A 115,343-nucleotide genomic window follows, 5' to 3' on the forward strand; every position below is an offset into this window, starting at 1 on the left:
AGGCGGAGCTGCTGAAAGAGAGCTTTCATGTATCGGAGGAAACAACTCTTGTGCAAGCAAAACAATTGAAGCAGAAAGCTAGTCAAAACAATTTTTAACCATTAAAATTCAACAAGATGAAAAAGGTAAATCTATCAGAAAAAGTACAGTTAGACAAAGAAATCATTTCTAAACTAAGTGATGATCAATTGAAAGAACTAGAAGGTGGTGCTGCTGAAAGAGAAGTTTCTTGTGTTACTGGAAATAACTCTTGTGCTACTAAAACAATCGAAGCAGAAAGTTAATCAAAACAATTTCTAACCATTAAAATTCAACAAGATGAAAAAGGTAAACTTATCAGAAAAAGTACAATTAGACAAAGAAATCATTTCTAAACTAAGTGATGATCAATTGAAAGAACTAGAAGGTGGTGCTGCTGAAAGAGAAGTTTCTTGTGTTACAGGAAATAACTCTTGCGCTACTAAAACAATCGAGGCTGAATCTTAATCTTAGCCAACCGCTATGAAAAAGGTAAATCTCTCGGACAGGATACAGCTGGACAGAGAAATCATTTCAAAATTGAATGATGATCAGTTGAAAGAACTCGAAGGAGGCCAGACTACTTCCTTGTCTTGTATAACCGGTACTACTTCCTGTGTTTATCAAGTACCGGACGAATCCTAAACTGAGTTAAAACATAAAGGTGTTTTGTTTGATGACTATCGCCATTTATGTTTAACCAAATGATTAAAAAAATCTAAAACCATTAAAATTAAACAAGATGAAAAAAGTAAATCTATCAGAAAAAGTACAATTAGACAAAGAAATCATTTCAAAACTGAATGATGATCAATTGAAAGAATTAGAAGGTGGAGCTGCTGAAAGAGAAGTTTCTTGTATCACAGGAAATAACTCATGTGCTGCTCAGGAATTAGAGTCTTAGTCAGTCTGAAAATAATACATAAGGGAGCGTTTTGACCAGCGCCCCTTATGTGTTTTTCCTGACAAAAATCAATCAGTAAAGAAAAGAGCAGCTATCACCATAAAATATAAAAAATTACTTATTAAAATATACGATATGAGGTACTTAACGGGGAACTATATAATGATCAGGATGCTTTTAGTCATAAGTTTATTGTTTTTATCATTTTATCAATGTTTTGCTCAAAATAGTATTAAAGGAAAAGTGGTAGACGAGCATAAAGCACCTATACCATTTGCAACAATAGGATTGAAAATAAAAACTACAGATTCTGTATTGAAAAGAAATGTTCTGAGTAATAATTCAGGAGAATTTATCATTCAGAATATCAAGGGTACATCCGCAGAGCTGACTATATCCAGTGTGGGATTTATTTCATTTAACCAGGCAATTAATTTTAGTCAGAACCCATCGGTTGACCTGGCTGAAATCGTTCTGCATGATGACCGGCAAACCTTAAGCGGAGTTACTATAGCCGCAAGAAAACCACTTATCCAGCAAAAAACTGACCGTCTGATCATGAATGTACAGGGTAGTGTATTAGCCAGTGGCAACAGTGCCTACAATATATTGGCTATGGCACCTTCTGTTCAGTTAATCAATGGAAAGTTAAGTATGGAGGGTAAGTCGAATGTTCTGATCTTGCTGAATGGCAAGAAATTACCTAATGCTACATTAGAGAGTGTTCTCGGGTCATTACCTGGAGAGCAAATTGAAAGAATTGAATTTATTACAAACCCTTCTTCAAAATATGATGCCAGTGCATCGGGAGGGGTGATCGAAATATATACCAAAAGAAGTTCAGCAATGGGTTGGACTGCCAATGTGAGTGGCAATGTCGCACAGGGATACAGGACCAGTGGAGGTGGAGCTGCCGACTTTAGAACAAGTACTAAAAAACTGGATTTCAGTGTTTCAGCTGCCTACAATAAAACCGGTCATATTGAACGTGGGTTCTCTAACAGGGATTTATATAACGGACAGACAAAAGTAGGTGACTTTAGTCAGAAAATGGATTTGTCATCAGGCAGTATGATTGACAAAAGTCTGAATGGGAGTGTTAATTATGAATTGAATAAAAACAATAATATTGGCTTGGATGTCAACCTGATGAAGGTAAGTCTGAGAGGCTCCGGAAACCTGGACGCAGTAATTAATGATCAGCAAAGCAGATTGACAAGTAATACATTCAACGATGTTTTGCTGGAGGTGGGTTTTTCTAACTATAATCTCTTTTACAAGGCTAACCTGGATTCTTTAGGATCCAATTTATTAGCTACGGCTAATTATGCAAGATATACCAGCGGTAAAAAGCAAGAGTTTAATCAAACTACAATTGATGAAAATACAGGTGATATTTCTCATTCACAATTTAGAAATAATGCACCGGCCAAGTATGATATTTATACCGGAACAGCCGATTATACCAAAATCTTTAAAAATTCGACAAAAGTAGAAGCCGGACTTAAATATACTTTAACTGATAATCATAGTAATCAGTTTATGGAAGTGTATCAAAATGGGACCTGGACAGAAAATAATAATGTATTAAGTAACCTGGGATATCAGGAAAAAATATATGCCGGTTATCTGAATATCAATCATAAGTTTGGGAAGCTATCCTTACAGGCAGGCCTAAGAGCAGAGCAGAGTTCTTATAAAGTTACAGGGGGGATTGACTCCAGTTATTTCAACCTGTTTCCGAATTTAAGAGCAGATTATAAGGTGACAAAAAACTATAGTTCATCCCTCTCTTATGCCAGAAATATAAACAGGCCATCATATGATAACCTGATACCTTATGAGCTATTCATTGATAACTATACTTCCAGCAGGGGAAATGCATACCTGAGACCAGAGTATGCCCAGACTTTCTCATGGAACCACCTTTATAAAAAGTATAGCCTGCGTCTGGCTTATACCAGAACTTCTGATGCTATAGCCGATGTGTTGTTCTATGACCAGAGTACATTGAGATTTATTGAAACACAAAGCAACTTTTTAACACAACACCTGGTCAGTGCGAGTTTGTCTGTACCAGTGAAAATAACTTCCTGGTGGACTACAAGTAACCGTGCTTCATTATTCAGAAAGGAATTAAAATATCCTTCACCATTTGATCAGCATGAGGTGATCACAAGAAATAAGACTTATTATACACTCAATACCTTAAGTACTTTCACTTTCGGAAATGGACTTTCAGCTGAGGTATCTGCTTATTATAATTCACCCAGCATCAGCGGAATATATAGCTTCAGAGCATATTCTAATGTTAGTGCTGGTATAAAGAAATCACTTCTTAAGGATAAGGCATCCCTTAAACTTGATGTTTCAGATATTTTCTATAAAAACAACCTCTTTGCTACGACTAATATTGTTCCAATCGTTACAGAGGGAATTAACAGAGGGGATACCCGTAGGGTCCGCTTAAGCTTCAGATACAGTTTCGGACAGGACGAAGAAAAAAAACGGGCTAAAATACAAGCCGCCGGAAATACAAATGAATTGAACAGATTAAAGCTTTAATGCTATGGAATTATTAGATAAATATGAGCGCCAATTAACTCAGCCACAGACTGAAAAGCTGTTGCTTGATATTGTAACCAAGGTAAATTCAACTGCCGATACTCAACTGCCCAATTTTGGAATAGGAACGGGTAAGGGAGGAGCAATACTACTAAACTGTCATTATGGTAAATTAACTGGAAATGATGAATATTATGCTATTGCCGAGAAGCTTTTGATGGCATCTTTACAGTCTTTGAGCCCGGGTGAATACAAAACTGTTTTGTCAAACTATTTTATTGATCTGGCTGAGTTTGGGACATTAATAGGGTATCTGGAAGAAAATGGTCATTTAAATGATGACACAGGGTTTGCTTACGATGAATTTGATACGCTGATTGCTGACAGAATTCAAAGTACAATTGAGAAACGGAATTTTGGACTTGGAAATGGGGCATTAAGCGTCAGTTCTTATTTATATAGGAGAATTGATCATTCACCACTCTTGTTGAATGCAGCAGTTAATATTTTAGAAGCCATTTATCAGGCAAGAGAAGGAGATAAAGAAACAGGATATTACTGGACGACTCATTATTTTGAAGAACCCAGAGTCTATACTGGTTTATCTCATGGAAACGGGATGATTTTAAACTTCCTGTGTTCAATTCATGAGAAGGGAATTGAAAAAGAAAAATGCGAGGAGCTGATGTACTATGCATTGCGTTTTCTGTTATTGAACAGAGCTGATCCCAATCTGTCTGATTCAAATTTTCCGCTCTGGCTGGGAAGGGATATAGACAGCCGGAACCATTGTATTGTTTATGGTGATTTGAGTACTGCTTATATTATTATTAAAACTGCTAAAATCCTGGAAGATGCCGACTATCTGGCATTTGGAATAGATGTGGCGAAGGATACTATAGGAAAACATAGAATAGAGAATACTTCACTGATGGATGCTTCAATTAAATATGGCGTTAGTTCTCCCTACATATTGTATAACCGTATTTTTCAGTTAACCGGTATCGAGGCTTTTAAAAAGGCAGCAGTTTACTGGCTTGATCAGATCAGTGAAATGAAAAAAAATGAAACCGAATATTTAGGTTTCAATTCTCACTTCTTTAAAAAATATCCTGAGGGACAGCTGGGATTTAGTTTTGGTTTAGCCGGAATAGGTTTGGTATTGATGCAATACTTATCAGACGGAGAGCTTTCAATCAATGAGTTTACATGGACACCTTAGTCAATAATTATGATACTAACTTGCATAATCATAGAAGATGAGCCGTTAGCGCAAGAGCTTCTACAGGACTATATTTATAAAAGAGATGATTTAATTCTTTTAGAAAAATTTAATAATGTGAACGACTTTAATAACTTTAAAGATAAAGAGGTCGATCTGATGTTTATGGATATTAAGATAAGGGGAAATGTTAAAAAAGATGTAGAAGAGCTTTTTACCAGTAATAGTTCCATTGTATTAGTTACGGCTTATACGATTGATCAGTTGGGCGATTATAACCTGACCCTGGTAGATAATGTACTTTACAAACCCGTATCTTATGAGAAATTTAACCGCTGTGTCGACAAGGTTTTTTATGAAATAACCAATAAACGAATAAACCATGCTGAAAACAAAAATTAACCCTTTTGATTTTTATTTACTGAGAATGCCGGCATTATCTATCGATAGTTTGTTCGCTTTGAATAAAACAGTTGATTCAGATAGTTTAGTAAAAGCAATCTTTGATATCTATCAGTCTGCCGATCTTCAGGATTCTATTTTCCTGGCTAGCCCTGAGCTTTACCAGGAGTTATTAAAATGGCTGGAAAACCCGCAGGTAAAGAACGAAAGACTAATGTTAACCTTATATAAGTATGTACTGAGGATGAGTTCCAGATGTACACCCTATGGATTGTTCGCGGGTTTCAGTATGGGAAAGGTATCTGATGAGAATACAGCCTGGAAATTGAAAAATAAAACCATCAAGCATAGTCGTCTGGACATGAACTATGTTGCGGAGATCGCTTCGGCGCTGGCCCGTCAGCCGGAGCTGAAAGTTAAGCTGACATTTTATGCGAATAATAGTCTTTATAAGACTGATAATACCTATCGTTATTATGAATATAAACTGAGAAATAAAAAAAGGGATTATTTTTTGATCTCCATTAAATCTTCCAGATATGTTGACAGTATATTGAATAGCGTAACAGGCGGCGCGAAATATGATGAGATATTAAATGCTTTAGTGGCGCTGCCGTTGACGATGGAAGTTGCCCTTGATTTTTTAGATCAGGTAATTGACAGCCAGCTGATTGTTTCGGAGCTTGAACCTACAGTTACAGGACATGAATTTTTTGATGTGATACTGGATAAGCTGGAAAGTCTGGATAAGGACAATCCCAAACTTCCGGGATTACTTAAGATCAACACTATTCTGAGAAAGAAAGAAAACTTGATTCAGTCGTGTAAAGATATTGAAGAAATTATCCTGGAAGACTTTCCGTACGCAAAAAGTAAGGATCTGGTACAGACAGATCTGGAAATCGGAATGTCAGAAAATACGCTGAATAAGCAAAGTGTAAATATTCTGGCCAACGAGTTGAGTGAGTTGAGCGGACTGATTAAAACTTCAGGACCGGCTGATCTGAAAACTTTCAGGGAGAAATTTAGCGCAAGATATGAAGATAAGGAAATCCCATTGTTAGAGGCTTTGGATACTGAAGCCGGAATTGGGTATTCAAACTTTAGTGGTGCAAATACAAACTATACTCCTCTGGTGGATGGCCTGATTTTACCTGCTAAAAAAACAGCTGGTAAAGTAGGATGGACTGCTTTCAAACAACTGGTGTTTAAAAAGTTCCATGACAGTCAGCAGACCCAGAGTGATAAAATGACCATTACTGCCGAAGAACTGCAGGTATTGGGAGATGCTGAAAATAATCTTCCTCCAACTTTTTACAGTGTCGGGAGTTTTGTAGCTGCAAATAATGCAGCAATTGATCAGGGAGATTTTAAATTTAATTTATCGGCCTGTGGGGGATCATCAGCTATTCCTTTATTAGGCAGGTTTGCTTCCTCTGTAGACGCGTTGAAACTGAAGCTGGAGGAATGTGCTATAGTAGAACAGGAGGCTTACGGAGAGGCTATCTTAGCCGAAGTAATTCATCTTCCTGAAGCGAGAATTGGGAATATTCTGCAAAGGCCAAGGATAAGACCTTATGAAATTCCATTTCTGGGAAATTCTTCTGCCGATGCTGATCATCAGATTCCTGTAACAGATTTAATGGTATCTGTTAAACATGACAAGATTGTACTACGCTCTAAAAGGCTCAATAGGGTTATTATACCAAGACTGAGCTCTGCGCACAATTATAGTAACGGTATTTCTGTTTATAAATTTCTTTGTGATTTACAGGGACAGGGTAATTCTTTCTCTGTTTTATGGGACTGGGATGTGCTGAGTCAGCAAAGTTTTCTGCCCCGGATTGAGTATAAGCATATTATCCTTTCAAGGGCCAGATGGAGACTGGAATCGTCTGTTTATCAGGAGATCAAAGACTTGAAATCTGTTGAAGAAACAGAGGCGTTCAGAAGTAAATACAAACTGCCATCCAGATTAGTATTAGCTGAAGGGGACAATGAGTTGCTGCTTGATTTTGACTGCCCGCTGGTGATGCCAATTCTGGTTCAGCATTTGAAAAAGAAAGACGCTATATTATATGAGTTTTTACATGATCAGGATAGCTTGCTGATTGCCGGTAAACAGCAGACAAATTATCTGAATGAGCTGGTTATTCCTTTTCAAACCAAAGCGCAGCAGCTGTTTAAAAAACCAGTGTTTTCAGAGGATAAAAGTTTAATCTCTCATTCTTTCCCTCTGGGAAGTGAATGGACATATGTCAAGATATATTGTGGCTCGAAATGGGCGGATACTATTCTGACGGAGTATCTGTTACCAGTAGTCACGGCACTGGAAGAAGAGGGATTATTACGGAAATGGTTTTTTATCAGATATTATGATCCCGAAGGCCATATCAGGATGAGATTTTTACATGAAAAGAATGCTGCGGTTACCGCTGATATAATTAACAGGATCCAGGAAGCCCTGGAACTCTTATCACATCAAAGGATTGTATGTAAGATACAATATGATACTTATGAGCGCGAGATTGAACGTTATGGAGAGAGGACTATGGAGCTTAGTGAAACCATCTTTTATAACGATAGTACAGCAGTTATCAATTTTCTAAACCTGATTGAGGGAGAGGAAGGAGAAAGGTACAGGTGGTTGTTTGCGATGAGGGGGGTTGAACAATTGCTTGGCGATTTTAACCTACCGGCAGAACAAAGACAGAAAATGATGGAAAGTTTGTTTTCTTCCTTCTTTGATGAATTTAATGGAAACAAACAATTGAATTCTCAATTGAATGATAAATACAGGGCCATAACTAATGAATTGAACTTATTTATGAACCCTGAAAATGATGAGGAAGAAATTGCCGAGGCTGTTCAGTTATTTGATCTGCGTTCGGTACTTAATCAAAATGCGCTCGGGGATTTTAAACAATCTTTAGCTGCAGGCTCTTCTGAAGATGAACTCAATCTGATTTACAGACAACTTTTGCCTAGTTATATCCATATGTTTTTGAATAGAATTTTTATCGCAAATCAAAGATTGCATGAACTTGTTGTTTATCATCATCTGGCAAAATACTATGCTTCTTTAATTGCACGCAGAAAACATTCACCAGTTAATTCTCTTGTATCATGATGACAGACCGCCCACTTTTTTCAGCAGAAATCAACGAAATAATCGGCCATCCGCCACACTGGGTCAACCGGGTCGGTGGCACATTCCTGCTATTGATTATAGCTGGTTTTGTACTGGTATCTGCAGTGCTTGTAGTACCTAAGCAACATATTTTGCCTGTTGTATTATATGGTCAGGCTAAACACGAATATCTGGTCAAAGGTACGATAGATGCAGGTCAGCTTGGAAACCTGAAAAAAGCTAAAAACCTGCAAATTGAAATTCCGTTGGACAATGACATCCAGGATAGGATCAATTTAACCGGAACATTGCAAAACATCATTCCGCCTATAAAAAACGGGAAGATTTCTTATGTGGTCAGATTAAATGAGGCTTCCGCAAAAATACTAGCTGGCAAATTACCCGAAATTGAATCTATTGCCGGAAAAATTATTGTAGAAGGTGAACGCAAGACCTTAATGAAATCAATGCTGCAATGATTTAGTCAGGATTGAGACCAAATTGTTTCATCAGGGCTTCCTTGTAAAGTTTGCCAATAGGGATTTTTTCCTTCAGTGTATATAAGTCAATCTCATTTCCATTAAATGATTTGATTTCGTCTTTTTTGATAATGAAGGATTTTTGTATACGGATAAATTTATCTTCCGGTAACTGGTCTTCTATGCGTTTCATGGTCAGGTGCGTGACGATCGTTCTGTCTTTGAGGACCAGTTTTACATAATCCTTCATTCCTTCCACATAGCAAATTTCATCAAACATGACACGATGTAATTTATGTCCGTCTTTCACAAAAAGATGCTGGTTTTTGGGCACATCAACTACTTTGGCTTTCTGAAAAATTACCTTGGAAGCTTTGTTAACCGATCTTAGGAATCTTTCGAAAGGGAATGGCTTAACTATGTAATCCAGTGCATCGAGATCAAAGCCGTCAACTGCATAATTGGGATAGGCTGAAATGAAGATTACATAAGGCGGGTGTTGCAGAGACCTGATGAACTCAATTCCATTTACTTCGGGCATATGAATATCAGAGAATAACAGGTCTATAGTGTCATTCTGCATATGTTCCAGCGCGTCGAAAACATGTTTACAGCTGGCTACAAGTTCAAGTGTCGGGATTTTGCTGATATAATCCTCGATGGTCTCTCTGGCAAGAGGCTCATCGTCAATAATTAGGCATTTGATGGTCATTTTAATCTTTGAGAGTTTGATTTAACAGTACAATATATGGTATTATGATCATAATACCAATAGGATCAACTTAAAGGTAACTGAAGATTTACTTTGTAAATTCCATTTTCAATCTGATTAGTTAATTTGTATTTACCAGCATAATGGATGTTCAGTCTTTTTTTGACATTAGCGACACCAACCCCTCCGAAATCTTCAGAAGGATGGACGTTGCATACACTGTTATTTACATTGAAGTGCAGATAATTGTCCACAGTCCGGATAGATATCTCTACCCAGGATGATTCAACTGTAGCATCAATACCATGTTTAAACGCATTCTCAATAAATGGGAAAAGGATCAGGGGAACAATCATCATACGCTCAAAGTCTTCCTGAAAATCAGTTTTGATACTTACATCATTTCCGTACCTGATGCGTTCCAGTTCGAGATAATCATTGATGAATTCCACTTCCCTGGACAATAATATCCGGTCGACATTAGACTCATATAAAGTATACCTCATCAGATCTGCAAAGTGCAGAACCATTGGCCCGGTCTTAGGGTCCTGCTTATTGACCATTCTGTAAATATTATTCATGGTATTAAATAAGAAATGGGGGTTTATCTGGGCTTTCAGAAAATTGATCTCCAGGTTCAGATTGTCCCTTTCCAGACTGATCCGCTTATTACTCTGATCTGCAATTAACTTGATGAGTTTGAGAGCCAGAGGAGGGGCGATCAGGTAAAGAAAGTCAAGGAAATAGAAAGATACTGCCCACCAACTCAGAATACCCGTTATACCATGACTTAATATGGTCATTACATAAGAATGCAGTCTGGGCGTCTGGTTGAAGTTTGAATCGATAATAAGACAAAGGAAATAGGTTAAACTTCCGTACAGTACATAACATAGCAGACCCGAGATGACGGTTAGTATAATCTTGCCTTTGAACAACAAATTGGGGAGTACATAATAAGATACGGCATAAAAAATAGTCATTACACTGGCCAGGTCTTTTATGACGAACATCCAGCCTAATTTTTTATCAAATCTGTTGTATCCGTTAAAGTATAAAATGGACAAAAAAGTCCACATCAGGAGGTGTAATACGACTTTTGTACGGGTAGAATGCGTTTTATTCCAGTCTATTTTTGTGATTCCGGAAAGATAGTTTTTTAGCCTCATTGCAGCGTTAATTGCTTTTGGTCATTAAAAGTAATGGGTTGGTCGAATTTAATTCTGTAGGCCTAAAGTACTCCTTTTATTTGTAATACAAATGATGATTTCGAGTCATCTTAATATGGTAACTATAAAACTTTAACTATAGAAATAATGATGAACCAAGTAAAAGCACTGCGTTTCCCTCACTATAAGCAGCATGATATGATGGACTGCGGACCAACGTGTTTAAAGATTATCAGCAAATTTTATGGGAAATTTTTTGATCTGGAAAAGATACGTGGTTTAAGTCAGATAGGTAAAACGGGGGTATCCTTATTAGGCATAAGCAAGGCGGCCGAGAATTTAGGTTTACATACTGTAGGTGGTAATATGACCTATGAGAAATTACAAGTCAGGCCCGTGCTGCCCTGTATTGTTCACTGGCGGAAAAATCATTTTGTAGTATTATATAAAATGAACGAGAAAAAGGTATATATCTCAGATCCGGGTAGCGGTCTCCAGTCTTATACCAAAGAAGAGTTTCTAAACAACTGGGCTTATACGAAAATACAAAATGAGCCCGCAGGTATCGTATTGCTGGTTAAACCGACAACTACTTTTTATGATCAGGAAGAAGATCAGAAAGTGGCGGTAAATGGTATCGGCTATTTACTGAAGCATCTGATGCAATATAAATCTCTAATCAGGCAATTGTTTGCCGGATTACTTGCCGGGGCACTTATCCAGCTTATTCTCCCGTTTTTGACCAAAGCCCTGGTCGATATGGGGGTAAAGGGTCAGAACCTGAATATTATTTATGCAATCCTGCTGGGACAGTTATTTATTGTAATGGGACAAACCTCTGTTGAATTTATAAGAGGCTGGATTGTATTGCATATTACATCGAGGGTCAATGTGGAGGTATTGTCTTCATTTCTTCATAAACTTTTCCGTTTACCACTGACCTTTTTTGATAGTAAGCTAAACGGTGATATTCTGCAGAGGATCGAAGATCATAAGCGGATTGAGAACCTTTTGAGCGGCGCTTCATTGAACACGCTTTTCTCGGCTGTTACATTTATAGTGTTCAGCATTGTCTTATTTGCCTATAACCCGGTGATATGTGCTGTGTTTATAGGAGGTAGCATATTGTATTTCGCCTGGCTTTCACTTTTCCTGGCAAAAAGGGAGAAACTTGATTTTAAAAGATTTGAAATTACTTCTCAGAACAGGTCTAAGACCATGGAGCTGCTGAATGGGATTTGTGAAATTAAAATCAATAACTGCGGTACACAGAAAATCTGGGAATGGGAAGAGCTTCAGGCCAGATTATTCAGATTTAACATCCAGACTTTATCATTAAGTCAGTATCAGCAGATCGGCTCGGCATTTATTAATCAGGCAAAAAACATATTTATTCTTTTCCTGGCAGCCAGGCTGGTCATTAAGAATGAAATGACCCTGGGAGATATGATGGCTATACAGTTTATCGTAGGACAAATGAATAACCCGATTGCACAGATGGCGACGTTTATTCAGACTTACCAGGAGGCAAAGATCAGTATGGAACGTTTGGGACAGATACAGGTTTTAGAGGAAGAGGAGGATCCCCGTTACAGTTATATTAACGCATTACCTGAAGACAGGAGCCTGCTTTTCAAAGATGTAAGTTTTGTTTATCCGGGTGCTGGTAATAAGGTCACTATTAATCATCTGAATTTAACGATCCAATCAGGCAAGACCACGGCGATTGTAGGGGCGAGCGGAAGTGGAAAAACTACGTTGCTGAAGTTAATGCTGCGGATCTGTAAACCAACTGAAGGGGAGATCATCATGGAGAATAATTCATTTGAGAATCTGAGCCCGGATTTCTGGAGACAACACTGCGGGGTTGTTTTGCAGGACGGTTATATATTCTCAGATACGATAGCCAATAATATTGCGCTCAATAAGGAGAATCTGAGTGTGGAAAGTCTGCAAAGGGCTATTCATATTGCAAACCTCCAGGATTATATCGCCAGCCAGCCTCTCGGATTTCAGACTAAGATAGGTGATGATGGAAAAGGGATCAGCGGTGGACAGCGGCAGCGGATACTAATTGCGCGTATGGTCTATAAGAATCCTGAGTATATTTTTCTGGATGAAGCGACAAGTGCATTAGATGCTTCTAACGAGAAGATCATTATAGAGCGGTTGAATACATTCTTACAAGGTAAAACAGTTGTAATTGTAGCTCACCGTCTAAGTACGGTGAAAAATGCAGATCATATTATTGTATTGGATAATGGAGCAGTAGCCGAGCAGGGTACTCATGTTGCTCTGGTTAACCAAAAGGGGTATTACTATAAATTAATTAAGAATCAGTTGGAACTAGGAAATTAATAATTATGGAAACATTAAATGATTTTATCGGCTTTTTGACAAACACCAGCCCTGATAATGATGCTGCTAACCAGACATCCAGGGAGTTTAATGGAATATTCAGCTTTTTGCTGGGACAACAGGACAAGGAGAATAGCTCCGGTTCGCAGACACACCGGTCAATTGATATTTATCTGAATGCAGTTATTGCCTGTAGAAAGGATGATTTTGCAACCTCAGAACGTCTACTGGATGAGGCGGATACGCTTCTGGACAATTTACCTGAACAGCAGGTACTGCCCAGATTGTTTAAACTGTCCGCCTGGGGAAACTATTATTATAAAGTTGGACGCTGGGAAGAAGCTATAGCTTTATTAAAAAAAGGACTCTATATAAGTGCTGAATTAGAAAGAAACGGATATCCGATCTTAATATTCAGAAGAATTGAACAGATCCAGAATATTGCCAGGATCTATCATAAAATGGGCGATCTGGAATCGGCAGCCGATTTATTAAAGAATGCTATTGTTTTCCTCTATTCCGGTAAAGCGGAGGGATTGATTATTGAAGACTGGGATTACAAACTGGTACAGGATGTACGTATGGTGCAGGAAAATACCCTGGATAGTGTATTCAATCAGCTTGTAGCGTTGAATACCGTTTTAATGTATGATCCGAAATTCAATAATGAATATTTTTATTCCCGTTATTTTAAACTCTTTTTAGCGGAGATGCCGGCTGATGTTTACAACAGGGTTATCTTATATAACTGGATGTTTGTTAAATCATCTTATTTTAATGAAGGGGAAGCAGCCTATTTTGATAATCTTAAATCCTTTTTTGGAGATAATGAAGTATCCTCCTATTACGATAGCCTGAAAATAAACCTGCTGGAGGAAGTGGCCAAAGGGATAAATACCGACTTTAAAGAGAATGATTCAGCAACCATTGCAAAGCTTCAGGATTATGCAGGAAAGTATCTGAAAGATGCTTTTGGGAAATCAGCTAAAATAGCCTTTGCACGTACTATATTATTAAAGGCTGCGGTTTAGCAGTCTTTAATAATTATCCGCTTTCTGAATGAAATGTCATGACAATTTCATCAGATCCCGGCTATCCACATTATCCACATCTTATTCTTAGCTTCAGGAACTGGCGCTAACTGATTGATAACTTTAGCATTAATCGCATGTTAAATCACCCTGGAGTTTATTAACATGTCTTTAGTTAACAACACCTGTTGGTAACCCATACTTATCCACATTCTGGTCAAAAAAAATCGGCTAAATAATTGCTTTTTAGTGGCTTACTGCTGGGTATAAGTTTATGTTTTTTTGTTGGTAATTTTCTAGATCTTCGCAATCCCAAAAAGGAAGGAAGCTTTTTTCAGGGCCATTAACATTACCAATAACAATAAAATAACTATGCAGAATACTTGTACAACAGTGTGGAATAATTCACTTCAAACTATTAAAGCTAACATCCCAAATCAAAGTTATAAAACTTGGTTTGAACCGATCTCGGCATTAAAATTAGAAGGAAACGTTTTAACTGTACAGGTACCAAGTTTGTTTTTTTATGAATGGCTGGAAGAGCACTATGTAGGTTTGTTACGCAAAACGGTAAAACAGGAATTAGGAGATGACGGACGTCTGGAATATAACATCGTTGTAGATAATAAAACGTCAAAAAGTAATACGCCATATATAGCTGCCAGTATGCCTTCAAACAGCAATACGTCTACAGCTAAACAGCAGTCATTACCAACACCGGCACCAATCAGCAAGGATCTTAGAAATCCTTTTGTGATTCCTGGTCTGAAAAAACTGAATGTTGATCCACAACTGAACTCTAATTATACTTTAGAGAACTACATTGAGGGAGACTGCAATCGTTTAGCACGCTCTGCGGGCTTCGCAGTGGCCGCAAAACCTGGAGCAACATCATTCAATCCTTTAATGATTTATGGTGCGGTAGGATTGGGTAAAACCCACCTGGCTCAGGCAATCGGAAATGAGATCAAACGTACTTATCCAGATAAACTGGTTATTTTTGTATCCTGCGAAAAATTCTGTCAGCAGTTCGTGGAATCATTAAAAAATAATACAATCAATGATTTTGTGAACTTTTACCAGGCTATGGATGTGATCATTATGGATGATATTCACAATTTCGCCGGAAAAGAAAAAACTCAGGATATCTTCTTCCATATTTTCAATCACCTTCATCAGTCCGGAAAACAAATTATCATTACTTCAGATAAAGCACCTAAAGATTTATCTGGTCTGGAAGAGCGTTTGTTAAGCCGTTTCAAATGGGGACTTTCTGCAGATTTACAAATTCCTGATCTGGAAACAAGGATTGCTATCCTGAGAAAGAAAATGGCTTCAGATGGTATTGATTTACCTGCAGAAGTAGTAGAATATGTAGCACATAATATTGATAACAACGTCCGTGAACTGGAAGGAGCAATGGTTTCATTACTGGCACAGGCAACATTAAATAAAAAAGAAATTGATCTGGCTTTGGCTAAATCAATGCTGAAGAACTTTATCAAGAATACCTCCAAAGAAATTTCTATGGAATATATTCAGAAATTAGTTTGTGAATATTTTGAAGTAGCAGTTGACCTGGTAAAATCTCCGACACGCAAACGTGAAGTTGTACAAGCCAGACAGATTTCCATGTACCTGTCGAAAAGCCTGACCAAATCTTCATTGAAAAGTATAGGTGCATTTTATGGGGGCAGAGATCACTCGACGGTAATTTACGCCTGCCAAACGGTAGAAGACCTGATTGACAGTGATAAGAAATTCAAAGGATATGTAACCGATATCCAGAAGAAATTGAAAATGAGCTAATAATCCAAACCTATATAGCTTTACCATGAATTTAAATGCAAACACTATAATAATCTCATTGATTGTTATACTTGCGATCCCTTACCTGGTAAGTGTGATCAGAAAAGTACAGAACCAAAACATTCCCTTCATCAAAGCCCTCAATCCTTTTTATACAAAGGAGATGAATGAGGCTGCGCAGCTAAAGCAAAGTTTGTCACCTGTCACCCGTGAAATTGAGACTCAGGAGTTAGCCAGATTTGTTAAACACTGGACAGCTAAATTTGAAAAAGGTACTTTTTCTGAAAAGGATGTACTGGAGCTGAATGCTAAAATTGAGGCTGGACGCGTGGACCAGGTTAATGGTATCCTGGCTTTACACCCTGAAGCAAGAAATCAGTTTGAAGCAATTAACGCCCGTCTGAATCCGAAAGAAGAAGTTGTTCTGAACAGCGAAACTGAGGTTCTGGTTTAACCTCTAAACCTTCTGCTGATCAAAAGACTTGGTATTGAGTTTTGCTGCAATGCTTTTGATAGAAATATCAAGGTTCTCAGCAGACTCATGCAAGGCATCTTCAAACTCAAAATAGGTCTGACTTTTATCATCACTGATTTTAATCACAGAAACTATTCCCAGGATGTTACTTAAATAACGCCGCACTTCATGTGAATTAATAAAAGAGAGCTCTGTATTCAGTTTACTGAACTTGAGCTCATCATATTTTTTCTTAATTTTAAGGGATCTGTAAAAAAAGATCAGTGTCAGTATAATCATGGCTGCACCTGTGATGGATAAAATCAGATAATTCTGTCTGACTTTGAGGTTTTCTTCAGCTCTGGCATATTTATCTTTGATTTCATCGTATTTTAAAAGACTCAGGATACTTCCGGTCTTCATCATCTTTTCCGTATTTAAGGATGACTGGACAATAGCCTTTTTATAATATTGGGATGACAGGTCAAATTGGTTTTCTTTCCGGTAGGCGTCACCCATTAAATGGAATAATCTGGATCTCATATAACCCAGATTTCTCAGGTCATCAGAGGCCAGTAACTTTAAAATAATTTCTTTTGCCTTTTCGGTCTGGTTAAATAAAAGGTAGGCATCTGCAAGATGGACATAAGTATATAGCTTGTCCCAGTCTTTTGGGTTATCAATCAAAGTTTTGATCTCTTTGATCGCAGAAGGATCTTTTTTCAGCATCAGAACCATATACTTCATCCGGTGCACCGTCAGCGAATCTTCAAGGGAATTATCCTTTCTCCTGATGATCTTATTGACATAAAACTGTAAGGAATCTAATTGGTTTAAATGAAAATAGGCGATTGCTTTATTTTCATAAAGTAATCGTGGGACCTGTATTTTTCCCTGTTGCAGAACCAGTGCGTAAGCCGTATTTAAACAGACTATAGCTTCATCATACAGACTACTCTTAATATAAAGATCAGCGATATTGTTATAGTTTTTTACCATACCAATGGTATCACCGATGCGTTTAAGAGACTTATCTACCATCATGTAACTTTCCATTGCACCCATATGGTTTTCGAGGTCTGTTTCCACAAAGGCCAGCAGCTGGAAAAGTCTGATATACAGGAGATCCTTTGGTGAGGTGCTGTTAAGCCCTCTGACCAGATAGGACTTTGCCTTTTCCAGTTTCATAAACCTCTTTGCATATAATGCCTCGATTTCATATTGGATGGATGTTTTTTGAGGGAGTTTACTTTTTAAAATGGCAGCAATCAAGATCTCCTTATTTGTTGTTATTTTTCCTATATCATCCATTGTCACGTATTTGACAATCAGGGCTTCAATCAATGCCCCTGATTTTGGAGAAGGAGACTGTATGGCGGCTTTTATTTCATCAGGAAGGTTTTCTGCCGCCTGCAGACGAAAGGAAAAGAGGAATAAAACCAATATAAATGCGATAGCCGGTTTCATCAATGTCTTCATTTGTATTAGTTTAAATTACAATTATGAGAGGCCGTTTTAAAAATAGGGAAGGAGATCCACATATTTGCTTAAAAATAGTTTTTGAGCCGGAATTTCTCTGTAAAGCGAAAAATAATAACTATTAGGGCTATATCGTTTAATCTTTGGCTAATCAGATAAAATCTGAAGATCATGAAATGCTTTAATTTAAGGGGAAAATTATTCATACAAATCAGCGATACTGATGAAGAAATATCTCCTTTTCATAACCGGGCTTCTTTGTTCGGTGGCACCAGTCTACAGCCAGCAAAATAATCATAAACTGATCTATAATAAACCTGCCGGGCAGTTTGAGGAAGCGCTGCCGCTAGGTAACGGCCGTCTGGGGGTTATGGTTTATGGCGGCATTTTTACAGAGCGGTTCTCTTTAAATGAAGCGACGCTCTGGGCCGGAGGACCTGTAAATCCTGATATGAATCCTGATGCCAGAAACTATCTGCAGCCAGTAAGAGAAGCACTGTTTGCTGAAAATTATAAAAAGGCCGATTCACTGGTGCATTTTATGCAGGGAAAATTTTCTGAATCTTATGCGCCTTTGGGTAATCTGTTTTTTGATTTTAACCACAAGGGAGAAGTCAGTGATTATAAACGGGAACTGGATATACAAAATGCAATCAGTAAAACGAGTTATCAGATTGATGGAACTACTTATCAGCGAGAGACATTTATCTCACATCCCGATCAGTTAGTTGTGATCAGGTTTACAGCCAGGGGCAAGGGGAAACTTGATTTTATCTGTCGTTTCAATAGTTTGCTGCAGCATAACGTTTCCACCCTTGGAAAAGATCTGGTGATGAAGGGACATTCGCCGGTACATGCATCTCCTGTTTACCATGGGAATGAAATTATATGGGATGATGTAAATGCGATGCGTTTTGGAGCGCAGCTTAAAGTCATGAAAACTGATGGCACAGTAACTTCAGAAGCACATAGTCTGCATATTAGTAATGCAACCGAAGCAGTTATTGTACTTTCGATGGCAACCAGTTATAATGGGTTTGACAAGAACCCGGGGACTCAGGGCAAACAGGAGATGAAAATAGCGGCTGATTATTTGAAAAATGCAAAATCATATGCCCTTTTATTAAAAAATCATACGGCAGATTTCAGGAAATATTATGACCGCGTGCAAATCAGCCTGGGTGATGAAGACCAGGGTGGTATAAACACAATGGATAGATTAAATGCTTTTGCTGCCGGTAAAAGTGACCGTGCACTGATTGCTTTATATTACCAGTATAGTCGGTATTTACTGATCAGCTCTTCAAGGGCGGGAGGAATGGCAACCAATTTACAGGGGATCTGGAATGAACTGATGCAGCCACCATGGAGCAGTAACTATACGACCAATATTAATGCAGAAATGAATTACTGGGGTGTTGAAACAGCAAACCTGACAGAGATGCACCAGCCTCTGCTTGATTTTATAGGCCGTTTAGCTAAAACAGGGGCGGTAACGGCTAAGAATTATTATGGTGCAGGAGGATGGGTTTTGCATCATAACAGTGATATCTGGGCAATGACTAATCCTGTCGGAGACTTTGGAAAAGGTGATCCTGGATGGGCAAACTGGCCGATGGGTGGAAACTGGATGTCTACCCATCTTTGGGAACATTATGCTTTCACACAAGATAAATTATTCCTGAAACAACAGGCTTATCCGTTAATAAAAGGTGCTGTACAGTTTTGTCTGGATTTCCTGGTCGCGGATAAAAAGGGCAATTTAATTACCGCACCATCTACTTCTCCGGAAAATTATTATGTGACCCCTTCAGGTTATACCGGTTCATTATTATATGGTGGTACAGCAGATCTGGCAATTATCAGAGAATTATTTACTGATTATATTAAAGCAAGTGAAGTTCTTGGTCTTGATGTGGCTAAGCGGAACGAGGTAAAAGCCGCATTACAAAAGATGCTTCCCTACCAGATAGGGAAAGAAGGAAACTTACAGGAATGGTATTATGACTGGAAAGACCAGGATCCCAGACATCGTCATCTTTCGCATCTTTTTGCAGCATATCCTGGATATTCTATTACCTCAGCCGGTAGTCCTGCACTGGCAGATGCTGTGAGGAAGAGTCTGACCACACGTACAAATGATGGCACGGGATGGGCTATTACCTGGAGGATTAATTTATGGGCAAGGATGCAGAATGGAGAAAGAGCTTATGATGCACTCAAAAAATTACTCCGTTTTGTTGGGAATGGGGCAGAGGTGAAAATGAAGGGTGGTGGTACCTATGCAAATCTGTTTTGTGCACATCCGCCTTTTCAGATTGACGGGAATTTTGGAGGCGGTGCTGGCATAGCCGAGATGTTATTACAAAGCCATCAGGGATTTATTGAATTACTGCCTGCTATTCCGGTAGAATGGAATAGTGGCAAAATCAAAGGTTTGGTTGCAAGAGGGGGGTACGTAATCGATATGGAATGGAAAGAAGGTAAAATGATCTCCGCAGTATTACACGCAAAAAATACCGGCAACTGCAGGTTGAAATACAAAGGGAAACTGATTGATCTGAGAACAGTTTCAGGTAAGGATTATAATTTAAGCAGTTTTAATGAAATTTAGCTTATAGTTTAACCTGCCTGATGATGTTTTTAATGTTAAGTTCGACAATATCGGTCATAGTTTGACATTGCAGGTAATGCGCATCTTCGAAATGATCAGCCATGCCCTTTTTTAAGCTTTCTATATTTTCGGGTGTAGTTAATATCTCTGTATTGGAAACATCACGCAGATCTGCCAAACGATGTCTTTCGCTGCGGACACGATGTAATATCGAAGATTTTTCTTCCTGCTGATATTGCAGGTAGGTCTTATCTGTTAATTGATCCATGCACATTTTGACATAAGGAAGGTTTTCCTTGAAGAACTGGGCCAGATAGACTTTGATATTTCCTTCGTAAAACTGCTGATCAAAGTCTATTGCTCTGATTCTGAATTGAATGTCATCAAAATCAGGGGTGATCTGTACCACGAAATTATAGGATCTCATATCGCCTAATAACATGATCAGACAACGTTCATTGAACTTTACGAATTCCTTGGCAATCCGGGTAGGATTATATTCAGGATTATGCAGATATATTTTAGCAAACACGTCACCGGGAATCCCAGCTACATGTTCTTCAATTAATGTATCCCCGTCTACCAGGTAATTGACCTGATTCGGCGACAGAATCTCTTCCAGTTCCAGCCCGTAAATTCTGGATGCGTCAGCTCTTTTAACATAAAAATAATCATAAACATCATTTAAGCGGTTTACAATTTTTATGCGGAAAGGATGTGTATTGCCAAAGGTGCAGTACTCAATTTTCTCAATGTATTTATGTTGTACAATCCGCAGGTTACCAGACGCTTTGAGGTTCGCGTAAATCACTTTAAGCCCATTATGCAAATGCTCAATCCGGTTTGCAGCATAAATAGGACCTTCCCAGAGCGAATCCTTTCCATACCTGTCCATGATCGGATAGGCCTCATCAAAAACCAGGAGGTCATCATAAGTGATCGGAAGTTTGGATTCCCGCTGATACTTTCTCAGGTATTTCTGAAAAGCCGGAGTTACGGGGAAAATGGGTTTTTTACGCGATATTTTTACGTCATCAGGTTCCATGCACTATCAATTTATGCTCAATTTAGTGTTTTTGGCTTAGCTGCAAAATTAAGAGCCTGTTTAAAAAGAACTATTCAGCCATTTTTTTAAAGTGGCCGACTTGTCCCTGCTTACCAGGATGCTCTCTCCATTGGCGGGAACGAGTTCAATTTTCAACTTCCCGTTGAAGGACTGATAAATCTTATGAATAGACTGTACTGAAATAATATATTGACGGCTCACTCTGAAAAAAATCTGTGGATTTAGCTCCAGTTCCAGCTCTTCGAGTGTTTGTTCGGTCTGGTAACGCTGCCCCTGATGTGTGATCAGATAGTTCTTTTTGTTTTCTGAGGTGAAATAGGCAATATCTGCACTAATCACCGGAACGAACATATCCCGGTAAGCGACGAGGAACCTGCTGCGGTACACATTCTCGCGGATTTCAATTTTTTTCAAGATATCCTGCATCCCTGAATGGTCAGCAAAACCAATCATGTTTTTAACTTTCCGGAGGCTGTTTTCAAGTTTATGTAATTCTAAAGGTTTTAAGAGGTAGTCGATACCATTGACTTCAAAGGCTCTCAAAGCATATTCATCATAGGCTGTAATGAAGATTACCTGTGACTGGATCTCGACCTGGTTAAAAAGCTCAAAACTTAATCCATCCGTTAAACGGATATCCATGCAGATCAGATCCGGATGTTTGTTTTCCCTGAGCCACTGTATACTGGTCCTGAGTGTCTGTAGCTGAGCGGTAATCTGTATCGTGTCATCCAGTTGAAGAAGCATTTCTTTCAACCTGAGTGCGTTGGGAATTTCATCCTCTATAATTAAAACACTAAGCATAACATTTACATTTTCTGGTTTAATAACAAAGGTATTTTAACCTCAAAAAAGCTGCTGTTGTCATGAATTTCGGGTTCTCCATGTCCCAGAAGCAAGTACCTCTCACGAATGTTTTTTAGCCCTAAAGCTGAACCGGGTTCTTTAGTCACTTTCAGCGATTTATTGTTTCTGATAACAATCCATTTGTTATCCATTTCAGCGATCTCTATTTTTAAAGGAGATTCAATAGAAAAGGAATTATGTTTAATGGCATTTTCTATCAGTAACTGAAGTGTTAAAGGTGCAATTTCTTTACTGCTGAGCTTTTCAGTGTCCGAAATCTGAATCTGAATAGCTTCTCCATACCTGATTTTGTATAAAAACAGATAGGCATTGATGAATTCGAGTTCGGCCCGGATTGAAATGGTATTCTGCGGCCGGTTAGTGAGCATATATCTGTAGATGGAGGATAATTTAATCACATAGTCGACGGATAATGCCGGATTGTCAGTAATCAGGGAAGCCAGTGTACTCAGGTTATTAAATAAAAAATGTGGATCCAGCTGTAGTTTTAAGGCGTCCAGCTGTGCCTGTGTCGCATGCTGTCTCATTACAGCCGTTTCCAGCTGAATGTCCTTCCATTTATGGAAAAAGTGTTCAACGGCAAAAACAGCTGTAGCCAGTAAAGCGAAAATGATACTGAAAATAATGATCTGACGGTATAAAAGCTGATCAGCTGAGAATTTGCTGGGCAGTTCAATCTGAAAGATCGGAATTAAGATAATGGAGATTAAGGTGATATGTAAGAGAAACTGGACAGTAAACCTGGTCATGATATTCTTTTCCCAGTGAAGTTTCTGATTGAGCCTCATCGTCAGCTGAATACCGGTCTCAAAGATAAGTGTGGCATAAGCCATGGTCAGCAGGACATCTACAAAGATGAAATCCAGCAGGGAAAATTGTTTCCAGCTCTGAATGGAACGCTCATAAGGATTGATCAGAAAAAAAAGCAGGATTAGTATTAAACCAAAACTGGGATATCCATAGAGTCTGAACGATTTATAACTGGGGGTTGACATCTTAACAAAAGTAGGATTAAGCATTTAATCTAAATGTCATCTTAAAATATTAATCCTACTTTTGGGTAATTAATGTGATTGTTTTTATAAAAATATCAATCCACAGGAGAGCAGTGCAACCAGAACTACTAAGATAATCCTGAATAACTTTAATAAATCGTATACTTTTCTTATTGATGATGTTGTTTTTGCGCCTAAGTTCATATGGTTCAAATATTAAACTGATTCTACAGCCAAATATCTTCTAAAACAGGCGCAATTTTCTTTTCCGGTGACTCAGTTTACTAAATATCCTGCTGAAATCACTGGATCGGCAACCGAGTTAACAGGGCAGGGATCTATTTGTTTAATCAACCCGCAAACAATAGTTACATCTGTGACGGATACTGGTATATGGCAGACCTTTATAGGTGCCGGCGACCGGAACCACCCAGTCTTGTCTGAGGATATACAGCCCTTTCATCGTAGGCATAAACGAAACCTCACCCTGTTCATCTGTTGTCAGCGATTTCTCCCAGTTTTCGGGATTAAATACCCGGATTTTTGTATTGTTAGCCGCAGGATTACCATTATTAAATGCTTTTCCAATGATTAGCTTTCCTTTTGAGTAAGTAACCATATCTAACAGTTGTACCGGTTTCGATACTGATCCTGGTTTTTCCACATGATAAACTGCGCACAAATAGTCAATCGGACGTACATTTTTACCACCTGTTTTAGAGCGGTCAACTACAGGAAGTTCATCATTGATGCCTAAAATCTGATAAATACCTTTCTCTTTAGGTATAAATGTCCCTTCCCAGCAATCTGCTTTCTGGTGAATCTGTATAGCTATGCGCTGTCCTTTTTCATTAATCACACTGATTTTGAAGTCGCCGATAAGTGCAAGTTCGGGGCCTGTTTCACGGTGACGTACACTATATTCATCAATTTCTCCAAAACAAATCTGGATTGCAACAGGCTGATTAACTTTTCCGGCCCCTTTAATATCCATCCAGTAACCATGAGCCATACTGATTACAGGAAAACCAACTAAAAGCAAAAGGACATGACAAATTCTTTTCATAATTAATGCAAATGTAATCATTAGCTGGCATAGGGGTATTATCCTGTTAAAGCGTTTATAACCTGTAAAACTTAAAATAAATTATGATATGAAATCGAAAATCCTGTTATCCTTGATCGTTGCAACGCTCTCGTTTGGTTGTAATCCTTTCAAAAATAATGAGGTAAATAAAGTAGTTTATAACTTCTATAAAAATTATAAGGGCAATTATACTGATGCTGACAAAGGTTTATTGACAGTTGCCTTGTCCACTCTTGTAGAAAAGGCAGCCACCGAAGAAATTAAATCTGTTTTAGCCCTAAAAGCGAAAAAACTGACAGACAGACCAGCTAAGCTTGAAGGAGATATATTCACCAGTTTGTTTGAAAGCTATACTTCTTTTGATATAGGAAAAACGACCATAAATGGTGACCTGGCGACTGTAACAGTCGAATTTACAAACAATAAAGGCGGTAGTGAAAAATGGAAGGATGTCATTGAACTGATCAGGGAAGGTGGAAGCTGGAAAATAGACAACGTACAGTTTAAAGATGAGCGTTCGGTAGGAAAGAATACGAAGGAAGTTTTATCCCAGTTTCTAACCCCTGTTACTCCGGTAGCTTCGGATGCGGATGATCAGCGGTGCAGATTATCTGCGGGGAACGAATATCAGTGGAGTAATATTAAAAAAGGTTGTATCCGTGTTTTTGAGTTACCTCTGAAACTAAAAAGTAAGGACAGAAGGTCTATTGCAACCGTAATCTTTTCTGATGATCAGAAAAGGGCTGAAGTATTTACAAACAAGACCAGCTGGGTCCTGAATAGAAAATCAGGCACAGCTTATGAATCTGAAATATCTTCTGATGGTGCATTTTTAGAAAAGAACAATAACAGATGGGAGTTGGGACAGCTGAAAGACGGGCGGATTATTTATTCAGAATGATATAACAGGAAGCCAAATGTATATCGGGGTTGATAACCCAGTATATGTTTGGCTTTATCGGCTATATAGACCCGGTCAATGCTTTCTGGAAATGACCATCCTTTTTCCTGATAAATCCTGTCTGCATCCGGATAATATCTTTTTATAATTTCCTGCGGTGCTTTCTTAAGCAGAACGAGATCTTCTTTTTGAAAAGGAGATCCTGCCGAGATGTTAAATACTTCAAACTGATCAAACTCTTGTATCAGGGCCAGCCTTAGCGCTTCAGCACCATCTCTTTCATCCAGGCCTCTGTAGACCCTGTGATTAATTTTCAGGTTATCATTTTCCGGCAAAAACCTTCCAACCCTGTAAACCGAAGTCTGCAAACCTTCTTTTTTAAAAAAGTCTTTACACAATTGCTCGGCACATTGTTTAGTGATATCATAGATATCTCTTGGTTGTTCCTGCAGTGTTTCATCTACCCACACGGCCTGTCCGGGATTAACCATACTATTTCCGTAAATGGAAGTTGTACTGATATAAAGAAACTGTGTAATCTTATTTTTCACACAGGCATTCAGCAGATGAAGAGTCCCTTTAATATTTACATTGATAAAATCTTCCCTGGGGTAGTTCAGGTCATAATGTTTACCATGTATGGCTGCCGTATGAATGACTGCTTCCATATTTCTGGTAACCTGTTCAACAGCAGTAGGGTTTGTGATGTCAATAATCAGATCGGTAGAGGGATGGGCAATCAGATCAATTCCGGTAACTTCATGTCCGTGATTTCTTAAATGATTAACGGTAACTGAACCTAACTGTCCTGATGAACCTGTAACTAAAATCCGCATAATTATAGATGAGATGATAAAATTATTGATAAATTTTCTTAATTTTTCATAAAAATAAGGCCATGGGGGAAAAGATCATATCAAAAATCATAGGTACATTAACCGGGGATGATAGTCTTTTAGACTGGTGGATAGGAGAGGAGATCAATATTCCATTTTTTGAAGGAGAGAAAGTCGGGATCAGTTTTACAGACTATGATCCGGAAACTGACGAAACATTTCTGGAAGAAGCAGATGAGGCGCTGAAACATTTTCTGGCATTAAAGACTACTGACCGGGAGGCCGTTTCTCACCTGGTCTATAAAAATTGTCTCGATTTTCTGGATACTATTGAACCTGATGAAGCAGATGCTGATTTAAGGTCAATCACCCATGAAAATGAAATCTGGAAGTTTGTACAGCCTACAGAGATTTATGTAACCAGAAGGCTCTACGAGGATGAGAACATTTATATCCAGGTAGCCTGTAGCTGCGACTGGGAACAGGAACACGGTCTGCAACTGGTTTTCAGACAAGGCAAAAAGCTAACCAGAATAAGTGGTCAGGATGGCCATCTGACAGATGCAGATGCTTATGGAAAACCGGACAGCGAAGATTTATTATTATCTCAGTTCTAGTTCTTTTCTTCCTTTCTCAGATACCCTTTTTCTACGCTGTCATCAATCAGTGTTTTGGTGAAATCCCAGATTGGCTGTGATCCGTGACGGATGCCGCTGACTCTTTTAATTACTGTGGCGTACTCTACATCATATTCCATCCAGGTACCTCCCTGATTAGATGCGTTTTGCAGAATAGGCTCCAGACGATCCATTGAACGGGCAAATTTTGCCTCTGGCGTATCACCAGTTTCAAATTCTTCCCAGATGGCGATAAATTCTTCTGCCTGTTCAGCCGGGAGCAGACCAAATATCCTTTCGGCCGCCTGACGTTCCAAAACTGTATTATCATGGTTTACTACAGTGTCATAAAGGAAAATATCACCGGAATCTATTTCAACTACATCATGGATCAGCAGCATTTTGATGACTTTCAGGATGTCCACCGGTTCGTTGGCATGTTCGGCCAGTGTCAACGCCATGACAGCCAGATGCCAGCTGTGTTCAGCATCATTTTCCCGGCGGTCACTATTAAAAAGACGGGTTTTACGCTGAATGTATTTGAGCTTATCAATTTCGTGAATGAAGGCAATCTGCTTTAATATTTTGTCGGAACTCATAATAGTTAAATAGTTTTCAAATATAAAATTACAAAAGCATGTATTCAATGTTTTTGGGGAAAATGGAAAGAAAACAATAAAAACGCCTGAGATTCTACATCTTAAAGTAGAATTTGCTATTAGTTGCATCTATTTTTGCAATATATAACGGCATAGAATTTTTTTAAATTAAATTTGCGCCATAAAAACATACCATGATTTATTTCTTCTCCAACGAGCTTAATACTGTTTTTGCTTTACAATCAGAGCGAACCCTCTCATCGTCAGATATTTCAAAATTAACCTGGCTGTTTGGCGGTGCACAATTCAAACAAGAAACCGTTTTAACGGAGTTCTTTATTGGCCCACGTGCTGCAATGGTAACCCCATGGAGTACAAATGCTGTTGAAATTACCCAGAATATGGATATTCATGGTATCATCAGGATTGAAGAGTTTAAAAATACAAAGGCAGACTTCACAGATTTTGATCCGATGCTGTTTCAAAAGTATAATGAACTGAATCAGGACATTTATACCATCAGTATTAAACCGGAACCAATTCTGGAAATCGCTGATATTGCAGCATACAATCAGCAGGAAGGACTTTCATTAAGCGAAGAAGAAATAGATTACCTGAATAAACTGTCAGAGAAACTGGGCCGTAAACTGACGGATTCAGAAGTATTTGGGTTTTCACAGGTAAATTCAGAACACTGCCGTCACAAAATTTTCAATGGAACATTTGTGATAGATGGTGAAGAACAACCTTCATCTTTATTCAAACTAATCCGTAAAACCTCTGAAACCAATCCAAACGGAATTGTTTCAGCATATAAAGATAACGTAGCCTTTGTTAAAGGACCTAAAGTTCAGCAGTTTGCTCCTAAAAGAGCAGATGTACCTGATTATTATGAAATCAAAGATTTTGACTCAGTAATTTCACTGAAAGCAGAAACGCACAATTTCCCGACTACTGTAGAGCCTTTCAACGGAGCTGCAACAGGATCAGGCGGAGAGATCAGGGACAGACTTGCCGGCGGACAAGGTTCATTACCTCTTGCTGGTACAGCTGTGTATATGACATCTTTCTCCCGTCTGGAAGAAAATCGTCCATGGGAAAAAGCAGTTAATGAAAGAGACTGGTTATATCAGACACCAATGGATATATTAATCAAGGCTTCTAACGGAGCTTCTGATTTTGGTAATAAGTTTGGTCAACCGCTGATCACAGGTTCTATCCTCACTTTTGAGCACGAAGAAGAGGCAAGAAAACTAGGTTATGATAAAGTAATCATGCAGGCCGGGGGAGTAGGTTACGGAAAAGCTGATCAGGCTAAAAAAGCAAAACCATCTCTTAACGATAAGATTGTTGTATTAGGTGGAGAAAATTATAGAATCGGAATGGGAGGCGCTGCGGTATCTTCAGCAGATACTGGTGCATTGGGATCAGGTATCGAGCTGAATGCGATACAACGTTCTAATCCTGAAATGCAGAAAAGAGTAGCCAACGCTGTACGTGGAATGGTAGAGAGCGATCATAATACTATCGTTTCCATTCATGATCACGGGGCAGGCGGACACTTAAACTGTCTTTCTGAGCTGGTAGAAGAAACAGGAGGTAAAATTGACCTGGATAAACTGCCGGTTGGTGATCCGACACTATCTGCCAAAGAAATCATAGGTAATGAATCCCAGGAACGTATGGGACTGGTAATCGGCCAGGAGAACATAGAAACCCTGCAAAAAATTGCTGACCGTGAAAGGGCTCCAATGTATACTGTAGGTGAGGTTACTGGTGATCACCGGTTTACTTTTGAATCAGCAACCAATGGTGCCAGGCCAATGGACCTGAAAATGGAAGACATGTTCGGCAGCTCTCCAAAAGTGATCATGCAGGATAAAACAGTGACCAGGAAATACGAAGCTGTAACTTATGATACCACGCAGCTGAATACCTATCTGGAACAGGTCCTGCAATTAGAAGCAGTAGCCAGTAAAGATTGGTTAACCAATAAAGTTGACCGTTGTGTGGGCGGAAGAGTAGCCAAACAGCAATGTGCCGGCCCTCTTCAGCTTCCTTTGAATAACTGTGGTGTGATGGCATTGGATTTCCAGGGAAAAGATGGTATTGCCACTTCAATCGGACATGCGCCACTTTCAGCATTAATTGATCCTGCTGCGGGAAGCCGGAATGCTATCGCCGAATCACTGTCCAATATTGTATGGGCACCCTTAAAGGATGGTCTGGAAAGTATTTCACTTTCAGCAAACTGGATGTGGGCTTGTAAAAACGAAGGAGAAGATGCAAGATTATATAAAGCAGTAAAAGCCTGTTCAGAATTTGCGATTAATTTAGGAATTAACATTCCTACAGGGAAAGACTCTCTTTCCATGAAACAAAAATATAAAGACGGCGAAGTTATTGCTCCCGGTACAGTAATTATTTCTGCTGCCGGACATTGCGATGATATCACTGCAGTTGTAGAACCTGTACTGCGTAAAAATGGCGGAGCTATTTATTATGTTAATCTTTCGGGTGATCAATATAAACTGGGTGGTTCTTCATTCGCTCAGATCCTGAACAAAATAGGTACTGAAACTCCTGATGTACTGGATGCAGCTCAGTTTAAAACTACCTTTAATACACTTCAGGAGTTAATCAAAGCTGGTAAAGTACAGGCCGGACATGATATAGGCAGTGGTGGTCTGATCACTACGCTTTTAGAGTTATGTTTTGCAGACCGTAATCTGGGTGCAACTATAGATCTGTCTTCATTAGGAGATCAGGATATCATAGAAACTCTTTTTGCTGAGAACATAGGTATCGTATTCCAGGCTGAGGAAGGTGCTGAAGCTATACTGAAAGCTAATGGAGTAGCTTATCATCAAATCGGTACAGTTAATGAAGAGGCTAAATTAAATGTTAAAAATGCTTCAGGAAACTGGAGTTTTGATATAGATCACCTGCGTGATGTATGGTTTAAAACATCTTATCTGCTTGATCAGAAACAAAGTGGTAAAGTAAAAGCTAAAGAACGTTTTGATAACTATAAAAATCATGTCCTGAATTATAGTTTCCCATTGAGCTTTGATGGAAAGAAACCAGTGATAGATCCTTCTAAACCAAGACCTAAGGCCGCTGTTATCCGTGAAAAGGGGAGTAACTCGGAGAGAGAGCTGGCAAATGCGATGTACCTGGCTGGATTTGATGTCAAAGATGTACACATGACTGATTTGATTTCAGGAAGAGAGACTCTGGAAGACATACAGTTCATTGGTGCAGTTGGTGGATTCTCCAATTCAGATGTACTGGGTTCTGCCAAAGGATGGGCGGGTGCATTTCTTTACAATGAAAAGGCTAAGATAGCACTCGAAAACTTCTTTAAACGTGAGGACACACTGTCTGTTGGTATTTGTAACGGATGTCAGTTATTCATTGAACTGGGTCTGATTAATGAAGATCATGCAGAAAAGCCTAAAATGTTACATAATGAAAGTGCTAAACATGAGAGTGGTTTCACCTCATTAACGATACAGGAAAACAATTCAGTAATGCTTTCGAGCCTTGCCGGAAGTACCCTGGGGGTATGGATCTCACATGGAGAAGGTAAATTCCAGCTTCCATATGCAGAAGATCAATATCAGATTGTATCGAAATATGCTTATGAAAGTTATCCGGCTAATCCTAACGGATCGGACTACAATACAGCAATGTTATGTGATCGTTCCGGAAGACACCTGGTGATGATGCCGCATATTGAACGTTCCTTATTCCAATGGCACTGGGCTAATTATCCTGAGGGACGTAAAGATGAGGTTTCACCATGGATGGAAGCTTTTGTGAATGCAAGAGAGTGGATTGAGCAATTAGAGAAATAGAACAAGATTTATAATTTAATCCAATTGGTTCAGAATTTATAAATTCTGAACCAATTTTTTTTTGCTCAACTGTAAGTAGAATCTGAAGGATGTGTAAGCTTATAAATTGAAACTGTTTTGTTATCAATTGTTAGTAATAAGATTTTATTAAAGATTTTGCCGCTGTTATAACTTGTCTGGTTTCAAGATTCATTATTTGAATATGGTTCCAGGCTATGCCGAAGATGAGGTAAGGTACTACCTCTTATCTAATGTCATTTTTAATGTCTATTCAGTATATACCAAAACTATCAATTACTGTAACCGGAAGCAAATCAGATCTGAACCCAGATGTGCTCCATATTGAGTATGAATATTTCGAAAAATAAAAAAAAACAAAATAAAATATTGTTGTTTTTTAGCTGTGTTATTTCTTCCTCTTTTTTAAGCTTGTAATTAGCTAGCCGGAGCGTAGAAAAAGAAGAATTGAGTATCCGGATTGACCATTTGGTGAATGCCAGGAAATCAAGCCGTACTTCTTCTGACACCCTATTTTTTACAAAGATCTTTCCTATTTCTACCTACGGTTTTTTGATTTTTGAGCTATTAAGAAACACCAGAATTCAAGTCTTATTTCAACCAATATTTTCGGAATATTTTCACCTTTTATAAGCAGCTAAAATGGGCTGTTTTCTGATCGATATTCGTCACAGAGGCTAAAAACACAGAAATTTTGCTTACCTTTGTCATGTTTTTAATTTAAACGTCCGCTGTTATGACGCCATCTGAGCGTTAAATTCTAGAAAGAAACAGCACAATATCTGTTTAAATATCCGGGGAATTTACTCCCTGGTCATTTCCTAATTAATGTTTTATTTAAAGCATTTTATGGTATGCGGCAATCATGTCTGCATATATAAATTATTTATTTGAAACCTGCATGAGCTTACAGTTCAGGAAAGCAATATTAAGCTTATGCGAGTTTCATGACATTTGAAAAAAAGAAAGATGAAATTAAAATTACAGCACGTCTTAAGCTGTATTGTACTTGCCGTTATACTACCGTTATCATTAATAGCCCAAGACTCTACTCGAACCAAACAGGATACAGCCCTTACTCCATCACGACCGGCTAAACCCGTATTTAAAATAGGCGGAGCACTGAGATTCAACTATAATCTGTCTTCCTGGAAAAAGGAACAAGTTAAAAGAGGAGGTGATTTTGGTTTGGATATGTTTCGCGTCAACGCAGATGTCTCTTATCAAAAACTGGATTTTCATGCAGAATACCGTTTCTACTCTAAAGATTTTGGCGGAAGTTTTCTAAAAGAAGGTTATGTCAGGTACCTGATTAACGATAGTACAAATATAGCTGTCGGACTGGTTCAGAATCCCTTTGGAAATACAACTTATAATTCTCATAACTGGTTTTTTAATCTTCCTTATTATGTGGGTTTTGAAGATAAATTCTCTATGGGTATTAATTTTCATCAGCGAAGGAAACGCTGGATCTACGATATAGCCTTTTTCAAAAATGCAATGGAATTGAATTTTGGGGATAAAAGCTCCATAGATCCATCCAGATATTCTTATGATGTAGCCGGAAGAAATAAAGAAGTTAATCAGGCTAATATCAAGACAGAATACCTGTTAGCAGAAGACAAGAAAATTGGTGTTTCAGGAATGCTTGGCGGAGTTTACAATATCCCCACCGGCAGAATGGGTGCCAGATGGGCTGCGGCTTTACATGCGGATCTGACTTTTGATAAACTGAACGTGAAACTTCAGTCTATGTATTATCAATACAACCTGTCAGATTCTTTAGCCTTTAAAAATACAGTACAGCTGGCGGCATACGGCTCTTCTTATGAGATTGCCCGCAAAGCTTACCTGCATACTGTTTCTTTTGCCTATACACAACCCCTGAAGCTGGGTCCGGTTAAATCACTCGTTTTTTATGAGAACTATTCTTATATGAATAAGCCGCAAACTGGGTTTAAAGATACGCAGATGAATGTATTGGGTTGTATGATCAATGCAGGAAACCTGGTGACTTATGTGGATTGGGCAGCTGGAAAAAATCAACCCTGGCTGGGGCCTGAATGGCAAAATGGATTGTCATCAGGTAATCCGGATGCGAGATGGCACAGCCGGTTTAACATTAACATCGGTTATTATTTTTAATATAAAATACTTATAAAGATATGTCTAAACTTAAAATAGAAGACCTTACACTAATTTTCGGAAAAGAAAAAGAGGAGGCACTTAAACTTTTAAAGCTTGGAAAAAGCAAAGCTGATATTTTAAAAGAAACCGGTTGTACTATAGCCGTTAAAAATGCAGCATTTAACATAGAAAAAGGTGAGTTTTTTGTGATTATGGGTTTATCCGGCAGTGGAAAATCCAGTTTGTTGCGATGTCTTAACCGTTTGATCGAACCAACTTCGGGAAATGTAATCCTGAATGAGGTAAATATTACCAGTTTGGGTGATAAAGAGTTACAACAAGTCCGCAGGAAAGAAATGGCCATGGTTTTTCAGAATTTTGGTCTGCTGCCTCACCGTACGGTACTGGAAAATGTAGCTTTTGGTCTGGAGCTTCAGGACATTCCAAAGGATGAACGGGAAGCGAAAGCCCAGTCAGTGATTGATCTGGTTAGTCTGCGGGGTTATGAACATCAGAATACAGCAGAACTCTCAGGAGGAATGCAGCAACGTGTAGGATTAGCGAGGGCGCTGGCGAATGATCCTGAGATCCTTTTAATGGATGAGGCTTTTTCTGCATTAGATCCGTTAATCCGTACACAGATGCAGGACGAGCTGATTGAACTGCAGGAGAAAATGCATAAAACCATTGTATTTATTACCCACGATCTGGATGAAGCTATCCGCCTGGGTGACCGTATCGCCATTATGAAAGATGGAGAGATTATACAAATTGGTACACCAGAAGATATCCTGACTAACCCTGCAACGGATTATGTTTCTTCTTTTGTAGAGAAGGTTGACAGAAAATCTATTATAACTGCAGCCAGTCTGCTATTCGAAAAACCAACAGTGGCCATTTTTAAAAAGGATGGGGTAGAAGGCAGTCTGCGGAAAATGCGTACCTCAGGGCTGACCGCATTACCAGCTGTTTCAGTTGATAAGCACTTCCTGGGTTTTGTTTATTTAAAAGATATCCTTGAACTGAAAGCGAAAGGGCATCATACTATTGAAATGGCTATTGTGAAAGATGTACCTGTGGCTTATCCTGAAACAACAGTAGAACAGATGCTCCCTTTTATTGCTGAAAACGGCAGACCGGTTCCTATTATAGATAAACAGACCAATAAACTTCTTGGAATTGTTGCACAAACTTCATTGCTGATCGAGACTACCGGGACTTCGTGGGAAAATGTAACCGGAAATTCAATTGATAATCTACAAAACGAAATAATATAACATGATACATATAGGACCTTATATAGAAGAATTAATCAATTGGCTCACCAATAATTTTGGAGCCTTATTTAGTATAATCAAACTCATTGTCATCTCTGTTGTTGATTCTGTCGAGTGGATCTTTATGTTCCCGCCATTTTACGTTGTCATCCTGCTGATTACTTTCCTGGCCTGGAAAAGGACAGGACTAGGGGTGACTATCCTGACCCTTGCGGGTTTAACGCTCATCTGGGCAATGGGATACTGGGCACAGACTATGGCTACACTGGCACTGATCTTATCTTCTGCTTTTATAGCTTTGGTGATAGGGATTCCAATGGGGATCTGGGCAGCAAAGAAACCGCTGGTTGGAAAACTGATGAGACCAGTTCTCGACCTGATGCAAACTATGCCCGCTTTTGTTTACCTGATCCCTGCGGTATTATTCTTCGGATTGGGAAAAGTACCCGGAGCTTTTGCGACCATTATTTTTGCGATGCCCCCTGCTGTACGTTTAACAACTCTGGGAATCAGTCAGGTGCCAAAAGATATTGTCGAAGCTACCCGGTCATTCGGAGCTACATCCAGACAATTACTATTCAAAGTAGAATTGCCGCTTGCTTTACCAACTATACTCGCTGGTGTTAATCAAACCATTATGATGGCTCTTTCTATGGTGGTTATCTCTGCGATGATCGCTGCCGGAGGGCTAGGTGAGGTTGTCCTTAAAGGGATTACACAACTTAAAATAGGATTAGGATTTGAAGGTGGAATTGCGGTTGTGATCCTGGCTGTTATCTTGGACCGGATCACACAGTCTTTCGGTATGAAAAAAAGATAACCAGCTCATTTTTCAACCAAACAATTTTAATATTTAATACTCAAAAATAAATTTATTCAAATGAAGAAAGTAATTAGCGGATTATTAATCGCACTGACAATAAGTATGATTTATTCATGTGGTGGGGCAAGTAATGACAAGAAAGTAACCATTGCTTATGTAAACTGGGCAGAGGGGGTAGCAATGACTCAATTGTCAAAAGTATTGCTAGAGAAAGAGGGATATACTGTTGAACTGAAAAACGCAGATGTTGCCCCGGTTTTTGCTGCGGTTGCAGGTGGCGATGCTGATATTTTTATGGATACCTGGATGCCAGTTACACACAAAGAATATATGGACAAATTCGGTGCAAAACTGGAAGTCCTGGGCACAAATTATACCAATGCAAGGATTGGTTTTGTTGTTCCGGATTACGTGAAAATTAACAGTATCGAAGAATTGAATGCAAATGCTTCACTTTTTGATGGCAAAATTATAGGAATTGATGCCGGGGCCGGGATTATGAACAAAGCAGAAGCTGCAATTAAAGATTATAAATTAAAACTTGAATTGCAGTCGGCGAGTGAAGCAGCAATGCTTGCTATCTTAAAAAAGAGCATTGATGCCGGAAAACCAGTGGTGATTACCGGCTGGTCTCCGCATTATATTTTCAGTACTTATAAACTGAAATTTTTAAGTGACCCAAAACATGTTTTTGGAGATGTCGAAACTTTACAGACTGTTGCCAACAAGGATTTTGTGAAATTAAACCCTCAGGTAAGTTCTTTCTTCAGAAATTTTCAGTTGAATGATGCACAGTTAGGTTCGTTGATGGCTGCTTTAAAAGGGGCAGATGACGAAAAAGCTGCTATAGAAAAATGGCTGACACAAAACAGCGAATTTAATGTCCGTTTGAGCTCTTTTCTGAAAACAGCTTCTGTAAAGTAATCATCCGGTTATAAAGAAATACCAAGGGTAAAAAACCTGGTGGAAGAATTATTTCTTTGCCTGGTGATTTACCCTTTTTTATGAGGGGTTATTCCTGAAGCAGGATGTCTTTCAGGTCAGCTACCTGGTTACTTTTTAATGAGGATATATCATTCATACCCCCAATTACCATTAAATGACCATATAAACTGACTGCACTTGAATGCTTGCGTGGTGATAGATTAGACTTGATGACTTTAAATTCATGGGTAATGGTATTCAGATAAGCTGTCAGACCCTGATTATAATAACCACCGGTTATGAAAATAAGATCACCATATGCGGAAATTCCATTGGCCGTAAGATCTACCGGTGATTTACATACCAGCTGCCATTTTTGCTGTTGGATATCGTAGGCATAAATGTTTTTGCTGGTCTTGTTTAATTGTGAATTATAACCTCCAAAAACATAGAGAATCCCATTAACGACTGTTCCTGAGGTCTGGACTGCTTCAGGCATATCCGGAAGTTTTGTGAAAATATTTGTCAAAGGATCGAATTCATAAAAAGCATTTGTTGAAACACCCTGAAAACCGGTAGTCACTTTGGTACTGCCACCGAAGATGTACATTTTATTATTCCATACTGCCGAACCTGCATAGGCCCTTGGCATGGGGTTTTCTATCTTCAGCTGTTCGACTTCCCCGGTTTTAACATCTACTGTCTGAACAGCGCCGAATAAACTAAAATTAATTAAAGAGGTTAGTCCTCCGATAATATAAATTTTATGAGTTGCTGCAATATAGCCAGCAGAAGCCTGTACGACAGGTTTAATTTTGTTGGATAACTGTATCCACTGATCTGAAACTGGATCATATTTAAGTGCCTGTCTGCTTAAACCACTTTTTAAAGAGACCCCACCGATAGTATAAGCATAGCTGCTATCAGTAACAGCCGAATGGAATACCAGTGGAAAAGGCAGACTCCCGGCTTGTCTGAAGATTAATTTTTGAACAGTTGTGTCGGCATCAGCCAGGTAAGGATCTGAATGACTGGTAAATAATTTATTTTCGGGATTAAGTGCAAATACATTTATATTCGCTATAATCAATATGATTGATAATAGGTATGCGCGTTTCATAGATCGTTTGATTTTTGGAGCCTTATTTTATTCTAAGTTAATAAATAATGCGCTTGGAAGATAATCTATTGTATTATTCTTTTGTTAAATCGTGTGATTGCTTGTTTTTAAAATATTTACATCAATACATTCGTGCCTTTTTATATTTTTGATGAATAAATATGAGCTTTTTATCTCTTCGTCACATGATCAAATATAGTCGTTACACCTTATTGCTGTTGTTATTTGTCTCTGCAGATTTTCCGGTTCAGGCACAATTTAAAGGACTTTTAAAAAAAGCAACAGATAAGATCATGAAAATGCAGTCTCCGAAGACCAGTCCGGACAGCAGCAGTAACACCATGGAGAACAATGGTCCATCCCCGGCAGAAAATCAAGATGCCCCGGTTAATAAGGCGGTTCAGCCGGCTTTTCCTAAAACTGGTAAAACGGTAAATGCGGTAGGGATTACCTATTCGGTTGATTTACTCGCTAACTCGTCGGCCCTTTTACAAAAGCCAGTCATCATCAAAGGACTAAAAATTGCGAAGAGCCAGGGAATAACAGGCACTGACAGAGAAATTTTAAAACGTGTACTGGAAGATCCTCAGTTATTCGGACAAATCGGAGCGCAGTTAAGTAATGATCCGGCTAATGCGGCGGGCTTGAATGAGGTATTGGATATTTTACGTCCTGCACAGACTTTCGGGCCGTTGGCGGGCGACTTTCATTATTATATTACCAATAACTATATCCGGGCAGAATTAGCTGATTCTCCTAACTCTATTGGCAAAAAACTCTTTGATAACCTGGGGGGAGTTATAACCATTGTAGATCTCCGGGCGAAAAAGAGCTATGCGATTTCAAATTACCTGAATATTGTTCCTGCAGCTGTTGTAGAACAACTTGAAAATTTCCAGTATGCATTTGGTCTTGCTGATTATTATAAAAAAATATTAAATCAAACAGATATACATCCTTCTCTGATTGGTCCTAAGTTATTTGGTAAATACCAGGCCAGTGGAGTACGTTTAGAACTTCCTGTCAAACCTGGTATCGGTAAAGACGGTAAGCCAGATGACAGTATGCTTTATCTTCATTGCGTATTTAATGGGAAATGGGAGGATCTGGAAAACAAAAATTACAATCCTAAGTACAAATTATACCTGGAGATGTATTACTCCCATGAACTGGATAAACTCATTCCTCCAGCCATCACTCAAGGTAAAGGGCTTCTGGGGATAAATGGTTTTTTTGTGGGATATACCCTAAAAGATGAGAATGGCAGACAAGTGAGCTATGGCATCAAATCTATTGATCCAAGTACAGCTGTAGATGAAGGATTATTAACCCTTCCTGCCGGATATCCCGAAATGACACACGAAGAACTTGAGACCAGAATATTAAAAAAACTTGGTCTGAAACATTAATTTTTATGTGCCCCAATATGGAGGGAATCTAAGCGATTTGTTACAGAAAAAGTCTTTTAACGGGCTTTTAATACAGATTGATGTCATCTTTTATCGTTTGTTTTATCCATTTTTGTACCCTCATTAAACTATATGATGAAATTTACATCTCATCCTACAGTAAGAAAAACAAATTGAGTAATTTAATTAAATATTTTAGGACTGGTTTTTGCAAACGATAACGGGAAGAATAAACGTGTCGGTCCAGAAACACCTCTTTAATTAAAAAGGTATAATTGTAATAACAGAAAAAAGAACTAAGTTGTGGGTTCCGAATCTGGAACTATGAATTGAGTTTTAGCTAAGAATTAATATACGCTGCTATAAAAATGAATGAATTAACCGGGCCGTCCAAACAAACTTTAAACTTATTAAGTGCTGTTACGGGAACTGTTTATGTGCTGTTGAATAAATATCAGGCCTATCTGAAAGATACTGTCAAGCTTGAGCTGAGCTTTGCCGAGACCGGGAAACCAGGGCTACGCTCATCGCCACTTGAATTTCAATATCCATTAGAAAATAACTTGTCTTTCAATGTTTTAACTGAGAAGATTGCACATGCTGTTGAGGCTTATCACGACTTGTCCGAGGAGAACTTTACACTTCACATCAAATGGATAAGTGATGATCAGGCCAACGATTACCATATAGCCATACATATAGAAAACGGTGATGTTACCGGCTCAGACTTTAGTTGTAAGGAGACTGCTTTTTATGCAGTTGTCTTCAAACAGGCACCTAATCACTTTATCACTGTCCTGCAGCAGGTAGCCGAAAATCCGGGAATTCTGCTCTCTGATCTGATCTTCATGGATGATCAGGAACTGGATCGTCTGGCTGGTTATCAGGCAGGCCTGGTAGATAATAGTGTAGGAACTCCTGAATTGTTACATTCTCTATTTGAGCATACTGCATATGCTTTTCCTCAAAATAGGGCAGTTTGTACTGCTAACAGGCAGGTAAGCTACCATGAACTGGATCAGGCAGCTAATAAACTCGCTGCAGAACTCATAGAAAAAGGGGTAAAAGAAGGTGATTTCGTAGGTATTCTATTGAAACGTTCACCTGAGGTTTACCTCGCGATGCTGGCTATCCTTAAAGCAGGTGCAGCCTATGTTCCTCTGGATACTGGTTATCCGGAAGACAGGGTGAGCTTTATCCTGGAAGATTGCGGGGCAAAATTCTTATTAAGCGATGAAATCTGCTCCTCGTCTTTTAAGCTGAGCTGCCAGATTATTACTGTAGATGACAATTCTTTTGAGCTGCATCATCATCATTATGAGGCACCAGATATAGCTATAACAGTTGCGGATGCAGCTTATATGATTTACACTTCGGGCTCTACAGGCCGGCCAAAAGGGGTAATTATCTCCCATGCTGCGATCAGTAACCTGGTTAAAGGAGAAGAACGTTTGTTTGAAGTGGGGCCTCATGATAAAGTTGCACAGGTTTTTTCTGTCGCTTTTGATGCTTCTTTAGAAGAAATCTGGCTTGCTTTCCGTTCGGGCGCCACTTTATTCCCTGTTTCTGAAGCTGTAATGCATTCAGGTGCTGATCTGAGTGATTATATTTTAAAATATCAGCTGACGGTGCTGTCTACAGTGCCGACTATGTTATCGATGATGCAGTATCCACTGCCTTCTTTACGTTTACTGATATTAGGCGGAGAAAACTGTCCACATGAATTATTATTACCATGGCATAGCCATAGCCTGCGTATTGTAAATACTTATGGCCCTACGGAAGCTACTGTAATTGCTACTTATGCTGATTTTGATCCTCTGCATAAGATCACTATTGGTAAACCTGCAGTTAATTATAATACTTATATACTGGATGAACAGCAATTACCAGTACCTATAGGTGTACCTGGAGAATTATGTATTGGCGGACCGGGCCTGGCCATTGGTTATTTGCACCAGCCTGAACTAACTGCCGAAAAGTTTATCCAGCCAGTTTTTCCGCTCCCTGAAAATATGCCCCGTTGTTTATACCGGAGCGGCGATCTTGCCCGTTTCAACGATGACGGTAATATAGAATTTCTGGGACGTATAGATCTTCAGGTAAAACTAAGAGGGTACAGGATCGAGCTATCTGAGATTGAATCGCAATTATTGCAGATTGACAGTATCAAGAATGCTGTTGTCGCTGTAAAGGAGGATGAGCAAAAGGTGCAACGTCTGGTTGCTTACCTGATCCTTAAAGGAGAAAAAGATACTTTTAATGAGGAAGTCTGCAAAACGCAGCTTAAATCCAGGCTCGCACCCTATATGGTGCCTGCTGTATTTGTGCTGATGGATGCTTTTCCTTTGCTTGCCAGTGGTAAAGTGGATAGAAAACTTTTACCTCAGCCTGCAAGACAACAACATAAAACTGAAGGCCGTAAACTGGTTGGAGCAAGAACGGAGACAGAAGCGATGCTGCTGACCGTATGGAAGAAATACTTTGAGCCGCAGGAAGTATCTGTGACGGATGATTTCTTTGACCTTGGCGGACATTCGCTGGTTGCTTCAATGATGGTTTCTGAACTGCGTAAAACAGGTGCTGCTGCACAGATATCTGTGCAGGACATTTATACCTGCCGCACCCTGCAAAAGTTAGCGGCAAAGATCGAAACTATCGCAGATGATCAGGAACATTCTTCACAGGAAAAGACCGAACCGGTAGTAAGACTGAAAGTTTCTGGTTTTCAGAAGGCACTGACCTCAGGTATACAACTGATCAGTGTGCTGGTTTTCTTTATGATAGGTTCGGCAGGATTAATGGGGCCGTTTATAGTGAGACATTTTGGATCAGCTACCAATGTATATGACCTGCTTATTTATGGGGTGGTAGGCTTCTCTGGTATATTTTTCTCTATTATCTTACTTTCTATTATAGCTAAGTGGGTTCTGATCGGTAAGTTCAAAGCAGGCAGGTATCCGCTCTGGGGCTGGTATTTTCTTCGTTTCTGGATTGTGAAAAAGCTGATTGACCTGAGTCCGATTGGTATTCTGAGCGGAACTCCATTTTTAAAATGGTATTTCAGTCTGATGGGTGCAAAGATCGGGAAGAGAGTGTTTCTTGGATCGGACAGGATCAGGGTATTTGACCTGCTGAGTATAGGGGATGGCTCCAGTATTTCTAAAGAAGCACACCTTCTGGGTTACAAAATTGAGGATGGGGCGCTGATTATCGGAAGCTTAACTATTGGTGAAAACTGTTTTGTGGGTACGCGTTCGGTTATTTCGTGCGGAGCTGTGATGGAGGATGGATCGTCTGTTGGTGAGTTGTCTCAGGTTCAGTCTGATACAGCTATACCTGCCGGGGCCCACTGGAAAGGTACCCCTGCGGTACCTGCCGGAATTCATAAGCCAGCTGAAACCTTTAAATTCTCCGGACAGAATAAGCCGATGAATTTTGCGCTTTATGTTACGCTGCTTATTGTTACATTAGGTTTTGTATTCCTTTTTCCTTTTGGACTGAGTATTCCGTTTATAGCCATCTATTATGAAGTAATTATATCCTTTGGACTGGGCTGGGCTATTGCCTTGTCTATACCAATTTCGGCTATGTACATTATCATTTACTGTTCATCGGTAGCTTTATTTAAGTGGCTGGTTATTGGTAAACTGGAAGAAGAAGCATTTAGTATATATAGCTTTAAATACATCAGGAAATGGGTAGTTGATTCACTGATGAATATGAGCCTGACTTATTTCAGGTCTGTTTATGCGACGATCTATCTTTCTTCATGGCTAAGACTGATGGGGACAAGAATCGGTAAAGCCACTGAAATTTCGACAGTGAATCAGATTACCACTGATCTGGTTAAAATCGGAGCTGGAAGTTTTCTGGCTGACTCTGTGAGTTTAGGTTCTCCTGAAGTACATCAGGGAACGATGTATCTGCGTCGTATTACCATCGGGAATAAAACCTTCATTGGTAACAGTGCTGTAATCTCTTCGGGAGATACGATAGGAAGTAACTGCCTGATCGGGGTTTTATCTACACCGCCGGCAAATGTTGAACGTAAGTATATTAATGATTCTTCATGGCTGGGGGCTCCGCCGATGTATCTGCCTAAACGCCAGGAAAGCGTAAAGTTTCCTGATGATTTAACTTTCAGACCAACCAATAAATTATATATGCAACGTGGTATTATTGAGTTATTCAAAATCACGTTACCTTATGCAATTACATCGACTATATTACTGTTGTTTTATTATTTCATAGATAATTTCTATGATCATTCCGACAGACATATCATTCATACACTTTGCATAGCACCATTTTTGCTCCTGGTACTCATTAAACTTTCTGCTTTACTGACTATTCTGTTTAAGAAGATATTGATCGGTACTTATAAGCCTTCTAACAAACCTTTATGGAGCATGTTTGTCTGGAAAAATGAGCTGGTGAATTCGCTGTGTGAAAATATGGTTTATCCATTACTGGTTAATTCACTGCTGGGAACACCATTTGCACCGATATTCTTCAGGATGATGGGTTGCGAAATAGGAAAAGATGTATATATGGACACCAGTGAAATTACTGAGTTTGATCTGGTTCATGTGGGAGATCATGTGGCTATCAATCATATGTGCACTTTACAGACCCACTTGTTTGAAGACCGGGTCATGAAAATGGCTCATCTGCATATTGGTGATTACTGTAATATCGGCGCGATGAGTGTCGTGTTATATGACTCTACTATTGAAGAGGGAGCGACCTTACAGGCACTATCTTTAGTCATGAAAGGGGAGACTATCCCAAAACATACACAGTGGGCTGGTTCGCCTGCGAAATTCGTAAAATAATCTAATACAGAAGGGTGCTTTTCAGGCACCCTTCTGTATTCAGCTAAATCCAGACCCCACTCTTTTTTTTATTGTTCTTGATCAGCCTGATCCAGGCCAGATAGATTTGCATTAAGTTCACCGACCTTTTTACTAGCTGTTCACCTTAACTCAGGGATTGAGCTGATTGGTAAATGGTTCAGCTTTCGTTCGGGTTTTCTTCAGATCCATTCGAAGCATCTCCGAACAATCTCCGAACAATCTCCGAACGATCTCCGAACGAAGTCCAAACCAAATAGTACGAAAACCCATTGATGACTATATCGTTTATCAAAACTAAAAGGGAATTATTTTATAGAAAAACCAGCACATGGATTGAATCCTGATTTAATTCATACAATAAAAAAAGGTATATGTTTTAATATAATTTTCTATTGAAATATGTTTAGGTTTGTCGATGCTTATTTTTTTAACGCTGTTGAATACTGTTATTTTTGTTTTCTTATCACTGATGCACATCTATTGGGCATTTGGTGGACAAATGGGGAAAGATGCTGCTGTGCCCACTATTGACAGTGGTGAAAAACTATTTATTCCCAGTAGCTTTGGAACTCTTATTGTCGCTGCGGGCCTGTTAGTTTTTGCACTGATTAATCTCTTTGCCTATGTGATATCAGCAGGCTTTATAAACATTCAGTATATCCGGTATGGGATACTTGGAGTTGGATTCGTTTTTCTATTGCGTGCAACTGGTGACTTTAATTATGTGGGCCTGATGAAAAAGCATAAAGACACGGTTTTCGCAAAAATGGATACTAGGTTTTATGCCCCTTTGTGCTTATCTCTTTTTCTTTCTCATCTGTTGATATTTATAACTATTACATCATAATTCAGATTCAGTTCATCCGGATTCAAAAAGAAAACATCATTTTCCTACCTTTAAATAATTTTTCGGGGATTACCCGAAAAATGAATATTATCTTATTTATATGCTTCGGAAGACTGGTTTTGTTGGTTTTATAATCTGCTGTCTCGTACTGAGCTGTGTGGTGGGGTGTAAGAAAAAAAAATCTACAGCACGTACTGCATTTTACTATTGGAAAACTACTTTTACACTCGATAAGACACAAAGCTCGCTTTTGAAAGCTGCCGCAGATAACCGGCTTTACCTTCGGTTTTTTGATGTTGCCTGGAATGATACCAGAAAAGAAGTTCTGCCGGTTGGGATTATCACCTTGAAACAGAATGTCCGCGAGTTTCGGATCACCCCTGTAATTTATATTACTAATAAAATTTTTGAAAACCTGGCTGTTGACCAGGTTACGCCACTGGCTCAAAAAGTAAATCAGCTGGTCAATGATATTGCCGGACAGAACCATATTCCTTACCAGAGTATACAGATAGATTGTGATTGGACCATAGGCACTAAGAATCGCTATTTTGCTTTTCTGAAAGCGTTTAAATCATTAAATAAGAAGTCGCTTGAAGCAACGATCCGTTTACACCAGGTTAAGTATGCTGACCGTACCGGAGTACCGCCGGTAGATAAGGGATTATTGATGTTTTATAATATGGGAAAAATATCAGCAAACCTTAAACAGGCAAACTCAATTTACAATGCTGCCGATGCAGAAAAATATGTACGTTATCTGCCAACTTATAAATTGCCACTTGATATCGCGCTGCCTTTATTCTCCTGGACGATACAGATCAGAGAAGGAAAGGTGATCCAGATTTACGGAAAAATAGGGCAGAAAGAATTAGCTGATAAAACGAATTTTGAGCAAACTGCTCAACCGAATATTTACAAAGCGAATAAAAGCTTTTATCTTTCGGGAATTTATATCAGGGAGAATGATTTATTAAAACTGGAAATCTTAACTCAAAAACAGCTTAATGAGGCTGCCGGACAAGTCTCCAGACACCTTGCACATCTTGAAAAACGAAATATTATATATTATGAACTATCAACCATCGCTGCTTCTGCGCTTGAAGCAAAAGATCTCGAAGAAGTTTCTGCTCATTTTTAGTATCTGTTCAATAGCCATAGCAGGTGTGGTATTTGCTTGTAGTGATGGTGGGTACGATGATTATGAAACCTCCAGTTTTGCGCCGGAAGCCTTTGTGAATGCAGAGTATGCACCATTTTTCTTTATCAGTTATACGACATATTATAATAATGCCTATGACGTGGATGATAGTAACAAGCGCTATAATCAGCAGATTGTTACCGAATGGGACTCCTGGTTTGATCATCAGGTAGATACCGCTTCCTTAAAAAAACTGCTCATCAAAGCTAGTGCAGGAGGGATTGATTCAACCTATCAGTACTACAAAGGGAAATTATCCATATTACCGGCTGGAATGCCTGATCTGAAGAATGCTCAGGTTAACCAAAAGAAGCTGGATGCTTTTTTCAATTACCTGACACTGGCTAAAAAAAGTGAAAGTTATGCAGTAGGAGCGGGTGATTATTCCTGGTCTTATGAAAAGGTTCCTGTAAAAGAAGTTCCTTCTGAATTAGAAAATACCTTGCTGAAGGCAGTTGATGAAACCAAGGATTCTTTTATCAAAGAACGTTTATGGTTTCAGGCGGTCCGTTATTATTATTTCAAACAGAAACAGAATGCCTTGAATACAACAAAGGTGGAAGTTCCATTACCGGCTTATTTCGCAAAGTATGAGGCTTCTTTCCCAAAGAATATGATCTATTACCGGACGTTGGGATATCTGGCGGGATATTATTATCAAAAGGGAGATTATGCACAGGCTAATTACTTATACAGCTTGTGTTATAATTACTCATTTATGATGAAAATTCCAAGCAGATGGAGTTTCCATCCGCAAAATGAAGGGGATTGGAATCAAACACTGAACCTGGCTAAAAATGGACAGGAAAAAATCACGCTTTGGCATATGTTGGGTACCAGCAAGGATGAAGCCCGTGCGATTAAAGAAATTTATGCCATTGATCCCAAATCAGATAAGCTTGATCTTTTACTAAGCAGACTGATCAATACAAGGGAATTATCAGGACAGGCATTAAATGATACCAGCGCGAGCGGTAAAAATATCAGGCTGGCCACAGCAAAAGAACGGACACTGGTAAATCAGATTGCGAATGAAAGTAAAACTCATCAGCCAGTTTACTGGAATCTTGCCGCCGGTTATCTGAATATGCTCTCTGGGAATAATACTGTAGCCCGTACTTATTACAATAAAGCGAAAAAGCAATTGCCAAAAGGGGATACACTGGTTATGGCACAGTATAAAATATTAGACTGGTTACTATATCTTAAACAACTGAAACATATTGATGCTAAGAATGAAGCAGAAATGGTAGAGCCACTGAATTGGCTGGATAATTTAAATAAACAAAAAACATCAATAAAAAACCTTCGTTACTATAGCGCGGTTAATCAAAGTATGTCACTCTTATCAGATTTGTATAAGAAACAGGGTGATGGATTAAAAGCGTATTTCTTTCAGCCAAAAGTTGAATTCTATAATAGTAACGCCAGGATAGAGGCAGCTAAAGCGTTGTTGAATAAGAAAAATAAAAGTGCATTTGAACAGGCTATGCTGAATTATTATCCGATCAAGGTTTCGCAGTTGTATTACCTTCAGGCTTCACTTTTAGTTTATCAGGAAAAATTAGATGAAGCTATCGTGCTGATGAAACAGGCAGACACACTGAACAGAACTATTTTATTAGGAAATCCTTTTAATATGCGTCTGAATGATTGTCATGATTGCGACCAGGCTGTTCAGGGGAAACCCCGTTTTACTGTACTGGCTTTTATGGAAGCTTTAAGAACGATTAAGAAAGATCTGAACGCCGGGAAAGACATCTCCAGAAATGCAGCTTTAATGGCTAATGCTTATTACAATATAACTAATTACGGGAATGCACGTGTGTTTTATCAAACCTCATCCCTTACTGAAAGCTACGGAAACTCTCCTTTTAGTATCCCGGTACCGTACAGAAAGATATTTACTGATAACAAGGTTGCGGAGAGATATTACCTGTTGGCCCGTGCGAATGCCAAAACAAAGGAGCAAAAGGCAAAACTTACTTTTATGGCTAGTAAATGTGAGCGTAATGAGTCCTATAATGCACAGTATAATAATCCTGATAAAAAGCAGAAGTACTACTGGGACTTTGATTTTAGCAAAATCCCTACAGGTAAGTATTTTGCTGAACTGAAGAGCCAGTATGCGACGACCCAATATTATAATGAGGTTTTAAATGAATGTGGTTATTTCAAAACTTATATCAATAAGAAGCATTAATTCCGGAATAAAATTGATTGAAGGCTGTCTCTGCTATAGGGACAGCCTTTTTTGTTTGCTTATTTTAAGGTTAAATCGTCAGTGTTTCATCATAAAAAATGATGTTGTTTGTATATATGTAGTTGACTACGTATAATTGTACTTAAATAAGCGAAAGAGATGGAAACACAATTTGAAATTAAAACCTCAACACTTACAGAAACTGAACAGATCATTGATCTGATCCTGGGTATTCAGCAAAAAGAATTTAATATTCCTATCACTGCTGAAGATCAGCCGGACCTGAGACAGATTGATGAATTTTACCGGAAGCCTGGTGGCGAGTTCTGGATTGCTATGGATGAAGAAAAGGTAATTGGTTCTATTGCATTGATTAATGTTGGAGAAGGAATAGGAGCGATCCGCAAAATGTTTGTTCATCAGGATTACCGGGGTAAAGAACGTGGAATTGCGCAGAAATTACTGACAAACCTGGTTATTTATGCCAAAGAGAAAAATATAAAGAACATTTATCTGGGAACTGTACCGATATTAAAAGCTGCAATCAGATTTTATGAACGGAATGGGTTCTGTTCTATAGAAAAAACTAACTTACCGGCAAAATTTCCATTAATGGCACTTGATACAAGTTTTTTTGTTTTAAACCTGGATAATGATAAATAATGAGTCCGTCAATTTAATTGATGAATCAGGTATACTGGCTATTTCAACCCGCCTGCAGCGATTGAGTGATCAGATTCGTAAAGATGGGTTGCTGGTTTATAAAGCTTTTGGGATCGAGTTTGAACCCAAATGGTTTCCTGTGATTTATACTTTACAGTTTAAATCACCACTAAGTGTACTCGAACTTGCGGCAGAAATCGGTTTTGCACACCCTTCTACAATTAGTTTGCTGAAAGAGCTTGAACAGCAAAAGCTGATCAGCTCTTTACGCGATCAGGCGGATGAACGCAAACGTTTGGTTATGCTGACTGGTAAAGCATGGGAGCTAATCGAACAGATGAAACCAGTCTGGGACTTAATGATCAATGTTTTAACTGAAGTCACGGAGACAGAAAACAATTTGATGAAGGCTTTAAATGAAGTAGAGGAACAGCTTCGGAATAAAAGTTTTTTTACACGTGCAATTGGCCTGGTTGAGCAAATGAAGTCTCGGCGGGAAGTAGAAAAAACCAGTATTGATGGGATAGAGGTTAAGATCGTAGAAAGTGCAGAAGGAAAAAAGATTTTCGGGGCAATTCAGAAATCTGTATTGAAAGAAGGGGTTGAGGAACAGTTAATGACAATAGGAGAGGACAGCAAAGCTGTAAATTATCTGGCTACTGTAAACGATCTGCCGGCTGGTACCTGTAGTTATCGCAAAACCAAAACTGGTTATCAGCTGGAAGGGCTTGCCGTACTGGAGCAATACAGGGGGCTGGGGGTTGGAAAAGCTATGATCAGTATGCTGTTGGAACAACAGCTGGACAAAATCTATCTAAACTCTCCAATAATACTGGTGACCTGGTTCGAAAAATTAGGTTTTTCAAAAAAAGGGAAACCATTTTTTAGTGAGGATAATACGTACTATAAAATGGTTTTATAATTACTGATTTCTATTAAATTAAGGTCCGGATCATGGATGTAAATAGATAGAATTGGTCCGTTCGCCCCGGATTTCTCAACTGGACCTTCAATTATAGTTATGTCTTTTTGTATTAGGTGTGTGATGACCCGTGCTATTGTCCAGTTGCTGATCAGACACAGGTCAGCAGAACCTATGCCTGCCTTATTCCTGGTTTCCTGACCCAGTAATTGAAGGTTGATTTTTTGATTGCCAAATTTTAAAGCTCTTCGTCCATTGCCAAATGTGATGGCAGACATTAAAAGGACTGATTCATAAAACTGAACCGAACGTTCAATATCACTTACGGTAATTACCAGATGATCAATGTGGTCTATCATTTTTATCAGTTATGATGATCTCTGACTAAGCTATTGATTTTGGGATACAATCCTTCTTTTTTTTTTGTCAATAAACTTTCAGTAATATTTGAAAGTTAAATAAGTTTGCTATATTTGTGCATGGAATTACCTGAAGCAAAACAAAAATTTATAGAGGCATGGGGGAAATTGGGCTCTGAATGGGGGATCAATCGAACAATGGCTCAAGTGCATGCTTTATTGCTGATCTCACCTGAGGCACAAACCACAGAAGAAATTATGCTTACGCTGAGTATTTCAAGGGGAAACGCAAATATGACTCTGAGAGAACTGATTGGTTGGGGGCTAGTTGAAAAACAGCATAAAGCGGGGGAGCGTAAGGAGTATTTTTTTGCTGATAAGGATACCTGGAATATTGCCAGGCAGGTGGCTAAGGAGCGCAGAAAAAGAGAGCTTGATCCTGTGATTAAAGTTCTCGATGAATTATCCAGGGTTGAAGGAGATGCAAAAGACCCAGAATTTATAACTTTTACACAATCAGTAAAAGACATCAATAAGCTGGCAAAAAATGTAGACAAGACATTAGATACTATGCTTAAAGCGGAAGAGAACTGGTTTTGGGGCTCTATTTTTAAAATCTTTAAATAATATTTTTTTTTCGCTTCTAACTTTCAAAAATTACTGAAAATTAAATAAATTAAAATGGGCACTAAATTTCAACCAGCTTTCAGCCTGAATTACCCTGGCGCTTATCTGATCATCAGCTGGGGTGTAGTTGCCTTTATACTTTCGGCTTATGCCAGATTGATGAACGGGTTAATTCCTGAAGATCATTTGTACCGGGAGTACCTGGTCTGTGGGGGACAGGTTTTATTCCAGGGATTGATTGTCAGCCAGTTTAAGATCAGCAGCCAGCGAAAATGGATTTACCTTTCTCATATGATGACAATCTCGTTAGGTGGGGCAGTGTTATTATTACCTGTTTTAGCTTTCGCCCACTGGGTAACTCTTCCGCCCTTTATTTGTGCCATTTATTTTATGGGGGTGGCGGGTCTGATGTTGCTGGAACACATTCAGAGAACCAGGATTTTAAAATTGGGCTGGACACTGAGTCTGACCTGGACATTATACCGTATGCTCATATTAGCAATCATTCTTTTTTTTAAATAATAAACAGATGAATTACAAAAAAATTGTACTGGCAGGAGGTAATGGTTATCTCGGAGGTATACTGGCAAAATATTATCAGGATCTGGCTGATGAGGTTATTATCCTAAGCAGAACAGCAAAAAATGCCGAAGGGAACATCAAAACATTACGCTGGAATGGATTGGATGAGGGAGATTGGTCAAGTGCTTTAGAAGGATCAGATTTGCTGATCAATCTATGTGGTAAAAATGTAAATTGCAGATACACAAAGAAAAACAGAGAAGCTATCATAGCTTCCAGGATAAAACCCACCAAACTGCTTGGTGATAGTATCGCAAAATTATCGTCTCCTCCCAGGTTATGGATCAATATTACTTCAGCGACGATTTACAGGCATGCGGAAGATCGTCCACAGGATGAAGAAACAGGAGAAATAGGTTATGGTTTCTCCATAGATGTCTGTCGTCAGTGGGAGCAGGTTTTCATGGAAACGGATACGCCAAAGACAAGAAAAATTGCTTTGCGGCTGGGGATTGTGCTGGGCCGCAGTGACAGTGCTTTTCCACGTTTGCTCAACCTGGTGAAATTTGGTTTAGGCGGGTATCAGGGAGATGGTCAGCAATATGTTTCATGGATACACGAACAAGATGTAGCGAAATGTACAACCTGGTTGCTGGAACATGAAGAACTGGCAGGAGTTATTAACTGTACTGCTCCTGAGGCAGTAAAAAATACTGATCTGATGAAGATGATCCGTCAGGCTTATGGTATTCCATTTGGTTTGCCTTCTCCAGCGTGGTTACTGGAATTAGGGGCTCAATTGATTGGAACGGAAACTGAATTGATTTTAAAAAGCAGATGGGTTTTGCCCAAACGCCTGATGGATTCAAATTATCCTTTCCTTTTTTCGAAAGCTGCTTATGCAGTAAAGGACATCTTAAGTATTAGAATTTGAACTTGTTAAATCAGAAAAATGAATCGTATTTTATCAAAATCACCTGTTTTTAATGGTTTTTTCTTCTCCAACTTATTTGCCTTTCTGATCATTTGGATATCTGGTCATATAGAAATAGAGAGTAAAACCATGATTTATTCAGAGTTTGTTATCCTGCCGCTTTTGATGGGAATGATTAGTATCTGGTTTTGGAGGAACCTCCAGTTGAAAGGCAGGACTATTACAGGTTATTCTTGTGTAAACGGATTATTGGCTATACTGCTGAGTTCTGTCTTTTTGAAAGAAGGTGTAATCTGTCTGCTCATCGTTTCTCCTTTAATTTTTAGTTTTATAATCACAGGGGCATTTATTGGCCGTACGATCTTAAGAAAGAACAGCCAGAAGTTAAATGTAAGTGTCTTTTCACTATTGGTAGTCTTGTTTGTTACAGATGCTGTGCAGGAACATCATTATGAGAATATGGTTGCAGATGAAGTTATTATCCATGCGAGTCCGGCGGAGATATGGAAAAATGTAGTTGCGTTTGCACCTATCAGGGAAAAGAATAACTATTGGTTATTCCAGATAGGAACGCCGAGTCCCAGAGCGACTACAGTGACTGGTTATTATCAGGGAGCAGGGCGTAAATGTATTTTTAGTAACGGATATATTTTTGATGAAAAAATAGTCACTTATCAGGAAAACAAAGATCTGACTTTTGATATTACAGGTCAGCCCCGGGACCCTGAAATTATGGGGCATATAGATATACTACGTGGTCAGTTTTTATTAAAAGATAATGGTAATGGTACCACAACCCTGATTGGTAACAGCTGGTACAGATTATATGTTTTCCCAACCTGGTACTATGATATCTGGGCCAGAAGTATTACCAGAAATGTACATCTGAGAGTAATGGAACATATTAAACAACTCAGTGAAAAAAAATAAAATATTCCTGTTCGTGGTCAGTTGTCTTGGGTTTTTAAAGTCTGTCCCTTTAATGGCACTGATCTTTGATAGCTGGCTTAAATTATGGATGTTATCGACCAGACCGGTTGTGCTGGACTGGATAGATGAGATCGAGGCAGAGGTTTTAAGCTGGGAAGGAATAACCGGAACCTTACATCAATATGGTGGATTACAGTTCAACCTTGGCAAGGTTGAAATAGGGCATATTCATAGTAACGGGATTATGGACGTCTTATTCAGCAGACAATTTAAACAGGAGCTGATGAAAGAAGGGCAAATAGAAGACCATCACTTATTTACTAAGTCGGGCTGGATTAGTTTTTTGATCAGCTCGGAGGAAGATAAGAATTATGCCAAATATCTGCTGGGTCTTTCTTATGAACGGGAACTACACAAAGCAAAGAGAGGTTCTTTAGTTAATCCCTTTGTGTAAAGAGACTAATTTCAGTATGCTTAAGCCTCTTTCAAAATGTGGCCCTGCTTTTCCTTCGTCGTACAATTTAAATACCCTTGCACGCATAGCAATTAACAGAAATTGATTGATACTTCGTATTTTAAGGCTTTTCCTGTTTTCCCAAAGGTCGACAAAAACATCTTTTACCAGCTCTTCAACCAACTCAATGTTTTTTATCCGTTTATAAGAATCGTTATAAATTTTCTTCCAGTACCTTTCATAAATTTCTTCAAATGCCGGCCGGTTACTATTTCTTAAGTCGTTGAGTAACATAGCATCGCTAAAATAACTGTAAACGCTTTTTTCTTTTCCCATAATAATCCTTTTAGATCTTTAAACCTGTTTTTTTTATCAATTATATAAAAAATAATATCAAAATAAGATGCTAAAATTTAAAATAAATAGCTAAATAGGTTTACTGGCGTCAAAATGATTACTCTGATAATCAGTGGTGTTCCATTATTTTTTGACTATAATTCTCTGAATGTAACACCCTCCAAAAATGCCTAATGCATTATTCATATTTCCTTTGAGCGGAACATCAAGAGAACCTGTTGTGGATTTCGCCTGCTGAAGATCCATCGCATACAAATAGTTGAAATATTCGGGGGTTACAGACTTGACACTGAGTGTGATCTGCATATTTTCTGTTTTAAACTCCGTTTCGTGGAATCGTATTTCAAGGGTTGTCCCACCTCCGTTAAAAGTTTTGTCTCTTAAAAATATCCTGCCGGAAAGGTCTCTTAACTCATTATATTTAGCATTTTCTGTCCGGGTATCAATCGTAGAAATGAGTATTTTTCTCGATTCAGGCGAGAAGGTCGTATCACGTCCAACCTGTAATCCAGGATTATGGGATAACTGATCAAGTAACTCAGCCTCTGAATTTACTTTTACTTTTTGGCCCTGTGTAATATAATAACGGTCTACACTGTAGTTCCGGGCTAATAGTTCAAATATATAATTATTGGTTTCCGGTGACAGGTCATTGATCCCGACGTCGATGTAGTCCGCTTCCAGATCTTTAACATCCAGTTGGAATGCCGAAGGAATTGCTGTCATACCTTCATATGTTTTACCTTTATAATCAACTGTAAGTTTATAAGACTGACTGGTTATCCCTGGTTTGCCGGTATAGTTTCCTTTTCCTTTATAAGTGTATTTTTCGATCAGACTATTGTGCTGGTCAAAAAGGCTGACCTGGGCATCCTCTACATCCGTAAAGCCGGAATTGACAGTAGAAAAAACAGAGGTACTCAGGTTAACCAATCCATTATCCAGCTGATTGAGTTCCCCAAGAACAACCAGTTGCGCCGGCCGGTTGGCAATATCTATATTGGTTTCTTTCTCGCATGCCGCGAATAATAATAAGAGAAGCAATCCGGTGTAGCTTTTAATGCTGTACATAGCCGTATTTAAAATTTGTATGTAAAAGTAAAGTATGGAACGATGCGTATTTTAATATCTTCTGTAATTCTGATTTTATTTTCCTGGGTGACAATTGTGGTGTATATATATCGGGCCTGAGGATCAGCTATTGCATTATAAACACCCAAAGACCATGTTCTTTGGTGCCCATTATTAAATTTCCGGATCAGGTTGAGGCCAAGGTCAACCTTGTAGTTGTCGGCCAGTGTATAATTGTTTATACCTGAAATCACATAACTTGGCGAAGTGGATGCGGTATTTGTGCCTAACAGTACATCATCTATATTTTTATAGATGTTTTTCGGTATAGTTACGTGTTGTCCTGTTGTATAAGTCCAAAGGGCAGTGAATTCCAGTCTCTTTCCTAAAGATGCATTCACCGCCAGGTTGAAATTATGTCTGAAATCCTGGTTTAGTGGGAAACTTTTACCCTGGTTAAGGTCTTTAAAAGTGCCTGTGGTATTAGATAAAGTATAGGCCAGCTGGAATTTCAACCAGTTAAGGTCTTGCTTATAACTAAATTCCAGACCTTTACTTACAGCCTGTCCGTTTATTGTTCTGTCTTCCAGTTTAGGGGCGAGGGCATTATTGGTTATATCCTGGCCGGTTCTTAAGGCCAGTAAATTACGCATTTTTTTATAATAGGCTTCAACTGTAAAGCTGCTTGTCTTACCCGCCTGTAAGCGATAAGACAGGTTGAATATCTCGGCAAATTCAGGTTTAATGTTTTTTGTGCTTGCTATCCGGAATTCGGTAGGTATAGAGAAGTCATTGATGGTAAACTGATGAATAAACTGTGACATTCTGGAATAAGATGCCGCCAGAGCCTGTTTTTTACCCAGTTGGTAAGAAAATCTGAAACGTGGCTGCAAGGTTTGATAGGAGACTCCATTGGAAATAAAACCTGCATAATGTAAACCGGCGATAAACTCGGCGTGTGCTCCGATTTTAATTTCATCTTCGAGATAGGCAGTTAAGTTCAGCGCATTGGTGGTATTACTTTCTGTATTCTCAATAATCTCATTATAGGGGAGTGGGGATATAATGGAGTTGAGGTTAAGCCCTCCTCCGAAATTTAACTTGAGATCTGGTCTCAGATAGTAATTAAAGTCACTCTTTACGCCTAAATCTTTAACCGTAGAGTAGATACGGGCGGGAGCTTCCCCAATGACAGCTTCTCCTACATTTAAGCTGCTGGTGTACTGACTATAGGTTGCAGTAGTATTTTTAAATAATTTGGGGCTGATAATTCTATTCCACCTGAAAGCCACTAATTTATTTCCCCATTTTAAGGTGGATTTAAAATTCAGGCTTTGATCATCCTGATAAGTGTATATCTTTTGTCTAAAGGCATCGTTTCCCAGGTAAGCACTCATATAGAACCTGTTATTGGGATTAGCGATATAGTTAAGCTTTAAATTAATATCGGTAAAATAATAGAATAACCCGGCATCTTCCAGTTTCTCTTTACCCAGCAGATCCAGCCAGCTTCGTCTCATATTGATAGTAAAAGAAGCCTTATCCTTTACTATAGGACCTTCTAAGCCGGCAGATGCATAAAGCAGACCAATGGTCGCATGACCGTGGTATTTTTCCATGTCGCCGTCACGTGAACGGATATTCAATACCGAAGAAAGACGGCCACCGTATTTTGAAGGGAAATCACTCCGGTAAAAGTCTACACTTTTTAATACATCGGGGTTAAAGATGGAAAACATTCCATTCAGGTGATTGATATTATAGATGGATATATCGTCAAGGGTTACCAGGTTCTGATCCGTATTACCACCTCTCACCAGCATATTGACGGAACTTCCATTATTTCCGGCAACTCCCGGATAAAGCTGTACAGCTCGTATGATATCTTTTTCACCGAGAAATGAAGGTAACTTACCAGCGGTTTCCAGGTCGACATAGTCCCCTCTTAAATTAATGTTATTCTGAGCTTCATTACTTGCAGTAACCTTGAGCTCTGGTAAATCAAGACCAGATCTGATCAGAATGTCTTTTCTGAGGTTTTCATCGCCAAGTGTAACTGCGATCCGGCTTGCCGTATACCCTGTATGGGTTATTTCAAGTTCATAATCGCCTTTCTCCAGACTGATACTATAAAATCCGAAACCATTTGATGTGGCTACACTGCCACTGCTTTTCTCTATGATATTGGCTCCTATGATAACCTCTTTGCTACCTTCTTCTTTGATAATTCCGCTAAGTGTGATTAATCTCGGACTGCTTATTAATAGTATCTTACCCTGATACTCCTTGATTTTGACAGATTCGGAACGCAATATTTCCTCAAGCAGCCCACCTACTGTATTGATTTTGTTTGATACCGTTACTTTCCGGTTCATCCGGATGTTTTCGGGATTGTAGGTTAACAAAATACCTACGTGTTCTACCTGGTTTAAAAAATAGGATAATGAGCCTTTTCGCTCTGTGAGTTTGATCGGGGTACTTAACAAACCGCTTTGTCTCTGCCCGAATAGTAAAACAGGGGACAGCAGCAGAAACAGGAAAAATGAGATTTTATTGCCTTTTGTCATTCCCACAGGCTAAATTATGGATTAAAATGTAATCTTTTTTAACCTCATAATCAAACTTAAGCAAGAGTTTAAGCTCTTTTAATACGCTATCCAAAGATTGGTCTTTAAAAGTTGCTGTCACCGCACAGGACGAATCAGCATTTTCCATAATAATTTTTCTGTGATAAGTATGTTCAAGAACTTTTACGAGAGTGTTCATCTGCTCGTTTCTGAAAACCAGCATTCCGGTTTTCCAGGCATATCCATTTTCTGACAGGACAGTGTCTTTAACAAGGTTTTCCCCGTTCAGTAATCCCCGGTTACCTGGTAAAAGGGTAATCGAAAGCGCGCGGTTCGCATTGCTGCTTAGTTGTACTTTACCTGTTCTGACAACAACTTCTACTTTGGACGAATCGGTGTTTACATTAAATGATGTGCCCAATACTTTTACTTTTCCTTGTCCGGCTTCTATAATAAAGGGTCTTGCAGGGTTTTTCGTTACTTCGAAGAAAGCTTCTCCCTCTAATTTTACCTGTCTTTTATCCGATGCCAGTTGTTTGAAGTACTGAAGCCGGCTATTGGCGTTCAATGTAACTATAGTACCATCTTCCAGTTTAATTTGTTTATTAGCGAGATCGCCGGAACTGATGGTTATCAATGGGTTATAATAACTGCTGTAGTAAATTAATGCGAAGCTGGTAATCAGAAACAAGGATGCAGCAATAGATAACCACCATTTATGTTGTGCAGGTTTAGTCTCCAGCTTTACAGTTTTTACTCCCCCCCGGATCTGTGCATCCACTTGTTTCCAGCCACTTGCTACATCAAAAGAAGGTTTGACAGTAGTATCGCGAGCCTGATCCATCAGCGATTTTAAACGTCTGTATTCCTGCTGATTGGCTGATATCCACTCTTCCACAACAAGACGTTCGTCGGGGAGAATTTCATCATTGAAATATTTGGCCAGAAGTGAGTTAATATCTTGATCTTGCATATTTGCTGTTAAACAAAAATTAAACGTGAAAAAATGGAATACCCCTATGTCCGATAAAATAAATAAACAGGAGCAGCACAGCAAAGGGAATGTAGTTCTTACGGGCAAACTCCCTCATCATACTGATGGCTTTACCCATCTGATTTTCAACCGTTTTAATTGATATACCCAGCTCATCTGCAATCTGCTGATAAGTGAGCCTGTCAATTCTGCTCATCCGGAAAATAATACCACATTTAGGAGGCAGCAGGGATAATGCTTTTTCTACCAATGCCTGTATGTCAGTGTCTTCTTCGTCTTTTTCTTCTAGTGGTGTGTCTGTTAATTTATTATAAACGGTTTCATCCTCCATGGACAGGGAATGGACTTTTTTTCTCAGTCTTGAAATACAATTATTACGTACTGCAGTGATCAGGTAATACAAAGCATTCTTATCGTTGATCATCTCCTTTTTGATCTCCCAGAACTTTACAAAAACCTCCTGTACAGCGTCTTTACTCTCGTCCGTATCGGCCAGGTATTTATAGGCATGCATACAAAGTGTGTTGTAATGCAGATGGAATAGCTTCTGGAAATCTGAATATAAAGGTTCTCTGATGTTCATACTACGTGGCCGGATGACGGCTTACAAATGGTAAAGTTAAAATTAATTGTAATTGGTCGGGCATGCAGACTTTCTGAAAAAATAATTTAACAGGCTATAGGGGTATTTATAAATATGGTCGTCTATAATAAAAAGATGTTTTGTAATTCATGAGAGTTGTAATTAAGATTAGTGCCATTTTCATTATAGCAGGACTATTTAATGAAGAAGTTAAAGCACAAAAAAAGATTAGTTCTGAAAGATTAAACATGATTAGTCTGGCAGGAGGGCTGGTAAGAGGAACGGGTAGTTATTCGGATGTGGCTATTCTGGGGTATCGCTATCAGTTACTGGAGAAAATCAGAGCTGGTGCTGATCTCGGACATGCGAAGAGAGAATATATTATAGCAGGCAGTACTGATTTTGTTTATTCTCAGTACAGGTCGGTTGAGTGGTACTGGACAGTAAGCGCGGGATACAGAAAAGGGAATGGCAGTTATAGCAGTAATAAAGAGCTAAACGGGGACGGAGAATATTTGCGGCATTTTGTTTACCAGGTCAATCCTATAGCGATGCGCATAGGTAACGGTCAGGTTTCCGGTTTTGGAGAATTGGGCTGGGGATATAAGGGACTTTTAAATCTGGGAGCTGCTTTTAAATTTTAATACAGATCAAATTTTAATAAAAAATAATAAAATGGAGCCGATAATCGGAAATATAGAAGCAAACTCAGCTAAAGTTGCGCAGACACTGAATGTGATCCTGGCGGACGAATTCTTACTTTATACAAAAACAAAGAATGCTCATTCTAATTTCAATGAGAAAGAGACTAATCATCAATCCTTACTTTTTAAGACTCAGTATGATCAGTTAGAAGATATTATGGATGGTATCGCAGAGCGGATTCATTCTACGGGTTATAATATTCCTGCTACCCTTGAAATTTTTATGGAACTCGAACATCTTGCTGCACAATCTCAGCTTAATAACGATGCCTCCGATCTGATTAAGGATCTATTGAATGAACATGTGAACTTAATTATCCGTCTGCAAAACAAGTTTGTTTATTTCAGGAACGAGCTTCAGGAATTAGGTGTCAGTGGTTATATCGGTCAGCTGATGGAGACTCATGAACAGATGCTGGGGACGCTGAAGGTACAATTATAAGATAGGTGAATGGTTTGTTCATCAGTGATTTAGTGCTGTTCAGCGTTAAAATTGAGAAAGCATAAAAAAATATGGTAAATTTGTATTTATGCTGAATATCGTTAACTCTGGTTTTGTTTATCCGGTCAGCGCTAAAAATAATTACATTTTGAAACCTACATATACCAAATTTCTTTCAAGAAAGATAATACTTGCGTTCCTGGCTGTCGTTGTCGTCCTCGCTATTGCTGCTCTTTTTGTGCGTTATTCTATTACACACAAATTAGAGAACCTTTCAAATTTCGCCTATAACATTGAACATGACCAGACTAAACCTCAACGTGCTTTATTATTACTTCACCAGGCAGAAGATGATTTTCAGGAGTCATTGTTAAGCCCGGATAGTTCAAAAAGCAATGCCTATAAACTTAAACTGTCTCAGGCTTTTAATGAGATTGACACACTGCTTAAAGAAAATACTGATACTTCGAGCTTATCCGACCTGCAACGCAACAAGGTCAGATACTGGTACCATAAGAAATTAAAATTGTCTGAGAATCTTTATACACTCAAGCACAATTTTGATTCACTGCTTACAGCTTATAATAATTTTAATCTGGCAGGTAATAAAAATGTTCCTGCGATCAGTACGGTAGTACATGCAAAAAAAAATGTGGCCAGAGTTGCTACTGATACCATACGTAAAGATGTAGTTGTTAAAAAGAAAGGGCTTTTTACAAGATTAAAAGATGCTATTTCCAGTGACGGCACCAGCCGTTCGGGCGTCATTGAGATAAACCATAACCGCACCAGCAAGACTATTGATTCTATAACCAGGAATATTGCGAGTAAAGATAAACAGGCTTATGCTAAAGGCATACAACAACTGCAGGAGCGCAATGAGAAATTACTGACCACCCAAAAAGAACTCATCACACTAAATGTCCGGATCAACAATGAAATGGAGCGGATCATCAATGGTGTAAAAGAAATCAATTACAGCATTGTAGCCGAGTTTAAGGAGATGGCTTTTAAGAGTTACCGGGAAACTACCCAGTTACTGAATAAATTTTATCTTGCCGCACTTTTCCTGGTACTGATTTTTGCCATATTACTGATTGTTTTTATCATTAAACTGGATCGTTCTGAAGTCTTTTTACGCAAAGAAAATGAACGTTCGGTTATTATTGCACAACAAAAAATGGATCTGCTGCTTCATATGAGTCATGAGATCCGGAATCCGCTTACTGCAATTAAAGGGTTTCTTTACATTTTCAGCAGAACAAACCTTTCACCCCGTCAGACAGAAATGCTGGGTTCTATTACTTTATCTTCTGATATGCTGCTATTGACTTTGAATGATACGCTTGACGCAGCAAAAATGGAGAACAATGAATTTAAAATTAATTCAGATCCGTTTAATGCTGATTTTGCACTGAAAGAAGTGATCGAAAGTATGGAGTTCAGTGCAGCTAAGAAGAAACTGGCTATCAGTTATCATTTTGAAGGAAATAAAGAAGCAATTTTATTAGGAGATAGCTTCAGGCTGAAGCAGATCATGGTTAATTTATTAAGTAATGCCATTAAGTATACTAATACTGGCAGTATTACAGTTAATTCGAGATTATTAACTGTTAATGATGAAATCAGGCTGGAAGTAGCCATTACTGATACGGGCATGGGAATCAGTGCGGAACAGCAGGCGAACCTTTTCTCTAAATATTATCAGACTAATTCTGCCAAAGGGAAAACAGGTACGGGTCTTGGACTGTATATCTGTAAGCAAATGGTCCAGTTACAAAAAGGTGAGATCAGTGTGGAAAGTAAAGCAGGTGAGGGCAGTACTTTTAAATTTTATATCCCTTATCAGGAAAGCAAAGCCACGGATTCAGTAAAAGTAGTGAGTGATGATCCGCTATCCTTACTTAACGGAATAAGTATCCTGGCAGTAGATGATAATGAACTGAACTTAATGTTCCTGAAAATGATGACCAGCAAGTGGAACATCAAGTTTTATCAGGCTTTAAATGGTAAAGAGGCGCTGACTATCTTAAGGGAGAATCCGGTCACTGTCGTATTAACTGATATTCAGATGCCCGAAATGGATGGACACGAGCTGTTGGCTGCTATTCGCAAATCGGGTCAGTCATTCCATCAGATACCCGTTATTGTAATTAGTGGAAATGAGACAGATCTGGATACTGTAAATGTTTCGACCGATGGGTTTACAGGTTTGGTTACTAAACCGTTTATAGAATCTGAACTGATCCGAAAAATTGCTGAAACCTTATAGGCGATACCCTTAGAATCTTTTTGTACTCAATCATACTCAAGCCCTGTTCTTATCCGAACAGGGCTTGAGTATTTATTTATTCTTTTTTGTAATTTTAGGGACTTCCGGCTGTCTAAGGAGAAAAAATCCCAGTGAAACAACAAATCTTAATTATAATAAAAAACTGAATTAATCCAAGTATGAAACAAAAATTATTACTAACAATGGCCATTTCGGGTCTGTGCCTTAGTGCCTCTGCACAAAAGGTGAAATTTACCGAATATGATATGGACAATGGCTTGCATGTTATTCTGCATCAGGACAAAACAGCACCTGTTGTGGCGGTATCTGTAATGTACCATGTGGGCTCAAAAGATGAAGATGAGCAAAGAACAGGTTTTGCGCATTTCTTTGAACACCTTTTATTTGAAGGGAGTGACAATATGAAACGAGGTGATTTCATGAAGATTGTAAGTAGTAATGGTGGTGAAAATAACGCCAACACAACACAAGACAGAACATTTTATTACGAAGTATTCCCTTCTAACCAGCTGGAACTTGGTTTATGGCTGGAAAGTGAACGTATGCTGCACCCTAAAATTGATGAGACTGGAGTTAAGATCCAGAATGAGGTAGTGAAGGAAGAAAAAAGATTACGAATTGATAACTCTCCTTATGGAAAGTTCAGAGATAAGATCTTCTCCCGTTTGTTCGAAGGACATCCTTACCGCTGGCAGACTATTGGTTCAATGGAACACCTGGATGCTGCAAAACTAAGTGAGTTTATCGCTTTCTTTAAAAAATACTATGTACCAAATAATGCGGTATTGAGTATTGCAGGAGATATTGATGTAGATCAGACTAAAGCTTTGATAAAGAAATATTTTGAAGAAGTGCCAAAAGGTGCTCCGGTTGTTAAAACTGTTTATGAATTGAAGCCGGTTACAAAAGAAATTATTGACACTGCTTATGATGCCAATATCCAGATACCTGCGATATTTGCTGCTTACCGTGTTCCCGGGATGAGAAGTCACGATACTAAAGTTTTAGGCCTGATCAGCAGCCTGCTTTCAGGGGGCGGAAGTTCAAGATTAAGTATGAAAATGGTCGATGAAAAGAAGACCGCGCTGCAGGTAGCTGCATTTAATTATACTTTAGAGGATTACGGTGCTTATATCACACTGGCTCTGCCAAATAACAATACGCCGTTAAACGATCTGCTGAAAGATATCGATGCTGAGGTAACCCGCTTACAAACTGACCTGATCAGCGAATCTGAATTAACAAAACTGCAGAATCAATTTGAAAACAGTTATGTCAGTGCAAATAGTAAAATGATAGGACTGGCTGAAAATCTTGCTGATGGATATACTTTTCATAATAAGGATACGAATGATATTAATGAAGAATTAGAGAAAGTAAGATCTATTACACGTGAGGAAATCAGAGATGTAGCACGTAAATATTTAAACAAGGATCAGCGTATCGTTCTGTATTACTTACCGAAAAAATAGTAGAATTCTAATCAAGCTTAAAATTACAAAATGAAGAAAATATTCATACTTGCCTTTGCAACGCTGTTTGTACAGTCTGTTGTAGCGCAAAAATTAGATAGAAGTCAAAGACCAAAACCAGGACCGGCACCGGTACTTACCTTCGCGGATCCTGTTATTTATAAACTCTCAAACGGGATCACCGTGCTGGTTGTAGAAAACCATAAATTACCAAAAGTTTCTGCAACTTATAGTATTGATGCCGGGCCAATCACAGAAGGTGCTAAAGCAGGGGTATTATCCTTGTTGGGCGGCCTGATGAATGAGGGAACAACTACTAAAACCAAAGTCCAGTTTGACGAAGCTGTCGATCAGCTGGGTGCTGATGTCAGTGTTTCTTCCAGAGGGGGAAGTACTTCGGCGCTGACCCGCTATTTCGATAGCGCCTTTCTTTTAATGGCGGATGCATTACGTCACCCTTCATTCCCGGCACCGTCTTTTGAAAAATTAAAATCCCAGTCTCTGACTGGCTTGAAATCGAGTGAGCGTAGTGCCAAAGCTATTTCAGGACGTGTTGTAAATGCATTGGCTTATGGGGTGAATCATCCTTCCGGCGAATTTGAAACAGAACAAAGTATTAATTCAATTACTTTAGATGATGTTAAAGCCGCCTATAGCAAATACATCACTCCATCCAGAGGTTATCTGACTTTTGTTGGTGATATCAAACCGGAAGTAGCAAAGGCCCTGGCGATTAAAGCATTGGGTGACTGGAAAGGTACAGCACTTACTTTTCCAGTACTGGCAAAGGTTCAGAACCCGGCAAAAACGGAAGTAGATGTTGTCAATGTCCCTAATGCAGTACAGTCGGAGATCACAGTCACTAATTTGATTGATCTTCCGCTGAATAGCCCTGATTATCATGCAGTTTTACTGGCGAATGAGATTCTGGGCGGGGGTGCGGATGCCAAACTATTCAGAAACCTGAGAGAAAAGCATGGTTTTACTTATGGTGCGTACTCATCTAATGGTTCGGGCCGTTTTCAGGCTTTATTCCGCGCAAATGCGGCAGTAAGAAATGAGAAGGTAGATAGCGCTGTTGTCGAATTTCTTCATGAAATTAATGTGATGCGTACTGAAAAGGTAAGTAATGATGATCTCCAGAATGCGAAGAACCTGTATAACGGATCTTTTGCACTGGGACTGGAAAACCCTGCACGTACTGCTGGTTTTGCAAGTAATATATTAATCAATAACCTGCCAAAGGATTTTTACCGTACCTATCTGCAGAAAATTAATGCTGTTACAGCAGATGATATCCTACGTGTCAGCAAAAAATATTTTGGTTATGATGATGCAAGGGTAGTCATTGTCGGTAACCAGGACCAGTTTATTCCTGGTTTACAAAAAAGAGGATTTGTAGTCAAAACATATGATAAATATGCTGCGCCGGTAAGCGCAGCCCCTGCAGCAGCCAAAAACTAAAAAAAAAACTGCTTTTCAAAAATAGAAAGATGAATCCTGGCCGTATTTGATTGATGCAAATATGGCCGGGATTTATTGTGATATAATAAAATTTATCATCTTTGGATTAAGTATGCCGACAGGAAAATCAAAACATAAGAGAACAGGGATACCTATTCATAAACTTCAGGAGCGTACTGCCCGGGGGATACAATTGCGCCATTTTTTGAAATTTGAAATGGAGGAAATGAGACATATGGATGCGCATCGCGATGATTATTATGTTTTTATACTTCAGGAATACGGAAGTACAGACCTGATTGTAGATTTCAAAAAAATAAATGTTGGAGGAAGTGCAGCTCTTTTTATTCTGCCTGGACAAGTCCATCATATTGCTGCATGCACACAGACCAGTGGCTGGTTTATGGCCATAGATTCGGCTTTGGTAGAAAAGAGGTACCGTAAAATCTTTCAGGAACAGGTACATTATCATCAAAGCCTGCAGCTAAATCAGTTAAAAACAGATCAGATTAAAAAATGTATTGAGCTTTTGACCGGTATGTTTGATTGTTCTGGTCAAATGACTGTACCAGAACCTGTTATTCATTCATTAACCTCTGCCTATATAGGCATGTTTGCAAATCTTTACAGCTGTGAGTCTGCTGAAGAAAACAACCGGAATTTAAGACCTGAAGTGATTACAAGAGAGTTTAGGAAACTGGTAGGGGAACAGTTTAAAGTTCATAAGAATCCAGGCTATTATGCCAGTTCACTCTCTTTGTCCCTTTCTTATCTGAATGAAGTTGTCAAAGCAGTAACAGGATCTAATCTGAGTTACTGGATTCACCAGGAAGTTGTATTAGAGGCTAAAAGATTGTTGTATTACAGCGATTTAAGTGTAAAGCAGATTGCCTTTTCACTGGGCTATGATGATCATGCCTACTTTTCCAGGCTTTTTACTAAAGTGAGCGGGATCTCCGCCGTTAAATTCAGGAACGAGTACCGCAAATAGTCCAATTTAAACCCTGTATTGTCTCTTGAACCAACTTTATTTTGCTTTTTTTTTGTAGTAAAATAAAGCTCATGAATATTATCAAAAGGAAAGTCCTGTCGGTTTTTGAAAATCAGGTATTAAAACAAGGGTGTGTATTAGAGGTGAGAGCTTGGAATCCAGCAACTTTTTTTGAAGTTGACCTGCATCTTCCAGATGTGAATATGGAAAAATGGAATAGCGTTCAGCATATCAAAATTAAGGTTTCAGCTTATACTTATCGTGATTATACCCCTGCATTGTGGGATGCAGAAACACATACCTGTACTTTATGTATTAACTCATCGCAAAATGGTCCCGGCAGTGCCTGGGTTTCCTCTTTAAAAAGGGGTGATACAATTTCTTATATCGGTATCGGTTCCACTTTTCATAAACCTGTCGCCGACAGAAGATTATTATGTCTGGGAGACACTAGCAGTATAGGACATTTCCTTGCGCTTAAACAACTGGCGCTGGGGATCGGGGACGTTTACGGGGCCATCAGCTTTAGCCTGGAGTCTCATGCACGTGAGTTCTCTGATTACTTTGATACCTATTTACAGCCTGTTCAGGAAAAGAAATGGGATTTATCCCTGGTTTCGTGGTTAGATCAGCAGGAGTTGAGTAATGAAATTGTTTACATTGCCGGTCATATTCCAACGGCTATTCAGCTTCGGAGACATTTGAAACAACGTGAAGATTTTAATGGAGATATTAAACTACAAGGTTTCTGGGGCTGATATTTAATTGAACGGATTATCAAAAACTTTGATGTAAATTTGATTACATCAGCGCAATGGGCATATGAACGATAATTACCTTGACAGCACAATTAAGCAGTTTGAATATTATAAAATGCTGGGTGAAAAAACCTTTAGTCAGCTTGATGATGATGCTCTTTTTTATCAGTTCAATGAGGAAAGTAATAGTATTGCTGCTATTGTAAAACATATATCAGGTAATATGTTGTCCCGCTGGACAGATTTTCTGACAACAGATGGTGAAAAGGCGGGACGGGACAGAGAGGCAGAATTTGACAATGACTTGAAGGACAGGGCTGAAATGATGACCAGATGGGATGAGGGTTGGGCATGTCTGTTCCAGGCTTTAGAAACGGTCAATGAGGACAATTTCGGACAAACTATTTATATCAGAAACCAGGGACATTCTATTACCGAAGCGATTAACAGACAGCTTGCCCATTATCCTTACCATATCGGCCAGATCGTCTATATCGGTAAAATGCTTAAAGCTAAAGAATGGTCTTCATTATCTATTCCTCGTGGAGATTCGGGGAAATTCAATGCGGAAAAATTCTCACAACCTCAAAAAAACGTTCATTATACGGAAGAATATCTGAAAAATAAGAAGCCCTGAGCATTGCGCTGACGGCAGAAGACAAAATAGCTCTGTTCTTGTTTTTTTTATTTTGTTATATGATTCTCCCGGAACACGACATTCTAACCTTAAATATTAATTTTCGCTAAATAGTTTTAATAGAGGCTATTAAGTGAATTTATTTCTCTAAAATTTATTAGATTGCTTTGGAAGGATGACTATTTATAGCTATTTTTAAAGTATAATGACCTCTCAAAATAAGCTTCAGGCGCTTAACTGATATTTTTTAAGGAGTTTGAAGCGGTACCATGCAAAAATACCGATGAGAGCGCAACTACTTAAAATTCCAATGCCACTTGTAAATTCTTTTAGTATAAGGAGGGATATCTTACCTTATGTCAATAATCACTGGCATTATCACCGGGAAATTGAATTGGTATATATTAAAAATGGGTCGGGTACTCAATTTATAGGTGATAGTGTCAGGCCCTTTAAAACGGGACAGGCGGTACTTATAGGTGGACATCTGCCACATTACTGGAAATTTGATGATGTTTATTTTTCAACTGCTCTGGAAACAACTGTGGACGTAATCGTGATCCATTTTAATAACGATTTTTTTGGGGAATCATTCTTAAATCTTCCCGAAAATAAGATCATCCGTAAGGTGCTTCAGGAGTCAAGAAAAGGTATTCAGATCGATAATTCCTATGGTCAGCAGATCGGTGAACTGATGGAAAATATATTTCTGAGTGTAGGTACTAAAAGACTATTGTTACTTTTGGAAATACTGACTATAATGGGGAGTGAACTTAAAAGTATAACTTTTCTATCTCCTGATTTTCAGGATAATGCGTGGGTAAGAGATAATAGCCCGATCAGTAATATTTATAATTTCATCCTCGCTAATTTCAATAAGAAGATAAGCACTGAACAACTAGCCGGGTTTGCTAATATCAGTGTTCCCTCATTTAGCAGGTATTTTAAAGCTCATATTGGGATGACGTATAAACAGTTTTTACTGGATGTACGTGTCGGACATGCCTGTAAACTATTGATTGAGGGGAATATGAATGTGAAACAAATCAGATATGAGTGCGGTTTTCAGAATGTAGTGAGTTTTCACAAGCAGTTTAAGGAAGTAACCGGGAAGAGCCCTTTAGAATATCAGAAATTCTATTTTGCGAATATTGCCTGAATAAATACCAGGAAACAGGCTTAGGCTATTTTAAAAGAGGAGCTGTCCTGGGAAAGACAGCTCCTTTATAGTCAACCAAATGATGTTCAATTATTTAGAATAGGTTTGATGGGTTAGTTTACTGGGTAAAGTGCCTTGATGGCCACAATATCACTAGAGGTAAACGGACGGTTTGTTCCATCTGAACAAGCCAGCATCCATGATCCGGGCTCACCACCTTTTGGCGTTCCAGGAATATAGATTGCTCCGACACCTCCATCACCTTCATTAGCAGCCACGAAATAATCCAGAAAGGATTGATAACCGCAGCTGTAACGTCTGTCAGCATAGTCCGTATGTCTGAAGCCAATGGCATGTCCGATTTCATGAGCAATTACCGTAGCAAGCAGGTTGTTATCATTGAAGTCTTTATTGTATACTACATTACTCAATTTGATTGGAGAAGCCGGATTTCCGTTGGTTGGGAAACCTGCCGACTGACCTAATATGGTTGCTCCGCTTGAAGTTTTCCCCAGATCTGCTCCGTTGATTAAGATATCTTCTTTTTCTGTAGAAGCAGAATCCAAAAGTTTCAGGCTGAGCTGTACACCAAGATCATTATAACGTTTAACTGCTTCGGTTGTCGCATTGGTAAATACCTTCTGTGAGGTTCCTGCATCTATTTTGACCTTGATTACCCTTGGCAGGCCAGTCACAATATTGGTAGTGCGGTATTGTTCAGTCTTTGTGCCTTTGCCTGATAAACCTGCAATAAAATTCTGCTGAAGCTGGAGGTCGGCCGGAGTCAGAAAAATATCGCCTTCAACAATATAGCCGCCCTTGGTTTTAGTGGCATCAGTAGGAGAGAATCCTGCCCTGGCAATGGCCGTCTGCTCTTCTTTTGTTAATGCCGAACTTGAATTCTGCGCAGCAGGACTTGCATTATTATTGCTTTTTTTGCAGCTCATAGCTAAACCGACTGTCATCGCAGTGAGTATAACCAGATAGATTGTTTTTGAATTTAATAAGATGTTGCTTTTCATGTTTTTTCATTAGGTTAGGTTTGGTTGACTTTAACAATAATAAATAATCATTATTGTGGAAACAGGGAAAAAAATCTTTGTGTATAAAAAATGTATTGTTTTGTAATTAAAATGTAGTTTATCCTATGGAATTTGTAGAATATAGGCGCTGATTACCTGGATTTTTTTTACTGACTTTAATCGCGCTGATAATCAGGATTGTTCTTCTTTATAAGAACAATAACTTAAATTTATATCAGCATAAATATCTAATCAATCTTCAGTTGAAAGCTTATCTGCATAGTTTTATGAAAGCTAATTACAGAACCATTTTTACAGTGGGTTTGCTGATATTGATATTTCAGATAAGTGCAAAGCAAAACTTTCTGTTATTCCATACCATTGTCGAGTTATCTTCAATTGTTATTGCATTTGCTGTTTTTATTGTCACCTGGAACACCCGTAAAATGCTGGATAACAATTATCTGTATTTTGTAGGAATAGCTTATGTTTTCATTGGTACTTTAGATCTGCTGCATACAATTACCTATCCCGGGATGAATATTATTCCTGGAACTATTTTTTACACCAATCAGTTTTGGGTAGCCACCAGGTTCTTGGAAGCTTCTGCTTTTATTATGGGATTTTGGTTTCTGAAAAGAAGAAAGACACTGAATGGGGATATTACTATCTTATCTTTTTGTTTGGTTACTACGTTGATTGTACTGTCTATATTAACCTGGAAGATATTTCCAGTCTGCTATATTGCTGGTGTAGGGCAGACTGCTTTTAAAATAGGTGCAGAATATGTAATTATAGCGATGCTTTTCTTTGCCGGGTTGCTGCTTTATAGTTCCAGGATTAGTTTTACCCCCACAGTTTTCCGGTTTTTAGCTCTTTCTTTGCTTTTCGCTGTGCTGAGTGAATTTTGTTTTACTTTATATGTCTCTATATTCAGTTTGCCAAATGAGCTTGGTCACTATGCTAAACTGATTTCGTTCTTTTTAATTTATAAAGCCAACGTGGAAACGGGTTTCACTAATCCAACGGAGTTGATTTTTAAGGACCTGAAAGATAATGAGGTAAAATACAGGACGCTTGCGGAGAACCTTCCAGAGTTGATATTCAGGTTTGACAGGGCTTTTAAATGTCTGTACGCTAATAAGGCCCTCGGAGAATTTCTTCAGCATGAACGTGAGCCTTATACCGGTAAGAAGCTGAGTCATATGGGCTTTCCGAAGTCATTTGAAGATTTGCTTATCAAATTGCTGATCGAGGTAAAACAAAGCAGGGTTATCCATGAGACCAATTTCGATTTGAAGGAAGCTAATTATGCCTATTCTTTTTCTATACAGGTTATTCCGGAATATGGCATTGATCATCATCACGGAACTTATCTGATTATTTGTCATGATATCACCGAACTTAAAATCACAGAGAAGAGGTTGCATGAATTGAATGCGACAAAGGATAAGTTTTTTTCGATTATTGCACATGATCTGAGAAATCCCTTTACTTCATTAATTTCCTTCAGTGAGATGATTTACAAAAATGTTAACAGACTGAGTGCAGAGAAGATCGAAAATTTTGCGATGAGAATGAATGATTCGGCCAGACAGGCTTTTACCCTCCTGGAGAATCTTTTACATTGGTCAAAGATGCAGACGGGGGTATTAAAGCCAGATCTCGAGCAATTGAATGCAGTAGAGCTGTTAAATGAAATTAAATACATTTCTTCTGCTATCGCTATGACCAAAGGTGTCGAAATCAATATTGAGGAGAGTTCTTCAGGCAGGATACTGGCAGATAAGCAAATGATGGATACTGTGCTGAGAAATATTCTTACCAATGCCATCAAATTCAGCTATGAGAATAGCAACATAGTGTTAAAGGCTTATGATCATCAGGAGAATGTGGTGTTTTCAGTTAAAGATTCCGGTGTAGGAATTTCAAAAGAAAATATAGAGCTGTTGTTCAGGACCGACCGGAACTTTTCAACTACAGGTACGCAGCATGAAAAAGGCACCGGCCTTGGTTTAAAACTTTGCAGGGAATTTGTAGAAATAAGCGGTGGCAGTATCTGGCTGGAAAGCGAGCCTGGTTTGGGTACAACCATTTACTTTACCATTCCATCAGTGAAAAACTAAAAAAAAAGCCTCAGATGAGGCTTTAATTAATTTCGGTTAACTGTTTGGTATATTCGAGAATGGCATTTTTGATATTCTGAACTATTTCCTGTCTTCCACTTGGTGAATTGATATATTCTTCTTCCTGCGGATTACTGATAAAACCAATTTCAGTTAGTACAGCAGGCATTCCTGCTCTTGCCAGCACAGCCAGACTTTGTTCTTTAACACCCCGGTTAACACGGCCTGCTTTAATATATTGCTGCTGGATCAGTGTAGCCAGTTTAATACTCTGACGACGATAGGCATTTTTCATCAGGGAAAGTACAATAAAACTTTCGGGGTCATTAGGGTTGTAACCATCGTAATTGTCCTTGTAATCCTTTTCTAAGAGGATTACAGCATTCTCTCTGACTGCTACGTCCTGTTCTCCTAATCTTCCGGAACCGGAAACAAAAGTTTCTACACCGGTTGTTTCAGTTCTGCCGCGCATACTGCCCGGCATTGAGTTACAATGGATAGAAATAAACAGATCGGCATGGGCCTTATTGGCCATTTCTATACGTTCGTAAAGGGGTATAAATACATCTTCAGTACGGGTGTAAATTACTTTCGTATGCGGAATTTCCTGCTCAATGGTTTGTCCGAGCAACAAGGCAACTGCCAGGGCAACATCCTTTTCTTTGGAAAACAAACCTCTGGTAGATCCATCTTTACCACCGTGTCCGGCATCAATAACGATAACCATTGGTTTGGCTGCCGAAGCTGGCACAAGCTGCTGAGTAGGCTGTTGAATAGGCTGAACCGGCTGCGGAGTTGGATTTACTACCGGTACAGTCTGCGCAAAAGAAAGGTAAGAACTAAATAAAAAAAGAGCTGTAGAAATGGTTCTGAAGGCTATTTTGTGTTTAACGTTTTCAGGCATTATTTTTTGGTGGTTTGTTTAATATTGCTTGTCTCCCCTGAAGGGTTAATTTACAAATTTACAAAGATAACGCCGGAATTTTAAACTTAGTTCGAATTCTTATAAAGAGAATTAGTTGGATACCCTGCCTTGTTCTTCAGTTGTACCTGTTTTTCTGTCTCTTGCAGTCTTAATTTTCATATTTCCAAATTTATAGCTGAAGCTTAACGAAAACCTGCGGCTTTCCCATTCATTCTGCCAATAGGTATTTACATTGTTATATTTTAACAGCGTGCGATATTTTGCGGTGTCAAAGATATCTCTCAGTTTGAAGGCTATAGTAGCTTTTTTATGCATGAAGATCTTCTTTGCGCCAAAGTCAATCTGCGAATAGGAGAGAGTTCTGCCCAGGCCTGATACAGATGGAGAACCGTAAGCTGCAGCAAGTGTTAACTGGTAATCTTTTGGCAAAGTAAAGGTGTTTTCAGTACTGGCCGACCAGCTGACCTTACTGCTGTTGTATTGTGTGCCCTGTACGGGCGATTTAACGGCGTCATAAGCCATGGAAACCTCATTGTTGGTGTTCCACCATTTAAAGAGATTAAAAGGGCTGCCTGTCGCGATATAGATATTCGTTGAGCTGCCCAGATTTTGTTCGATGCTGATGCTTTCTTTGGTCTGATCGTTCTGATAAATTACAGGGTTGATCACATCAGTGGTTCTGGAATAGTTCAGGCTTAATACCCTGAAGTTTTTATAAGAATAGGTAAGCTCTATGTTGTTTGATAGTTCAGGTAACAGCAAGGGGTTGCCCTGTATGGCAGTATAGGGATCGCTGTAAAGTGTAAAAGGATTGAGATTACTATAATTGGGGCGGTTGATTCTCCGGGCGTATTTTGCATTTAGTGTATTGCTGGTGTCTACTTTCCAGGTAGCAAAAAAAGTAGGGAACAACTGCCAGTATTTGCGGTTGATTAATGTATTTGTGGAAGATGAGGTGCCATTACCAAGGGTTTGCTCAGCTCTTAAGCCTCCCTTTAGTTCCAGGCTCTTAAAAGATTTGGTAGCAGTTATATATGTTGCATTAATATGTTCATTATATAAAAATGTATTTGTGCGGTTTATTGCATTTATCCATCCGGTTGTTTTAAGAGAATCAAAGCGGACATCATTTTGTGTGCTAACCCAGCTTGTTTTTAATCCGGCTTCAGCTTTAAAAGTTTTGGAAAAAGGATGGACGTAATCAAGTTTAAAAGAGTAGATTGAAACTGCTCCCGATCCACTGTTTCTTAATTGCACAGGATCACCAATAACTGAATTGTCAGCCCGATAATAGGTATTGATATAATGCTCATTCCTGGAATTGTTATAGCTAACATAATCTGCGTCTACACCCAGAACTCTGCCAGAGGTGTCAATTTGAAAACGATAATTTAAGTTGTAAGCATAGTTACCGGAAGTGTTCTTCTGAGGGTTCTTTGAATTTACTTTTTCAGTTATATTATGCTGGGCATCATAACTGACAGAGTTACTGTAGCCATCAGTTGTATAGGGGTTCTCAGCTCCATTTACGATTATGCCAAATGTATGTCTGTCATTTAGAAAATAGTCTGCACCTACAGTGTAACCAACCGATTTAGTGATTGGTCTCCAAAGATTTACCAGGTCCATCTGTGTATTATCTATTGTTCTATTTAAAACCAGCCTGTTATAAGAGTTACTATATCCTGTATTCACGCGCATGTAGGTGCTTAATTTCCCGGTATTGTAATTCAGGTTGATTCCTCCGTTTGCTTTGGGGTATTTGCCATAACCGGCACCCAGGTTCAGGTTGCCGTTCATTCCTTTCATTTTATTTCTTTTCAGTTTGATGTTGATAATACCAGCCGATCCGGCAGCATCAAACGATGAAGGAGGGCTTGACATGAGCTCAATTTTACTGATCACATCGGCAGGTAATGATTTCAGATAAGCGGTGAGGTCAGTGCCTGTCATATAACTCATTTTTCCATCGATCATTACATTTACACCTGTTCTGCCTTTCATGACAATATTCTCATCTTTGTCCAGATGTATACCGGGTGCCTTTTTTAGTACTTCGAGTGCATCATCTCCGGTGGTATTCATTTGTTCCACATCGACTACTGTACGGTCAGATTTTTCGGCAATAACGGCCTGTTTATAAGAAATTGATACTTCTTTCAAGGTATTTATCTGTTGCTCCAGCATAATTTCAGGAACTGAGACTGCTGTTTTTTCTACTTTAAATAATTGACTGCTTACCCGGTGATAATTGATAGCTGCAACTTTGATTAAATACTGTCCTGGGCGGATATTCTCAAACTGATAACGTCCTTTTTCATCCGTTATTTGTATTCCGGATTTTACTGAATCAGGAAGATGGAGTAATAATACAGTCGCGGCTTCAACCGGTTTGTTCCCTTTTTCTATTACTGTTCCTTTAATTTTTGCTGTTTGAGCATATGTTATAGAAATAAAAGATAAGGTGATCAGGAGGCAGGTGGCATGTTTGTAGAAAAGGTTCATCGTAATGGTGTTTATGATTGTTTCCTCAAAACTGGAGAATGGGATTAAAACCATAAATAATATGATACGAACCCGTCAGAATATTATCCCTACGCCGATATTCCGGTTTATATTTCAAAAATGGGTGTTGGGATTATATTTTCAGGGTTTGGGATAAGAATATATAAAGGCTTCCGGTCTTTTGTTAGTTTTATACCATGAAGAATCAAAAGAATGTTTTAATTCACTTGTCTTGCTGGGTATTGATGGTGGTTTATATTTATATAGGCCAATTGTTAAAGGGATTAAAGACGGATATTCTGTATTTCAACTATTCAGTTTTTGTAGTACATCTGATAGAATTCTATATCTGTTATCTCTGGGTCTTTCCGCGGTTTTTAAAAAAGGGTAAAGGTCTGTATCTGGTTATCGGTCTTTGTATTGCTATGGGGGCTTTTATTGCTCTCAGATATATGATTGAACAGGTTCTTTTTTCTTATTTCCTGGGATTTCAAAATTATGGCCCTGATACAACCATGACATTTTATATCATAGATAATCTATATTACGGCAGCTCTTATATCTTCCTGGCTGCGGCTGTCTGGAGTGTGCAGAATGCATTTAAGTCTGATAAGCTGAATAAACAATTAAAAGATGAGGCCATAAAAGCTGAGCTTTCTTTTTTGAAGTCACAGATTAATCCTCATTTTCTATATAATACACTCAACTATATTTATTCCTTAGCTATCCCTGTTTCAGATCAGCTGGCTTCGGCTGTATTGCGTTTATCTGATCTGATGAGGTACACTTTAGCGGAAAGCACTGACGGAAAAGTTAGCCTGGCTAAGGAGATAGACTATTTACAAAGTTATATAGAGTTGTTCCGGATGCGGTTTGAACCAAATTTCTATGTGGAATTTGAACTGACAGGGGTAACTGAACAACAAAAGATAGCTTCGCTGTTATTAATTCCTTTTATAGAAAATGCTTTTAAACATGGGGTATTGAATGAACCGGAACATCCGGTTCGTATCCAGTTGCAGCTTCAGGACAAACAATTGTTTTTTAGTGTAAGCAATACCATCAACAATCACCAGAAAGATAGGTCCAGCGGGATTGGACTGGTTAATATTCACCGAAGGCTGGATCTGATTTATCCTGATAAACACGAACTGAATATTGTCAGAAAAGGGGATGTTTATCAGACTACCCTGGTTATCAAATTATAGTGAATTGTATTTTTGATAGCACTAACTTTACTAAATCATTCCCAATTATAAATTTAAAAGAATACCTGATGATCCGTTGTATTGCTGTTGACGACGAAGCTTATGCTTCAGAAATCCTTGCTGGTTTTATAAAAAAAATTCCTTTCCTTGAATTAGTAGGTACAACGACTAATGCTTTTGAAGCGCTGGCCTGGGTACAGCAAGGTAAAGTTGATCTTGTATTTCTCGATATTCAGATGCCTGAACTGACGGGGATACAGTTTATGAAGATCTGCGGTGCGCAGTGTAAAATCATCCTGACGACTGCTTATCCGGAGTATGCTTTAGATGGATTTGAACATGATGTGATAGATTATCTGTTGAAACCCATAGCTTTTGAGCGATTTTATAAAGCAGCACTTAAGGCAGATGTGATCCTGAATCCAGGGCCGGTTTTACAGCAAACTGAACAATTGAAGACTGAAGTTATACCAGCACCCAGTACAGATTATATGTTTATCAAAGGGGATAGTAAGAATAAGTTTTCAAAGGTCAACTATGAAGATATCCTCTATGTAGAAGGATTGAAAAACTATATTTCTATCTATACAGCGAATCAGCGTATCATCACTTATCAATCTTTAAGAGACCTGGAAGCACAATTGCCTGTACCTCCATTTTACAGGGTACACAAATCCTATATTGTGGCTATTGATAAAATCAGAATTGTAGATGGGAATACTATTTATATCGAGGATCAGACTATTCCAATAGGGGAGACTTATAAGGAAGAATTTTTTAAACTTATCAAAGAAGGCAGGTAGTTTTTTTACCCACAATATGTGATTGTTTGTTTTTTATAAACTTGTTAGTCAGTTAATTTGTTTTATTTATATAAAGTTAGACTTCTTGGTTGTGTATTGGAATCTCAGGAAGATTAAAACTCCCGGTCTAACAATTACTCTGATAAAAAAGTATTATACTTGAACCGAATAAATATTAAACCTATGAAAAAAGGACTCCTGCTCTTCCTGTTGACATTTAATTTAACGATGGTTCCTGTTTTGATGAAAGCGCAGACTGTGCTGAATGATGCAGTAGTTAAAGTTGAAGGAGGAGCGAATACTCCCCTCATAATTACTCATGATGTATTAAAGACTTTCCCGAGAGCAGTAGTAAACCGAAAAGATAAAGACGGAAATAACCACCTCTATACCGGGGCTGCATTAAGTGATATTCTGGCGAAAGCTGGTACTACTTTGGGAAAGGAACTGAAGGGGGCAAATTTAACCAAATGCCTGTTAGTTGAGGCGATCGATGGTTATCAGGTGACTTTTGCTTTTGCAGAGCTGGATAAGGCCTTTACAGACAGAATTATCATCCTGGCCGATGAAATGGACGGAAAGCCATTACCGGTCGCTGACGGACCTTATAGGGTAGTTGTCGAGGGAGAGAAGAAACCTGCCAGATGTATTAAGCAGGTTACCGGGATGTCGATTAAAAGTATCGTCAAATAAACCCTCCTATGCTGGAAGAGAATAAGATCAATCAATATCTGCAATTTTTCGGGTTACAGCCAGAAGAACTGCTGTCTATATTTAATCTGGCTACAGAGAAAGTCCTTGCCCAGGATGAGGTTTATATTAAAGAGGGAGGAACCAGCCGTAAGCTGGCGTATATTAAGAAGGGGCTGATCCGTTCTTTTCATTTAAAGGAAAATGGAGATGAAGTAACTGTATTACTTCGCTGGGAAGATCAGTTCCTGGCTTCATACGACGCTATATTCTTTAGTCAGCCATCGCGGTTCACTTATCATGCGATGGAGCCAACTGTCATTCTGGAGGCTGATTATGCCAGTCTGATGGAGTTATTAAATGCGAATCCTAAATTCAGTAGTGCCAAGGACTTTTTCATGAACAGCATGCTTGCCGAGATGATGGAACGGGTAGAATCTTTCGTTTTACTGAACCCTGAAGAGCGTTATCTCAGACTGATTAAGGAAAAATCAGATATTGTGCAGCGCTGTCCGGATAAATATATAGCTACTTTATTAGGGATTACACCTGTCTCGCTGAGCAGGATACGAAAAAGACTTTCTTCGAGAGCTGGTCATTAATTAACCTTTGTTAATTCAGCCTGGTAATGGTATGACCTATTTTTGTAATGCTAAAACGTAAGCATTATGGAACAATTCATCGAAATATCACTCAAATTATTCGCTATCTCCGCATTCAGATATTTTATCATTGCCGGTATTCCTTTTTTTGTGTTTTACAAATTGCTGAGTTCAAAATTCAGTAAGTCCAAGATCCAGTCTAAGCAGGCTTCAAAAAAAGACTTTAGAAGGGAGATTCTTCATTCCATGCAAAGCACTGCGATTATGTCTGTGATCGCCTTTCTGGTTTTATTTACACCAGTTAAAAATTACACATTGGTTTATACTGATCTCGCTGCTTATGGAATCTGGTATATTCCACTGAGTATTATTTTAAGCCTGATCATTCACGATACTTATTTCTACTGGATGCACCGGTTATTACATCATCCTAAACTTTTTAAACATACGCATCTGGTTCATCACAAATCGGTCAATCCCTCTCCATGGACATCTTATTCCTTTCATTTCCTCGAGGCAATAGCTGAAGGGTTAGTGTTGCTGTTTATAGTATTGTTCTTGCCTATGAGTGCTTTAAGTATTGGTATGTTTGTTCTTGTCGGTTTTATGATCAATGTTTACGGACACCTGGGATATGAAATTATGCCGGAATGGTTCAGGAGATCCTGGTTGTTTGAAATCAGTAATACCTCTATTCATCACAATCTGCACCATAGCAAGTTTAAAGGAAATTATGGCTTGTACTTCAGGTTCTGGGACAGGTTGATGGGCACTGAACATCCCGATTACGTCAAAGAATATGACAGGGTACAGGCTCAGCGGTTTGGTTAAATGGTTCGCTGTTATGGAAATTTAATGATGCAGGCATCATAAGCTAAAACAAGATTATGGCCGAATTAAACACCTCCTCCAGAAACAGAAAACAGACCCCGAAAGTTGATCTGACCGCAATGGTTGACCTGGCTTTTTTACTGATTACATTTTTTATGCTGACTACATCGCTCAATAAACCTATTGCGATGGATATTGCCAAGCCGGATATAACTGATGCAAATGCCAGTATGCCGGTCCCGGCGTCCCGAACGATGACCATTTTATTAGGTAAAAATAATAAAGTAGCCTGGTATATGGGAGAAGCCGGAAAAACCCAGCCAAATATAGAAGGTTTCAGAGAGATCAGGCATTCTATTTTAAGCAATAAGGAAAAGGTGGCCGGAGTTAATGGCAATAACGCTAAAAAGTCACTGATGGTTATTATTAAACCTACTTCAGGGGCAACTTATAAGAATTTTGTAGATATTATGGATGAACTGGCGCTTACCAGGATTAGCACGGCCCCAGCTATTGATGATGCGCATATCACAGAAGCAGAAAAAGATTTCATGAGGCAGCACCAGCTTTTATAATTGCTATTTTGAACTAGTTCAACTTTTTACTCCTGTGGGTATGATAAATTTGTGTTCAGACATTAAATATAAAATCATGGAAACAGATCTTAAAGGAAAGCATATTACTGAACTAAGAAACACAGCGACTATTAAAGGAACTTATGAGGGAAAGAATTCTGAAGAAAACGGGCAAAACCTTGCTGTTGCTTTAGCACCCGAAGCGACCTGGACTGAGGCTGCGGGTTTTCCTTATGCAGGAACTTATCGCGGATTTGATGAAATTTTCAAAAATGTGTTTTATCGTCTGGGTACAGAATGGGAGGGGTACAAAATTGTGATTGATGGTTATCTGGCAGACGGAGATAAGGTTGTAGCCTTTGGGACCTATAGTGGTACTTATAAATTGACTGGAAAATACTTTCAGGCCAGAGTGGCACATATCTATGTCTTCAACACTGAGGGTAAGATCCTGAGTTTTGAGCAGTTTGTAGATAGTAAAACCGTGACTGAAGTGATGTGATCAAATTCATAAAAAATCCCTGCCGGGTTTAGCTGGCAGGGATAAACTATATTCCGATGGCAAAGGAACTATTCGTTTTTTGATAAAACTATTTTACCTTCCCCTGAACTACCGGGCCTGTCATGTCCGGTATAAGCGTAGTCATGTCCATTGGTTTTAAAATTGAGAGCGTTAATTTAGGTTTGAGAGCTTATTTCTTTTGAGTTGTTTAAGCGTTCTGTAAATATATAGAACAATTAGCTGTGTTTTTACACTGCAAGGCTTTGGTTGAGCTATAAGAGGAGAAAACTGCTGTTTTGAACATTGGTCAATTTGCCTGTTCAGATTTGGATAAACTGAACAAAAAGAATGTTACCGCTTTGTATATATGAAGAAGGCAATAATCAATCGGAAAGATTTGAAATTTGAACGGCTCTTCTTTTTTATTCTGACCCGTGTTCTTCGTAGAAAAGAACAAGATGAACAAGGGAAAATCTGTTGAAAAATGAAAATTGTCTCTATCGGAGACGATAGAGACACGTTTTAGTCTTAGCTTAAGCGTAAAATGCCATTTGAAATCCTGTAGAAGAATTCAGTTATTCAGAATTATTGTTCAGCACATAGCATCTCTTTGACAGGAACAGTTTTGTTTTTTCTGTATTTAGATAAATTGATCAGGAGTACGCTTCCCAGAATGACAACCAGTCCGGCAATCTGAATCAAACTGACCGTTTCTTTTGTAAAAGTTAAGCTTAATAAGATGGCTACAACTGGGTTTACGTAAGCATAAGTACTCACTTGTGTTGCTGGACGGACTTTTAGAAGCCATACATAAGCACTAAAAGCTGCAATTGAACCGAAAAGTATAAGATATAAAATGGATAACCAGGCATCCAATGGGATGTTGTTCCAGTTTAAGTGCTTAAACTCTGAACTCAATATACTGCCGGGAATAAAAGCAATGCCAGCCCCAAGCATTTGCCATGCTGTGTTAACTGATACCGAGCTTTCCGGGTCAGATTTGTATTTTGAGAATAATGAGCCACCGGCCCACGCTATAGGCCCCAGGATCAATAAGATCATGCCGACAATCTGATTCGTACTCTGTGGAGTATTTAAAGCCTGTAATACTTGTTCGGAAAATAAGAGGATTACCCCAATAAAGCCAATAATAAGTCCGGCGACTGTGGATTTACTGTTCAGATTTTCTTTCCATTTAGGTTTGTCGAGAATAACAAACCAGATCGCTGCTGATGCTACCATAATGGCAACCAGTCCGCTTGGAATAAATTGTTCTACCCATATTACTATTCCATTTCCAATACCAAGCATCAGAATGCCACCTATTACTGCATATTTTATATTTTTCAGATTGAATATTTCCTCGCCTTTAAAGCGGCACCATGTCATCAGCAATGTCCCCGCGACAATAAAACGAAAGGTACCCAGGATAAAGGGAGGGAAGCCCGCTAGTGCTTTCTGGATAAAGAAATAAGTAGAACCCCATACAATATAGACTGTTGCAAAGGCCAGATAAACCAGCAATGGGGAGGCAGTTTTTTTAGTCATGATTTCATTTTTTAGGAATTACCAGTTGTTGTTGTTCTTTGACAGTTTCAAGGACTATAGTAGTGCGGATCGATAATATGTTTGGTATTTTACTAAATGAATTGCGCATTAAAGCCATTAGTGATGCAGAATCACTTGTTCTGACCTTCACCAGGTAACAGTCGTCACCGGCTATAATGTGTACCTCCTGTACTTCCTCGATTTTAGAAAGTTCGTGGGCAGTAGTTGTACAGCCAATGCTATGAGATGCTTTCAACGAAATGAAGGCCAGTAATTTCAGGTCTACAGCTGCAGGATTAATCCTGGTTGTATATTGCACAATTACATTTTTCTGCTCCAGTTTTTTGACGCGCTCTAAAACAGCTGAAGGTGCCATTTCCAGCTCCTTTGCCATATGGATGTTGGAAATCCGGGAATTTTCCTGCATTAATCTTAAAATAGCCAGATCAACATGGTCTAAATTAATATTGTTTTCGATTGTCATTCTGTAAATTTAATATAAATATGAATTATATTCAGTATTAATATTAAAAAAATGAATTATGTTCTGAATTACTTATCTGGATGTATATTGTTCCTTATTTCTTTCATTCCTCTGCCATAGTGTTTCTTCATCATTTTATTCAAATGACTGCTATCTGTAAAACCCAGTTCCCAGGCAATTTCCTTCATTTGGGTATGGGTATATATTGCCCGGGATTCTGCAATCTTTAATTTGGATTTTAATACATATTCCTGGAAACCTTCTGCAGCATTTCTCTTGAAATATTCGCTGAAATAAGTTTCAGAGATATTGAATTTGTCTGAAAGATAGGCGGTGGTTATTTTAGTCTGATCCAGGATATTAAAACTGATGAAACTTAAAAGATCTGCGAATTTATTATCAGTAAATTTTCTGCCCTCCAGTATTTTTTTCTGAATATTACGGGAAATAATCCCCAGGATAGAAACCAGGGTACTTTGTATAACAAATGCAGAACAGATGTCTTTCATTTGGTATTCACACAGAACCACCTCGACAAGTCTTTTAATCTGTTGTTTGTCCTGATAGTCCTGTACCAGTTCACCAGGATGGTGATGGTGGTTACCCAGGATAAAATTCAGTCTGCTGAACCAGGAACTATAGTCAATCATATCTCGTGATGACGGAGTAAAATAATTTCCGGTAAACCGGATAAATAAGAACCGGGTACTTTTTGTAATCACATACTTATAACATTTTGTTGCCGGAAGAATATGTACATCGTTTTCTTTAAACTCATAAGGGATATAGTTTACACTTTGTATTCCGTTTCCTTTTATTACATAAACCAGTTCAAAAAAATTATTTATCCTGCTTCTTTCCTGCCATTCATTGTATTCTGCTATTTCCAGGGAGAATGCTTCGTGTGAAAAATCCATAATACAATATTAAACATCCAGGAGTATAAAAATAAGCTATCCAATAATATTACTGTTTATTCAGACTTATATACTGATTCCTTTGGTCATACTTCTTCAGTTTTGTACCGTATTAACAAGATCAAAAAAATATGAATTACGTTGAAATATCAAAAGAGGCAGTAGGTCATCTTTATCAATCTCACAGAAGCCTGAGAAAGTCAGTGCTTGATATAAAACTGATCATGCTCGCTGAGTTAAGAGTTTCACAGCTTAATGGCTGTGCATACTGTTGTGGCTTTCATGCGGCCGAACTCCGGGAATCTGGCATTAGTCAGGCTTTGCTGGATGTGCTTCCGGGATGGAAGCTCTCTGCTGCTTTTGATGCGAAGCAAAGATTGGTTTTACAATGGGCGGAGTCAGTAACCTTACTGCAAAATGATATTCCTGATCATCTGGAGCAGCTTAAAGTGCTTTTTTCATCAGAAGAACTGGTCGATCTGACCACTAGTATTTCATTAATGAGTGCCTTGAACCGTTTACGTATTACCCTCGCAGATAAAGAAACTATATGAAAGCTGTACACTTAAAGAATTTTGGTATTTCGAATTTCAGCATTGAAGAAATAGCTGTTCCAAGTCCTTCAGCTCATGAAGTTCTGGTAAGGATAAAAGCTGTCTCTTTAAACTATCTGGATTTTATACTGGCTGACGGATCCTTTACTAAGGAGCTTTCTTTCCCTTATATTCCGGGATCAGATGGAAGTGGTATTGTAGAAGCAGTAGGTTCTGAGGTAACCAGGTGGAAAGCGGGGGATCGTGTGGTCATGCAATATGTTCAGAAATGGATTAAGGGAAAGATAGATAAAGAAAGTAATTCTGTCCGGGTGGGCTGGCAGACACAAGGTGTAATGAGTGAGTATGTATGTGTCCCTGATTACGGTTTAGTGCGGGCTCCTGAAAATTTAAGCTATGAAGAAGTTGCCACTCTGCCAATCGCTGCGGTAACTGCCTGGCATGCTTTAATCAATCAGGCAGAACTTCGGATTGGACAGACTGTATTAACGCAGGGGACGGGGGGTGTCTCTTTGTTTGCATTGCAGATAGCAAAAGCAGCAGGTGCTAAAGTGATCGCTACAACAAGTTCGGACGAAAAAGCAGGGAGATTATTGGCGATGGGCGCAGATGAAGTTATTAATTACTCAAAGGTACCTGACTGGGCAGACAAGGTGAGGTTGTTGACCGGTGGAGAGGGGGTAGATATCACTTTGGATGTAGCCGGTACACAAAGTATAGGGAATTCGTTACTTTCAGTTAAAGAAAATGGTTTTGTCGGTACTGCCGGATTTATATCTGGTTCAGCTTTGCCGCTGGATATTCATAAACACAAAATTAATCTGTCTTTTGTAAGGATTCAGGGGCTGGCAGTGGGTAGTGCTGAAAGTTTTATGGCACTCAACAAAGCCATTGAAATCAATAATATACACCCTGTTGTTGACCAGGTTTTTCCACTGAAAGAAGTTGCTGAAGCTTATAGGTATCTTGGCACTGGCAAACATTTTGGTAAGATTGTGATTTCGGTTTAATGGGCCTGGCTTAATATTACATTTGTATTAAGCTAATTAATTCGTATGTTAGTATATATCATTTTAATGCTAACATATAATTACAGAAGAATAAGTGTCAGTTCAAAACGCCTTAAAATTAATACGAAAGTACAGAGACAGAAAAGATGAGGATCTGAAGGCTTCCGTAACTCTCAGAAATCTTGTTGACCTATCTGGACAAGAAGATCTTCCATGTTCTTTAGAGGATCTTAAAAAAGCTTTTCAAATTGACTGGGATATACGCTGGCTTAAACATACCGGATAGTGATTGTCTTTTTAATAATGGTAGGGTATGTTAAATATTAATATATTAAAATGTACTTATACGAATGAACAGATACTTGTAATTCTGTTAACTCGTTTGCACTTTGGCACTCAGCCAATTGAAGATGTGCGTCATTTCCTCGATACAGAGGTTCTCGATTGGAACGGATTTTATAAACTCATTTTGATAAATGATATCAGGGGTTTTATTTACGACATAATCAATGTTTCACAGTTAACGCTTGATGAGCGAATTCATGATACTTTGAAAAAGGATGCCATGGCGATTACTTTGTTCGGAACTTACCAGGAGGGGATAATACGTGATTTAATGTTGGAATTTGAAAAGCTGGACATTACGGTAATTCCACATAAAGGGAATACATTGGCTACGAGATATTATAAAAAACCTCTTTTAAGGGAAAGTTCGGATATAGACTTTTTAGTAAGTAAGGATGATGTACTCCGGTTAAGAAAATGTCTTCATGAAAATGGTTACGAGTCAAGATATGATATATCAGAACATCAAATGGACTTCGTCAAGCGCTTTCATAGAGAACTTTGCTTTAAATCGCCAAAAAGTAAGTTAGGTATATCTTGTTCCGTAGAGACACAATGGAAGCTACTTGAAAGTTACTTTGATGAATTTCCTCAATATGAGTTTTTTGTTCAGCATTTGCAATCGTATACTGCTATTGATGGTTCTTCAAGGGTTTGTTTAACGCCAACGTATGATTTTTTATGTATAGCCTCCCACCATTTAATTAGGGAACCACTGGTCAGATTTAAATATTTAATTGATTTGGCATGCCTTGTTCAAACTTCAGAGAACCAGCTGGATTGGGAGGAAGTAAAATCGTACTTCAAGTTATATAACTTCTCTTCTTTTCTCTGGTCAGGTATGAATGCTTTGGAGGAAATTACCGGACTACAGCTTCCTGTGGCGGATATCCCATCTGTGTCGTACGATTTGTTTACAGCTACGGAGGACCGGACCGGGCGTAGTCTTTTTTTTAGGAAAATGAAGCTTATAACTGTAAAACAGAATCTCCTGGCAAAAATGAAACTTAGCTTGAAAATGCGTCTTTCTATATTGGTACCTAATTTAAAGGATTTGTCCATGACAACTGCACCTGCATGGACAATCCCGTTAATCATACCAATGAAATCTCTCAGATTTCTGTATACATATCTTACTAAGAAAAATTAAGCCTGTTATATTTATTCAGTGCATCTAATATCGTGATGGTAGCGAAGTTCTTTTTTTCGTCTTTTACTACCATTACATTTTCCCCCTTTTCATGGTCAGTGTCATCAGACATAGGCTGCCTCAATTCTGCTGAGGTATTCCAGTATCCAGACTCTTGCTGAGAATTAAGGAGGCGGTCTGATATTGTTTTTGCAATTTTGCCATACTTTCCTTTGTGAGGAGAACAGAGGATTATTTTTAATAAAAGTGCAATTTTAAAATCCTTTGGAACCAGGTTCTCCAATTCTTTTCTGGCTTGATCATGCGCCCAGTTTACAGACGCATCAATTACTTCTCTGTATTTATCTGCGTCTTTATTAAATAAAGCCTCAACAGTGAGCGCTGTGGCATATTCAGGGCCAACCCACCAGTAACTATACCAATATCCTGCAGGGTTCTGATGATCCAGTAAATAATCAATGGCAGACTTTTTACCAGCTAGGGCGTAGGCAGCTGTAACACAGTAATGTGGTATCTGCCAGCCATTAAAAACATGAGCTGCCGTGTTTTTTCCTATTGGGCCATTTAATGAATAAGTAGTTATGCCACCATCTGCTGCATAGTGCATACTCATTACATCAAAGCCAGGCTCAGGAAATTCATCAGCAAAATCAGCAGTAGTTGCAAAAAGCCATGTCCATACAGTGCTGTCGGCATCTGCCGGTGTCATACCATTATAACCCCAGCCCTCATTTTTTCTATATCTGGGTTTCAAGATTTCCCAGGCCTTATGCAATGCTTCGGTAGCTTTGGGGGATTCCAAACGAGCCAGATGAGCGGCTACATATGCAGTTACCCATTCGTCACTGTTCCCTTTGGACAAATTAAAGTCCTTCCACCATCCTGATTGTTGCTGATTTGCCAACATGTAATCAATTCCCTTACTGATAACCTTTTTGATATCAGGAGTTGCAGACTCTTGTTGTTTTGTGCTATCATGGGTAAGATCTATTGGACGTTTATGAACTTTCCACGAACTTTCATATCCAAGATAGGCTTTTAGCTCTATGTCTTTATCAGGACAATAGGACAATTTCAAATGAGAGATCCATTTCTTTATAAAAGTAAACTCGTTTTCAGGCTTCAGTAAAGAAGCTGTCCACAAATGTTCGGGCCATTCATCAATTTGTCCCGGAAAGATATCTTTGTCCCAGGTTAATATAGCTTCTATTTTGTCCTGTTGGTAGTGATTATGCGTATTAAGCTTCTCTATAAAAAAGCGCCAGTACGTTTCTGTAAGTGGTTGTTCATTCCAAAAGCATTCAAAACCAATTTTGGGGTAGACATCTTTGCCAATGTCAATGCATAAAGTTACCTTATCAGCATAACTGTAAACAAAAGATATCCAGTGATCCAGTTCAGGTCCTGTCCAGGCGTATCCTAGCTTTTGTAAAAAAGGAACTACGGCACTAGCAGGTAATCTTTTAATGTTCACGCGGAGGGCATCAATATCTCTTGAAAAGAGAATTCCCAGATAGGCAATGAACCCTGGCTCAGGACATGCAGTGATGATAGTCTCGAAGAGAGGAAAAAAGCTCCGGTTCTCTCCCAGCATTTCCTTTAAAATAGTAAAGGAAAAATCCTTCTGCTGGGCGCTTGTAAGACCAGGTTGCAGCTCGAAAAACAATAACGGTGCTTTAATATCGGATGAAAGCACATCCAGTTCAAGAAAAACTTCAGCTATACTATGATGATAAACTGATGTTTTATCAGCCCATTTCTTTAAAAAACTAACAATCTTTTCGTGTTCGTGATTAGCAGTAAACTTATCATGAAACCAGTCAGACAGTGCACGTAAATCGTCTTCGTCTCTTCTTATACAGAATTGAAGATCAACTTGTTCCTGGTCATTGAGCCGGCATTCTAATCCAAATCTGAGAAGAGGTGGGAAAAATTCAGCTGCTTTTTCTAAGAGTTCGAATTGTGCTGGTGTTACCAGACTTTGTGGTAGTGAATCACGGAAATTTCCCAGGGCTTTTAAGAGGGAGTATTCATCGGATACTTGTTTCATTCAAGGTAATATTTATAGTTTCAAGTATCGAATTATAAACTTCATGGATACGTGTGATATCATCTGGGGAGTGAATGGCATAGGATGGCACAGTTTTCAGAAAGGTCATCACCGATTGGAAGTAAATCTTCAGGTATTCCTTGGAATTAAGCCCGGGAAGTAATATTTCATCCATCAGGACAGAAAGTGCTTCTGATTTTTTTTGCGTAGTGATCAATTCTGCCGGTTCTGCTACCCGCTGATTGATGAAGAAGATAGCAGCAACCTCTCTGGGAAGGTCATCTGTCTTGTTATCTCCCTGGGTAAAATAATATTTTTGGGTAATAGTTTCACCGAGCACACCTTTGTTCCAGCCCGAAGGCAATTCGAAGACCCGTTTAATGTTTGTTTCCGGAATAGCCAGAGCCGATACAATATCGGGGTTAATCTTCAGTGATGTTTCTCCCTGGGAAGCTAAAAAACAATTATCTTCATGATGCAGCACAGCATAATCATCACACCATACACCATGTCCTTTAAGGTGAAAATAAGTAGCTAAAGTGGATTTTCCGGCCCCTTTCTGGCCAACAAATAAAATTACTTTGTCATCAATGCACATGGCTGATGCATGCAGACAAAAATGTCCTTGCTCATGCAGGCAGAACTTGGTAATGTTACCCCGGAGCAATGATTGGACGGTTTGTTCGGAAGCAATGCTGGTTGAGTAGTATAAAACCTTTTCTCCTCCTGGTAAAATGATAAAGCTCGCGACCGGAACTTTATCATCGTGATATTCAAAAAGGAAGCACCCCATATTTTCAGGGGTGACATCCGTGTAAACATTTTCACCAAAAGTGGTTGAATCAGGGGAGAGCTTAAGTGCATTAAATACAAATTTCTCTTTCAGGTCAGTAAACTCGGTAAAACTTAAACTGCTGAATTCTATAGAAAAATGCACAAGTTGCCCAACCAATTATGAATTGTAGTTTGGTGAAGTACCACCATCATTTCCATGTCCTGAATTAGTGGTGTTTGTAACCTCTCCAATTTTCCCAAGATCTTTTAGTTCAGGTGTCTGGTAAACCTTTTTGTCGTTTTGAGTAGCTTCTTCTTTTTGCATAACGTTAATTATTATTTTTAATTAAATATAGGATATTTTTTAGGATTTACAAGCCCGCCATGTTAAAATTTGCAGAATGATCAACATGTTTTTATAAGATGCAGAGGAATTGTCGGGGTTTCTCAGCTCTTTAAGCAGACTGGGTATGTCGATTTTGCTGGCGAAAAAATCCTCAGACTCCAGTAACTGCTGTTCGAGCGTATCGAGTATGTCTTTATTTTTTAAATTTTGAGAATGAGGACTCCCGTAAAGTGGTGTTTTGGGTCTTTTTACTATTTCATCGGGAAGGTAAGGTATCATAGCCATCCGCAACAAAGATTTCTGATATAGTAAATGAGGAGGGAGTGCAAGCATGAAAAGCAGGAGCTCCAGAGAGAAAAATGGTTGTCTTATCTTAATTTTCTGACCAGTAAACCCCGGGTGGGTGGTCTCAAACAACCAGCCCCAGAAAGGGTTTCCATACATAGCAAAATAGGAACGTATCGAGGTGCCGTCCTTATTCGGTTTGTAGGGGTTGTAGTCTGCAGGAAAAAAGTCAGGCTCGAACCAGTATGGTAAGGGATATTTGGCAGCGGGTGTCTTCCTTATCAATTTCATTAGCCACTGCTTGATATTGATCCCCGAAAAATGACCAAATGTACGATAGAACTCCATGTCATCCAGAAAGGATTGAGCCAGGTGCCCCTGAGCGATAAGCCTTTCTCTTGAGCGTTGTTCATACTCGAATAATGGGTCCCCTCCAAAGCCTGTTAACAGTACTCTGGAAAAAGCTGCAGCATCCAAAAGTATCTGGGCTTCTGCTGTTGCATCTGGTACTGCAGCAGGCTCCGGAATCCAATTGGTCAGAGGTTCAGCAATGTTTTTAACATAATCCTCAGCAATGTACTGCTTAATGGGAACATTGAGATGTTTGGCTATTAGCTTTCCAAAATATCCTTCATTCTCATTTACAAGATGTTTGTAACCAATATTAAAAGACACTTGTGTATGATCTTTTCCATACCTGTCCCTGAGAACGTTTTTAGCGGTTGCAGTTATGGAGGAACTATCCATACCACCACTTAATGAACAGGCCACTTTATTGGTTCTGGTACGGTCTTTTATAGATTTTTCAAATAAACTATAGAAATGACTTACATATTCCTTAGTGGTCTTGTACCGTATAGGTTTGATCCTGGTTGGGATTTCCCAATAACAGCTGACTTCAATTTTTCCATCCTTACAGGTCAGTTTATGAGCTGGAGGAAGTTTTTTAATTTCTTTATAGATCGTGTGACCGAAACTCCGGTTTGTCCCGGTCATCAGATAATCTCTTAATACTTCATCACTCAGTTCAGCCATCAGGTTCGGTACCGCTTTTAGAGAATGATAAAAATTTGTAAAAAGAAACCGGTTTTCAAGTTGAGTATAGTAAAAAGGGATCAGCCCAAAGTGATCGCGGGCACAAAAAAGATAATTTGTCTTTTCATTCCAGATAGCAAAAGCATAATCACCCGAAATATGTTGCAGACAATCTTCATCCCAATGTTTATAAGCATAGAGCAGGAGATAGGAGTCCGGGATAGAATTACTGATCGTATTGAAGTATAAACCCAGTTCTTTAATTAGTTCTGTCCGGTTATCCAGGCGTACATCTCCTACAATCCGGAGATTTTCATCAATTGTAAAGGGGAGCTGGTCTGCTTCAGTATCTTCACAAGTTTTAAGCCAGCCGAACCGTAAATCAATGTGATTACTCTTCCATGCTCCTGAATAATCATCGCAGCAAGATGCAATTACTACTGTGCAGGCATCAAGCAGTTCCTCGTCAGCCTTTTCCAGCCGGGGAGCAAGTATACCAATGAACCCGCTCATTTAAATTTCAGTACAGAGTTTAGCTTACCTTCCGGTAAGACAAAATAATTAGCTATTACCGAAGGGTGGTCATTTAGAAGAACCCCTTCCTTTTCTAACCATGCATGGGCATCAAATCTCCCTTTGCTCTGGCTTACACCAATTTTGAGTTCGGAAGAAATACCTTTCCTGCTTAATAAAAAACGCATAACCAGCGATTGAGACAGGCAGCGTCCTTTTAAAAAGGTAAGCTGGTTCATTTGATTAAAGATCGTCGCGTATTTGTCAAGAATAACAACAGTTGTATTATAGTCAGGAGGCGGAACAATTTTTGAAAAAAAAGAAAGTAGCTTTTCAGTAGTTTTTAAGCTCGTAAACCGAAGGTTTGTCTCTATTAAGGTCGTCAGAAGACGAGTTTGGAAAAATAACCGTTCGTAGGCTCTCAGAGACCTGTTCAGATTTTTCAAATCGTGATCTGAATACATCAGGAAACAACAATTAATTCAGCTTTTTCCAGATTTTCTATCAATCGGAGTATGTCAGTCTGAAGTTGTTCTGCACTCACTTCATATTCATCTTGTAATACATTAAAAACCGACTCACTGTCCTGATGGTCTGATAGTAATTCCCAAAAACGTTTTCCGACCTCGTCGAGTTCATAAAAATGTTCTGTGTTTAAATTTAGGATGACAACTCCATGGCCCATTTCCTGAACGATGCTGTGGTCGGCTATTCTGATGTTTCTTTTTGGTAAATTCATTAGCGTTAATTGTTAATAAGTAGTTCCTCTAAGATGAACGGCAGATAGTGAGAAGTTATCTTCATTTTAGAGTCTGATAAAGATAAGTGATAATAATTTTAAATCACAATACCTTTTTTGATAAAAATTTCGCAGCTTTCAAAGCCGGGGCCAGCTTACCTGTATAGTTTATGATTTGGGCAAACCTACCATTTTAATATCCGGAATATATTTTTGTGAATTTCGTTTAAAGTAATCGTATGTTACCGCTTTTTTTGGTGCTGTCGCCATTGGGATATCATGGACAGTAGTCGTATATTGTCATTTAAAATGTTTGCTGGAAGGTTTTAACTTATAATTGCCTACTTCCGTCTAAATTGCAAGCTGGCATTATGTTTAACAACTCATATTCCTGATTTGGAGCAATTTTTTTTATCTTTTACGGAATTATTATATCAGACCGAGCGATTTTATTTTATCGTATGATAATTCTGTGTAATCGTTAATATATAGACTACATGGAGGTAATTCATCCTGCGTATGAGAAGTCAGTACACCTACAACCTGCATTCCCGCATTCAGTGCTGCTGAAATGCCCGCGTGAGAATCTTCAAAAACAATACATTGGGCTGGGGATATACCTAAGTTAATTGCAGAAGTAAGATATACTTCAGGATCAGGTTTATGTTTCTTAACGTTTTCACTGGCCATTACAGAGCTTAATTGCTCACGAATAGCGACTTTACTTAATATTAAATCAAGATTAGCATAAGGAGCAGAAGTAGCTACCCCTAATTTCACCCCATTACTTTTAAGATCAGTTATAAATTCAATGATTCCCGTAATTGGTTCGATATGAGCTGCATATATTTTTCGGAAAAGACTTTCTTTCTCTTCTTCCATTTGTAGTAATTCTTCTCCGGTTACCGGCCTTTTTAAGAAATGCGAAAAGATGTAGCTATTGCTTTTTCCATACATATGCAGGGCGAAATCTTCAGTTGTCGGAGTTAGATTACGGACAGAAAAAAACTCGCGGAAGGCTAGAGAATGGTATGGATTGGTATGGCAGATTACCCCGTCCATATCAAAAATAACTGCAATTTCTTGATTCATATGGCAAAGTTAATTTGATTTTAACAGGTATGGTTATCAAAATAATATTTATTTATTCAGAAACTGTGACATTTTGAATACTGGTGCGAATAATTGAATGGATTTAAAATTAGATTAGTAGTATAACTGCACTCATGGATACACTTCAGCAAGGGGAACATTTTTTAGCTGTAATTGAACAAAACAAGGGCATAATCTACAAGATTGCCAACTCTTTTAATAAAGATGAGGATGATAAAAAAGATCTTGTACAGGAAATTACCCTGCAGTTATGGCGTGCATTTCCGGGTTACGACCAAAGAAGTAAAATTTCTACCTGGATGTACCGGGTAGCATTGAATGTGGCTATTACTTTTTATAGAAAAGAGAAGAGGAAGAATGAGCTGATGACGCCGATTTCTGAAAATGTTATCGCATTTACAGCAGAAGATGCATCCGGGGACAATAATAGTAATCTACAGTTTCTGCAGCAGTTTATTAATGAACTGAAAGAACTGGACAGAGCGCTGATGTTGCTTTATCTGGAAGAAAAAAGTCAGAAAGAAATGGCCGAAATATTGGGTTTATCAGAAACAAATATTGGTACAAAGATCAGCCGGATCAAAGAGAAATTAAAGCAAAGGTTTTCAAAGATTAATAATTAAGGAAATGGAAGAACTGGAAATTAAACAATTGTGGCAGCAGTATGATAAGAGGCTGGAAGAGTCGTTGCGGATTAATAAACAGATAATCAGAGAGATGCAAACGCAGAAAGCCGAAAGTAAGATCAACTCGTTTCAAATCAGACAGGTTGTCGGTTTAATACTTGGGATATTTTGGGTTATTTTCTTAGGGTTTTTAGTTGTTAATACCCTGAACAACTTGTATTTTGCTATTTCAGTAGGTTTGATTATGCTGTTTAATATTTTTGCGATAGCAGTTTATATCAGGAACCTTGAATTGCTTAGCCAGATAAATATTACCGATAATATTACCGATTCGCAGCAGAAGCTGGCAACTATACAATCTTCACTGATTAATGTCGGAAGAATACTGATTTTACAGACTCCGTTTTATTGTACTTTTTACTATTCCAATGAGCTGGTTGCCCACGCGGGGACTTTATTCTGGTTAATTCAGCTCGTAGCGTTGTCATTCTTCACAGGATTATCTATTTATCTGTACAGAACGTTGACCTATAAGAATATCCATAGAAAATGGGTCAGAAATATTATTGGCAGTTTTGGAGGTAAAACTTTAACAAAGGCAATGGAATTTCTGAATGAAATTGAAGACTATAGAACAGAAAAAACCAGTTAATTATATTCCGGCACAATAATAGTAGTTGGCCAGAGAGCCGGAGCTTTAAATATTTTGGCTATATTAAATCTGAATATTTAAATCCTGGTCGAATAATGCTTCATGACAATCTTATTCTAATACTTGTTTTGCTTTTGGGGGTAACCATCCTGGTGATGGTAGGGCAGAGACTAAAAGTATCCTATCCTATATTCCTGGTTTTAGCAGGTTTAATTATTGGTTTTGTGCCGGGTATTCCTCATATCCGGGTTGACCCCGACATTATATTTTTACTTTTTCTGCCTCCTTTGTTGTATGAGGCAGCGTGGTTGATTTCCTGGAAAGACTTCTGGGAATATAAAGGAGCTATTTTTCTAATGGCGGTAGGTTTGGTTTTCATCACCTCAGTAGCAGTTGCCTATGCTGCTGTTGCATTTATACCAGGTTTTACTCTGGCCCTTGGTTTTTTACTGGGTGGCATCATCTCTCCGCCCGACGCGATTGCGGCTTCGTCTGTTTTAAAGGGCATTAAGATACCTAAAACAATAAATTCCTTGCTGGAAGGAGAAAGCCTGGTTAATGATGCATCCAGTCTGATCGTTTTTAAATTTGCGATGGCAGCCGTGATAACCGGTAGTTTTGTATTCCAGAATGCAGCCGTAAGTTTTGTGACAGTAGCTGGTTCAGGGATTTTAATAGGCCTGGGAGTCGGCCTTGTATTTTATGCTATACATCGCTGGTTGCCCACTAATGAAAATATCGATACTGTCCTGACATTACTCACCCCATATTTCATGTATATCGTTGCAGAGCATTTTGAAGCATCAGGTGTAATGGCGGTAGTATCCGGAGGTCTTCTTTTATCCAGTCAGTCTCATGTGACTTTAACCTCAAATTCCAGAATTAAAATTGCGTCCGTCTGGTCAGCGGTTACCTTTATGATGAATGGCGTGGTTTTTATTCTGATTGGTTTGGCGCTGCCGGATATAGTAAATGGTCTGGGATCAGAGTATCCACTGAAAACGGCCATTGGATATGGTGTAGGGATTAGTTTATTGGCACTTTTTGTGCGCTTTTTCTGGTTGTTTTCTACCAGTAGACTTACACTTTTGGTCAATAAAAGAACAAGGGTCCGTTACCAGGGCATGACCTGGCATTCTTCGGTGGTGATAGTCTGGGCAGGGATGCGTGGTGTAGTTTCTTTAGCGGCTGCCTTATCAATTCCGGTTATGCTTAGCAACCAGGTACCATTTCCATTAAGAAATCTGATCCTGTTTATCACTTTTGTAGTTATTCTGGTTACCCTGGTCATTCAGGGGCTTTCCCTGCCTTTGATTGTCCGGATTCTAAAAATACCTGAGAATACCTATAAACTATCAGAACAGGAACAGAATACGCAGATCAAACTACGGTTAATTGATCGTTCGCTGAGAAGGATACAGGAAAATTATCAGTTTCAGTGTATCCATAATGAACTGATGGCCAATTTTAAGTCCGAACTGGAAGGTTCATTAAATGATAAAAAGAATAACCTTGAAGCATTCCGGTTGGGGCAGATTGATAAACAGGAACTGAAAGTCTACAACGAAATTATGCTCGATCTAATCAGGATCCAAAGGAATGAGCTGCATCTGCTTAAAAAAGATAAAAATTATGATGATGATATCATCAGGATGGAAGAAAGGCGCCTGGATTTAGAAGAGCTAAGCAGCTCTGGAAATTTATTTTAAAGCAGATTTGATTGCTTTGTAAATAAAAAGAATTGATAAACGCATCTAAAACTATTTATAATTGTAAATATGTGTACTTAAAAAATATTTTAATAAGTATGCTTGGAGTTTTGTTTATATTTATTAAGTTTGGTAAAGGCAACTAAACCAAGCTATTATAATTATGAAAACACGGGGACTCCTAAGAGTTGATATTATAAAACAGCTTTATTATAAACATCCGCTTTCTCTGACCGAATTAAGCAAGCTGACCCAGAAAAGTGTGCCTTTAGTGGCTAAAATAGTCAATGAGCTGATTGATGAAGGATATGTTCAGGAGCAGGGCCTGGCGCCCTCTACTGGTGGGAGAAGGGCCTCTATATTTCTGCTTAACCCCAATAAACAAAGATATGTTGTATCTGTAGCTACAGATCAGTTTACGGCAAGGATGATTATCTATGACCTTTCCAATAATATCATTCATCCTATTGAGACCCTTGAACTTGCATTGACCGAAGATTTTGATGCAGTAGATAAACTTGTTTCCTTCATTCATGAAAATATTGAAGCATCCGGTATTGACAAAGAAAAACTGCTGGGTGTTGGAATTGGTATGCCCGGTTTTATCATTGCAGAAGAAGGCGTCAATCATTCGCATTTAAAAACAAACGATGGCACTCAATTGGGTAAATATCTGACTGAAAAGCTAAAACTCCCTGTATTTATAGAGAATGACTCCCGCCTGATTGCGTTAGCAGAATTCTATTTTGGTGCCGCTGTCGGCAGGAAGGATGTGATGGTTGTCAATATTGGTTGGGGAACTGGTCTTGGAATCATCGTCAATGGCCAGTTGTACAAAGGGAGTGGTGGTTATGCCGGTGAATTTAGTCATATCCCATTATCCAATACTAATATCCTGTGCTCCTGCGGAAAACGAGGCTGTCTGGAAGTAGAAACTTCTTTACTGGTCATGACAAGGAGGGCTAAAGCTGAAATAGAGGCTGGAGCTGCAACCAGTATGACTGAACTTTTTAAAGATAAGAGCAGAAATACGGGAGAACTGTTTTTAGAAGCAGCCCGGAACCATGATCCCCTGGCAGTTTCCATCCTTTCGGAAGCAGCTTTTCATATTGGTAAGGGGATGGCCACATTAATTCATATTATGAATCCCGAATGTATTGTCCTGAGCGGGCGCGGGGCTATGGCCGGTAAGATTATTCTTCCGCCTATACAACAGGCTATTAATGAATTCTGTATTCCCAGAATTGCTGACCAGACTTCTGTCATACTTTCAGAATTAGCCGCTGACGCAGAACTGCTTGCAGGAGCCAGTCTCGTCGTCGAGCACAGTCAGTTTAATTAAAACCTAAAATTTTCTTTTGAATACAAGCAACAAACCACCAATAAAGCAAAACTAAATCGAATTACTAACCTAAACCACCAAAACATGAGAAAAATTTACTTGAAGTACTTAAGTGTGCTATTGTTAACTATGTTGGCAGTAAACGCTTTTGCACAGAAGACCCTTACCGGTACGGTAAGAGATGCTTCAGGCCCTGTACCAGGGGTCAGCGTTTCCTTAAAAGGAACATCCAAAGTAACCCAGACTGATGGGGCCGGAAAATTCAGCATCGCCGTGAGCCCTAATGATGTCTTATCTTTTTCTGCTGTGGGTTATTCCAGGCAGGAAATTACAATCAGCAACCAGACTACTTTAAATGTCACCCTTCAGGATTCTGAAAATAACCTTAATGAAGTTGTTGTAACCACCGCACTGGGGATTAAACGCCAGGAAAAATCATTAGGTTATGCCGTAAGTACGGTGACAGCGAAACAATTAACAGAGGCTGGTAATACTAATTTTGCATCTGCATTATATGGTAAAGCTGCTGGTGTAAAAATCACCACGGCACCAGGCGGAGCCAGTAGTGCTGTAAATGTACAGATCCGCGGGATCAACTCCATCAGTTATAATCAGCAACCACTATACGTAGTAGACGGGGTAATGATCAGGAACGATGGCCAGAATGGAGCAGCCGGTGCTAATAATAATAATTACTGGGGCGATCAGCGTATCCGTGGGAACGGTATCCTGGATATTAACCCGGCAGATATTGAAAGTCTCACTATCTTAAAAGGTGCCAGTGCTTCAGCTTTATACGGTTCTGATGCAGGAAGCGGTGTGGTTGTGATTACAACTAAAAAAGGATCGAAAAATAAAGGTCTGGGGGTTGATTTCAATTATCAGGGTTCGATTGATAAAGTTGCTTTCTTACCTAATTTCCAGAATGTATATGGACCAGGTTACGACAGGGCAACCAATTTAGCGAATACAGGCCGTGAAGATGGCTGGATCGCAGATCCTAGTTCGCCAACAGGATTAAGACCATATTTCAGATCATATGCAAACTTTGGTCCTAAGATGGAAGGTCAGCAGGTTACATGGTGGGATGGGTCTACGCGTTCATTCTCTCCACAACCGGACAACTATAAAGACGTATATCAGACTGGTTATACTTCGAATGCAAACGTTGCTATATCTAATCAAAGCGACAACATCAATTACCGCTTTTCGGCATCCCGTCTGGATTATACAGGTACACAGCCAGGAAATACAGGATCAAAGAACTCATTTAACCTGAATTCTACGATTAAGTTAGCGCCAAAATTATCTGCCGACGTGATTGTAAGTTATGTCAATACGATTACCAATAACAGACCTTATCAGCTTGGACAGGTTCTAGGTTCATTTGGTGGGTTCTTTAGCCGTGCGGAGGACATGGATTTAATGAAACAAAAATTCCAGACCAGTGACGGCTATAAATATGCAACTTATGACCAGGTAACCCGTCCGGATCATTTTATTTATAATATCAGGGCAACTAACCTGCTGGATTTTTACTGGCAGCAGTTAAAGAACAAATACACTGAAAATGAAAACAGGTTAATGTCAAGTTTTACGTTAAACTATGATGTAGCTAAGAATTTAAAATTCAGAGGCCGTATTGGTAACGATTATACGGGCGCCAGAACAGAAAACCGCCAATATTCAGAACAACCCATCGCATTTAACGGTAATACGAGCACCGGGGGGTATACAACAACCCAGGGGCAATACGCCATTCTTTACGGAGATGCCTTGTTAACCTATTCGAATAAAGTAGGTAAAGATCTGAATGTATCACTGAGTGGTGGTTATCAGGGAAGAAAAGAAACTTATAAAGATCAGCAGTCCAATACAAAAGACGGCTTAGTTTCTGAAAACTGGTTCTCCATTAACAACTCGTTTAGTGTACCTGAAACATCAGACACCAGAAAAGAACAATTGAAGTATGCCTATTTAGGGATGTTAAACCTGGGATATAAAGACTTCTTATTCTTAGAAGGTACTGCCCGTCAGGAATATGCATCTACTTTGCCTCCACAGAATAACAGATATTCTTATTACTCGCTGAACAGTGGTTTTGTTTTTAGTGATATTATAAAGCTGCCGAAATTCTGGAACTATGGTAAACTAAGAGCTTCGTATGGAGTGGTAGGTAACCCGGCACCAATCTATGAAGCGAATGTGGTATACACACAGACCTCTTTACAAACAATCAATGGGTCAGTACCATCGCTAACAACTGCCAGTGCTTATGGAAATAACACTTTAATGCCTGAAAAGAAACATGAGGCAGAGTTTGGTCTGGAAACCCGTTTCCTGGATGGCCGTTTGGGCATGGATGTAAGTTATTACAATAACCGTGTTAAAAACCAGATAGTTCCATTACAAGTGAGTAGCACTGTAGGTGCAAACAGCCAGATTGTGAATGTTGGAGAAATCGGAAGTAAAGGTTTTGAAGTAGCGCTGAACGCAACTCCTGTAAAAAGCAATAAATTCCGCTGGGATACCAGGGTAAATTTCTCTTCAAACAGATCAAAGGTAATCGCTCTGATGCCAGGGATGTCTGAGCTGAATTTTTATTCTTCAGATCAGGCGACAGCTAAAATCGTAGCCAGAGCAGGTGAAGATTTGGGTAATATCTATATCCGCCCAAGAATGACTGATGCTAAAGGAAACTATGTGATTGGCGATGACGGTTTTTATGTGATGGATAATTCCAGATATGTTAAAGCTGGTAATATTATGCCGAAAGTAGTAGGTGGTTTCTCTAACACCTTTACCTACGGTAGTTTCTCATTAGATTTTACTATTGATGGCCGTTTTGGCGGAAAAATGATTGCACCAAATCTTAAATACATGCGCGGTGCAGGTATGCTTGAAAACTCGATGCAATACCGCGATGCTGCACATGGTGGTGTAACCTACACGAGCAATGGCAAGACATATGATGATGGTGTATTACTACAAGGTGTAAATCAGACAACAGGTTTGCCAAATACAAAAGTAGTCTCTGCTGCTGAATATTATATGACTACCTATAACTGGGGAGAAGGTTCACTGACAGACGGAGAGATTTTCGATAACAGTTATATCAAAATGAGAGAAGCTGTATTAAGTTACAAGCTACCTGCTTCATTTACCAGCAAACTCAAGATTAACAATTTAAGAGTATCACTCATTGGCCGTAACCTGTTCTATATCTGGCGTACACTGAAAGACCTGGATCCTGAAGCACCGCTGGGAAATAAATGGTGGTCACAAGGAGTAGATGTAGGTTCGACCGCTGCATCCAGAAGTTATGGTTTTTCAATAAGCGCGAATTTCTAATCGCATTAATTCAGATATATTATGAAAAAGTTAATTATAAATATAAGTTTCTTTTTAGTTGCGGTAACCACTATAGTTGGTTGTAAAAAAGACGTCGCAAGTAAGTACAATAACCCCGAAAAGGCAGAGAATGCAAGTCTGTCCGGCCTTTTTACGGCCATGCTGAACAATGACAGGGTAGCAGCTAAATATTGGAATGTACGTACGTTCCTGTGCCAGATGCCTGGTGTATATGCACAAACTTCCTATTTCCCAAACAGCAATTCTGTTTATCAGCAAAGCGATAGTTATTCGCAGAACTATTGGGATGATTTTTACACCACAGGAGGCAATGGAAGTGGAAGTATGGCACTTTATCGTGCGATGGAAGCCAAATTCAAGACACTTTCTACCTCAGATCAGACTGCTCAGGCAACTATTATGCAGGCGGCTAAAGTTGTCCTGATAGAACAGGCAGCTAAAATGGTCGATTTATGGGGTGATATTCCTTATTCTGAAGCAGGTAGCTTAGAGACAGGTAGTACGATTAAAAATCCGAAGTACGATGATCAGAAAGTGCTATATACAGGCTTTATCGCCGACCTGGCAACTGCATCTGCTTATTTTAAAGCAAATGCTACCAATAAAGATTTCGCTAAAGCAGATATTTTGCTGAAAGGTGATGTAGGGCAATGGGCACGTTATGCCAATTCACTGCGTTTGAGATTGTTAATGCGTATTTCAAAAGTTGATGAGGCAACGGCCAGAACAGCAGTCCTGGATATGCTGAATAACTCCGCAACTTATCCATTGGTTGACGGTGGTAATAATCCTTCGTACAGTCCCGGAACTTCTGATATTTTATTACAGCCATTGACCAACAGTACAAGTGATCTGCATGCTGCTTTTCTTGAAGGAAGCTGGTACGCAACCGATTACATGTTGAATACGGTCATGTTAACGGCGAATGATCCAAGGATCCCGGTAATGTATGATAAATACGGACGTACCCAGAAAATCAATGGTCAGGATGTATTTGTTCCTAACAAAACATACAAAGCCATGCCGATTACCTTTAGTGCTACAGACCAGGAAACAAATTTTCCAGATTACTCAGTGCTTGATTCAGCTACTTTCCTGTTTAATCAGAAATTGCCAGGTATTATAATCACGGCTTCAGAAGTAAACCTTTTAAAAGCTGAGGCTTATGAAAGGTGGGGAAGTTCAGCGAGTGCACAAACCTCGTATGAAACTGCTTTAAGACAGTCAGTTTCCTTTTATTATTATCTGAATAACCTGAATCAGGGTGGAGGATACGTTAATCTGCCTGCGCCGAAAGACTCTGTAGTCAACGTATGGATAAACTCCTCTACGGCTTCTTATACCGGATCTTCTGCCAATAAACTGACTAATATTTATATTCAGAAATGGGCGCATTTAGGTGTTCTTCAGTCTATGGAGGCCTGGGCCGAATACAGAAGGACGGGTTTCCCTATTTTAACCTTCCCTTCAGACGGTAAATTATCGGGTTTTGATACTCCTCCAACCCGTTTAATCTATCCTTCGACAGAGAAAACACTAAACAGTGCAAACTATCAGGCTGTTCAGGCAAAGGATACCCGTAAAACCAAGATATTCTGGCAACAATAGTTTTGTTCTTAGTAATTGAAATATTAATTTAATATCCTGTCCCGGTTGGCTAGCCAGCCGGGACATTTTTATACCAGAATGAATGAAGAAAGAAATCTTAATTATAGCCCTGTTGTTTGGCGCTTTTGTTAAACTGAGCGCTCAGGAAAATGGTGTTCATCAGCAATCAACAGTTTACGAATGGCCGGCAGATCCCCTGGTTAAACAGAAACTCGACTCCTGGCAGGATAAAAAGTTTGGGATGATCGTGCATTGGGGATTATATGCTGTTCCGGGGATTATCGAGTCCTGGTCAATCTGTTCTGAAGACTGGATAGAGCGGGATAGTACAATAACCTATGACGATTATAAAAAATGGTACTGGGGTCTGAGCCAGAAATTCAACCCTGTAAAATTTAATCCTGAACAATGGGCCAGGGCCGGAAAAAATGCAGGAATGAAATACCTTGTTTTTACGACCAAACATCATGATGGTTTTGCCATGTTTGATACTAAGGAATCAGATTTTAGTATTGCTAAAGGTCCTTTTGCAACAAATCCAAAAGCTGACGCCGCAAAATATGTCTTTGATGCTTTCCGAAAGGAGGGTTTTATGATTGGTGCCTATTTTTCTAAACCAGACTGGCACTCTCCCTATTACTGGTGGCCTAAATACGCCACTCCAGACCGCAATAACAATTACGATATTAAAAAGTATCCCTGGAGATGGAACCAGTTTAAAAGCCAGGTTTATAATGAAATTGGTGAACTCATGACTAATTATGGTAGTATAGATATTCTCTGGCTTGATGGAGGCTGGGTAAGGCCACTGGAAACAGTCAATGCAGAGGTCCTTTCCTGGGGTGCAAAGATTCCGGCATGGAGCCAGGATATTGATATGCCTAAAATTGCTGCGATGGCCAGAAAAGCACAGCCAGGTTTACTGATGGTGGACAGGACAGTACATGGTCCATATGAGAATTATCAGACACCCGAACAGAAAATTCCTGATACGCAATTAGATCACCCATGGGAAAGTTGTATGACCTTAGGCGGTGCCTGGGGATTTGTTTCTAATGATCAGTACAAACCTGCTGCCGAAGTCATTCATAAACTGGTAGAGATTGTGGCCAAAGGTGGAAGTTTATTGCTTGGTGTAGGTCCAAAACCAGACGGAACTTTGCCTGATGAGGTGATCACCAAACTGAATGATATTGGTAACTGGACATCTAAAAATGGTAAAGCTATTTACAATACCAGGATTACTAAGAACTACCACGACGGACAAACCTGGTTTACCCAAAGTAAAGATGCAAAAACACTTTATGCTATCTATTGCATGAATAGCGGAGAAAAACCTGTCAGAACGATTAGCTGGGCCGGGAACCCGCCTCAGAAAGGGACAGCTGTGACCTTGTTATCCGACAACAAAAAATTAAAATGGAATAGTTCCAATGGAAAGACAACTGTCACCCTGCCTGCTGACCATATTGCAGCAGAGGCAGCTGTAGCTCTGGAATTTACCCCGGCCAATTAATGATCACACATTTTAAAATCTGATTGATGAAGTATCGCGTTACCCAATTTATTTTAGCTCCGTTCCTGCTGATCGTACTTTTGAATGTTGCGTCTGCAAATGAAAATCCGAAAAAAAACAGGAATCTTGTACAAACAAAAGCAGCATTACCTCTATATAAAAATCCAGCAGCTGATATTGAAGCGAGGGTGAAGGACCTGCTGGCAAGGATGACCCCCGAAGAAAAGTTCTGGCAGCTTTTTATGATTCCGGGTGATCTGGATGGTGTAGACAAGAACCGGTATAAAAACGGCATTTTTGGATTGCAGGTCAGTGCCGTTTCACAGGGTGGAGGCGGAGCAGGACAAATGCTGAGTTATAATACCCAGGAAAATGCCTATACACTGGCCAAAAAAATCAATGCCATTCAGGCGTACTTTGTCAAAGAAACCCGGTTGGGTATTCCGATCATTGCTTTTGACGAAGCATTACACGGATTAGTCCGGAAAGGGGCAACTTCCTTTCCCCAGGCTATCGGTCTTGCTGCCAGTTTTAATACTGAGCTGATGGGACAGGTAGCAGGTACCATTGCGAATGAAACCAAAGTAAGAGGAATAAGAGATATCCTGACCCCGGTTATCAATATAGCTTCTGATGTTCGCTGGGGGCGTACAGAAGAAACCTATGGTGAAGATCCGTTCCTGAGTTCACAGATGGGGCTTGCTTTTGTCAGCGCGTTTGAAAATCAGAATATCATTACGACACCCAAACATTTTATCGCCAATGTAGGTGATGGGGGACGTGATAGTTATCCGATCAGTTATAATGAGCGTCAGCTCGAAGAAATCTATCTTCCACCTTTTAAAACAGCTATACAACAAGGTAAAAGCAGATCACTGATGACAGCTTATAATACCGTTAATGGAACACCGGCAACTTCCAGTGCTTATTTGCTGACAGATAAATTAAAGACAGAATGGGGGTTTAAGGGATTTGTGATCTCTGATGCCGGAGCTGTTGGTGGGGCAAATGTTTTACATTATACCGCTGCGGGTTATACTGATGCAACCAGACAAGCCATCATTGCTGGACTGGATGTTATCTTTCAGACTGATTTTAATCACTATAAACTATTTATTCCGCCTTTTCTTGACGGATCAATTCCTCAAAGCAGGATTGACGATGCTGTTGCAAGAGTTTTGAGGGCCAAATTTGAACTCGGACTTTTTGAAAATCCCTATGTTTCTGAAAAAGAAGCTCAAAAAGCCCTGACTGATCAAAGCCATAAAGCGATAGCTAAACAGGCTGCTTTACAATCATTTGTCCTGCTTAAAAATGAAAAATCTGTATTACCACTAAAAAATGTCAAAAATATATTACTTCTTGGCGAAGACGCGATTGAAGCCCGTTTGGGAGGATACAGCGGAACAGGAAATGGTAAAATAAGCATTTTAGAAGGATTGAAAAAAAGAGCAGGAGACAAAGTGAAAGTGACTTATAGTAAAGGCAGCAGCCGTGATCCATTACTCTATGTACCAGTGTCCCAGCAATTTTTAAAGACAGATACAACAAGTGGTCTACATGCCGAATATTTTGATAACCTCACCTTAAGTGGCCGTCCGGTATTTGAAAGAACCGATAAACAAATAGACTTTATGTGGACCTTGTCCTCTCCGGATAAACGACTGCCTAAAGATCAGTATTCTATTAGATGGAAAGGAAACCTGACAGTTCCAAAATCCGGAATTTATCAGATCGGTCTGGAAGGAAATGACGGTTACCGGCTTTACCTGGATGATAAACTGTTCATCGACCAATGGGAGAAACGATCCTATCATACACAGTTATTGCCTTTTTCTTTTGATCAGCACAAAACCTATGCGATCCGTGTAGAATTTAAGGAACCTAAAGGCAATGCACATATCAAGCTGATCTGGAATTACGGCGTACCGGATAACCGGGCTCAGGAGCTGGAAGCAGCAGTCAGATTAGCTGAAAATGCAGATGTAATTGTCGTTACCGCGGGGATCAAGGAAGGTGAATTTCAGGACCGCGCCATGCTGAATCTTCCAGGTAATCAGGAACAACTTATTCAAGCTATGGAGAAATCCGGAAAACCTGTAATTGTTTTATTGGTTGGTGGCAGTGCAATCACGATGAACAACTGGTATAATGATGCTACGGCTATTTTGAATACCTGGTATGCGGGTGAAGAAGGAGGGAATGCCGTTGCAGAGACCCTGTTTGGAGATTATAACCCTGCCGGACGTTTGCCTATTACTTATCCGGTTCATGAATCACAATTGCCATTGATATACAATCATAAACCAACCGGCAGAGGTGACGATTATAATAATCTGAGCGGCGAACCACTATTTCCCTTTGGTTTTGGATTAAGTTATACTAAATTTGAGTATACAGATCTTAAGCTGAGCAAAACAGAAATCAGTTCGGCAGAACCTGTTCAGGCAAGTTTTACGCTGAAAAATACTGGTCATTACGATGGTGATGAAGTTGTGCAGTTGTATATCCGGGATGTACTTGCTACGGTTTCCAGACCGGTTTTAGAATTAAAAGGTTTTAAAAGAATTCACTTAAAGGCAGGAGAGACCAGACAAGTTTCGTTTGAAATCGCTCCCCACATGCTGGAGATGCTGAATGCTGAAATGAAAACAGTGATTGAGCCTGGTGATTTCAGAATCATGATTGGTTCTTCAAGCCGTGAATTACTATTAAAAGATACTTTGACAGTTAAACCCTGATCTGGTACAGGTACTGTTCGACATGAGGCCACGATGAGGCCAACATTACCCCACGATGAGGCCACCTTTATCTTAGAGAAAAGGTGGCCTCATCGTGTTTTTATGCTAGCTTAATCCTGGCATTTTCTGCGAGATGATGCAACGCATGGATCAACTCATCTGCTTCGCTTTCCAGGTTATAATAATGCGGTGAAATACGGATAGCCCATTCCACTTCTTTTTCATCAAAATCAATGACCGCGAAGTTGCGGTAACTGGTAACCACATTGATGTCCTTCTCTGCTAATTCTTTTTTGAGCTGCTCAGGATTCATCCCCGGAAGGGTAAAAGTAATCAGACTGCAAAGCTCCGGACCTTTATCCAATAATCTGATTTCAGGGATATCAGCCAGTTGTTTACGGATATAACGGCTTAATAACTTTATTCTTTCCCATATTTGCTCAGGCTGATTATCCAGATAGTATGAAATTGCAGCTTTAGTTCCCAGTAATAAAGCATAGGCAAACTCCCAGTCTTCAAACCGGATGGCTCCGGGACGCTGTATATATTTGTCTTTTGCGATCCAGTCTGCACCTCTCATATCAATAAATAAAGGTTCCAGTCCCATATCCAGGACTCTGTCAGAAACATATAAGAACCCGGCACCTCTCGGGCCTCTCAGAAACTTACGACTCGTCGCACTCAGGAAATCACATTTTATTTTTTTTACATCCAGTGGAATCTGTCCCACCGACTGACAGGCATCAAGAAGATATAGCGTGTCATATTTACTGACTATTTCTGCAATTTCTTCAACCGGTTGAACCAGTCCTGAATTCGTTGGGACATGCGTAACCGATAATAATTTAGGTTTCCAGAGTTTCAACTGTCTGTCCAGATCGTTCAGATCTACTCCTCCGCCAGCTGCACTTTTTACGTGTTTGATGATGATCCCGAACCTTTTGGCAAAAGAAAGAAAATGCAATTGATTAGAGATATAATCGTCATTCGTTGTTAAAATGATATCTCCCTTTTCAAAAGGGATGGACGAAAATGCCCTGGTGAAAGCATCAGTAGCATTAGCCGTAAATGCAATATTTTCAGGTTTGCAGTTTAATAGTTTTGAAGCTGCGGTATAAAATTCCCGGATCTCGTTTTTTCTGAAATCAGCAGCTTCATAACCACCAATTTCAGCCTCTAATTCTATATGACCAATAATGGCATCAATTACCGGCTGCGGCATTAAACCAGCGCCTGCATTATTCATATGGTTCACCTTTACTATTCCCGGGGTTTCTTTTCTTAATTTATTGATTTCCTGTGCTGAAAAACTCATCATACTTATTCTTTAATTTGCGATAGCTCAAAATTACCACTATTATTGGCCCATAAATAATCCATATAACTTAATTCTAATGGAGCCATTATTATGCCTAAAATTTCTCATGATATCAGTATTGCAGGATTAACTATTGACAGGAAGAGTAAAATTCCATTGACTAAACAATTATATGAGGGCATCAGAAGCGCCATTATCAATAGACAGATCCGGCCGGGACAACGTTTGCCATCCAGCCGTACACTTGCCGAGGATATTGGCTTATCCAGAAACATTGTTCTGCTGGCCTATGAACAACTGACGCTCGAAGGTTACCTTACCGGATCGGTTGGTAAAGGAAGTTTTGTCTCGGAAGATACCTATGATTCCTTTGCAGGACAGGCTATTCAGCAAAATAAACCTGTAGCCCCACCTGATCCCGGGACAGAGGTGCAACTCCCCAAACTTGACCAGGTATCAGCGGTTTATGTCAAAAGAGAAACCAGTAAAGCTATTGTAAAGCCCTTTCAGAATCCAGTACCGGCTTTGGATCATTTTCCTTTTCAGAGCTGGTCGAAATGTGCAGGTAAAATCTTCAGAAGCCTTGAGTTTTTACAATTATCCTATGACGATGCCCAGGGTTGTTATCCACTCAGAGAAGCGATTGCTGCTCATCTGCGGATCAACAGGGCTTTAAGCTGCGAACCTGAACAGATCATCATCACCAATGGCACGCAACAGGCACTGAACCTGATTGCCAGTTTACTCATGCAGAAAGGGGAGCAGTTCTGGATAGAAGATCCAGGTTATATCAACGCTAAACTGGCATTTATACAAGCCGGTGGAATCCCTTGTTATATCCCGGTAGATGTCAATGGGATTGATCTGGATCATGCCTGTATACATTATCCAAAAGCAAAACTCGCTTTTTTGACCCCTTCACATCAGTTCCCTTTGGGTGGTACTTTTTCGATAGCCAAAAGAATGCAATTGCTGGAATGGGCAAGCAAAAACAAAATGTGGATTGTAGAAGATGATTATGACAGTGAATTCAGGTATTCGGCAAAACCAGTTCCTTCACTTCAGGGGATGGATCATTATCAGCGTGTGATTTATACCGGCACTTTCAGTAAAGTACTTTTTCCAGGGCTTCGGATAGGTTATCTGGTGCTCCCTAATCCGCATCTGACACAGGCTTTTAAACAGGCTAAAGCCTTTGCCGACCGTCAGAATGCAATTACTGATCAGCTGATCTTAAATGAGTTTATCAAAGAGGGATACTATGCTACACATTTACGGAAGATGCGTGTACTTTATAAAAAAAGACAGGACCACCTACTCGAGCTGATCCGCAAACATGGCGGAGAGCTGCTGAGAGCCGAAAAACAAGGTAGTGGTATGCATATCATTGCTTATCTGCAGGAAAATCAGGATGATCAGCAGATTGCTGCCATTTTAGATCAGGCTGGTATTATTACCACAGCACTATCTGTTTATTCCAGTAAATTCAAGTATCCTCCCGGTCTGTTACTGGGTTATACCGCTTTTACAGAGAAAGATTTAGAAACAGGTTTTTTTAAACTGCTGGCTATATTGAAGGAGCAGCATCCATAACAGGTGTATTTGCGGGTTGTATTGGTTAATATCAGGTAATTGTTTGACTCTTTAGCTAATTAACTTTGGTTAAGAAGCATATCGCTGAAAAACAATTCAAAATATTTAATTTATAACAACATGACTATCAACTGGAATGGGGTGTTTCCTGCTGTGACCACAAAGTTTACGGCTAATGATGAACTTGATTTTAACGCAATAGACCTTAACCTGCATGCCCAGCTGGAAGCCGGAGCAGAAGGGATTATTTTAGGTGGTTCACTGGGAGAAGCCAGTGTCTTAACCGATGAAGAAAAATTTGCACTCTTAACCCATACCTTAAAAGTAGTGGACGGAAGAGTTCCCGTATTACTGAATATTGCAGAACCAACGACAAAGAAAGCGGTTGCTGCGGCTCAAAAAGCTGCCCAGCTGGGTGCAAATGGATTGATGCTGCTGCCACCTATGCGCTACTATTCAGATCATGAAGAAACACTGGCTTTTTTATCGGCAGTTGCCGAAAGTACTGAGCTGCCTATCATGATTTACAACAATCCTGTAGATTACAAAATCGAAGTAACCCTTGCTATGTTTGACCATCTGGCCAGGTACAGTAATATCCAGGCCGTTAAAGAATCGACCAGGGATGTTTCCAATGTGACCCGGATGTTCAACCGTTTTGGTGAAAGATTTAAGATTTTTACAGGAGTTGATCCCCTGGCTATGGAAAGTCTGGTGATGGGGGCACATGGTTGGGTAGCCGGACTGGTTGATGCCTTTCCAAAAGAAACCGTGGCCATTTTCAGACTGGTTAAACAAAACAGAATTGCAGAAGCGCTGATCATTTACCGCTGGTTCCTGCCGGTTTTAGAACTGGATATACATCCTAAACTGGTGCAGTACATCAAACTTGCAGAAAGTCTGACTGGTCTGGGTACTGAACTGACCAGAGCTCCGCGTTTAGCCATTCATGGGGAGGAGAGGGAAAGGGTGTTGAAGATCCTTAACGATGCGTTAGCTAACCGTCCGCAATTACCTGAAGGTAGCTGGGGGAAAATAAACTAACCAGCAGATGAGAGGTAATCATATCATTTGCTCGGCCTATGCTGAAACAGCAGGCAAGAGCTTTCGGGCAGTAAATCCTGCTACTGGTCAGGAATTAGCCGGAGATTTCTATAAGGCAGAAGTCCTTGATGTCGAAAACGCCCTGAAGGGAGCGACACTTGCTTATCAAAGCTATAAAGAGCTGCATAAAGACCTCAGGGCAGGTTTTCTAAGAAATATTGCGGATGAGATTTTCGCTTTAGGCGATCAGCTGATAAACCGCGCATCCGCAGAAAGTGGTCTTCCCGAAGCCCGTTTAAGAGGAGAATTAGGGCGTACAACAGGACAATTGAGATTATTCGCAGATCAAATAGCAGAAGGTTCGTGGGTAGATGCTATTATTGATACAGCACAGCCTGACAGACAGCCCCTTCCGCGCCCTGATATCCGGCGGATGCTGGTTCCGCTTGGCCCTGTAGTGGTTTTTGGCGCCAGCAATTTTCCGCTTGCATTTTCTGTGGCTGGCGGAGATACCGCTTCTGCACTGGCTGCGGGCTGCCCGGTCATAGTCAAAGCACATCCGGCACATTTGGGAACCAGTGCATTGGTAGGTGCTGCAATTGTCAAAGCTATAGAGAAATCTGGCGTTCCTAAAGGCGTATTCTCTTTACTGTTTGATGATGGATATACTGTCGGAGAGCAGCTTGTGAAGCATCCTTATACTAAAGCAGTTACTTTTACCGGATCCTTTAAAGGCGGGAGTGCCTTAATTAGTCTTGCACAAGAGCGTGCCGAGCCTATTCCGGTTTTTGCTGAAATGGGAAGTATTAATCCGGTTATCTTATTGCCACAGGCGATAGCGAATAAGCCTGAGGAACTGGCACAGCAATGTGCAGCATCTATTGCGTTGGGAGCCGGTCAGTTTTGCACTAATCCAGGGCTGTTAATTGCAGTTAATTCACCAGGTCTGGAAAAATTTAAGGCTACCCTGGCCGATAAAATCAGAGAAACACCCTCGGCAACTATGCTTAGCCCTGGAATTTATGCCAATTATAATTCCCGGTCAGCAGTTATGCTAAAGTGGGATGGAGTTGATTTAGTTGCCGAATCAAGACAGTTAAACGATCAGTTGCAAAATCAGTCTGTAGCCAGGCTTGTCGAGGTCAGTGCGACTGATTTTCTAAGCAATAAGGAACTTCATGAAGAAGTTTTCGGGCCTCATTCTATACTGGTCATTGCAGAAAATATGACCGAATTGGAAGATGTTATCCACTCAGTGAATGGTCAGTTGACCATTAGCCTGATGGCTGCACCAGGAGAACTGGAAAACTATAGCGCTCTGCTGAATGACTTAACAGGTAAAACCGGAAGGCTGATCCTGAACGGGATGCCGACAGGAGTAGAAGTCTGTTCGGCTATGCAGCATGGAGGACCTTACCCGTCTACTAATGACAGCCGTTTCACTTCGGTTGGTACTACAGCTATTCATCGTTTTGTCAGACCTGTGGCCTGGCAGGACTGGGAAGATGCTTTACTTCCGGATGCTTTAAAAGCGAAGAACCCTTTGGGAATTTATAGAATGGTAGATCAAAAATTGACAAATCATGGGCAGTAAAACTTTTTTTTGTGTGGATGCGCATACCTGCGGAAATCCGGTAAGACTTGTCGCTGGTGGTGGCCCCGTACTTCAGGGAAACAATATGAGCGAAAAAAGACAGGATTTTTTAACTCACTATGACTGGATCCGTACCGGGTTGATGTTCGAGCCTCGTGGACATGATATGATGTCGGGTAGTATCCTTTATCCGCCGCATAATCCTGAAAATGATTTTGCTGTGTTGTTTATCGAAACAAGTGGTTGTCTGCCTATGTGTGGTCATGGTACCATCGGAACGATTACAATCGCTGTGGAAGAAGGGCTGATCCGGCCTAAGGTGCCAGGAATCATCCGTATGGAGGCTCCCGCGGGATTAATCCTCATCGAGTACAAACAGACAGGAAATAAAGTAGATGCAGTGAAACTGCGCAATGTTCCTTCTTATCTGGCTGCTTCTGAACTACAGGTAGAATGTCCGGATCTGGGTACACTGACCTTCGATGTAGCCTATGGAGGTAATTTTTATGCAATTATAGATCCGCAGAAGAACTTCCCGGGTCTGGAAAATTATACTGCCGCTCAACTGATCACCTGGAGCCAGGTGATCCGCAAACGGATCAATGAACAGCATACATTTGTTCATCCGCTGGATGAGACTATCAATGGATGCAGCCATGTATTGTGGGGAGGGGCAACTTTAGATCCTCATTCTACTGCCCGTAATGCGGTATTTTATGGAGATAAGGCTATAGACCGGTCCCCTTGTGGTACAGGGACTTCTGCACGTATGGCCCAGTGGTATGCAAAAGGGAAACTGAAGAAAGGAGAGGCTTTTATCCATGAAAGTTTCATTGGCAGTAAATTCACCGGCAGAGTAGAGGATGTCACTGAACTCAATGGTCTTCCTGCAATTATTCCAAGTGTTGAAGGGTGGGCTAAAGTATACGGTTATAACACGATCAGGATTGACGATGATGATCCCTATGCACATGGTTTCCAGGTGATCTGATCTGTTTTTTAAATTACTATTTACCCTGAATAAATGTCAAATGTATTAATTATCGGAGCTGGAATAGTGGGACTCAGTTCTGCTTATTACCTCCATCAGCAAGGCCATACGATTACCATTTTAGATAAAGGCGATATCACAGACAGCTGTTCCTTTGGCAACGCAGGAATGATTGTACCCAGTCATTTTGTACCCTTAGCTTCTCCCGGAATGGTGCAGCAGGGCATCCGCTGGATGTTCAACAGTAAGAGCCCTTTTTATGTCAGGCCCTCTTTGAATCCAAACCTGATCAGATGGGGCTTGAAATTCCTGAAACATGCCAATGCGGCCCATGTATCACGTGCTGCGGTTCCACTCAGAGATATCTCTCTGCTCAGTAAACAGCTTTACGAAGAACTGGCTGCTGCGCCAGACTTTGATTTTGGTCTGGAACAAAATGGTATCCTGGCTTTCTACAAAACAGAGAAAGCAGCCGAAGAAGAAGCGCATCTGGCTAAAAGTGCAGCCGAACTCGGACTTGATATGGCAGTGCTGAATCCAGCCGAATGCAAAGAATTGCAGCCAGAGCTCAATCTGGATGTACTGGGAGCAGTTCATTACCGGAATGATGGCCATGTTTATCCGCCAAAACTGATGAAGGCCTTACTCAATTACCTTGAAAAAGCCGGTGTGACTATTAAACGTGATCATGAAGTCACTCATATAGAAAGCAGCGGAACAAAAATTACGAAAGTATTTACAGGTGATTTAAGCTGGGAGGCCGATCATTATGTCCTGGCAACGGGTTCCTGGTCTCCGGCAATTGCCCGTATGATGGGATTAAAGCTCTCTATTATGCCAGGGAAAGGGTATTCTTTTATGGAAGCCGAACCGCTCGGGCGTATGACGATTCCTGCACTGCTTTGTGAAGCAAGGGTAGCGATAACCCCGATGAACGGCGGTATCCGTTATAGTGGAACAATGGAGCTTGATCAGGTAAATAACCGGGTAAACATGCAGCGCGTCAGAGGAATTACAGAGTCTGTCTCTAAATATTTTCCTGATCTGCATCCTGAACTTCCAGCAGAGAAGGCTATCTGGTATGGTTTCAGGCCTTCTTCGCCCGATGGCTTACCTTATATAGGCCGCAGTGCAGAAAAGGTCAATCTGATTGTGGCTACCGGGCATGGCATGATGGGGTTGAGCCTGGGGCCAGCTACGGGTTTGGTGGTCAGTCAGTTAATAGCCGGACAAAAAACGGCAGTTAACATTAGCTCTTTTTCTCCATCCAGATAGAATTAAATTAGCAGATAGTAACCATATTTTAACCGGTTTGCCGTTAGATCTTGTTGCCTGATGTCAATATTTGTATATTGACATCAGGCAAACCTAACCAAATCAACCAAAATGAAAGTACTTCCGTTTACCGTGACCGTACCGGATGACAAATGTGTTTTTTCTGAGCAGATTGAACTGCCTTTTTTTTACCAGTACCTTCATCGTCATGAAGAATGGCAGATTACCTGGGTGCAAAAAGGAGAGGGAATTTTAGTGGCAGGTAACAATATGCATTCGTTCCGGCCTGGTGATATCTTCCTCATTGGTGCCAATCTTCCACATTTATTCAAATCCAACCCCGAATATTTTGCCGCTGACAGTAACAAGCAGATTAAAGCCTGCTCACTTTATTTTAGCCCCTCAGGTAATCTCGGTGCATTGTT

General features: G+C 39.4%; 97 protein-coding genes (1 of these 97 running past the window's edge). 67 read left to right on the forward strand and 30 right to left on the reverse strand.

Going from position 1 to position 115,343, the window contains the following annotated elements:
- Positions 1-116 precede the first annotated feature (116 nt).
- The 9 genes from HDF25_RS06705 (at position 117) to HDF25_RS06745 (ending at position 8,720) form a co-directional block, all read left to right on the forward strand.
- Positions 117-284: a class I lanthipeptide gene (locus HDF25_RS06705; protein ID WP_184623962.1), complete on the forward strand. Its 168-nt coding sequence runs from the start codon at positions 117-119 to the stop codon at positions 282-284.
- 34 nt (positions 285-318) lie between these two features.
- Complete coding sequence (locus tag HDF25_RS06710) at positions 319-486, forward strand: class I lanthipeptide (RefSeq protein ID WP_184623962.1); 168 nt, start codon at positions 319-321, stop codon at positions 484-486.
- A 15-nt stretch (positions 487-501) separates the two neighbouring features.
- A complete protein-coding gene (locus HDF25_RS06715; RefSeq protein ID WP_184623963.1) occupies positions 502-663 on the forward strand; it encodes a class I lanthipeptide in 162 nt (53 codons plus the stop codon).
- Positions 664-760: 97 nt separating this feature from the next.
- A complete protein-coding gene (locus HDF25_RS06720; RefSeq protein WP_184623964.1) occupies positions 761-922 on the forward strand; it encodes a class I lanthipeptide in 162 nt (53 codons plus the stop codon).
- Positions 923-1,057: 135 nt separating this feature from the next.
- The gene (locus tag HDF25_RS06725; protein WP_184623965.1) at positions 1,058-3,487 is read left to right on the forward strand and encodes a TonB-dependent receptor domain-containing protein; all 2,430 of its coding nucleotides are present in this window, start codon (positions 1,058-1,060) and stop codon (positions 3,485-3,487) included.
- Between the two features lie 4 nt (positions 3,488-3,491).
- Positions 3,492-4,709, forward strand: a complete 1,218-nt coding sequence (locus HDF25_RS06730; protein WP_184623966.1) for a lanthionine synthetase LanC family protein — start codon at positions 3,492-3,494, stop codon at positions 4,707-4,709.
- A gap of 9 nt (positions 4,710-4,718) precedes the next feature.
- Entirely contained in the window at positions 4,719-5,111 is a 393-nt protein-coding gene (locus HDF25_RS06735) for a hypothetical protein (RefSeq protein ID WP_184623967.1), read from the forward strand.
- A complete protein-coding gene (locus HDF25_RS06740) occupies positions 5,092-8,241 on the forward strand; it encodes a lantibiotic dehydratase (protein WP_184623968.1) in 3,150 nt (1,049 codons plus the stop codon). Before HDF25_RS06735 ends, HDF25_RS06740 begins: the two co-directional genes overlap by 20 nt.
- Complete coding sequence (locus tag HDF25_RS06745; protein WP_184623969.1) at positions 8,238-8,720, forward strand: hypothetical protein; 483 nt, start codon at positions 8,238-8,240, stop codon at positions 8,718-8,720. Before HDF25_RS06740 ends, HDF25_RS06745 begins: the two co-directional genes overlap by 4 nt.
- Position 8,721: 1 nt before the next feature.
- Here HDF25_RS06745 and HDF25_RS06750 read toward each other — a convergent pair whose 3' ends face one another.
- Together HDF25_RS06750 and HDF25_RS06755 are read right to left on the reverse strand one after the other, a co-directional pair.
- Complete coding sequence (locus tag HDF25_RS06750) at positions 8,722-9,432, reverse strand: LytR/AlgR family response regulator transcription factor (protein WP_184623970.1); 711 nt, start codon at positions 9,430-9,432, stop codon at positions 8,722-8,724.
- Between the two features lie 65 nt (positions 9,433-9,497).
- On the reverse strand, positions 9,498-10,601 hold the full coding sequence (locus HDF25_RS06755) for a sensor histidine kinase (RefSeq protein ID WP_184623971.1): 1,104 nt from the start codon (positions 10,599-10,601) through the stop codon (positions 9,498-9,500).
- 147 nt (positions 10,602-10,748) lie between these two features.
- Between HDF25_RS06755 and HDF25_RS06760 the strand changes: the two genes are divergently transcribed.
- The 4 genes from HDF25_RS06760 (at position 10,749) to HDF25_RS06775 (ending at position 16,253) form a co-directional block, all read left to right on the forward strand.
- Complete coding sequence (locus HDF25_RS06760; RefSeq protein ID WP_260409331.1) at positions 10,749-12,959, forward strand: peptidase domain-containing ABC transporter; 2,211 nt, start codon at positions 10,749-10,751, stop codon at positions 12,957-12,959.
- 5 nt (positions 12,960-12,964) lie between these two features.
- The gene (locus HDF25_RS06765) at positions 12,965-13,990 is read left to right on the forward strand and encodes a tetratricopeptide repeat protein (protein WP_184623972.1); all 1,026 of its coding nucleotides are present in this window, start codon (positions 12,965-12,967) and stop codon (positions 13,988-13,990) included.
- Positions 13,991-14,362: 372 nt separating this feature from the next.
- Entirely contained in the window at positions 14,363-15,799 is a 1,437-nt protein-coding gene (dnaA, locus tag HDF25_RS06770) for a chromosomal replication initiator protein DnaA (RefSeq protein WP_184623973.1), read from the forward strand.
- 25 nt (positions 15,800-15,824) lie between these two features.
- A complete protein-coding gene (locus tag HDF25_RS06775) occupies positions 15,825-16,253 on the forward strand; it encodes a hypothetical protein (protein ID WP_184623974.1) in 429 nt (142 codons plus the stop codon).
- A 3-nt stretch (positions 16,254-16,256) separates the two neighbouring features.
- On the opposite strand, the gene HDF25_RS06780 is transcribed toward HDF25_RS06775, so the two are convergent.
- Positions 16,257-17,732 (reverse strand): tetratricopeptide repeat protein, encoded by a 1,476-nt coding sequence (locus tag HDF25_RS06780; protein ID WP_184623975.1) that lies wholly within the window; start codon positions 17,730-17,732, stop codon positions 16,257-16,259.
- Positions 17,733-17,955: 223 nt separating this feature from the next.
- Between HDF25_RS06780 and HDF25_RS06785 the strand changes: the two genes are divergently transcribed.
- The gene (locus HDF25_RS06785) at positions 17,956-20,346 is read left to right on the forward strand and encodes a glycosyl hydrolase family 95 catalytic domain-containing protein (protein ID WP_184623976.1); all 2,391 of its coding nucleotides are present in this window, start codon (positions 17,956-17,958) and stop codon (positions 20,344-20,346) included.
- Position 20,347: 1 nt separating this feature from the next.
- Here the strand turns inward: HDF25_RS06785 and HDF25_RS06790 are convergent, their stop codons facing one another.
- The 4 genes from HDF25_RS06790 to HDF25_RS06805 form a co-directional block, all read right to left on the reverse strand.
- Complete coding sequence (locus HDF25_RS06790; RefSeq protein ID WP_184623977.1) at positions 20,348-21,391, reverse strand: hypothetical protein; 1,044 nt, start codon at positions 21,389-21,391, stop codon at positions 20,348-20,350.
- A 60-nt stretch (positions 21,392-21,451) separates the two neighbouring features.
- Positions 21,452-22,216 carry a LytR/AlgR family response regulator transcription factor gene (locus tag HDF25_RS06795; protein WP_184623978.1) on the reverse strand — a complete coding sequence of 255 codons (765 nt, stop codon included), beginning with the start codon at positions 22,214-22,216 and terminating at the stop codon, positions 21,452-21,454.
- Between the two features lie 5 nt (positions 22,217-22,221).
- Entirely contained in the window at positions 22,222-23,274 is a 1,053-nt protein-coding gene (locus HDF25_RS06800) for a sensor histidine kinase (protein ID WP_184623979.1), read from the reverse strand.
- Between the two features lie 346 nt (positions 23,275-23,620).
- Positions 23,621-24,340, reverse strand: coding sequence for a hypothetical protein (locus HDF25_RS06805; RefSeq protein ID WP_184623980.1), 720 nt, complete (start codon positions 24,338-24,340; stop codon positions 23,621-23,623).
- 88 nt (positions 24,341-24,428) lie between these two features.
- On the opposite strand from HDF25_RS06805, the gene HDF25_RS06810 reads away from it, so the two are divergent.
- Complete coding sequence (locus tag HDF25_RS06810; RefSeq protein ID WP_184623981.1) at positions 24,429-25,262, forward strand: DUF3828 domain-containing protein; 834 nt, start codon at positions 24,429-24,431, stop codon at positions 25,260-25,262.
- Here HDF25_RS06810 and HDF25_RS06815 read toward each other — a convergent pair.
- Positions 25,250-26,098, reverse strand: coding sequence for an NAD-dependent epimerase/dehydratase family protein (locus HDF25_RS06815; protein WP_184623982.1), 849 nt, complete (start codon positions 26,096-26,098; stop codon positions 25,250-25,252). The two genes, HDF25_RS06810 and HDF25_RS06815, sit on opposite strands and share 13 nt — an antisense overlap.
- A 62-nt stretch (positions 26,099-26,160) precedes the next feature.
- On the opposite strand from HDF25_RS06815, the gene HDF25_RS06820 reads away from it, so the two are divergent.
- Complete coding sequence (locus HDF25_RS06820; RefSeq protein WP_184623983.1) at positions 26,161-26,715, forward strand: DUF6985 domain-containing protein; 555 nt, start codon at positions 26,161-26,163, stop codon at positions 26,713-26,715.
- On the opposite strand, the gene HDF25_RS06825 is transcribed toward HDF25_RS06820, so the two are convergent.
- Positions 26,712-27,314 carry an HD domain-containing protein gene (locus tag HDF25_RS06825; protein ID WP_184623984.1) on the reverse strand — a complete coding sequence of 201 codons (603 nt, stop codon included), beginning with the start codon at positions 27,312-27,314 and terminating at the stop codon, positions 26,712-26,714. The genes HDF25_RS06820 and HDF25_RS06825 overlap by 4 nt on opposite strands.
- Before the next feature lie 194 nt (positions 27,315-27,508).
- On the opposite strand from HDF25_RS06825, the gene purL reads away from it, so the two are divergent.
- The 5 genes from purL to HDF25_RS06850 all read left to right on the forward strand — a co-directional run bounded on the left by purL (position 27,509) and on the right by HDF25_RS06850 (position 36,343).
- Positions 27,509-31,174 (forward strand): phosphoribosylformylglycinamidine synthase, encoded by a 3,666-nt coding sequence (gene purL / locus HDF25_RS06830; protein WP_184623985.1) that lies wholly within the window; start codon positions 27,509-27,511, stop codon positions 31,172-31,174.
- Between the two features lie 987 nt (positions 31,175-32,161).
- Entirely contained in the window at positions 32,162-33,337 is a 1,176-nt protein-coding gene (locus HDF25_RS06835) for a hypothetical protein (RefSeq protein ID WP_184623986.1), read from the forward strand.
- A gap of 20 nt (positions 33,338-33,357) precedes the next feature.
- Positions 33,358-34,596, forward strand: a complete 1,239-nt coding sequence (locus tag HDF25_RS06840; protein ID WP_184623987.1) for a glycine betaine/L-proline ABC transporter ATP-binding protein — start codon at positions 33,358-33,360, stop codon at positions 34,594-34,596.
- Between the two features lies 1 nt (position 34,597).
- Complete coding sequence (locus tag HDF25_RS06845; protein ID WP_184623988.1) at positions 34,598-35,416, forward strand: ABC transporter permease; 819 nt, start codon at positions 34,598-34,600, stop codon at positions 35,414-35,416.
- A 60-nt stretch (positions 35,417-35,476) separates the two neighbouring features.
- Positions 35,477-36,343 carry a glycine betaine ABC transporter substrate-binding protein gene (locus HDF25_RS06850; protein ID WP_184623989.1) on the forward strand — a complete coding sequence of 289 codons (867 nt, stop codon included), beginning with the start codon at positions 35,477-35,479 and terminating at the stop codon, positions 36,341-36,343.
- An 88-nt stretch (positions 36,344-36,431) separates the two neighbouring features.
- On the opposite strand, the gene HDF25_RS06855 is transcribed toward HDF25_RS06850, so the two are convergent.
- Positions 36,432-37,463: a Kelch repeat-containing protein gene (locus tag HDF25_RS06855; RefSeq protein WP_184623990.1), complete on the reverse strand. Its 1,032-nt coding sequence runs from the start codon at positions 37,461-37,463 to the stop codon at positions 36,432-36,434.
- Between the two features lie 161 nt (positions 37,464-37,624).
- Between HDF25_RS06855 and HDF25_RS06860 the strand changes: the two genes are divergently transcribed.
- From HDF25_RS06860 to HDF25_RS06890, 7 genes are all read left to right on the forward strand, one after another.
- On the forward strand, positions 37,625-38,872 hold the full coding sequence (locus HDF25_RS06860; RefSeq protein WP_184623991.1) for a hypothetical protein: 1,248 nt from the start codon (positions 37,625-37,627) through the stop codon (positions 38,870-38,872).
- A 368-nt stretch (positions 38,873-39,240) separates the two neighbouring features.
- Positions 39,241-43,710 carry a Pls/PosA family non-ribosomal peptide synthetase gene (locus HDF25_RS06865; protein ID WP_184623992.1) on the forward strand — a complete coding sequence of 1,490 codons (4,470 nt, stop codon included), beginning with the start codon at positions 39,241-39,243 and terminating at the stop codon, positions 43,708-43,710.
- A 436-nt stretch (positions 43,711-44,146) separates the two neighbouring features.
- Positions 44,147-44,578 carry a DUF3995 domain-containing protein gene (locus HDF25_RS06870; RefSeq protein WP_184623993.1) on the forward strand — a complete coding sequence of 144 codons (432 nt, stop codon included), beginning with the start codon at positions 44,147-44,149 and terminating at the stop codon, positions 44,576-44,578.
- 100 nt (positions 44,579-44,678) lie between these two features.
- On the forward strand, positions 44,679-45,719 hold the full coding sequence (locus tag HDF25_RS06875; RefSeq protein WP_184623994.1) for a hypothetical protein: 1,041 nt from the start codon (positions 44,679-44,681) through the stop codon (positions 45,717-45,719).
- Positions 45,649-47,982 (forward strand): hypothetical protein, encoded by a 2,334-nt coding sequence (locus HDF25_RS06880; RefSeq protein ID WP_184623995.1) that lies wholly within the window; start codon positions 45,649-45,651, stop codon positions 47,980-47,982. Before HDF25_RS06875 ends, HDF25_RS06880 begins: the two co-directional genes overlap by 71 nt.
- A gap of 159 nt (positions 47,983-48,141) precedes the next feature.
- On the forward strand, positions 48,142-48,645 hold the full coding sequence (locus HDF25_RS06885; RefSeq protein ID WP_184623996.1) for a GNAT family N-acetyltransferase: 504 nt from the start codon (positions 48,142-48,144) through the stop codon (positions 48,643-48,645).
- The gene (locus tag HDF25_RS06890) at positions 48,635-49,567 is read left to right on the forward strand and encodes a bifunctional helix-turn-helix transcriptional regulator/GNAT family N-acetyltransferase (RefSeq protein WP_184623997.1); all 933 of its coding nucleotides are present in this window, start codon (positions 48,635-48,637) and stop codon (positions 49,565-49,567) included. The genes HDF25_RS06885 and HDF25_RS06890 overlap by 11 nt, the downstream gene beginning before the upstream one ends.
- Here HDF25_RS06890 and HDF25_RS06895 read toward each other — a convergent pair.
- Complete coding sequence (locus tag HDF25_RS06895) at positions 49,549-49,926, reverse strand: VOC family protein (RefSeq protein ID WP_184623998.1); 378 nt, start codon at positions 49,924-49,926, stop codon at positions 49,549-49,551. The two genes, HDF25_RS06890 and HDF25_RS06895, sit on opposite strands and share 19 nt — an antisense overlap.
- A 120-nt stretch (positions 49,927-50,046) precedes the next feature.
- On the opposite strand from HDF25_RS06895, the gene HDF25_RS06900 reads away from it, so the two are divergent.
- Genes HDF25_RS06900 through HDF25_RS06920 form a run of 5 tightly spaced genes read left to right on the forward strand, consistent with a single transcriptional unit; the run spans position 50,047 to position 53,393 of the window.
- The gene (locus tag HDF25_RS06900; RefSeq protein WP_184623999.1) at positions 50,047-50,553 is read left to right on the forward strand and encodes a GbsR/MarR family transcriptional regulator; all 507 of its coding nucleotides are present in this window, start codon (positions 50,047-50,049) and stop codon (positions 50,551-50,553) included.
- A 54-nt stretch (positions 50,554-50,607) separates the two neighbouring features.
- Entirely contained in the window at positions 50,608-51,075 is a 468-nt protein-coding gene (locus HDF25_RS06905) for a hypothetical protein (RefSeq protein WP_184624000.1), read from the forward strand.
- Between the two features lie 7 nt (positions 51,076-51,082).
- Positions 51,083-52,009 (forward strand): TIGR01777 family oxidoreductase, encoded by a 927-nt coding sequence (locus HDF25_RS06910; protein WP_184624001.1) that lies wholly within the window; start codon positions 51,083-51,085, stop codon positions 52,007-52,009.
- Positions 52,010-52,027: 18 nt separating this feature from the next.
- Positions 52,028-52,939: a hypothetical protein gene (locus HDF25_RS06915; RefSeq protein ID WP_184624002.1), complete on the forward strand. Its 912-nt coding sequence runs from the start codon at positions 52,028-52,030 to the stop codon at positions 52,937-52,939.
- Positions 52,926-53,393, forward strand: a complete 468-nt coding sequence (locus HDF25_RS06920) for a luciferase family protein (RefSeq protein WP_317618186.1) — start codon at positions 52,926-52,928, stop codon at positions 53,391-53,393. The genes HDF25_RS06915 and HDF25_RS06920 overlap by 14 nt, the downstream gene beginning before the upstream one ends.
- Here HDF25_RS06920 and HDF25_RS06925 read toward each other — a convergent pair.
- The 5 genes from HDF25_RS06925 to HDF25_RS06945 form a co-directional block, all read right to left on the reverse strand.
- Positions 53,373-53,729, reverse strand: a complete 357-nt coding sequence (locus HDF25_RS06925; protein ID WP_184624003.1) for a hypothetical protein — start codon at positions 53,727-53,729, stop codon at positions 53,373-53,375. The genes HDF25_RS06920 and HDF25_RS06925 overlap by 21 nt on opposite strands.
- A 144-nt stretch (positions 53,730-53,873) precedes the next feature.
- Entirely contained in the window at positions 53,874-54,821 is a 948-nt protein-coding gene (locus tag HDF25_RS06930; protein ID WP_184624004.1) for a DUF4249 family protein, read from the reverse strand.
- A gap of 8 nt (positions 54,822-54,829) precedes the next feature.
- Positions 54,830-57,388, reverse strand: coding sequence for a carboxypeptidase-like regulatory domain-containing protein (locus HDF25_RS06935; protein ID WP_184624005.1), 2,559 nt, complete (start codon positions 57,386-57,388; stop codon positions 54,830-54,832).
- Positions 57,372-58,361 (reverse strand): FecR domain-containing protein, encoded by a 990-nt coding sequence (locus HDF25_RS06940; RefSeq protein WP_184624006.1) that lies wholly within the window; start codon positions 58,359-58,361, stop codon positions 57,372-57,374. Before HDF25_RS06940 ends, HDF25_RS06935 begins: the two co-directional genes overlap by 17 nt.
- 19 nt (positions 58,362-58,380) lie before the next feature.
- A complete protein-coding gene (locus tag HDF25_RS06945; RefSeq protein WP_184624007.1) occupies positions 58,381-58,965 on the reverse strand; it encodes an RNA polymerase sigma-70 factor in 585 nt (194 codons plus the stop codon).
- Between the two features lie 149 nt (positions 58,966-59,114).
- On the opposite strand from HDF25_RS06945, the gene HDF25_RS06950 reads away from it, so the two are divergent.
- The 9 genes from HDF25_RS06950 (at position 59,115) to HDF25_RS06990 (ending at position 68,885) form a co-directional block, all read left to right on the forward strand.
- Positions 59,115-59,609, forward strand: coding sequence for a hypothetical protein (locus HDF25_RS06950; RefSeq protein ID WP_184624008.1), 495 nt, complete (start codon positions 59,115-59,117; stop codon positions 59,607-59,609).
- Between the two features lie 31 nt (positions 59,610-59,640).
- Entirely contained in the window at positions 59,641-60,111 is a 471-nt protein-coding gene (locus tag HDF25_RS06955; protein WP_184624009.1) for a ferritin-like domain-containing protein, read from the forward strand.
- Between the two features lie 88 nt (positions 60,112-60,199).
- On the forward strand, positions 60,200-62,383 hold the full coding sequence (locus tag HDF25_RS06960; RefSeq protein ID WP_260409332.1) for an ATP-binding protein: 2,184 nt from the start codon (positions 60,200-60,202) through the stop codon (positions 62,381-62,383).
- 179 nt (positions 62,384-62,562) lie between these two features.
- A complete protein-coding gene (locus tag HDF25_RS06965) occupies positions 62,563-63,876 on the forward strand; it encodes a M16 family metallopeptidase (RefSeq protein ID WP_184624010.1) in 1,314 nt (437 codons plus the stop codon).
- A gap of 30 nt (positions 63,877-63,906) precedes the next feature.
- Complete coding sequence (locus HDF25_RS06970; RefSeq protein WP_184624011.1) at positions 63,907-65,340, forward strand: M16 family metallopeptidase; 1,434 nt, start codon at positions 63,907-63,909, stop codon at positions 65,338-65,340.
- 112 nt (positions 65,341-65,452) lie between these two features.
- On the forward strand, positions 65,453-66,331 hold the full coding sequence (locus HDF25_RS06975) for a helix-turn-helix domain-containing protein (RefSeq protein WP_184624012.1): 879 nt from the start codon (positions 65,453-65,455) through the stop codon (positions 66,329-66,331).
- A gap of 71 nt (positions 66,332-66,402) precedes the next feature.
- Positions 66,403-67,089 carry a hypothetical protein gene (locus HDF25_RS06980; RefSeq protein ID WP_184624013.1) on the forward strand — a complete coding sequence of 229 codons (687 nt, stop codon included), beginning with the start codon at positions 66,403-66,405 and terminating at the stop codon, positions 67,087-67,089.
- 64 nt (positions 67,090-67,153) lie between these two features.
- On the forward strand, positions 67,154-67,726 hold the full coding sequence (locus HDF25_RS06985) for a DUF1572 domain-containing protein (protein ID WP_184624014.1): 573 nt from the start codon (positions 67,154-67,156) through the stop codon (positions 67,724-67,726).
- Positions 67,727-68,009: 283 nt separating this feature from the next.
- Positions 68,010-68,885, forward strand: coding sequence for an AraC family transcriptional regulator (locus HDF25_RS06990; protein WP_184624015.1), 876 nt, complete (start codon positions 68,010-68,012; stop codon positions 68,883-68,885).
- A 113-nt stretch (positions 68,886-68,998) separates the two neighbouring features.
- Here HDF25_RS06990 and HDF25_RS06995 read toward each other — a convergent pair whose 3' ends face one another.
- Positions 68,999-69,907, reverse strand: coding sequence for a M57 family metalloprotease (locus HDF25_RS06995; protein ID WP_184624016.1), 909 nt, complete (start codon positions 69,905-69,907; stop codon positions 68,999-69,001).
- 287 nt (positions 69,908-70,194) lie between these two features.
- Here HDF25_RS06995 and HDF25_RS07000 point away from each other — a divergent pair, with 287 nt between their 5' ends.
- On the forward strand, positions 70,195-72,033 hold the full coding sequence (locus HDF25_RS07000; RefSeq protein ID WP_184624017.1) for an MASE3 domain-containing protein: 1,839 nt from the start codon (positions 70,195-70,197) through the stop codon (positions 72,031-72,033).
- A 22-nt stretch (positions 72,034-72,055) separates the two neighbouring features.
- Here the strand turns inward: HDF25_RS07000 and HDF25_RS07005 are convergent, their stop codons facing one another.
- The gene (locus HDF25_RS07005; RefSeq protein WP_260409333.1) at positions 72,056-72,937 is read right to left on the reverse strand and encodes an N-acetylmuramoyl-L-alanine amidase; all 882 of its coding nucleotides are present in this window, start codon (positions 72,935-72,937) and stop codon (positions 72,056-72,058) included.
- 111 nt (positions 72,938-73,048) lie between these two features.
- Positions 73,049-75,463 (reverse strand): outer membrane beta-barrel family protein, encoded by a 2,415-nt coding sequence (locus tag HDF25_RS07010; protein ID WP_184624018.1) that lies wholly within the window; start codon positions 75,461-75,463, stop codon positions 73,049-73,051.
- Between the two features lie 197 nt (positions 75,464-75,660).
- On the opposite strand from HDF25_RS07010, the gene HDF25_RS07015 reads away from it, so the two are divergent.
- From HDF25_RS07015 to HDF25_RS07045, 7 genes are all read left to right on the forward strand, one after another.
- Complete coding sequence (locus HDF25_RS07015; RefSeq protein ID WP_184624019.1) at positions 75,661-76,671, forward strand: sensor histidine kinase; 1,011 nt, start codon at positions 75,661-75,663, stop codon at positions 76,669-76,671.
- Between the two features lie 68 nt (positions 76,672-76,739).
- Complete coding sequence (locus HDF25_RS07020; RefSeq protein WP_184624020.1) at positions 76,740-77,474, forward strand: LytR/AlgR family response regulator transcription factor; 735 nt, start codon at positions 76,740-76,742, stop codon at positions 77,472-77,474.
- Positions 77,475-77,657: 183 nt separating this feature from the next.
- On the forward strand, positions 77,658-78,167 hold the full coding sequence (locus HDF25_RS07025) for a molybdopterin-dependent oxidoreductase (RefSeq protein ID WP_184624021.1): 510 nt from the start codon (positions 77,658-77,660) through the stop codon (positions 78,165-78,167).
- 8 nt (positions 78,168-78,175) lie between these two features.
- Positions 78,176-78,766: a Crp/Fnr family transcriptional regulator gene (locus HDF25_RS07030; protein ID WP_184624022.1), complete on the forward strand. Its 591-nt coding sequence runs from the start codon at positions 78,176-78,178 to the stop codon at positions 78,764-78,766.
- 66 nt (positions 78,767-78,832) lie between these two features.
- Positions 78,833-79,597 carry a sterol desaturase family protein gene (locus HDF25_RS07035; protein ID WP_184624023.1) on the forward strand — a complete coding sequence of 255 codons (765 nt, stop codon included), beginning with the start codon at positions 78,833-78,835 and terminating at the stop codon, positions 79,595-79,597.
- A gap of 56 nt (positions 79,598-79,653) precedes the next feature.
- Positions 79,654-80,172: an ExbD/TolR family protein gene (locus HDF25_RS07040; protein WP_184624024.1), complete on the forward strand. Its 519-nt coding sequence runs from the start codon at positions 79,654-79,656 to the stop codon at positions 80,170-80,172.
- A gap of 76 nt (positions 80,173-80,248) precedes the next feature.
- Positions 80,249-80,674 carry a nuclear transport factor 2 family protein gene (locus HDF25_RS07045; RefSeq protein WP_184624025.1) on the forward strand — a complete coding sequence of 142 codons (426 nt, stop codon included), beginning with the start codon at positions 80,249-80,251 and terminating at the stop codon, positions 80,672-80,674.
- A 585-nt stretch (positions 80,675-81,259) separates the two neighbouring features.
- On the opposite strand, the gene HDF25_RS07050 is transcribed toward HDF25_RS07045, so the two are convergent.
- From HDF25_RS07050 to HDF25_RS07060, 3 genes are all read right to left on the reverse strand, one after another.
- A complete protein-coding gene (locus HDF25_RS07050; RefSeq protein ID WP_184624026.1) occupies positions 81,260-82,222 on the reverse strand; it encodes an EamA family transporter in 963 nt (320 codons plus the stop codon).
- A 4-nt stretch (positions 82,223-82,226) separates the two neighbouring features.
- Positions 82,227-82,706: an Lrp/AsnC family transcriptional regulator gene (locus HDF25_RS07055; protein ID WP_184624027.1), complete on the reverse strand. Its 480-nt coding sequence runs from the start codon at positions 82,704-82,706 to the stop codon at positions 82,227-82,229.
- Between the two features lie 68 nt (positions 82,707-82,774).
- Positions 82,775-83,623, reverse strand: coding sequence for an AraC family transcriptional regulator (locus tag HDF25_RS07060; RefSeq protein WP_184624028.1), 849 nt, complete (start codon positions 83,621-83,623; stop codon positions 82,775-82,777).
- 131 nt (positions 83,624-83,754) lie between these two features.
- On the opposite strand from HDF25_RS07060, the gene HDF25_RS07065 reads away from it, so the two are divergent.
- The 3 genes from HDF25_RS07065 to HDF25_RS07075 all read left to right on the forward strand — a co-directional run bounded on the left by HDF25_RS07065 (position 83,755) and on the right by HDF25_RS07075 (position 86,682).
- Positions 83,755-84,177, forward strand: coding sequence for a carboxymuconolactone decarboxylase family protein (locus HDF25_RS07065; protein WP_184624029.1), 423 nt, complete (start codon positions 83,755-83,757; stop codon positions 84,175-84,177).
- Complete coding sequence (locus HDF25_RS07070; protein WP_184624030.1) at positions 84,174-85,187, forward strand: zinc-dependent alcohol dehydrogenase family protein; 1,014 nt, start codon at positions 84,174-84,176, stop codon at positions 85,185-85,187. Before HDF25_RS07065 ends, HDF25_RS07070 begins: the two co-directional genes overlap by 4 nt.
- A gap of 382 nt (positions 85,188-85,569) precedes the next feature.
- Positions 85,570-86,682, forward strand: a complete 1,113-nt coding sequence (locus tag HDF25_RS07075; RefSeq protein WP_184624031.1) for a nucleotidyltransferase family protein — start codon at positions 85,570-85,572, stop codon at positions 86,680-86,682.
- Here HDF25_RS07075 and HDF25_RS07080 read toward each other — a convergent pair.
- From HDF25_RS07080 to HDF25_RS07110, 7 genes are all read right to left on the reverse strand, one after another.
- The gene (locus HDF25_RS07080) at positions 86,669-88,732 is read right to left on the reverse strand and encodes a hypothetical protein (RefSeq protein WP_184624032.1); all 2,064 of its coding nucleotides are present in this window, start codon (positions 88,730-88,732) and stop codon (positions 86,669-86,671) included. The two genes, HDF25_RS07075 and HDF25_RS07080, sit on opposite strands and share 14 nt — an antisense overlap.
- A complete protein-coding gene (locus HDF25_RS07085; protein WP_184624033.1) occupies positions 88,713-89,669 on the reverse strand; it encodes a hypothetical protein in 957 nt (318 codons plus the stop codon). The genes HDF25_RS07080 and HDF25_RS07085 overlap by 20 nt, the downstream gene beginning before the upstream one ends.
- 15 nt (positions 89,670-89,684) lie before the next feature.
- The gene (locus HDF25_RS07090) at positions 89,685-89,831 is read right to left on the reverse strand and encodes a hypothetical protein (protein WP_184624034.1); all 147 of its coding nucleotides are present in this window, start codon (positions 89,829-89,831) and stop codon (positions 89,685-89,687) included.
- A 39-nt stretch (positions 89,832-89,870) separates the two neighbouring features.
- Positions 89,871-91,685, reverse strand: coding sequence for an asparagine synthetase B family protein (locus HDF25_RS07095; protein WP_184624035.1), 1,815 nt, complete (start codon positions 91,683-91,685; stop codon positions 89,871-89,873).
- On the reverse strand, positions 91,682-92,149 hold the full coding sequence (locus tag HDF25_RS07100; RefSeq protein WP_184624036.1) for a lasso peptide biosynthesis B2 protein: 468 nt from the start codon (positions 92,147-92,149) through the stop codon (positions 91,682-91,684). The genes HDF25_RS07095 and HDF25_RS07100 overlap by 4 nt, the downstream gene beginning before the upstream one ends.
- Entirely contained in the window at positions 92,149-92,424 is a 276-nt protein-coding gene (locus HDF25_RS07105; RefSeq protein WP_184624037.1) for a PqqD family protein, read from the reverse strand. Before HDF25_RS07105 ends, HDF25_RS07100 begins: the two co-directional genes overlap by 1 nt.
- 429 nt (positions 92,425-92,853) lie before the next feature.
- The gene (locus tag HDF25_RS07110; protein ID WP_184624038.1) at positions 92,854-93,516 is read right to left on the reverse strand and encodes an HAD family hydrolase; all 663 of its coding nucleotides are present in this window, start codon (positions 93,514-93,516) and stop codon (positions 92,854-92,856) included.
- 134 nt (positions 93,517-93,650) lie between these two features.
- Here HDF25_RS07110 and HDF25_RS07115 point away from each other — a divergent pair, with 134 nt between their 5' ends.
- The 8 genes from HDF25_RS07115 to HDF25_RS07150 all read left to right on the forward strand — a co-directional run bounded on the left by HDF25_RS07115 (position 93,651) and on the right by HDF25_RS07150 (position 107,103).
- Positions 93,651-94,160: an RNA polymerase sigma factor gene (locus HDF25_RS07115; RefSeq protein WP_184624039.1), complete on the forward strand. Its 510-nt coding sequence runs from the start codon at positions 93,651-93,653 to the stop codon at positions 94,158-94,160.
- A 4-nt stretch (positions 94,161-94,164) separates the two neighbouring features.
- The gene (locus tag HDF25_RS07120) at positions 94,165-94,815 is read left to right on the forward strand and encodes a hypothetical protein (protein ID WP_184624040.1); all 651 of its coding nucleotides are present in this window, start codon (positions 94,165-94,167) and stop codon (positions 94,813-94,815) included.
- 95 nt (positions 94,816-94,910) lie between these two features.
- A complete protein-coding gene (locus tag HDF25_RS07125) occupies positions 94,911-96,524 on the forward strand; it encodes a Na+/H+ antiporter (protein ID WP_184624041.1) in 1,614 nt (537 codons plus the stop codon).
- A 163-nt stretch (positions 96,525-96,687) separates the two neighbouring features.
- A complete protein-coding gene (locus HDF25_RS07130) occupies positions 96,688-97,866 on the forward strand; it encodes an ROK family transcriptional regulator (protein WP_184624042.1) in 1,179 nt (392 codons plus the stop codon).
- An 84-nt stretch (positions 97,867-97,950) separates the two neighbouring features.
- Entirely contained in the window at positions 97,951-101,217 is a 3,267-nt protein-coding gene (locus HDF25_RS07135) for a SusC/RagA family TonB-linked outer membrane protein (RefSeq protein ID WP_184624043.1), read from the forward strand.
- 21 nt (positions 101,218-101,238) lie between these two features.
- Positions 101,239-102,846 (forward strand): SusD/RagB family nutrient-binding outer membrane lipoprotein, encoded by a 1,608-nt coding sequence (locus tag HDF25_RS07140; protein WP_184624044.1) that lies wholly within the window; start codon positions 101,239-101,241, stop codon positions 102,844-102,846.
- Between the two features lie 82 nt (positions 102,847-102,928).
- A complete protein-coding gene (locus HDF25_RS07145; RefSeq protein WP_184624045.1) occupies positions 102,929-104,362 on the forward strand; it encodes an alpha-L-fucosidase in 1,434 nt (477 codons plus the stop codon).
- Positions 104,363-104,388: 26 nt separating this feature from the next.
- Entirely contained in the window at positions 104,389-107,103 is a 2,715-nt protein-coding gene (locus tag HDF25_RS07150; RefSeq protein WP_184624046.1) for a glycoside hydrolase family 3 N-terminal domain-containing protein, read from the forward strand.
- A 100-nt stretch (positions 107,104-107,203) separates the two neighbouring features.
- Here HDF25_RS07150 and HDF25_RS07155 read toward each other — a convergent pair whose 3' ends face one another.
- Entirely contained in the window at positions 107,204-108,421 is a 1,218-nt protein-coding gene (locus HDF25_RS07155; RefSeq protein ID WP_260409334.1) for an aminotransferase class V-fold PLP-dependent enzyme, read from the reverse strand.
- A 90-nt stretch (positions 108,422-108,511) separates the two neighbouring features.
- Between HDF25_RS07155 and HDF25_RS07160 the strand changes: the two genes are divergently transcribed.
- The 6 genes from HDF25_RS07160 to HDF25_RS07185 all read left to right on the forward strand — a co-directional run.
- Positions 108,512-110,014 (forward strand): PLP-dependent aminotransferase family protein, encoded by a 1,503-nt coding sequence (locus tag HDF25_RS07160; RefSeq protein ID WP_184624047.1) that lies wholly within the window; start codon positions 108,512-108,514, stop codon positions 110,012-110,014.
- Between the two features lie 120 nt (positions 110,015-110,134).
- Positions 110,135-111,058: a dihydrodipicolinate synthase family protein gene (locus HDF25_RS07165; protein WP_184624048.1), complete on the forward strand. Its 924-nt coding sequence runs from the start codon at positions 110,135-110,137 to the stop codon at positions 111,056-111,058.
- Positions 111,059-111,065: 7 nt separating this feature from the next.
- Positions 111,066-112,652, forward strand: a complete 1,587-nt coding sequence (locus HDF25_RS07170) for an aldehyde dehydrogenase (NADP(+)) (protein ID WP_184624049.1) — start codon at positions 111,066-111,068, stop codon at positions 112,650-112,652.
- A complete protein-coding gene (locus HDF25_RS07175; protein ID WP_184624050.1) occupies positions 112,642-113,643 on the forward strand; it encodes a 4-hydroxyproline epimerase in 1,002 nt (333 codons plus the stop codon). Before HDF25_RS07170 ends, HDF25_RS07175 begins: the two co-directional genes overlap by 11 nt.
- Before the next feature lie 33 nt (positions 113,644-113,676).
- Complete coding sequence (locus HDF25_RS07180) at positions 113,677-114,918, forward strand: NAD(P)/FAD-dependent oxidoreductase (protein WP_184624051.1); 1,242 nt, start codon at positions 113,677-113,679, stop codon at positions 114,916-114,918.
- 111 nt (positions 114,919-115,029) lie between these two features.
- Positions 115,030-115,343, forward strand: the 5' end (the start) of a protein-coding gene (locus HDF25_RS07185; RefSeq protein ID WP_184624052.1) for an AraC family transcriptional regulator. The gene runs 592 nt beyond the window's last position; the window shows 314 of its 906 coding nt (coding positions 1-314); it begins with the start codon at positions 115,030-115,032; the stop codon falls past the right edge of the window.

The organism is Pedobacter cryoconitis, assembly GCF_014207135.1.
Taxonomy (GTDB): Bacteria; Bacteroidota; Bacteroidia; order Sphingobacteriales; family Sphingobacteriaceae; genus Pedobacter; species Pedobacter cryoconitis_D.

Excerpts from the sequence above, each read along its gene's own strand:
- HDF25_RS07000 (WP_184624017.1), top strand. The coding sequence starts at position 70,195 with ATGAAAGCTAATTACAGAACCATTTTTACAGTGGGTTTGCTGATATTG.
- HDF25_RS07150 (WP_184624046.1), top strand. The coding sequence starts at position 104,389 with ATGAAGTATCGCGTTACCCAATTTATTTTAGCTCCGTTCCTGCTGATC.
- HDF25_RS06755 (WP_184623971.1), bottom strand. The coding sequence starts at position 10,601 with ATGAGGCTAAAAAACTATCTTTCCGGAATCACAAAAATAGACTGGAAT.
- HDF25_RS06875 (WP_184623994.1), top strand. The coding sequence starts at position 44,679 with ATGCTTCGGAAGACTGGTTTTGTTGGTTTTATAATCTGCTGTCTCGTA.
- HDF25_RS06765 (WP_184623972.1), top strand. The coding sequence starts at position 12,965 with ATGGAAACATTAAATGATTTTATCGGCTTTTTGACAAACACCAGCCCT.
- HDF25_RS07105 (WP_184624037.1), bottom strand. The coding sequence starts at position 92,424 with ATGAATTTACCAAAAAGAAACATCAGAATAGCCGACCACAGCATCGTT.
- HDF25_RS06720 (WP_184623964.1), top strand. The coding sequence starts at position 761 with ATGAAAAAAGTAAATCTATCAGAAAAAGTACAATTAGACAAAGAAATC.
- HDF25_RS06905 (WP_184624000.1), top strand. The coding sequence starts at position 50,608 with ATGGGCACTAAATTTCAACCAGCTTTCAGCCTGAATTACCCTGGCGCT.
- HDF25_RS06990 (WP_184624015.1), top strand. The coding sequence starts at position 68,010 with ATGAGAGCGCAACTACTTAAAATTCCAATGCCACTTGTAAATTCTTTT.
- HDF25_RS06780 (WP_184623975.1), bottom strand. The coding sequence starts at position 17,732 with ATGAAGACATTGATGAAACCGGCTATCGCATTTATATTGGTTTTATTC.
- HDF25_RS07065 (WP_184624029.1), top strand. The coding sequence starts at position 83,755 with ATGAATTACGTTGAAATATCAAAAGAGGCAGTAGGTCATCTTTATCAA.
- HDF25_RS06975 (WP_184624012.1), top strand. The coding sequence starts at position 65,453 with ATGCCGACAGGAAAATCAAAACATAAGAGAACAGGGATACCTATTCAT.
- HDF25_RS07180 (WP_184624051.1), top strand. The coding sequence starts at position 113,677 with ATGTCAAATGTATTAATTATCGGAGCTGGAATAGTGGGACTCAGTTCT.
- HDF25_RS07005 (WP_260409333.1), bottom strand. The coding sequence starts at position 72,937 with ATGCCTGAAAACGTTAAACACAAAATAGCCTTCAGAACCATTTCTACA.
- HDF25_RS06895 (WP_184623998.1), bottom strand. The coding sequence starts at position 49,926 with ATGATAGACCACATTGATCATCTGGTAATTACCGTAAGTGATATTGAA.
- HDF25_RS07055 (WP_184624027.1), bottom strand. The coding sequence starts at position 82,706 with ATGACAATCGAAAACAATATTAATTTAGACCATGTTGATCTGGCTATT.
- HDF25_RS07035 (WP_184624023.1), top strand. The coding sequence starts at position 78,833 with ATGGAACAATTCATCGAAATATCACTCAAATTATTCGCTATCTCCGCA.
- HDF25_RS06795 (WP_184623978.1), bottom strand. The coding sequence starts at position 22,216 with ATGCTTAGTGTTTTAATTATAGAGGATGAAATTCCCAACGCACTCAGG.
- HDF25_RS06890 (WP_184623997.1), top strand. The coding sequence starts at position 48,635 with ATGATAAATAATGAGTCCGTCAATTTAATTGATGAATCAGGTATACTG.
- HDF25_RS07170 (WP_184624049.1), top strand. The coding sequence starts at position 111,066 with ATGAGAGGTAATCATATCATTTGCTCGGCCTATGCTGAAACAGCAGGC.
- HDF25_RS06840 (WP_184623987.1), top strand. The coding sequence starts at position 33,358 with ATGTCTAAACTTAAAATAGAAGACCTTACACTAATTTTCGGAAAAGAA.
- HDF25_RS07120 (WP_184624040.1), top strand. The coding sequence starts at position 94,165 with ATGGAAGAACTGGAAATTAAACAATTGTGGCAGCAGTATGATAAGAGG.
- HDF25_RS07080 (WP_184624032.1), bottom strand. The coding sequence starts at position 88,732 with ATGAAACAAGTATCCGATGAATACTCCCTCTTAAAAGCCCTGGGAAAT.
- HDF25_RS06870 (WP_184623993.1), top strand. The coding sequence starts at position 44,147 with ATGCTTATTTTTTTAACGCTGTTGAATACTGTTATTTTTGTTTTCTTA.
- HDF25_RS07060 (WP_184624028.1), bottom strand. The coding sequence starts at position 83,623 with ATGGATTTTTCACACGAAGCATTCTCCCTGGAAATAGCAGAATACAAT.
- HDF25_RS07115 (WP_184624039.1), top strand. The coding sequence starts at position 93,651 with ATGGATACACTTCAGCAAGGGGAACATTTTTTAGCTGTAATTGAACAA.
- HDF25_RS06705 (WP_184623962.1), top strand. The coding sequence starts at position 117 with ATGAAAAAGGTAAATCTATCAGAAAAAGTACAGTTAGACAAAGAAATC.
- HDF25_RS07140 (WP_184624044.1), top strand. The coding sequence starts at position 101,239 with ATGAAAAAGTTAATTATAAATATAAGTTTCTTTTTAGTTGCGGTAACC.
- HDF25_RS07145 (WP_184624045.1), top strand. The coding sequence starts at position 102,929 with ATGAAGAAAGAAATCTTAATTATAGCCCTGTTGTTTGGCGCTTTTGTT.
- HDF25_RS07050 (WP_184624026.1), bottom strand. The coding sequence starts at position 82,222 with ATGACTAAAAAAACTGCCTCCCCATTGCTGGTTTATCTGGCCTTTGCA.
- HDF25_RS06885 (WP_184623996.1), top strand. The coding sequence starts at position 48,142 with ATGGAAACACAATTTGAAATTAAAACCTCAACACTTACAGAAACTGAA.
- HDF25_RS06835 (WP_184623986.1), top strand. The coding sequence starts at position 32,162 with ATGAAATTAAAATTACAGCACGTCTTAAGCTGTATTGTACTTGCCGTT.
- HDF25_RS07110 (WP_184624038.1), bottom strand. The coding sequence starts at position 93,516 with ATGAATCAAGAAATTGCAGTTATTTTTGATATGGACGGGGTAATCTGC.
- HDF25_RS07090 (WP_184624034.1), bottom strand. The coding sequence starts at position 89,831 with ATGCAAAAAGAAGAAGCTACTCAAAACGACAAAAAGGTTTACCAGACA.
- HDF25_RS06850 (WP_184623989.1), top strand. The coding sequence starts at position 35,477 with ATGAAGAAAGTAATTAGCGGATTATTAATCGCACTGACAATAAGTATG.
- HDF25_RS06775 (WP_184623974.1), top strand. The coding sequence starts at position 15,825 with ATGAATTTAAATGCAAACACTATAATAATCTCATTGATTGTTATACTT.
- HDF25_RS06820 (WP_184623983.1), top strand. The coding sequence starts at position 26,161 with ATGGGGGAAAAGATCATATCAAAAATCATAGGTACATTAACCGGGGAT.
- HDF25_RS06940 (WP_184624006.1), bottom strand. The coding sequence starts at position 58,361 with ATGCAAGATCAAGATATTAACTCACTTCTGGCCAAATATTTCAATGAT.
- HDF25_RS07100 (WP_184624036.1), bottom strand. The coding sequence starts at position 92,149 with ATGTATTCAGATCACGATTTGAAAAATCTGAACAGGTCTCTGAGAGCC.
- HDF25_RS06985 (WP_184624014.1), top strand. The coding sequence starts at position 67,154 with ATGAACGATAATTACCTTGACAGCACAATTAAGCAGTTTGAATATTAT.
- HDF25_RS06930 (WP_184624004.1), bottom strand. The coding sequence starts at position 54,821 with ATGTACAGCATTAAAAGCTACACCGGATTGCTTCTCTTATTATTATTC.
- HDF25_RS06970 (WP_184624011.1), top strand. The coding sequence starts at position 63,907 with ATGAAGAAAATATTCATACTTGCCTTTGCAACGCTGTTTGTACAGTCT.
- HDF25_RS07165 (WP_184624048.1), top strand. The coding sequence starts at position 110,135 with ATGACTATCAACTGGAATGGGGTGTTTCCTGCTGTGACCACAAAGTTT.
- HDF25_RS06955 (WP_184624009.1), top strand. The coding sequence starts at position 59,641 with ATGGAGCCGATAATCGGAAATATAGAAGCAAACTCAGCTAAAGTTGCG.
- HDF25_RS06710 (WP_184623962.1), top strand. The coding sequence starts at position 319 with ATGAAAAAGGTAAACTTATCAGAAAAAGTACAATTAGACAAAGAAATC.
- HDF25_RS06790 (WP_184623977.1), bottom strand. The coding sequence starts at position 21,391 with ATGGAACCTGATGACGTAAAAATATCGCGTAAAAAACCCATTTTCCCC.
- HDF25_RS06950 (WP_184624008.1), top strand. The coding sequence starts at position 59,115 with ATGAGAGTTGTAATTAAGATTAGTGCCATTTTCATTATAGCAGGACTA.
- HDF25_RS06715 (WP_184623963.1), top strand. The coding sequence starts at position 502 with ATGAAAAAGGTAAATCTCTCGGACAGGATACAGCTGGACAGAGAAATC.
- HDF25_RS06855 (WP_184623990.1), bottom strand. The coding sequence starts at position 37,463 with ATGAAACGCGCATACCTATTATCAATCATATTGATTATAGCGAATATA.
- HDF25_RS06880 (WP_184623995.1), top strand. The coding sequence starts at position 45,649 with ATGAACTATCAACCATCGCTGCTTCTGCGCTTGAAGCAAAAGATCTCG.
- HDF25_RS06845 (WP_184623988.1), top strand. The coding sequence starts at position 34,598 with ATGATACATATAGGACCTTATATAGAAGAATTAATCAATTGGCTCACC.
- HDF25_RS06785 (WP_184623976.1), top strand. The coding sequence starts at position 17,956 with ATGAAGAAATATCTCCTTTTCATAACCGGGCTTCTTTGTTCGGTGGCA.
- HDF25_RS07015 (WP_184624019.1), top strand. The coding sequence starts at position 75,661 with ATGAAGAATCAAAAGAATGTTTTAATTCACTTGTCTTGCTGGGTATTG.
- HDF25_RS07175 (WP_184624050.1), top strand. The coding sequence starts at position 112,642 with ATGGGCAGTAAAACTTTTTTTTGTGTGGATGCGCATACCTGCGGAAAT.
- HDF25_RS07020 (WP_184624020.1), top strand. The coding sequence starts at position 76,740 with ATGATCCGTTGTATTGCTGTTGACGACGAAGCTTATGCTTCAGAAATC.
- HDF25_RS07040 (WP_184624024.1), top strand. The coding sequence starts at position 79,654 with ATGGCCGAATTAAACACCTCCTCCAGAAACAGAAAACAGACCCCGAAA.
- HDF25_RS06735 (WP_184623967.1), top strand. The coding sequence starts at position 4,719 with ATGATACTAACTTGCATAATCATAGAAGATGAGCCGTTAGCGCAAGAG.
- HDF25_RS07095 (WP_184624035.1), bottom strand. The coding sequence starts at position 91,685 with ATGAGCGGGTTCATTGGTATACTTGCTCCCCGGCTGGAAAAGGCTGAC.
- dnaA (WP_184623973.1), top strand. The coding sequence starts at position 14,363 with ATGCAGAATACTTGTACAACAGTGTGGAATAATTCACTTCAAACTATT.
- HDF25_RS06760 (WP_260409331.1), top strand. The coding sequence starts at position 10,749 with ATGATGAACCAAGTAAAAGCACTGCGTTTCCCTCACTATAAGCAGCAT.
- HDF25_RS06810 (WP_184623981.1), top strand. The coding sequence starts at position 24,429 with ATGAAATCGAAAATCCTGTTATCCTTGATCGTTGCAACGCTCTCGTTT.
- HDF25_RS06935 (WP_184624005.1), bottom strand. The coding sequence starts at position 57,388 with ATGACAAAAGGCAATAAAATCTCATTTTTCCTGTTTCTGCTGCTGTCC.
- HDF25_RS06960 (WP_260409332.1), top strand. The coding sequence starts at position 60,200 with ATGCTGAATATCGTTAACTCTGGTTTTGTTTATCCGGTCAGCGCTAAA.
- HDF25_RS06910 (WP_184624001.1), top strand. The coding sequence starts at position 51,083 with ATGAATTACAAAAAAATTGTACTGGCAGGAGGTAATGGTTATCTCGGA.
- HDF25_RS06995 (WP_184624016.1), bottom strand. The coding sequence starts at position 69,907 with ATGAAAAGCAACATCTTATTAAATTCAAAAACAATCTATCTGGTTATA.
- HDF25_RS06980 (WP_184624013.1), top strand. The coding sequence starts at position 66,403 with ATGAATATTATCAAAAGGAAAGTCCTGTCGGTTTTTGAAAATCAGGTA.
- HDF25_RS06925 (WP_184624003.1), bottom strand. The coding sequence starts at position 53,729 with ATGGGAAAAGAAAAAAGCGTTTACAGTTATTTTAGCGATGCTATGTTA.
- HDF25_RS07010 (WP_184624018.1), bottom strand. The coding sequence starts at position 75,463 with ATGAACCTTTTCTACAAACATGCCACCTGCCTCCTGATCACCTTATCT.
- HDF25_RS06945 (WP_184624007.1), bottom strand. The coding sequence starts at position 58,965 with ATGAACATCAGAGAACCTTTATATTCAGATTTCCAGAAGCTATTCCAT.
- purL (WP_184623985.1), top strand. The coding sequence starts at position 27,509 with ATGATTTATTTCTTCTCCAACGAGCTTAATACTGTTTTTGCTTTACAA.
- HDF25_RS06745 (WP_184623969.1), top strand. The coding sequence starts at position 8,238 with ATGATGACAGACCGCCCACTTTTTTCAGCAGAAATCAACGAAATAATC.
- HDF25_RS06800 (WP_184623979.1), bottom strand. The coding sequence starts at position 23,274 with ATGTCAACCCCCAGTTATAAATCGTTCAGACTCTATGGATATCCCAGT.
- HDF25_RS06815 (WP_184623982.1), bottom strand. The coding sequence starts at position 26,098 with ATGCGGATTTTAGTTACAGGTTCATCAGGACAGTTAGGTTCAGTTACC.
- HDF25_RS06865 (WP_184623992.1), top strand. The coding sequence starts at position 39,241 with ATGAATGAATTAACCGGGCCGTCCAAACAAACTTTAAACTTATTAAGT.
- HDF25_RS06915 (WP_184624002.1), top strand. The coding sequence starts at position 52,028 with ATGAATCGTATTTTATCAAAATCACCTGTTTTTAATGGTTTTTTCTTC.
- HDF25_RS07030 (WP_184624022.1), top strand. The coding sequence starts at position 78,176 with ATGCTGGAAGAGAATAAGATCAATCAATATCTGCAATTTTTCGGGTTA.
- HDF25_RS06825 (WP_184623984.1), bottom strand. The coding sequence starts at position 27,314 with ATGAGTTCCGACAAAATATTAAAGCAGATTGCCTTCATTCACGAAATT.
- HDF25_RS06725 (WP_184623965.1), top strand. The coding sequence starts at position 1,058 with ATGAGGTACTTAACGGGGAACTATATAATGATCAGGATGCTTTTAGTC.
- HDF25_RS06860 (WP_184623991.1), top strand. The coding sequence starts at position 37,625 with ATGAGCTTTTTATCTCTTCGTCACATGATCAAATATAGTCGTTACACC.
- HDF25_RS06805 (WP_184623980.1), bottom strand. The coding sequence starts at position 24,340 with ATGAAAAGAATTTGTCATGTCCTTTTGCTTTTAGTTGGTTTTCCTGTA.
- HDF25_RS07155 (WP_260409334.1), bottom strand. The coding sequence starts at position 108,421 with ATGATGAGTTTTTCAGCACAGGAAATCAATAAATTAAGAAAAGAAACC.
- HDF25_RS07135 (WP_184624043.1), top strand. The coding sequence starts at position 97,951 with ATGAGAAAAATTTACTTGAAGTACTTAAGTGTGCTATTGTTAACTATG.
- HDF25_RS07160 (WP_184624047.1), top strand. The coding sequence starts at position 108,512 with ATGCCTAAAATTTCTCATGATATCAGTATTGCAGGATTAACTATTGAC.
- HDF25_RS06965 (WP_184624010.1), top strand. The coding sequence starts at position 62,563 with ATGAAACAAAAATTATTACTAACAATGGCCATTTCGGGTCTGTGCCTT.
- HDF25_RS07025 (WP_184624021.1), top strand. The coding sequence starts at position 77,658 with ATGAAAAAAGGACTCCTGCTCTTCCTGTTGACATTTAATTTAACGATG.
- HDF25_RS07070 (WP_184624030.1), top strand. The coding sequence starts at position 84,174 with ATGAAAGCTGTACACTTAAAGAATTTTGGTATTTCGAATTTCAGCATT.
- HDF25_RS07130 (WP_184624042.1), top strand. The coding sequence starts at position 96,688 with ATGAAAACACGGGGACTCCTAAGAGTTGATATTATAAAACAGCTTTAT.
- HDF25_RS07125 (WP_184624041.1), top strand. The coding sequence starts at position 94,911 with ATGCTTCATGACAATCTTATTCTAATACTTGTTTTGCTTTTGGGGGTA.
- HDF25_RS06740 (WP_184623968.1), top strand. The coding sequence starts at position 5,092 with ATGCTGAAAACAAAAATTAACCCTTTTGATTTTTATTTACTGAGAATG.
- HDF25_RS07045 (WP_184624025.1), top strand. The coding sequence starts at position 80,249 with ATGGAAACAGATCTTAAAGGAAAGCATATTACTGAACTAAGAAACACA.
- HDF25_RS06900 (WP_184623999.1), top strand. The coding sequence starts at position 50,047 with ATGGAATTACCTGAAGCAAAACAAAAATTTATAGAGGCATGGGGGAAA.
- HDF25_RS06730 (WP_184623966.1), top strand. The coding sequence starts at position 3,492 with ATGGAATTATTAGATAAATATGAGCGCCAATTAACTCAGCCACAGACT.
- HDF25_RS06750 (WP_184623970.1), bottom strand. The coding sequence starts at position 9,432 with ATGACCATCAAATGCCTAATTATTGACGATGAGCCTCTTGCCAGAGAG.